Source organism: Epibacterium sp. HA2-3 (assembly GCF_055693725.2).
In genome coordinates, this window is sequence record NZ_CM172490.1 from 259,109 (window position 1) to 369,149 (window position 110,041).

A 110,041-nucleotide genomic window follows, 5' to 3' on the forward strand; every position below is an offset into this window, starting at 1 on the left:
CGGTGAGGTGCACGACGGTGCAGCCACCATGGACTGGATGGAGCAGGAGCAGGAACGCGGCATCACCATTACTTCGGCTGCGACCACCACCTTCTGGGAACGCACCGAAGACGGCGAAACCGCTGACACTCCGAAGCACCGTCTGAACATCATCGACACCCCCGGCCACGTTGACTTCACCATCGAAGTTGAGCGCTCGCTGGCGGTTCTCGACGGTGCAGTCTGTGTTCTCGACGCCAACGCTGGTGTTGAGCCCCAAACCGAAACCGTGTGGCGTCAGGCTGACCGCTACAAGGTTCCGCGTATGGTGTTCGTCAACAAGATGGACAAGATCGGCGCAGACTTCTTCAACTGCGTTCGCATGATCGAAGACCGCACCGGCGCCCGCGCGGTTCCGGTTGGTATTCCGATCGGCGCAGAGAACGAGCTCGAAGGCCTCATCGACCTGGTCACCATGAAAGAGTGGCTGTGGCAGGGTGAAGACCTTGGTGCGTCCTGGGTCCAGGTCGACATTCGCGACAGCCTCAAAGAGATGGCTGACGAATGGCGCGGGAAGATGATCGAAGCGGCCGTCGAAATGGACGACGACGCGATGGAAAACTACCTGATGGACGGCGCAGAGCCCGACGTCGCGACCCTGCGCAGCCTGCTGCGCAAAGGCACGCTGTCGCTCTCCTTCGTACCGGTTCTGGGTGGTTCTGCGTTCAAGAACAAAGGCGTCCAGCCGCTTCTTAACGCTGTGATCGACTATCTGCCGAGCCCGCTCGACGTTGTGGATTACATGGGCTTTAAGCCGGGCGACGAAGAAGAAGTTCGCAACATTGCACGTCGCGCTGACGACGACATGGCGTTCTCCGGTCTGGCGTTCAAAATCATGAACGACCCCTTCGTTGGCTCCCTGACCTTCACCCGGATCTACTCCGGCGTGCTGAACAAGGGTGACTCGATCCTGAACTCCACCAAAGGTAAGAAAGAGCGCATCGGTCGTATGATGATGATGCACTCCAACAACCGCGAGGAGATCGAAGAAGCGTTTGCAGGCGACATCATCGCGCTGGCGGGTCTTAAGGACACCACCACCGGTGACACCCTCTGCGACGCCAAGGAGCCGGTGGTTCTGGAAACCATGACCTTCCCGGATCCGGTGATCGAGATCGCTGTGGAGCCCAAAACCAAGGGCGACCAGGAGAAAATGTCCCAGGGTCTGGCACGTCTTGCTGCCGAAGATCCGTCCTTCCGCGTCGAAACCGACCTCGAGTCCGGTCAGACCATCATGAAGGGCATGGGCGAACTTCACCTGGACATCCTGGTGGACCGTCTGAAGCGCGAGTTCAAAGTCGAAGCCAACATCGGTGCCCCGCAGGTTGCCTACCGCGAGACCATTGGTCACGAGGTCGAGCACACCTACACCCACAAGAAACAGTCGGGTGGTTCGGGTCAGTTCGCTGAGGTGAAGATGATCATCTCGCCGACAGAAGCTGGTGAAGGCTATTCCTTCGAGTCCCGCATCGTTGGCGGCTCGGTTCCCAAGGAATACATCCCCGGTGTTGAAAAAGGCATCAACTCGGTCATGGACAGCGGCCCGCTCGCTGGCTTCCCCGTGATCGACTTCAAGGTTGCCCTGATCGACGGTAAATTCCACGACGTTGACTCCAGCGTTCTGGCGTTCGAAATCGCAGCTCGTATGTGTATGCGTGAAGGCATGCGCAAAGCTGGCGCGAAACTGCTCGAGCCGATCATGAAAGTCGAAGTGATCACCCCGGAAGAATACACCGGCGGTATCATCGGCGATCTGACGTCCCGTCGTGGTCAGGTGTCCGGCCAGGAGCCGCGCGGCAACGCGATTGCGATCGACGCAAACGTGCCGCTGGCGAACATGTTCGGCTACATCAACACCCTGCGCTCCATGTCCTCGGGCCGCGCGCAGTTCACGATGCAGTTCTCGCACTACGATCCGGTTCCGCAGAACATCTCTGAAGAGATCCAGGCGAAATACGCATAAGCGTAACGATTTGGGGGAGTGCCGCCGCCGGCGCTCCCTCCCAAAGCTAAAAGGAGGCCATCATGGCTAAGGAAAAGTTTGAACGTAATAAACCGCACGTCAACATCGGCACCGTTGGCCACGTTGACCACGGTAAAACCACGCTGACCGCAGCAATCACCAAATACTTCGGCGACTTCCGCGCATACGACCAGATCGACGGCGCGCCGGAAGAAAAAGCCCGTGGTATCACCATCTCCACCGCCCACGTGGAATATGAAACCGACGCGCGTCACTACGCACACGTCGACTGCCCCGGCCACGCTGACTATGTGAAAAACATGATCACCGGTGCGGCGCAGATGGACGGCGCGATCCTGGTTGTGAACGCAGCCGACGGCCCGATGCCCCAGACCCGTGAGCACATCCTGCTGGCGCGTCAGGTTGGCGTTCCCGCGCTGGTCGTGTTCATGAACAAAGTGGACCAGGTTGACGACGAAGAGCTCCTTGAGCTCGTCGAGATGGAAATCCGCGAACTGCTGTCGTCCTACGACTTCCCCGGCGACGATATCCCGATCATCGCAGGCTCCGCTCTGGCGGCGATGGAAGGCCGTGACCCGGAAATCGGCGAAAACAAGATCAAGGAACTGATGGCGGCTGTGGATGAGTACATCCCGACCCCCGAGCGCGCTGTTGACCAGCCGTTCCTGATGCCGATCGAAGACGTGTTCTCGATTTCTGGCCGTGGTACCGTTGTGACCGGTCGTGTTGAGCGTGGCGTGATCAATGTTGGCGACAACATCGAAATCGTTGGCATCAAAGACACCACCACCACCACCTGTACCGGTGTGGAAATGTTCCGCAAACTGCTGGACCGCGGTGAAGCAGGTGACAACATCGGCGCCCTGCTGCGTGGTATCGACCGTGAAGCGGTTGAGCGTGGCCAGGTTCTGTGTAAGCCGGGCTCCGTGACCCCGCACACCAAATTCGAGGCAGAAGCTTATATTCTGACCAAAGAAGAAGGTGGCCGTCACACCCCGTTCTTTGCGAACTACCGTCCGCAGTTCTACTTCCGCACCACCGACGTGACCGGCACCGTGACCCTGCCGGAAGGCACCGAAATGGTGATGCCGGGCGACAACCTGAAGTTCGAAGTTGAACTGATCGCCCCGATCGCAATGGAAGACGGTCTGCGTTTCGCGATCCGCGAAGGCGGCCGCACCGTTGGCGCGGGCGTTGTGTCCAAGATCCTCGCGTAAGCGAAGATCCTCGCGCAAGCGACGACCAACACTAGAGAGGGCCTCCCCAAGCGGGAGGCCCTTTTTCGTGCGAGGCGCTGCCTCGCGCTCCGAGGTATTTGGGAAAAGGTGAAATGGGCCGTGTGATTTAATTAGATCGCGTGAAATTCATCTCTTGATTTGACCTGCGCGTCTGGCGCAAATCACCTCATGGTTGAATTTCTCTTTATTGTATTTCTGATTGGCCTTCTGGCCCTTCTCTTGCGGCGGGATCGCCGCAGGCGCGCCATTAAAATTGCAGTCATCGATGGCTCAAACCTATTGTATTGGAAGGGCGAGGCGCTGTCTTTGCAGCCGGTTCATGATGCAATCGAAGCGCTCGTCGCGGCAGGGTATCGTCCCTGTGTGATATTCGATGCCAATGCTGGCTATCTGGTGGCCGGGCAATATTTGGATGGTGCTCGCTTTGCCAAACTGCTGGGGCTCAGGGCGGCACAGGCCTATGTGGTGCCAAAGGGTGAGCCTGCAGACCCACATATCCTGAGGCTGGCGCGCGACAGCGGCGGGATCGTGGTCTCCCGTGACCGGTTTCGCGACTGGTCTGAGGAATTTGCGCCGGAGACCGCCTCGGACCGGGTGGTGCGCGGTGGCTATCGCCGGGACAAGCTCTGGCTCGACTTGCCGAAGGATAAGGTTGCCTGAAGGGGCAGGCGGGCGGGGCGTATCGCGCCTTTCGCGATCATAGACGCTCTGCGCTGTGCGATCCGAGAAGGTAGCTGCTCCGTCGGCGCGCGCGTCAATCCAGAGACCTTGGGGTCAGGCCTGTGTCGAAGATCACTGAATAATTACAAATATGCTGTGACGACGCGGCGGCAGAGTATCTGTGCCTCAGGCTGACGAGGCGGGAGGGGTGTCTCGCGGAGTAGTCAGTCAACAATTGGAAAGAGCCTGACTCGGGAGGCGTTTCTCTGTTCGGACCTGCGTGCCAGCCGTGTCGAAGCAATCGCATGTAGGCCCCGGATCAAAGAAGAATGATCGCAATTTATACGAGAGCGAGAGAAACATCATACACCTCTCGGTCTGGATCTTTCCGGGCCTGGCTGTTACGTCTCGAGCCCGACTAGGATGAGGAAATTCACATGCGTGCAGTATTGATGTTCGGTGCTTCGATTATTGTTTTAGCGGCTTGCAGCAGCGGCACTTCGGAAGGGCAAGTGTCCGTAAGTTATGATAATGGCGCGTTTTCAGGAAAGGCCGGCTCGAACTGGTCAGATGAAGAACTGCGCAGTAATTCTTTTGGAGTTCTCTGCGGCGAAGACGGCAAGGTCGCTGACCTTGCGATCTCCAGAGATAGCAAGGGCGTGGCCACGATCAGTGGTAAATGCGTGTAGCGACAGTAGGCGAGGTGCTGTCGGGGCCACCAGACGGTCAAGACGAGTTGCTTGGATTGCCTTGCAACCCCCTTGCCAAACCTCTGAGGAAGCCGTAAGGAGCGGCATCTCGCATTGCGAGACGAAGGCGGGGTGATTCCCGCCTTTTGGGTTCGATGAGGGTAGGTGATGAGCACTGGCCCTCCTCTCAACTCCAACGCCTGACTAAAAGGCTATACGATGCAAAGCCAAAACATCCGTATCCGGCTGAAGGCATTTGACTATCGTGTGCTGGATGCGTCCACACAAGAGATCGTCAACACTGCCAAGCGGACCGGCGCCCAAGTGCGCGGCCCGATCCCGCTGCCGAACAAGATCGAGAAATTCACTGTTCTGCGTGGTCCCCACGTGGACAAGAAATCCCGCGATCAGTTCGAGATCCGTACGCACAAGCGTCTTCTCGACATCGTCGACCCGACCCCTCAGACCGTGGACGCGCTGATGAAGCTCGACCTGGCTGCTGGCGTTGACGTCGAAATCAAACTGCAGTCATAAGATCGGAGGGTAATTCATATGCGCTCTGGTATTATCGCAAAAAAAGTGGGCATGACCCGCTTGTTCATGGAAGACGGCAAGCAGATCCCTGTGACCGTTCTTTCGCTTGATGGCCTGCAGGTTGTCGCTCAGCGTACCGAAGACAAAGACGGCTACACTGCCGTTCAGCTCGGTGCCGGTTCCGCAAAAGTAAAGCGCGTCTCCAAGGCGATGCGCGGTCACTTTGCGGCCTCCAAAGTTGAGCCCAAGCGCAAGCTGGTTGAGTTCCGCGTTCCCGCGGACGGCCTGATCGAAGTGGGCGCGGAAATCTCCGCCGAGCACTTCCTGGAAGGTCAAAAAGTCGACGTCACCGGTACCTCCATCGGTAAAGGTTTCGCCGGTGCAATGAAGCGCTGGAACTTCGGCGGTCTGCGTGCCTCTCACGGCGTGTCGATCTCTCACCGTTCCCACGGTTCCACCGGTCAGTGTCAGGATCCGGGCAAAGTCTTCAAAGGCAAGAAGATGGCCGGTCACATGGGCGCTGCACGCGTGACCACCCAGAACCTCGAGGTTGTCAAAACCGACGCCGATCGTGGTCTGGTCTTCATCAAAGGCGCTGTTCCTGGTCCGAAATCCGGCTGGGTCACCGTCAAAGACGCCGTGAAGAAGAAAGCACCCGAAGGTCTGCCGTTCCCGGCGGCTCTGAAGACTGCTGCTGAAGCTGCGGCTGAAGCACCCGCGGAAGGGGGTGAAGCATGAAACTTGACGTGATCAAACTGGACGGCGGCAAAGCGGGCGACATCGAACTGTCCGAAGACCTGTTCGGCCTGGAGCCGCGTGCGGACATCCTGCACCGTGTGGTCCGTTGGCAGCGCAACAACGCGCAGGCCGGCACCCACAAGGTGAAGACCCGCTCCGAGACCTCCTACTCCACCAAGAAGATCTACCGCCAAAAAGGCACCGGTGGCGCACGCCATGGTGACCGTAACGCGCCGATCTTCCGCAAAGGTGGTATCTACAAGGGTCCGACCCCGCGTAGCCACGGCCACGATCTGACCAAGAAATTCCGCAAGCTGGGTCTGCGCCACGCGCTGTCCGCCAAAGCAAAAGCGGGTGAACTGGTCGTGATCGAGAACGCAGAAGCCGAAGGCAAGACCGCCGCTCTGGCCAAGCAGGTTGCAAACCTGGGCTGGAAACGCGCTCTGGTCATCGACGGTGCTGCCGTCAACGAAGGCTTCGCTCGTGCCGCCAAAAACATCGAAGGTCTGGATATCCTGCCGTCGATGGGCGCAAACGTCTATGACATCCTGAAGCGTGACACCCTCGTGCTCACGAAGTCGGCTGTCGAAGCACTGGAGGCTCGTCTGAAATGAGCGCGAAGGCAGAACACTACGACGTGATCCGCAAGCCGATCATCACCGAGAAATCCACCATGGCGTCCGAAAACGGCGCAGTGGTGTTCGAGGTGGCAATCGACTCCAACAAACCGCAGATCAAAGAAGCTGTTGAGGCTCTCTTTGGTGTGAAGGTCAAAGCGGTCAACACCACCGTCACCAAGGGTAAGGTCAAGCGCTTCCGCGGCCAGCTGGGCAAGCGGAAAGACGTGAAAAAAGCCTACGTCACCCTGGAAGAAGGCAACACCATCGACGTGTCCACCGGACTCTGAGATTTGGTTGCTTGAGAATTGAGAAGGCCCCTGCGAAAGCGGGGGCCTTTTTTCGTGGTGCGATCTACTCGCTCAAAAACTCATCCAAGCGCGCTAAAATTCTATCTCGTGCAGAAGCTGGCAGGACGCACGGCCTTGCGATGTGCTCCAGAATAGCCTCTGCGCGTTCTCGCGGCCAATTTTTGCCCAGTAGCATGGTCTCCAATTGTCCCGCCAGCAGATCAATTTCACGTGGGTCTGTGACGTCTCTGGTGAAGGTGCTACGATAGGCATCTTCGCCGACCTGATCGATGTAGCGGGTTCGAATGGCGTCAATGAGTTCTTGCCAAACAGGGTTTCCGACCAAAAGAAATCGCTCATCAGGGCAGAGTTGCCCTATATGGATGCAGTTCAGCAGATGCTGTAGTTCTTCATCAGTTCCGAATATTTCAAGTTTCATGATTGACCTTATTAGAATGAATTCTGGATGAGATGTTGGCGTTGTGGTTTTTATCGTGCGCGCCTTCAAAGGGAGGCAAGCGGAAAAGAGTTAAGGTCGCCTGCCCGACCTTAGAAGAAGGCCAAATCATCGACGTGTCCACCGGACTCTGAGATTTGCCTGTCTGAGACTTGAGAAGGCCCCTCGCAGCGATGCGGGGGGCTTTTTCATTGCGTTTTTGCTGTTAGGTTTGTCGCATTATGTTTTGGGAGATTTCGGATGAACTATAGGTACCGACCGCTGCTGTTTTCACGTGATTGGTGGTGTACAGTGCTCGTTGGTGTCTCAATGACTTGCGGAATCGTTAGCATCTCTTGGAGGTCTTCAAACGGCGGCTTTCTGCCATCTGACGCATGGCACAGCTTAGGGGCACAAGTCGCATTGGGGTGGGCCTGCGTGACAGGAATAGGTACGTTTATTCTTGTGAATTCCAAAGCTGATCCCTTTAAAATTGGACGACGTCCTCTTGTGCGGCTCTTTTGGAATACTTTTGGAACTGCGTTTTTGGCTCATATAGGTTTTTTATCGGCCTTTACGACACCAGCAATGGTGTCCACATGGGTATCCTCCCAGTGGGAAGAGGCTGAGTATCAGGTGTTGAATCCACATGGTTCCAGCTCGCGACTTTGCGGAAAGCGGATGGATTTAGTAGATCGTTCTTCCTTTCAATACGAGCTTTGCGGAGTTCCAGACGTTTTGAGAGACAGTCTGGAAATTGGAAGCCGTGTGGTTGTTTCTGGGCGTAAAAACTGGTTTGGGATGGTCCCCGACACTATCAGGCGCGCTGAAGAACGTTAGGCCCTTGGGCTGCATACGGTGCCGCGTCCGTGAGAGGAGGCCAGGGGGAAGGCAAGGTGTTCAACTCGGCTGGTCCTAATCGAGCTTATACCTCGGTTGAAGAGGCGACAGGAGACGATGTCGTAAATACCGTTTCTTCCGGGTCAGGACCGCGAGGCGGAAGGGTCGTTGTCCCTGTGGATCCATTAACGAGATCGGGCTTTAGACTTTGACAACATATTGGGCAGCGGAACCATGTGGTAATTGAGCCAGGTCTGGGGGCTTTGCATAATCATTATTTGGGGCCATTGATGAATGAGATTTTGAAATGAGTTCGTTGCGGTGGTTTCTAATAGCTGGAGGCGCGATAGCTGTGTTGCTTTCTATATGGCTCGGGCCGCTGGTTTATGCAGTGCAAAGGGGAGGGGATACAGTTCGGACTACGATCGAATTGGAGCAGTCTCTTGGGTCCCGAGAGTATTCAAAATTCGAAATGGTTCTTGAAGGCGATCTTGGTTTTGCGTGCCAATCTCGCGAAGAAGGTGGCCGTTGTCGGCGATGGGAGGATGTTGAAAGGGTTCCCGAGCCAAACTTCATCGTGGTTGAACTTACGAATCGAAAAGACGGTAGATTAATTTTCGTAAGATCGCTTCCGGAGACTAGTTTTATTTTCAGTTCACGTGTCGGCGACGCTTATCATGATACTGAGACCCAAATCTTGGCAGTTCTTGGGAATAGTGTCGCGCGAGCCGAACGATACGCTCGCTTAGTGGGGAAGGAGCAGATCGCGCAATTGCGTTGAGATGAACTAGGGGGATGCCCGAATGTCCACTAAGGCCTCCCTCGGCGTTGGTTTATGTTTACTAGTCTGGCTCGCGAGTGCCGAATTATCAGATTGCCACCCCACCCAACCTCTGCTACACGGCATCAATCCTGACAGGCCTCGGATTCGTTCCGGGGCCGTTATCTTTGTCGGGACATTCGACCCAGGGACCTTCGGGGCCCTTCATCGGTCACCTGAACCCGGCGCGGATGCGCCAAGGCAGGGGGCTTTAACATAGCTGGGCCAAAGATAATAACCTAAGGCTCGGCACGCTAAACGGAAGACAGAAAGCATGGCACTTAAGTCGTATAAACCGACGACGCCGGGCCAGCGTGGGCTGGTTCTGATCGACCGTTCGGAGCTTTGGAAAGGGCGTCCGGTCAAGTCTCTCACTGAGGGTCTGACCAAATCGGGCGGCCGGAACAACACCGGACGGATCACTTCTCGCCGCCGTGGTGGTGGCGCAAAGCGTCTTTACCGGATCGTTGACTTCAAACGGAATAAATTTGATGTCGCCGCGACCGTCGAGCGCATTGAATATGACCCCAACCGGACTGCCTTCATCGCATTGGTGAAGTATGACGACGGCGAGCAGGCTTATATCCTCGCGCCGCAGCGTCTGGCAGTTGGTGACAAGGTCATCGCCTCCGCGAAGGCAGACATCAAGCCGGGCAACGCAATGCCGTTCTCGGGCATGCCGATCGGTACCATCGTTCACAACATCGAAATGAAGCCCGGCAAAGGCGGCCAGATCGCCCGTGCAGCCGGTACTTACGCTCAGTTCGTTGGTCGTGATGGTGGCTACGCTCAGATCCGCCTGTCCTCGGGCGAACTGCGCTTGGTCCGTCAGGAATGCATGGCCACCGTCGGTGCCGTGTCCAACCCCGACAACTCCAACCAGAACTACGGTAAAGCCGGTCGTATGCGCCACAAAGGCAAGCGTCCGAGCGTCCGTGGTGTGGTTATGAACCCGATCGACCACCCCCATGGTGGTGGTGAAGGTCGGACCTCCGGTGGTCGTCACCCGGTGACCCCATGGGGTAAGCCGACCAAGGGTAAGCGCACCCGCAACACCAACAAGGCGTCGCAGAAGCTGATCATCCGCTCGCGTCACGCTAAGAAGAAAGGGCGCTAATCTATGACTCGCTCTGTATGGAAAGGCCCCTTCGTCGATGCTTACGTGCTGAAAAAAGCCGAAGCAGCGCGCGATTCCGGCCGCAATGAAGTGATCAAGATCTGGTCCCGTCGTTCCACCATTCTGCCCCAGTTCGTGGGTCTGACCTTTGGTGTGTACAACGGCCAGAAGCACATTCCTGTCAACGTCACGGAAGACATGATCGGTCAGAAGTTCGGTGAGTACTCCCCGACTCGGACCTATTACGGTCACGCCGCTGACAAAAAAGCGAAGCGGAAGTAAGTCATGGGCAAGGATAAAAACCCCCGCCGCGTGGCAGACAACGAAGCAATGGCAAAAGTCCGCATGCTTCGCACCAGCCCGCAGAAACTGAACCTGGTGGCTCAGATGATCCGTGGCAAGAAAGTGGACAAGGCTCTGACCGACCTCACTTTCTCCAACAAGCGGATCGCGCAGGACGTGAAGAAATGCCTTCAGTCCGCCATCGCGAACGCCGAAAACAACCACAACCTTGACGTCGATGAACTGATCGTCGCCGAGGCATGGGTCGGCAAGAACCTGACCATGAAGCGCGGTCGCCCGCGGGCCCGTGGTCGTTTCGGCAAGATCCTGAAGCCGTTCGCTGAGATCACCATCAAGGTGCGTCAAGTTGAGGAGCAAGCCTAATGGGACATAAAGTCAATCCGGTTGGTATGCGCCTGCAGATCAACCGCACCTGGGACAGCCGCTGGTACGCTGACACCAAGGACTACGGTGATCTCCTCCTCGAGGACATCAAGATCCGTGAGTTCATCAAAGAAGAGTGCAAGCAGGCCGGTGTTGCCCGCGTGATCATCGAACGCCCCCACAAGAAGTGCCGTGTGACCATTCACACCGCGCGTCCGGGCGTGATCATCGGCAAAAAAGGCGCGGACATCGAAGTTCTTCGCAAGAAGATCGCTTCCATGACCGACTCCGAGCTGCACCTCAACATCGTTGAGGTTCGCAAGCCGGAGCTCGACGCACAGCTCGTTGGCGAGTCCATCGCTCAGCAGCTGGAGCGCCGTGTGTCCTTCCGCCGCGCGATGAAGCGGGCCGTGCAGAACGCCATGCGCATGGGCGCCCTGGGTATCCGGGTGAACGTCGCTGGTCGTCTGGGCGGTGCAGAAATCGCACGTACCGAATGGTACCGTGAAGGTCGTGTGCCGTTGCACACCCTGCGCGCAGACATCGATTACGCACACTCTGAAGCATCCACCCCCTATGGTATCATCGGTATCAAGGTCTGGATCTTCAAAGGTGAGATCATGGAGCATGATCCTCAGGCGCGTGATCGCAAGGCTCAGGAACTCCAGGACGGTCCGGCACCTCGCGGTGCAGGCGGTAACCGTCGTGGCGATCGCTAAGGAGAACGCGACATGCTTCAGCCAAAGCGTACTAAATTCCGCAAGATGCACAAAGGCCGGATCAAAGGCCTCGCAAAAGGCGGTTCCGACCTGAACTTCGGCACCTACGGCCTGAAGGCAGTGACACCCGAGCGTGTAACCGCCCGTCAGATCGAAGCTGCACGTCGTGCAATGACCCGTCACATGAAACGTCAAGGTCGTGTCTGGATCCGTATCTTCCCAGACACCCCGGTGACCTCCAAGCCCGTCGAAGTGCGTATGGGTAAAGGTAAAGGCTCCGTGGACTTCTGGGCGTGCAAAGTGAAGCCGGGCCGCGTGATGTTTGAAATTGACGGCGTCAATGAAGACATCGCCCGCGAAGCTCTGCGCCTCGCAGCCATGAAGCTGCCGGTTCAGACCCGCATCGTGGTGCGCGAAGACTGGTAACTCCGGTTTTCCGTAACGGATAGAACCCCCCGCCAGTCATCTGGCGGGGGGTTTTTTTGTTCGTGCATGTGTAGGCCAGGTTGCCGGTCGGAAAGGCCAGCGGCACGTCTTCGCATCTGCCTGTCCTTTTGAGGCGCCGTTTGTAAATCCGGTGCATCCGGGGCGCCGTTGCGGGCGAGATTTGCGAAAGGCTGATGGAAGCTTATGCAAGTGTTCACTAAATGTTCTTATTCTGGGTGGCGGATCAGGCGGTGACTCTCACCGCCACGTCGTTCAGGAGGCGAGAGCATGACATCCAAGAAATGCATTCGGCTATCCGTCACCGGCCTGTGCCTCGCCGCTCTGATGTCCTGTTCGGACACCCCGATCCGCCTCGAGAGCGCGGACCCCGCCGCAGTCACGCGGATCAGCCAAGCGCCCTATCGCTATCAGCACGTAACCTATTGGACCCTCGCCAATGGATGCACCTATTCGCGTGGGTTTTCAGGTCGGGGTGGATGGCGGTGGTTCTTGGTGGGCAACCCGATGTCACCGGACCAAGGTGTGGTCCACGAGGGCTGTACATTTGTTTTTGATGCATCTGATTAAAAAGCAAATGAGCTACACGCTGCGTTTGGGACTTTGGGGAACTTTTCCTTCAGCTTTATCAAATATGCTGCGCTCCAGAACAAAAGAGAGAAGGACGCTCCCGGATGAAATTTGTAACCAGTGTTGCCACCGTTTTTGCCCTTGGCTTTGCCGGGGCTGTGCAGGCCGCCGATGTCACTTTGCTGACCGAAGACTATGCGCCCCTCAACTTTGAGCGGGATGGCCAGATCGTTGGCCTTGGCGCGGATCAGGTGTTTGAGATCATGAGCCGGGCGGGCATCGCCTATGAGGCGGAATTGACCCAGTGGTCCCGTGCGATTGGTCAGGCGGAACGCCGTCCCAACACCTGCGTGTTCAGCACCACGCATACCGAAGAGCGTGATCCCAAGTTCCAATGGGTTGAGCCGCTCGCCAGCGATAGCACCATCCTCGTGCGTAAAGCTGGCAGCGACATCGCTCCAGCAACCATCGAAGACGCGCGCAGCTATCGCACCGGAACCCAGACCGGCGACTACACCGTCGGTGTGCTCGAAGAAGCCGGTTTTGAATCTATCGACCTTGCGCCAACCCAATCGGCCACGGTGAAAAAGCTGCTGCAGGGTCGGATTGACCTGATGATCACCTCCGGCTCTTTCCTCGAGGCGGCACTCGCCGATGGGATCGAGATTGAAGAGGCGCTGGTGGTTTCCACAACCACCATGTCGCTGGCTTGCAGCCTCAAGACCGATGAGGCGCTAATCGCGCGGATGCAGGACGCACTGCAGAGCATGATCGACGACGGCACTCAGGCCGAAATCATCGCGCGTTACGAATAAGTCGCGTCCTAAACCTATTTTGGTTTCGCAGCGCGCATGCTCGGTTCAGGGCATGCGCGTTTGCGTTTCAAAAGGCAGGGCGCGGCCAGCGCACAGCGGCATCAAGCGCTCTCGCCAAACCTGGCGCGCCTGCGCTAAGAGAGCATCATGGCCCAGATTGATTCCCTCTTCGTGACCCGCCTTTATCGTGCTGCGCTCTCCGAGCACGGCCCCAAAATTGACCCGCAGGAAATGGAGGCGTCGTGCATCGCGATCGCCGAAGATGATGAGGCGGGGCAGGACTGGTGCGAGGAAAATGGCTATCCCGGCTATACGTCCTATGCGTCGCTCACCGATCTGCCCTGGCGGTTCCCGATTTTTGCTGATCTGGTCAAATCTCTGGACGCCCATGTCGCAGCCTTTGCGCAGGATCTCGAGCTCAATCTCGACGGGCGTGATCTGAAGCTTGAAGATCTGTGGATAAACATCCTGCCTGAGGGCGGCACCCACGCCAGCCACATTCACCCACATTCGGTGATTTCCGGCACCACCTATGTCTCGATGCCTGACGGCGCGTCGGCGCTCAAGCTCGAGGACCCGCGCCACGCGATGATGATGGCGCATCCGCCGCGCACCAAAGACTGCCGCCGTGAGCTGCGCAGCTTTGTCTATGAGGCGCCCAATGTGGGCGATGTCCTGCTCTGGGAAAGCTTCATCCGCCACGAGGTGCCCATGAACATGGCCGAGGACGAGCGGATTTCCGTCTCCTTCAATTACGCTTGGGCCTGATCGCGTGGGACCGATTGTAAAGCGCTGAAAAACCTGCATAGCTTCTCGGACATCCTGTCCGAGAGGCTTTTTCATGGCGCGGCGTTCCCCTTTTGAAATTGGTGGTTTCCATATTCCGCCCGGCACCCGGCGCACCGTTGATCTGCCGGTGAGCGTGCTGTCGGATCACACACCGGTCAATATGTCCGCGCATGTGATCCATGGCAGCGAGGATGGCCCGACGCTCTTTGTGTCTGCGGCTATCCACGGCGATGAGGTGATCGGAGTGGAGATCGCCCGCCGCCTGTTGCGCAGTCGTCAGTTTGCGCGCCTGCGGGGCACCCTGATCGTGGTGCCCATCGTCAATACCTTCGGGTTTCTCAATCATTCCCGCTATTTGCCGGATCGGCGCGACCTCAACCGCTGCTTTCCCGGCAGCGAGGGAGGCTCGCTCGCCAGCCGCCTCGCGCATCTTTTTATGACAGAGATCGTGGCGCGCTCGGATCTGGGGATTGACCTGCACTCCGCCGCGATCCACCGCACCAACCTGCCGCAGATCCGTGTCTCACCCAAGGCTCAGGATACGCTTGCCTACGCCGATGCCTTTGGCGCGCCGGTGGTGATCCGCTCGGGGCTGCGGGATGGCTCTCTGCGCAAAGAGGCGCAAAAGGCCGGGGTCGATATTCTGCTCTACGAAGCGGGGGAGGGGTTGCGGTTTGACGAGCAATCCGCCCGTGTTGGTGTCGCCGGGATTTTGCGCGTGATGCATGCGCTCGACATGATCCCCGAGGATGGCGTGCCACTGGCCGAAGGCGTGCCGGTTCGCGCCGCGGACTCGGCGTGGGAACGCGCGCCCGCCGGCGGATTGCTCCGTGCCTATAAAACCACTGGCGAGATGGTCGAGGCCGGAGATGTACTCGGGATCGTTGCCGACCCCTTTGGCGAAGAGGAAATGGAACTCACCGCAAGCCAGACGGGTCTTATCATCGGGCGCGCCAATATGCCCATTGTGAACGAGGGTGACGCGCTGTTTCACATCGCCAGCGTGAACTCCGCCACCGCCGAACAACAGATCGAAACGCTCAACGCGCAGCTTGATGGCGCGGCGATGTTTGACGAGGATGAGATCATCTAGGCTGCTGAAGCGTCACAAGGCGCGTGCAAAGAGGCCGATGATCCGGGTCATCTTTTCGCGGGGCAGGGCGGTTGGTTCGACCTCAAAGCGGGCCATGTAGCCGCGCATTTCTTTCAGCTCGAGAAACTCCTCGAGCACGCGATAGCGTTTGCGGTCGCGGTAGTCATCAAAGAGGATCGTGACCTTCTGGGTGCAGCGCAGCATCGCGGCCAGGGCGCAGGCGACCCGAAACCGGCCGTCAATCAGGATCAGATCCGGGTGCTGAAAGCCGTCGATATCCCAGATCGAGAGCGGGTATTTGTGATAGCGGTGGTGCTGCTCGGTGTTCACCGGCAGGCCCCACTTCCCGGTCTTGCCGATGTTGACGTAGTGCAGATGCGGCAGAGAGGGGACATCGTTTTCTTCAAAGTAGCGCTGCATCATCTTGTGCCAGTCGCGGCTGCTCTCGACAGAGTAGAGCGTCTTGCCTGGCATCTCGGCGCCGAGCACGGTGGATCCGCCGCTGCCATACTCCAGAATGACGTCTGCATCCTTGTAATGACCCTCGACCCAGTCGCAGACCTCCGGCGCAAAGGTCAGCCTTGGCCGCTCAATCCGGGGTTCACGGGTCTCAGACGCTTCCATACCGATGGCCTTTGTCATAAATCACCTTATGGGTTTGTGGTGTGGGCTGGTCAGGACAAAGTCAAGCCTGCGCAAATATGTGGCTCTGGTTTGCGACGCCCTGCTGCCCAGCGGACAAGCGTTGCGATCTTTCCCTTGCCCTTCTGGCATGGCTCCTGTAGAGGGACGCATCGCTCACCGCAATTCGCGAGTCGGATTGTGTCGGGCGATTCTTTTTCTGCACAATCTGTGCAGACGACATAACCCACCAGGGCAAAGGGTGACCCACCATAAGGGGCCCTCTGGTGCCAAGGAAAGGAACGCAAGGCGATGAACGCCAAGGATCTGCGCGACAAGACCGTGGACGAGCTCCGCGACGAACTCGCAAACCTCAAAAAAGAGAGCTTCAACCTGCGCTTTCAACAAGCGACCGGTCAGCTGGAAAACACTGCAGGCATCAAAGCGGCTCGCCGCAACGCTGCTCGCGTGAAAACCATCCTGAACGAAAAAGCTGCAGCAGCAGCTGAATAAGGAGCTTCTCAGATGCCCAAACGTATCCTGCAAGGCGTCGTGACCTCCGACGCAAACGCTCAGACCGTCACCGTGTCCGTGGAACGTCGTTTCACACACCCGGTTCTGAAGAAAACCATCCGTAAGTCCAAGAAATACCGGGCTCACGATGAAAAGAACGCTTTCAAGGTCGGCGACACCGTACGCATCATCGAATGCGCGCCGAAATCGAAAACGAAACGCTGGGAAGTTCTGGAAGCCTAAGAGCCTCGTTTGAGGCTCCTGGCGACTAGGCTTTTTAGCACAGTCGAAACCCTGGGGGATCACAGCACGCATCGCTGCCCCAAAGGTCGGGAGAAACCACATGATCCAGATGCAAACAAATCTGGATGTTGCTGATAACTCCGGCGCTCGCCGAGTTCAGTGCATCAAGGTTCTGGGTGGCTCCAAGCGTAAATACGCTTCCGTTGGCGACATCATCGTCGTCTCGGTTAAAGAAGCCATCCCGCGCGGTCGCGTGAAGAAGGGTGACGTCCGTAAGGCCGTTGTCGTTCGCACCGCCAAAGAGGTCCGTCGTGAAGACGGCACCGCCATCCGTTTTGACCGCAACGCTGCTGTTATCCTGAATAACAACAACGAGCCGGTCGGCACCCGTATCTTCGGCCCGGTTGTTCGCGAACTGCGCGCGAAGAACTTCATGAAGATCATCTCGCTCGCTCCGGAGGTGCTCTAATGGCTGCTAAACTGCGCAAAGGCGACAAGGTCGTCGTGCTTGCTGGCAAGGACAAAGGCAAAGAAGGCACCATTGCCTCCGTTGACCCCAAAGCCGGTAAAGCTGTCGTAGATGGCGTGAACATGGCCATCCGTCACACCCGTCAGACCCAGACATCGCAAGGTGGCCGCCTGCCCAAGGCCCTGCCGATCGATCTTTCGAACCTGGCTCTGCTGGACTCCAACGGCAAAGCAACCCGCGTCGGCTTCCGCGAAGAAGACGGCAAGAAGGTGCGCTTTGCAAAAACCACCGGGGAGACTGTCTGATGCTTGACGATGCAACCTACACCCCGCGTCTGAAGACCCTCTACAAGGACACCATCCGTGGCGCCCTCAAAGAGGAATTCGGCTACAAGAACGAGATGCAGATCCCCAAGCTGGACAAGATCGTTCTGAACATCGGCTGCGGCCGTGCAGCCGTCAAAGACAGCAAGAAGGCGAAATCGGCTCAGGAAGACCTGACCAAGATCGCCGGTCAGAAAGCGCTGACCACCGTTGCAAAGAACTCCATCGCTGGCTTCCGCGTTCGTGAAGGCATGCCGATGGGTGCAAAGGTGACCCTGCGTGGCGAGCGGATGTATGAATTCCTCGACCGTCTGATCACCATCGCGATGCCCCGGATCCGCGACTTCCGCGGTGTGTCCGGCACCTCTTTCGACGGTCGTGGCAACTACGCCCTTGGCCTCAAAGAGCACATCGTGTTCCCGGAAATCGATTTCGACAAGATCGACGAAGCCTGGGGCATGGACATCGTAATTGCCACCACCGCGAACACCGACGCGGAAGCTAAGGCGCTGTTGAAAGCTTTCAACATGCCCTTCAACAGCTGATCGCGGAGAGGAAGAGACATGGCTAAAAAAGCAATGATCGAACGCGAAAAGAAGCGCGAGCGCCTGGTGGCCAAATACGCTGCCAAACGTGCCGAGCTCAAAGAGATCGCGAATGACGAATCCCGCCCGATGGAAGAGCGTTTCAAAGCGCGTCTGAAACTGGCGAAACTGCCGCGCAACAGCTCGGCAACCCGTCTGCATAACCGCTGCCAGCTGACCGGCCGTCCCCACGCTTACTACCGTAAGCTGAAGGTAAGCCGTATCGCTCTGCGGGAACTGGGCTCCAATGGCCAGATCCCCGGCATGGTGAAATCGAGCTGGTAAGGGAGAGACAATATGAACGATCCTATCGGCGATATGCTCACCCGTATCCGTAACTCTCAGATGCGTGGCAAATCCACCGTCATGACCCCGGCGTCCAAACTGCGCGCATGGGTTCTGGATGTGCTGCAGTCCGAGGGCTACATTCGCGGCTACGAGAGCGCGACTGATGAACGCGGCCACCCGGCGCTGGAAATCAGCCTCAAGTACTACGAAGGCGAACCTGTCATTCGCGAACTGAAGCGGGTCTCCAAACCCGGTCGTCGCGTTTACATGGGCGTCAATGACATCCCGTCGGTCCGTCAGGGCCTGGGTGTGTCGATTGTCTCCACCCCCAAAGGTGTGATGTCGGATGCAAACGCACGCGCGGCCAACGTTGGTGGCGAAGTGCTTTGCACCGTCTTCTAAGGAGGCCTCAGCACAATGTCTCGTATTGGTAAAAAACCGGTCGAACTGCCCAGCGGTGTTTCCGCGAGCCTGTCCGGCCAGACCATCGAAGTGAAGGGCCCGAAAGGCGCCCAGACCTTCACCGCAACCGACGACGTGACCCTCACCGTTGAGGACAACGTGGTGAAAGTTGAGCCGCGCGGCAAATCCAAGCGCGCGCGTCAGCAGTGGGGCATGTCCCGCACCATGGTGGCCAACATGGTCCAGGGCGTCACCCAGGGTTTCAAGAAAGAGCTTGAGATCCAAGGTGTTGGTTACCGTGCTCAGATGCAGGGCAACACCCTGAAGCTGAACCTCGGCTACAGCCACGACGTCGATTTCACTGCCCCGGAAGGTGTGACCATCACCGCTCCGAAGCAGACCGAAATCGTTGTGGAAGGTGCAGACGCGCAAGCGGTTGGCGAAGTGGCGGCGAAAATCCGCGACTGGCGTCGTCCCGAGCCCTACAAAGGCAAAGGCATCCGCTACAAGGGCGAATTCATCTTCCGCAAGGAAGGCAAGAAGAAGTAAGGACAAGCAAAATGGCAAACAGCAAACGTACCCTGTTTCTGAAGCGTCGTCTGCGCGTCCGGAACAAGCTTCGCAAGGTGAACGCAGGTCGTCTGCGTCTCTCCGTGCACCGCTCGAACAAGAACATCTCTGTTCAGCTGATCGACGACGTCAAAGGTGTGACTCTCGCCGCAGCCTCGACCCTGGAAAAGGATCTTGGTTTTGTGGGCAAGAACAACATCGAAGCGGCAACCAAAGTGGGTTCCGTGATCGCAGAGCGCGCGAAAGCGGCTGGCGTGACCGAAGCATACTTCGATCGTGGCGGTTTCCTCTATCACGGCAAAGTGAAGGCTCTGGCCGACGCTGCGCGTGAAGGTGGTCTGAAGATCTAAGGATCAACCGGGCGCCCCGCTGGCCGGGGCGCCCGAGCGATTTTGGAAAGAGTGGACCGCCTTGGTGGTCCCGATGATCCGGGAGCAGGCCGTGTTGCAGGCTCACCAGGATTGGAACATTTGACGGGGCGGTCTGACTTCCTCGTCACATCATGAAGGAATGCCAAATGGCAGAACGTGAAAACCGCCGCGGCAACCGCCGCGACCGTGAAGAGACACCGGAATTCGCAGATCGTCTGGTCGCGATCAACCGCGTGTCCAAAACCGTTAAGGGTGGTAAGCGCTTCGGCTTCGCCGCGCTCGTCGTCGTAGGTGACCAAAAAGGTCGCGTCGGCTTCGGCAAAGGTAAAGCCAAAGAGGTGCCCGAGGCGATCCGCAAGGCAACCGAGCAAGCCAAGCGCCAGATGATCCGCGTGCCGCTGAAAGAGGGTCGTACCCTGCACCACGACATGTACGGTCGCCACGGCGCCGGCAAAGTGGTCATGCGCACCGCTCCGGAAGGTACTGGTATCATCGCCGGTGGTCCGATGCGTGCTGTGTTTGAAATGCTGGGCATCAAGGACGTGGTTTCCAAGTCCGTTGGCTCTCAGAACCCTTACAACATGATCCGCGCCACCATCGACGGCCTGAAGAAAGAGCAGAGCCCGCGCTCTGTTGCTCAGCGTCGTGGCAAAAAGGTTGCTGACATCCTGCCCAAGCGGGACGAAGCACCCGCGGAAGCAGAAGCGTAAGGAAACTGATCCATGGCTAAAACCATCGTCGTGAAACAGATCGGCTCGCCGATCCGTCGCCCCGCCGAACAGCGCGCAACCCTGATCGGTCTGGGCCTGAACAAGATGCACAAGACCCGCGAACTGGAAGATACCCCTTCCGTGCGCGGCATGGTCAACAAGATCCCGCATCTGGTGGAAATCGTCGAAGAGCGCGACTAAGCCTCTTTGTCGACAAGACTTTGAAAACGCCCGCGGAGAAATCCGGGGGCGTTTTTTCGTCAGGGGAGAGCGCGCGTTCTATGCATCTGCGGCATAGCGGGTGTTCCGAACCGTCAGTTGTTAGCGCCAACAAGCTGCCTTATCTTCGCAAGTGTCAAAGGAATTGAACAGAGACAACAAGAGCCGCGGAAACCCGTCCCGGCTAGAGATAAGGACCAAAACACATGGCACATGTACTGAACACAAACATCGCATCTTCCTCTTTTGTGGCACGCCTGCGCGACGCCATCGAGCAGGCCCGCAGCTCCTGGGCGCTCTACAAGGAATACAAGAGCACCTATAACGAGCTGGCCTCCCTCACGGATCGCGACCTGGCCGATATCGGTGTGCGCCGCTGCGACATTGCAGACCTGGCCCGCAGCCACGTCTACGGCGCCTGATCGCGCGTCTGACAGGACTTTTCGGCCAGGTTCCCTTCCTCCTCCCTCGGGGAGCCATGGCCCATCAAGAGCGCCTCCACATCGTGGGGGCGTTTTTGTTGCGCGGGGGGCGTACGCTCTGGTGAGGAGATTTTCAGCTCGATCAGGCATCGTGTTCGGCGTGTTGCGCAACACGCGGGCCTGCGGTGGCATGCAGGTCCACCCCGGAAAACGGGGCCCCGGAGTGACGTCCGGGGCTGCAAGGTCAGATATCTGTTCTTCTTGGAGGGTGACGCCTCTGAACCCATTCCGAACCGGCGGCGCCGCCACCTTTAACGGGACGCACCAGCAGCCAAAGACATCGATAGAGACGAATGGCGGCAGGGCAGGGGCCCTGCGGCCCGATACGGCATTGTTGCCGTCCGCTCCGCGTGGGGCAAGTCAAACCTTGATCCTGCTGTGCATCCCGTCTATACGCCCCCGGTGGCTATCTGTGCCGCAAGAATCAAAACCAAGAAATGCCGTGTCTGACCCTGCTCGCTTCATGGGGTCACTTCCGGCTTTAGGAGAAGCGATATGAAACTCAATGAACTGCGCGACAACCCAGGTGCATCCCCGAAACGGACCCGCGTTGGCCGTGGTCCGGGCTCCGGCAAAGGTAAAATGGGTGGCCGCGGTATCAAAGGTCAGAAGTCCCGTTCCGGTGTGGCGATCAATGGCTACGAAGGTGGCCAGATGCCGCTCTACCAGCGTCTGCCCAAGCGTGGCTTCAACAAGCCCAACGCGAAGAAATACGCTGTTGTGAACCTCGGGCTGATCCAGAAATTCATCGACGCAGGCAAGCTCGACGCAGCTTCGATCACCGAAGACAGCCTCGTGGCATCCGGCCTCGTCCGTCGCAAGCTCGACGGCATTCGCGTGCTGGCGAAGGGTGAATTCACCGCCAAGGCGACCATCGCTGTGACCGGTGCCTCCAAGTCTGCCGTTGAGGCAGTTTCCAAGGCAGGCGGCGCCCTGACCGTGGCATCTGAGGCCGCAGCTGAGTAACGGCTTGTGAGCGGCGCGTAAGCCGCTTACATAAGTCATCAGTTTTCCCATACGCCGTCCGAGCCGGAAAACGGTTCCGGGCGGCGTTTTCGCAAGAAGAGACTCCTTTTATGGTATCAGCAGCAGAACAAATGGCGGCGAACACCAGCTGGGCAGCGCTCGGCAAGGCCACGGATCTGCGCAACCGCATCCTGTTTACGATTGGACTTTTGATTGTCTATCGTTTGGGCACTTGGATTCCCGTTCCGGGGATCGACGCCGATGCATTGCGCCAGTTCATGGACACCGCCGGGCAAGGCATTGGCGGCATGGTGTCGATGTTTACTGGGGGCGCTTTGGGCCGCATGGGTATTTTTGCCCTCGGCATCATGCCCTATATCTCGGCCTCCATTATCGTGCAGTTGCTGACCTCGATGGTGCCCGCGCTCGAACAGCTCAAGAAAGAGGGCGAGCAGGGCCGCAAGAAGATCAACCAATACACCCGTTACGGCACCGTCCTGCTGGCAACCGCTCAGGCCTATGGCCTCGCAGCATCGCTGGAAGCCGGGGATATGGCGTTTGATCCGGGTCTCTATTTCCGCCTGTCGTGCATGATCACGCTGGTGGGCGGCACCATGTTCCTGATGTGGCTGGGTGAGCAGATCACCAATCGCGGCATCGGCAACGGTATCTCGCTGATCATCTTCGTCGGCATCATCGCCGAAATCCCCGCCGCCATTGCACAGTTCTTTGCCTCTGGCCGCTCTGGTGCGATTTCTCCGGCCGTGATCATTGCTGTGATCGTGATGGTGGTTGCGGTGATCATGTTTGTGGTCTTCATGGAGCGTGCGCTGCGCAAGATCCACATTCAGTATCCGCGTCGCCAGGTGGGTATGAAAGTCTATGACGGCGGCTCTTCGCACCTGCCTGTCAAGGTCAACCCGGCGGGCGTGATCCCTGCGATCTTTGCCTCCTCACTGCTCTTGCTGCCGACCACGATCTCCACCTTCAGCCAGGGCTCTGCTTCGAGCCCGGTGATGAGCTGGCTCCTGGCCAACTTCGGCCCCGGTCAGCCGCTCTATCTGCTATTCTTTACGGCGATGATCGTGTTCTTTGCGTATTTCTACACCTTCAACGTCTCCTTCAAGCCGGATGACGTGGCGCAGAACCTGAAGAACCAGAACGGCTTTGTGCCCGGCATCCGCCCCGGCAAGAAGACCGCGGAATACATCGAATATGTGGTGAACCGCGTCCTCGTCCTCGGCTCTGCCTATCTCGCGCTGGTGTGCTTGCTGCCTGAGATTTTGCGCAACAATTTCGCAATTCCGGTTTACTTTGGCGGCACCTCGGTTCTGATTGTGGTCTCTGTGACCATGGACACGATCCAGCAGGTACAGAGCCATCTTCTCGCGCATCAGTACGAAGGCCTCATTGAGAAGAGCCAGCTGCGCGGTCGGAACAAGAAACGCACCAAACGGGGACCGTCTCGTCGATGACCAATATTATTCTTCTGGGCCCGCCCGGCGCGGGCAAGGGAACGCAGGCCAGCCACCTGGTCAAGACCCGCAACATGACCCAGCTCTCCACCGGGGACATGCTGCGCGCGGCGCAGTCCTCCGGCTCCGAGATGGGCAAGAAGGTCGCGGCGATCATGGCCGAGGGCAAGCTCGTCACGGATCAGATCGTGATCGGTCTCATTCGCGAGCGTCTGCAAGAAGGCTCCGAGGGCGGCTTCATCTTTGACGGCTTCCCACGCACCCTCGCGCAGGCAGACGCGCTCGAGAAGCTCCTGACCGAAATGGGCCTGAAGCTTGATGCGGTGATCGAGATGCAGGTGGATGACGAGGTGCTCGTGAAGCGCATCGTCAACCGCGCCGAAGAGGCCCGCGCTGCGGGCAAGGAAGCGCGCGCCGATGACAATGAGGACTCGGTCCGTATCCGGCTGATGGAATACTACAAGAAGACCTCGCCGCTCATCGGCTATTACTGGGCCAAGGGCAATCTGCAGCGTCTGGACGGCATGGCCTCCATCGACGAAGTACAGAAATCCATCGCTTGGATTCTGGGCGACTGATCGCGCCCGTCGCGTTCACGCGGTGCATGAAATAGACCAGACAGGCTGCCCTTGGGCGGCCTGTTTTGTTTTGGACGCAGGGCAGGGCGCAGGGGTGGGCCAAGAGAGGCGCGCAGGGTCGAATTGCCCAGAGATTATGCATTGCGGCGCGCCTCAGGATGGGCGATACGGGATTGACGCAACAGGAACTTCAGCCCGTGCCAGTTGATGCTGGTTTCAGGGTTGACCCATAGGTCAAATCCACATACCAACCGACATCCCTGCTGGGAATCATTCCAGGCGGGCAATTTGCGTTGTCCACCTGATTACCTCGATACATCCGAGACCCTTTGGCCCATGCCAACTGGTTGAGTGTTGTGAAAAAAGGTTCTGGAGCTACGGAACCGCAACCAAAAAGGAAAGTGACACGTGGCACGTATTGCCGGCGTTAACATCCCGACCGCCAAACGGGTTCCGATCGCCCTGACTTATATCACGGGTATCGGCCCTGCATCCGCCAAAGCTATCTGTGAGGCCGTGAACATCGACGCAACCCGTCGTGTGAACGAACTCTCCGACGCAGAAGTTCTGGCCATCCGCGAACACATCGACGCCACCTACACCGTTGAAGGTGACCTGCGTCGTGAAGTGCAGATGAACATCAAGCGCCTGATGGACCTGGGCTGCTACCGTGGCCTGCGCCACCGTCGCAACCTGCCGGTTCGTGGTCAGCGTACCCACACCAACGCTCGTACTCGCAAAGGCCCCGCAAAGGCCATTGCTGGTAAGAAGAAGTAAGGGAGGGTCCTGACAGATGGCACGCGATAAAACCCGCACGAAGCGTAAAGAGCGTAAGAACATTGCATCGGGCGTTGCCCATGTGAACTCCTCGTTCAACAACACCAAGATCCTGATCTCTGACGTTCAGGGCAACGCGATTTCCTGGTCCTCCGCTGGCACCATGGGCTTCAAGGGCTCCCGTAAGTCCACGCCCTATGCCGCGCAGATGGCTGCAGAAGACGCAGGCCGCAAGGCACAGGATCACGGCGTAAAGACCCTCGAGGTCGAGGTTCAAGGCCCCGGTTCGGGTCGTGAATCCGCCCTGCGCGCGCTGGCCGCAATCGGTTTCAACATCACCAACATCCGTGATGTGACCCCGATCGCACACAACGGCTGCCGCCCGCCGAAGCGCCGCCGCGTCTAAGCGACACAATCTTTGACTGAGGCCTTGTCTTGGACAGGGCCTCAGTTCGTCATTTGAAACCTCGGGCGTCTGATCCTTTGGACATGGGGTTCAGACAGGAATGGAGGGAACGCATGATCCATAAGAATTGGGCAGAATTGATCAAGCCCACGCAGCTTGAGGTGAAACCGGGCAATGATCCGGCACGTCAGGCAACGCTCGTTGCGGAACCGCTGGAGCGTGGCTTTGGTCTGACGCTCGGCAACGCGCTGCGCCGCATCCTGATGAGCTCGCTGCAAGGCGCGGCCATCACATCCGTTCAGATCGACAACGTGCTGCACGAGTTTTCCTCCGTGGCCGGTGTTCGTGAAGACGTCACAGACATCATCCTGAACCTCAAGCAGGTCTCCCTGCGCATGGAAGTCGAAGGGCCCAAGCGCCTGTCGATCAATGCCAAAGGTCCGGCCGTCGTCACCGCAGGCGACATTGCCGAAACCGCTGGCATCGAAGTTCTGAACCGCGAGCACGTCATCTGCCACCTCGACGATGGTGCGGATCTGTTCATGGAACTCACTGTCAACACCGGCAAAGGCTATGTCTCTGCCGAGAAGAACAAGCCCGAGGACGCACCGATTGGTCTTATTCCGATCGACGCGATCTATTCCCCGGTCAAGAAGGTCTCTTACGACGTGCAGCCGACCCGCGAAGGTCAGGTTCTGGACTATGACAAGCTGACCCTCAAAGTTGACACCGACGGCTCCATCACCCCCGAAGACGCGCTGGCTTTTGCGGCCCGCATCCTTCAGGACCAGCTGTCGATCTTCGTGAACTTCGACGAGCCGGAATCCGCAGGTCGTCAGGACGAGGACGATGGTCTCGAGTTCAACCCGCTTCTCCTCAAGAAAGTGGACGAGCTGGAACTGTCCGTGCGTTCGGCAAACTGCCTCAAGAACGACAACATCGTCTATATCGGCGATCTGATCCAGAAAACCGAAGCCGAGATGCTCCGCACCCCGAACTTCGGCCGCAAGTCCTTGAACGAGATCAAGGAAGTGCTGTCTGGCATGGGTCTGCACCTCGGTATGGACGTTGAGGACTGGCCGCCGGACAACATCGAAGAGCTGGCCAAGAAATTCGAAGACAGCTTCTAAGCTGGACTTTCGATCCGAGGGGGGCTAAGGCCCCCTTCAAAATTCCCGGAACTGCCGGGGAAAATCCGGGCCTCCCGCCCCAAGGTGAGCAGCCGACACGCATCAGCTGCCTGACAAAGCAAAACGCAAGTTAAAGGATATCAAAAATGCGTCACGCACGTGGTTATCGCCGCCTGAACCGTACTCACGAGCACCGTAAGGCCCTGTTCTCCAACATGGCTGGCTCGCTGATCGAACACGAACAGATCAAGACGACCCTTCCCAAAGCAAAAGAACTGCGTCCGATCATCGAAAAGATGATCACGCTGGCAAAGCGCGGCGACCTGCACGCTCGCCGTCAGGCCGCGTCCAAGCTGAAAGAAGACAAGGACGTTGCAAAACTGTTCGACGTTCTGGGCCCGCGCTACAAGGATCGTCAGGGCGGTTACGTCCGCATCCTGAAGGCCGGTTTCCGTTACGGTGACATGGCGCCTATGGCGATCATCGAATTCGTTGACCGCGACGTTTCCGCCAAAGGCGCAGCCGACAAGGCCCGTCTGGCAGAAATCGAAGCTGTCGAAGACGAAGAATAAGATCTCGCGGTCATCTGACCGTCTGACTTTCCCCCGCTCTGGCAACAGGGCGGGGGTTTTTGCTTTTCGGACCCGACCTTGGCAGCTAACATCCGCTCAAGGTACATTTTTGGGCAAGGCATGTTTAATCAGATTATCACGAAGGCCGCGTTCATACTGGGTCTGAGCCTCGCAGGGGCGCTCCCTGCTGGTTCAGAAACTGTCGCAGGGCAAGAAGATGCCGCATACCTCTCTGCACGCGAGGATTGGTTGGCCGGAAGCGACACCAAGGCACTTAAAGCTCTTGGTGTTCTGGCAAGGCAAGGCAACACCGCTGCCCAAATACTTTTGTCACGGATCGCCGCATCGGAGCTTACACATCAGCATGTGACGGCAGATTTGCCGCGTCGCGAGCGCATCGCCTTGCTGCGCAAGGAACAGGGATTGTCTGGCAAGGATTGGCTGACAGAGGCGCGGTCTTCTTCTGAACTTGCAGAGGCGCTTTGGACATTGAACAGAACCCCGGATGCGATGGACGCAGGACAAGCTGTCGAAATCCTTTGGGACCACGGCGAGGCCAAAGCCGCAATCAATATGATGCTTGAAGCGTGGTCTCGGGGCGAAGAGGATAGCGTTCTGCAACGGATCGAAGCGAGCAGTCACGATCTCGGACCCGATGGGGCGCAAATGCTGGCCTTCCTGAAAGGAGATATTGACCAATGGCGAGTGGACGAGCTGCGCGGGCGGCTTGCACTTGAAGGGTTGCTAGAGCCGCTCACCAGTCTCTCGGATGCGTCCCGCTTGGCCAAGGTGGAGGAGATTCCTTCTCTGGAGCCATTGAGCAAATATTGCGCGGCCACCTGTCCCGAGTCCGTTGCGCTTTGCCTCAGATCGGGGCTTCGTGCTGCAACCGTTGCCGGTCGCTTCCCACAGCCTTTCGCAAGCCCGTCGCAATCCCTCATTCCCGACGAGGAATACTGGGACAGTGCCCGATTTCAGGGTGATTTCTCGGCGCTCATGAAGGCCGGAGGTGGGTTGACCTGCGAGTAGCCGCCGCGATGCGCGCTACTCCGCCGCTTTTTTCACAAATTGGCTCTTGAGGCCCATCTGGCCGATGCCGGGCACTTTGCAGTCGATGTCGTGATCTCCGTCCACCAAGCGGATGCCGCGCACCTTGGTGCCGACTTTGACCACAGAGGAGGAGCCTTTGACCTTGAGGTCCTTGATCACCGTCACGGTGTCGCCATCGCTCAGCACGTTGCCGACGCTGTCGCGCACCACCGGCGCGTCTGAGGCGGTCTCGGCGGACCATTCGTGGCCGCACTCGGGGCACACAAGCAGCGCGTCCATTGCATAAGCATAAACGGAGCCGCATTCGGGGCAGGGGGGCAAGCTATCTGTCATGTCCCGTCTTTAGCGCCCCATGCGCGCCGCGCACAGGGTTATTTCAGTCCAGGTTCTATTCTCTGGTCGTCCCGGTGATCAGGCCTCGCGCGGATCATTGAGGTACATTCGCCAATTGTGCTCCGGCGCAAATCCCAGCATCCGCTTTGCTTTCTCGATGGAATAGAAGGTCTCCGTCTCGCCCATCTCGGCCTTGGGGATGCCGCGATAGTAGTGACTGATGATCTCCAAGGTGCTGAGGTTCACCGAATGGTCCTCATTGGCGACGTTGAAGATCTCATAGCCAAGCCCGTCGGCGTCCAGACAGCGCTGCACCATCTGGCCGAGGTCGCGGGCGTCGATATAGGCAAAGATATTGCGCCGTCTGAGTTCGGGATCGGCCATATAGGCTGGGAAGTTCGCCTTGTATTCATGGGGTTCGATCACGTTGTTGATGCGCAGCCCATAGATGTCGGCGCCGCTACGGCGTTGAAAGCTTAGCGCCGCCTGTTCATTGGCCACCTTGGACATTGCATAGGCGTCTTCGGGCACCACCGGGTGTGCTTCGTCGATCGGCAGATACTCGGGCTTGCGCTCGCCCCCGGCAAAACAGATGCCATATGTGGTCTCGGACGAGGCAAAGATCACCTTGCGCACCCCCGCCTTCAGGGCGGCGTCGATCACATTGTAGGTGCCCACGGTGTTGATCCGGTAGCACTCATTGTCCGACCGCATCAACAGGCGCGGGATGGCTGCAAAATGCACCACCGCGTCAAAGGGCGGCGGGCTCTGATGCCGTTCCATCTCGTCATATCCGGCCCAGGCGTGCATCACGTCATGCATCTGACCCGCATCGGTCATATCCGCGATGCGGTTGTCCACACCGGGCAGATCGAGCGGGGTGAGATCCACATTGACGACCCGATGCCCCTGCGCCAGCAGATAGGCGATGACATGGCGTCCAGCTTTGCCAGAGCCTCCGGTGAACAGAATACGCATGATGGCCTCCTCTCTTTGAAGCGAGGATAGCGGTAACGGCGCTGTGGTCCAGTGCACGCTTACGTGATCTTTGCCGTCTCAGCCGAGCACCCCGGCGGCCTCGGCGATTGTTTTATGTCCTGCAGCGGCTTATCACGGGAACACAGCCTCAAGGAGACCGCTGATGAGCACCCCGCAGACCAAACCCCTCCTGACCCTGTTTGATCTTCAAGGGTTGGTGTTTGGGGTATTGATGTGCTCGCTCGGGGTGGTGTTCCTCAAGGCGGCAGGGCTGGTGACGGGACAGACGGCAGGCATTGCGCTCTTGTTGTCCTATGTGCTGCCTCTCGGCTTTGGGCCGTTGTTTTTTATGATCGGTCTGCCGTTTCTGGTGCTGGCGTGGGTCAAACGGGGCGCGGTCTTTGCCCTGCGCACGGTCCTCGTGGTGCTGGGGATCTCTGCCGGGGCGCAGATCCTGCCAATGTACCTGAGCTTTGACACGCTGCACATTGGGATTGCAGCGCTTTTGGGCGGAGCCTGTAGCGGGGCGGGACTCATTGCGATCTTTCGCCACAACGCTTCGGCGGGGGGGATGACGATCCTCGGGATCATCATCGAACACCGCACCGGCTTTAAGGCGGGCTGGTTTCAGCTTGGCGTTGATGCCTGCGTTTTTGCGGTCTCGGCTCTGGTGCTGTCGCCCGAGCAGCTGATCTATTCCTTTGTCGGGGCGATGTTCACCAACCTCTGCATCGTGTGGAACTTTGACGTTGCCCAGAGCGGCACCGGCCGCCCCGGATACGGGCGCGCGGCCCCAAAGGGCGCTAGCGACGACTGAAGGCCAGGATGATCTGGCGCGCCTGACGCTGGAACAGGCCGGGACCCTTGGGGGCGCCGCCGCGCGCCTCGACGTCTGCGATCACCCGCCGTGCAAGCCAGATCGCAAAAAGCCCAAAAATCACGCCGCCAACGGCCTGACCGATCAGCGCGCCCGGGGCGCCAAAGAAATGCGCCCCGATCCAGACCAGAGGAATGGTCCCGATGGTATGCCGCCCCCAGTTAAGCCATGTGGAATGAAACGGATGGCCGAGGTTGTTAAAGCTGGCATTGGCGACAAAAATCGCCCCGTTGAAGAAAAACGCCAGCGCAAGCGGGCCGCAAAAGAGGTAGATCAGCGAGAGCGCGGTCCCTTGCGCATCAAACAGCGCCGCAATAGGGGCGCGCAACACAAAGAGGATCGCGGTCACAGCCACCACAAAGAGCCCCGTGAACAGGAGCGCGTCCCAGAACGCGCGCCGCACGCGGTCAAAATTCCCCGCTCCATAGTTCTGCCCCACGATAGGGCCAATCGCCCCCGAGAGCGCAAAGATGGTGCCAAAGGCCAGCGGTGACATCCGCGCAATCACGGCCATGCCCGCCACGGCCTCCTCACCAAACTCCGCCATCGCGCGGGTGACAAAGGCCTGTCCCACGGGCGTGGCAAGCTGTGTCAGGATCGCGGGAAAGGATATCGCAAAGATCGGCGCAAGCCCGGCCACAAAGAGCGCAAACGGCGGGCGCTCCAATCCGCCGTGGTGGCGAAAGATCGGCCCAAGGGCAAAGACCGCAACCGCAACGCGCGAGGCGGCACTGGCCCAGGCGGCACCGATCAGCTCCAGATCAAAGCCGAAGATCAGGATCGGATCGAGCGCCGCATTGACCACGCCACCTGCAATGGTCGCCATCATGGCGCGTCGGGCATCGCCATGGGCGCGCAGGATCGCGCCTCCGGCCATCCCCATCAGCAAGAGCGGCAGCGTCGGCACGATGATCTGCAGATAGGCCACCGCCAGATCGAGCGCGCGCCCCTTTGCCCCCAAAAGCGCCACCAGCGAGGCGAGGTTGAACCAGATCACCAGCGCAAATATGGCTGAGAAAATCCCGCCCCAGATCAATGCGTTAGAGGCTTGCTGGCGGGCCAGAACGGACTCCCCGGCCCCCAGCGCCCGCGCTACAAGGGCGCCCGCGGCAATGGCGATCCCGATGTTGAAGGAGGTGGTGAAAAACAGGATGGCGCCCGCATAGCCCACCGCCGCGGCCAGCTCTTCTTTGCCGAGCATGGCGATGAACACCATGTCGATGAAATCCACCGCAAATACCGCCATCAACCCCACCGAGGAGGTGAGCGACATCACCGTGATATGGCGCAGCAGGTTGCCCTTGAGAAACTTGGCCTGTTCCATCGGAGATCTCCTCGGATCGGGTTGGACTCGGTGCGGAGCCTCCGCCACCCTTAACTAAGCGCCTGACACAGAAGTATAAACCCCGCGCCTTGTGTTTTGAGGTCTGGCCCGATGACGCTCCGCTTGATTTGGGGGATCGACAGGCTGGCGAATCTCGGCTAGCGTCCGGCCCATGACCCAACAGTTCGCTCAGTTCTGGTATTACTTTTATCCGCGCCACATGGCGGACGGAGGGTCTTTGCGTTTCTGAATTGAACTGACAGAAACAGCCGAATACCACACCAAACCGCCCCGGGACCGAGGGCGGTTTTTTGTTGCCCAGAGGTCCACGCGGGGCCCCCGCCCAAGGAACCGCCCGATGACCACCCTCTCTCAGACACCGACCCATGATCTGCGCATCACCGACATGCAGGAACTGATCTGCCCCGAAGCCCTCGCGGTGAAACACCCGCTGACAGATGCCGCGCGCGAAACCGTGCTCTCGGCGCGCGCCAGCATCCAGAAGATCCTGCATGGCGCCGACGACCGGCTGGTCGTCGTGGTCGGCCCCTGTTCGATCCACGACCCGGAGGCCGCGCTGGACTATGCGCGCCGTCTTGCGCCGTTGCGCGCCGAGCTGGGCGATGCGCTTGAGATCGTGATGCGGGTCTACTTTGAAAAACCGCGCACCATCGCGGGCTGGAAGGGGCTGATCAACGACCCCAACCTTGATGGGTCTTTCCGCATCAACAAGGGGTTGTCGGTCGCCCGAAAGCTCTGCCTCGATCTGAGCGAAATGGGCCTGCCCGTGGGGACCGAATTCCTCGATGCCTCTGTGCCGCAATACATCAGTGATCTGGTGAGCTGGGCCGCGATTGGCGCCCGCACCACCGAGAGCCAGATCCACCGCGAAATGGCTTCGGGCCTGAGCTGCCCGGTGGGCTTCAAGAACGGCACCCGCGGCAATGTGCAGATCGCCATTGACGCGGTGCGCTCTGCGGCCACACCGCATCATTTCATGGCGCTGGCCCCCTCGGGTCTCGCGGCGATTGCGGCGACGGCCGGAAACCCGGATTGCCACATCATCCTGCGCGGCGGTGGCGGCACCAACTTTGATGCAGAGAGCGTGGATTCAGCCTGCAAAAAGGCCGAAGCCGATGGCATCCGTCCGCAGGTGATGATCGACGCAAGCCACGCCAACTCTGCCAAGGATCCCGCCAAACAGCCCGAGGTGCTCTCGGATGTGGCCGGCCAGATGGCACAGGGTGAGACCCGCATCACCGGCATCATGATCGAAAGCCACCTCGAACACGGTCGTCAGGATCTGCCCAAGGACGGGGACCTGTCGAAACTCACCTATGGTCAGTCGATCACCGACGGCTGCATCGGCTGGGAGCAAACCGAGGCCGAGCTGCGCAAACTGGCCCAGGCGGTCAAAACACGCCGCACGCAGGGCGCCCGCCTGGCGGGTTGAGCTCGGATCAAAACGAAACGGGGCGGTGCACCGCCGCCCCCTTCATCTTCTAACCAAAATATCCCGGGGTGAACTGACCGCAGGTCAGGAGGGGCAGCGCCCCTTAGCCGCCTTTGTGCTGTTGTGCAGCAGCGGCTTGCAATCCCCTGCGCGCCTTCGCATATCATCAGGACCAAAATCACGTCCCGGAGGCCCCATGATCCGCAGTCTCGCCCTTCCCCTGACGATTGCCCTCGCAACTGCTCTGCCGCTTGCGTCACTAGCAGAGACCAAGATCCCGCAGAGCCAGACCGAGATCTCGCTGGGGTTCGCGCCCTTGGTCAAAGAGGCCGCGCCCGCCGTGGTGAATATCTATGCCAAGATCATCCGTCAGGACCGTGCGCGCAGTCCGTTTGCCGATGATCCTTTCTTTGATGATTTCTTTCGCCAGTTTGCCCAGCCGCGCCCAAGGGTGCAGAACTCGCTCGGCTCTGGTGTAATCCTCTCCGAAGATGGCATCGTGGTCTCCAACTATCACGTCGTGGGCGAGGCGTCGGATATTCGCGTGGTGACCAACGACCGCCGTGAATATCAGGCCGAGGTGATCCTCGCAGATCAGGCCTCCGATCTGGCGATCCTGCAACTGCAAGATGCCGAAGGGCTGCCGCATCTGGGATTGCGCAACAGTGATGAGGTCGAGGTGGGCGAGCTGACACTGGCCATCGGCAACCCGTTCGGGGTCGGCCAGACGGTGTCCTCGGGCATTATCTCGGGCCTTGCGCGCACCGGTACCGGCGGCGGGCAGGGCTTTGGCTATTACATCCAGACTGATGCGCCGATCAATCCTGGCAACTCTGGTGGGGCGCTGATTGATGTGAATGGCGATCTCATCGGGATCAACACGCGGATCCTTAGCCGTTCGGGTGGCTCCAACGGGATTGGCTTTGCCATTCCGGCCAATCTGGTGCGCGAATTTGTGCGACAGGCGCGGACCGGTGCAGAGGAGTTTCAACGCCCCTGGGCGGGGATGACCGGCCAGCCGGTGGACTCCGATCTGGCAGAAGCGCTGGGCCTTGGTCAGGTGGATGGCATGCTGATTTCAGAGCTCCACCCCCAGAGCCCCTTTGTCGAGGCGGGCTTTGAGGTTGGCGATGTGGTGCTGGCCGTAGACGGTGAGCCGGTGAACTCGCCCTCGGAGATGGCCTTTCGCCTGTCGGTGGCGGAGCTGGGCGGCACCAGCGCGGTGACGCGGGTGCGTCAGGGCAGGACGGATACTGTCGAGGTCGCCTTGATCGAAGCGCCTGACACCCCCGCCGCCGATCCGATCACGCTGAACGAGCGCACCCCGATGCCGGGTCTGGTGGTGGGACGGGTGAACCCGCAGGTCATCACCAAGATGCAGCTACCGCTATCGACCGAGGGTGTTGTGGTGATGGACCCCGGCCCCTATGCCGGACGCGGCGGCGTGCGCGCGGGGGATTTGATTCTTGCGATCAACGGCGAGGCGGTTGAGGCCCCCGAAGATGTGGCAAATCTCCTGATGAGCAGTGACCGCTGGATGCGGATGGACCTGATGCGTCAGGGCCAGCGCGTGTCTCTGCGGTTCCGGCTCTGACATGGCGGATCTCTTTGACAGCGAGGAGGCGGGCGCTCGGGCGGCGCAGAGCGGGGCCAGTGATGCCCCGCGCCCGCTCGCGGATCGGTTGCGGCCCCGAACCCTGGCAGAGGTGATCGGGCAGGACCAGGTGCTGGGTGCAGAGGCGCCTTTGGGGGTGATGCTGGCCTCCGGGAGCCTCTCGTCGCTCATTTTCTGGGGACCGCCGGGTGTCGGGAAGACCACCATCGCGCGGCTCTTGGCGCAGGAGACGGATCTGCATTTTGTGCAGATCTCGGCGATCTTTACCGGTGTGCCGGATTTGAAGAAAGTGTTCGAGGCGGCCAAGATCCGGCGCCAGAACGGGCAGGGCACGCTCTTGTTCGTGGATGAGATCCACCGTTTCAACAAGGCCCAGCAGGACGGGTTCCTGCCGCATATGGAGGATGGCACCATCCTTCTGGTGGGGGCCACCACGGAGAACCCGAGCTTTGAACTCAATGCCGCGGTGTTGTCGCGCGCGCAGGTTCTGGTGCTGGAACGCCTGAGCCTTGCGGATCTGGAGCGGCTGACGCAGCGCGCGGAACAGGCGCTGGAGCGCCGCTTGCCGCTGTTGCCCGAGGCGCGCGATGCGCTGCATCAGATGGCCGATGGCGACGGGCGGGCGCTTTTGAATCTGATCGAGCAGGTCGCGGCCTGGAAGGTCGACCAGCCGCTGGGCCGCGAGGCGCTGGCGACGCGGTTGATGCGGCGGGCGGCGAAATACGACAAATCCGGCGATGAGCATTATAACCTCATCTCGGCGCTGCATAAATCGGTGCGCGGCTCGGACCCGGATGCGGCCCTTTATTGGTTTGCGCGGATGCTGGAGGGGGGCGAGGACCCCAAATACCTCGCCCGGCGTCTGACCCGGATGGCGGTGGAGGATATTGCGCTTGCGGACCCGCAGGCGCAGGCGATCTGTCTTCAGGCCTGGGAGGCCTATGAGCGGCTAGGCTCGCCCGAGGGGGAATTGGCGCTGGCGCAGGCGGTGATCTACCTCGCGCTCGCGCCCAAGACCAACGCGGGCTACATGGCCTATAAGGCGGCGCGGCGTCTGGCCAAGGAGACCGGGTCGATGTCGCCACCCAAACATATCCTCAATGCGCCGACCAAGCTGATGGCGGAGCAGGGCTATGGCAAGGGTTATGACTACGACCATGATGCCGAGGATGGGTTTTCGGGGCAGAATTATTTTCCCGACGGGGTCAAACGCCCTGTGCTTTATCAGCCGGTGGAGCGCGGGTTTGAGCGCGAGCTGCGCAAGCGCACGGAATTCTTTGCCAAGAAACGCATCCAGCGCCAAGGAGAGTAAATCAGGTTTTGCGGACAAAACCTGAAAGCCTCCGGCGGGGATATTTTCTGTTAGAAGAATGGGCGGCGTCAGGCTGTGACGCGCACCCATGTGCCCATGCCCGCGGCGTGATGCGACAGCATGTGGCAGTGAAAGAGCCAGTCGCCCGGGTTGTGCGCCTGAAAAGCGATCACGCGGGTCTCTCCCTGCAGCATCAGGAGTGTGTCGCGCAGGGGGCCGAGGCTGCCGTCCGCACGGACCTCGGAGAAATGCATGCCATGGAGGTGCATCGCATGCGGAAAGCGAGTGTCGTTGACCATGCGGATGCGGATGGTCTCGCCGAGGCGCGCGGTCACAAGGGGCTCAGGCGGGCGGCCGGCGCTGCCGTTGAACGCCCAGAACTGCCCCAATTGGGCGAGATCCTGACCGGAGAGTTCCTCGCCCTTGAACCTGGCGCCGCTGAGCCACGCCATCGCGCCGCCCTCGGTGATGAGATCGACGCTGCGCGCGGACGGGAGGTCGATCGGGAAATCGGGATTGGGGGGCAGAGCGCTGGGCGCGGGGCGGCGGGCGCGGGTGCCGGAAGCCACCGGGAAGCGCGCAAGCTCGTAGCCACCATCGCGTTCAAACTGCACAAGGAAGGCGTCTTCGCCTGCGGCTGCGGTCACATCCACAAAGAGGTCGACGCGCTGGGCGGGGGCAAGCAGGAGCCGGTCCGGCAGCGCCTCAGGGGTGGCAAGCGGCATCCCGTCATAGGCCATCACCCAGCCCTCGAGGCCCTGCAGGCCGAGGGTGAAGATACGCGCATTGGCGCTGTTGATGAGGCGCAGGCGCAAGCGGTCTCCGGTTTTGACGGGATGATCGGCAACCATTTTGCCATTGCAAAGCAGGATGTTCCCCATGCGCCCGGCGTGTGACAGATCGTGCGGCACGGCGAAATTTGCATCTATCGCCGCCTCGGCTGTGACGCGCAGGTCGTCGATCACCAGCGGCAGGTCCTGATCCACGTCGGGCGCGTCGGGTTCTTCGATGATCAATGCGCCTTGCAGGCCACGTTCGACCTGCTCCACCGATTGCGCGTGGGAATGATACCAATATGTGCCCGCATCGGGCAGGGCGAAGTCATAGGTGAAGCGCGTGCCGGGCTGGATCGGATCCTGGGTGACGCCCGGCACCCCGTCCATGGCGTTGTCGATGCGGATGCCGTGCCAATGGAGGCTTGTGGCCTGGGGGAGCTGGTTGTCGACCTCAACCACCAGACGCGCGCCCTGTGTCCGGCGCAGGGTCTCGCCCGGCATTGTGCCGTTGACGCACCACAGATCTGTGGCGGGATAGTCGGTGGGTGCAATCTGCTGGCGGGCCGGGGCGAGGGTCAGACGATGCGCCGCTGATCCCGCGTTTGCCTCTGTGCTGACCTGTGCAACGCTGGCCTGTGCAAAGCGGGGCAGGGCGGGCAGGCTGGCACATGCGGTGAGGCCTGCAAGGACATGGCGACGGCTGGGGTTCATGACACACCTTTTGGATTTCGATGCGATAACCCTAGTGGGCGGCCGCGCGGGGGCAAGACTTCCACCCACTGGAAGCTGTCGCATTTGTGAAGAGTTCAGCGGGGAGCCGGTCGGGGCTTGCGTCTGGTGCAGAGCGGCCATGGGGGCCGGGATGAGCCGCAAAACTTGACATCCTGCGCGCCCCGCGCGAAGGGAGCGGGCATGTTGATAACCGTATTGAATGTGGCGCTTGGGGGCGCGATCGGCGCAAGCTGTCGCTACCTGATCGGTGTCGGCGTGCTGCGCGCGTTGGGACCGACGGGGTTTCCGGTCGGGGTGCTTGGGGTGAATATCCTTGGCTCTGCCCTGATGGGGGCTTTTGTGGTGCTGGCGGCGCATAAGGGGCTGACGCATCTGTCGCCCTTTGTGATGACCGGCGTTCTGGGCGGGTTCACCACATTTTCGGCCTTCTCACTGGAGGCGGTTACCTTGTTCGAGCGCGGGGCCTACGGGCAGGCCGCGCTTTATATCGGCCTCTCCGCAGGCCTGTCTATTGCAGCCCTTGCCCTTGGCATGATGGCGGCCAGAGGAGTGCTGACATGAGCGGCGTGCAAATGATCACCGTGACCGAAGACGACGGCGGCCAGCGGATCGACCGCTGGTTGCGGCGTCTGTTCCCGCATGTGAACCAGGGCCGCATCGAGAAGATGTGTCGCAAGGGCGAGCTGCGTCTGGATGGCGGTCGCGTCAAGGCCAACACCCGTGTTGAGGCGGGACAGGTTGTGCGTGTGCCCCCGCTGGCCGAGAGCGACATGAAACCGGCCGAGGCGCGCCCGGTGAAGATCTCGGATGCCGACGCCAAGATGATTCGCGATTGCGTGATCTACAAGGACGACGATGTTCTGGTGATCAACAAACCGGCCGGACTGGCGGTGCAGGGCGGCTCTGGCACCACCAAACACGTAGATGGCCTCTCGGAAGCACTGCGCTTTGACGCCGAGGACAAGCCGCGGCTGGTGCATCGTCTCGACAAGGACACATCCGGGCTCTTGGTGCTGGCGCGCAACCGCAAGGCGGCGCAGGGGCTGACCGCAGCCTTTCGCCACAAGAACACCCGCAAGATCTACTGGGCCTTGGTGGCAGGCGTGCCGACGCCCTACCTTGGCGAGATCAAGACCGGGCTCGTAAAGGCGCCGGGACATGGCAAATCCGGCGAGGGCGAAAAGATGATCCCCGTTGATCCGCGCGATGTGGATGCCACGCCCGGGGCAAAGCGCGCGCATACCTATTATGCCACGCTCTACCGCGTTGCGAGCCGTGCAAGCTGGGTCGCGATGGAGCCGGTGACGGGCCGCACCCACCAGCTGCGTGCGCATATGGCGGGCATGGGGCATCCGATCATTGGCGATGGCAAATATGGCGGCTCGGGTCAGGAGAACCTCGGCGATGGCTGGGGCGCGCAAATCGGCGGTCTGATCTCGAAGAAACTGCACCTGCATGCGCGCCGTTTGCAGTTCGAACACCCCGTCACCGGCAAAGTGGTGACAGTGACTGCCGCGCTGCCCGACCACATGAAAGAGAGCTGGGACACCTTTGGCTGGACCGAGGATCTGGCCGCCGACGACCCGTTTGAGACGCTGTTTTGACCTCTGCGCTAAAGCTCATTCTGTTTGATGTCGATGGCACCCTGGTGGACAGCCAGGGGACCATTGTGGCCTGCATGAACGAGGCCTTTGAACGCGAGGGGCTTGTGCCCCCGTCGCATGCGGCGATCCTCTCGATTGTGGGGCTGTCGCTGCCGCAGGCGCTGGCGCAACTGGCACCGGAGCAATCGGCGCAGGCACAGGGTGCGCTCGTAGAGGGCTATAAGCAGGCGTATATGGCAGCGCGACAGCGCGAGGGGGCAGCACATTCGCCGCTCTATCCCGGTGCGCGCGAGGTGCTGGACACGCTTCATGCGGTGCCGGAATACATCCTTGGTGTGGCCACCGGCAAATCTCAGCGCGGGTTGGACGCGCTGATCGAGGGGCATGATCTGGGAATGTTCGTCACCCGTCAGGTGGCCGATCACCACCCCTCCAAACCGCATCCCTCGATGATCCTCACGGCGATGTCGGAGACGGGCATCCCGCCTGCCGACACGGTGATGATTGGCGACACCACATTCGACATGGAGATGGGTCGCGCCGCCGGGGTCAAGACCATCGGCGTGGATTGGGGCTATCACCCGGCTGCGCATCTGCGCGCCGATCACATGCTTTCGGACTATCGCGCCCTGCCGGATCTGCTGCGCCGGATCTGGTCGGACTGATCCCGTCAGCGACCACGCTAGAGACAAAGACCGAGACGAAGACCGAGACGAAGAAGGACAGACCTAGATGAGTGAATGGAAACAGAAGCGATTCTGGAAAGCAGTCAGCGTCGAGGAGGACGACAGCGGTTTTGCCGTGGCTCTGGACGGGCGGCGCGTGAAAACACCGGCAAAAACCGCGCTATTGGTGCCCACGCGCGCGCTGGCCGACGCCATCGCCGCCGAGTGGGACGCACAGGAGGAACAAATCGACCCGCTGTCGATGCCCTACACGCGCTCTGCCAATGCGGCCATCGACAAGGTCGCGGTACAGTTTGCCGAGGTGGCGGATATGCTGGCGGAATATGGCGACAGTGATCTGTTGTGCTACCGCGCCGAAAGCCCCGAAGGACTGGTGGCGCGGCAGAGCGAATCTTGGGACGCAGCGCTCGATTGGGCCGAGGGCGCGCTGGGCGCACGCCTCTTGCCGCGTGCCGGGATCCTGCATGCACCCCAGGATAGCGCCGCTTTGGAGACCCTGCGCACCCGAGTGCACGAAATGACGCCGTTTCAGCTCGCGGCGTTTCACGATTTGGTGGGGTTGACCGGATCCTTGATCCTTGGATTCGCCACCGCAGAGGGCTGGCGCTCGTTGGATGAGATCTGGGAAATTTCGCGCATTGATGAGCGCTGGCAAGAAGAGCTCTGGGGCCCCGATGACGAGGCACAGGCCATCGAAGCCCAGAAAAAACAGGCCTTTGAGCACGCGGCAGCCTTCTACGCCCGCGCCTGAGCCGCGCGCCGAGGGCAGGGCGAATCCATCTGCGTTTTTGCGACATCGATGGCGGCGTTCCGGTCGGAGCGCCGTTTGCCGAATCGTGCGGTCTGTGATTCGCGCCAAAGGCTGCGCAAAAAATACCAGCCTCACGCGGTTCAAGGCGAAAAGCCCATTGATTTCGGTGATACTGCCCTTGACGTACGTTGATGAATCCGCCCAAACTCGGCCTCGAAAACGGGGCCAACCCCGTTTCAAACAGCCCGCGCCGTGACGGGGTGGGTGATAAAGAACCACCAAACTCAGGTGGATAGTCAGGAAGAGGTAAACATGAACAATTCCGTATTCTTTGGCGCGCTGACCGTGGCCGGTCTCGCAGCCGGTGCAGCCGCAGCCGGCACGCTTGACGACGTCAAGGCACGCGACAAACTGAACTGCGGGGTCTCCACCGGTCTGGTCGGCTTTTCTGCGCCGAACGCGAACGGTGAGTGGGAAGGCTTTGACATCGCGGTCTGCCGCGCTGTTGCTGCAGCCGTCCTGGGTGACCCGAGCAAGGTCGAATACGTGCCGACCACCGGCAAGACCCGCTTCACCGCACTGGCCTCCGGCGAGATCGACATGCTGGCCCGCAACACCACATGGACCTTCAGCCGCGACGTTGACCTGAAGTTCGAATTCGTCGGCGTGAACTACTACGACGGTCAGGGCTTCATGGTCCCCAAAGAGCTGGGCGTGTCCTCCGCCAAGGAGCTGGACGGCGCAACTGTCTGCATTCAGACCGGTACCACCACCGAACTGAACCTCGCGGACTTCTTCCGTGCCAACAACATCTCCTATGAGCCGGTTCCGATCGAGACCAACGCAGAAGCGCGCCAGCAGTACCTGGCCGGTGCTTGCGACGTCTACACCACCGACGCATCCGGTCTGGCGGCAACCCGCGCGACCTTTGATGACGCAGCAAACCACGTGATTCTGCCGGAGATCATCTCCAAAGAGCCGCTCGGCCCGCTGGTCCGTCACGGTGACAACGAGTGGGGCGACGTTGTGCGCTGGACTCTGAACGCAATGATCGCAGCTGAAGAGCTGGGCATCACCTCCGCAAACCTGGCTGAGAAAGCTGCAGGTACCGACAACCCGGAAATCAACCGTCTGCTCGGCACCGAAGGCACCCTCGGCGAGATGCTTGGCCTGGAAGCTGACTTTGCTCAAAAAGCGCTGGCCGCTGGCGGCAACTACGGTGAGATCTTTGCCAAGACCATCGGCGAAGACACCCCGGTTGGCCTGGCGCGTGGTCTGAACGCACAGTGGACCGATGGTGGCCTGCTCTACGCACCGCCGTTCCGTTAATTAGCGAAACCGGAAAAGGGCGTGAGGTTCTCCTCGCGCCCTTCTTCCAAGTTAAAGAATAACGAAATCTGCGGCTGATCCCGGAGTGAGGAAGAACCTCACCGGGAGGATTGGAACCGCAGGCCTCGGGGATCCCAACATATGTCGACTTTGACTGACCCGCCGAAAGAGACTTTTCGGCTGTCGATGCTGATTTACGACACCCGTTATCGCTCAGCCACCATTCAGGTTGTCGCGCTGATCGGGTTCTTGATCCTGGTTGGATCAATCATCAGCAATACCGCACAAAACCTAGCAGATCTGGGTAAAGAGCCCAGTTTCAGATTCCTGTCAGAGCCCGCGGGCTATGACATCAACCAGCGCCTTCTGGATTATGACAATCAGGACAGCCACATGCGCGCGTCGCTGATGGGGCTGTTGAACACGCTGGTTGTGGCCGTTCTGGGCTGTATTACCGCAACCATTCTGGGTGTGATCATCGGTGTTCTGCGCCTCTCTTCGAACTGGCTTGTTGCCCGTTTGATGGCCGTTTACGTTGAGATGTTCCGCAACGTGCCGCTGCTCTTGTGGATCGTGTTCATCATGGCGATCCTGATCGAGACCCTGCCTGCGCCGCGGGCGTTCCGGGGGGAAAACCCCGAAGCGACCATGAGCGTCTTTGACAGCGTTGCCGTCACCAACCGCGGTGTCTATGTCCCGGAGCCGCTGTTCCATAACTCCCTTGGAAACATCGGTGTTTTTGGTGATTCAGCTGTTCGCTTTGACGTCTCGCTGGACCTGATCGCGTTGCTGGTCGTTCTGGGCGCGAGCCTTTATGTCTCCAAACGCATCCGCCTCTGGGCCGATCAGACACAGGAGAGCACGGGGCTTCGGCCAACCACCTGGCACATGCGCTCTGCCGTGGTTGTGCTGCCTTCGGCGTTGCTGCTGTTCGTGCTGGGGTTCCATCTGGGCTATCCGGCGCTCAAGGGGTTCAACTTTGCGGGCGGCACTCACCTGCGGAACTCCCTGATCGCTTTGTGGCTTGCGCTTTCGCTTTACACGGCTGCGTTTATCGCTGAAATCGTGCGCTCTGGTATCCTTGCGATCTCCAAGGGGCAGACAGAGGCGGCCGCCGCCCTTGGCCTGCGTCCCAAGCGTATCATGAACCTTGTGATCCTGCCGCAGGCGCTGCGCGTGATCATTCCGCCGCTGATCTCCAACTATCTGAACCTGACCAAGAACTCCTCGCTCGCGATCGCCGTGGGCTACATGGATCTGACCGGGACCTTGATGGGGATCACCATGAACCAGACCGGACGGGAGTTGGAAACCGTGCTTTTGGGCATGCTCGTGTACCTCACGATCAGCCTGCTGATTTCCAGCGTCATGAACTGGTACAACAATCGCGTCAAACTGGTGGAGCGGTAACATGAGTGACATTTCTTTTGTACGCACAGAGATGCTGCCGCCCAAAGAACCCCCTGCAAGCGAAGTGGGTGTGCTGGGCTGGATGCGCGCAAACCTGTTCTCGAACTGGTTCAACTCGGTCCTGACCCTGGTATCGCTCTACTTTGTGATCCAGATCCTGATAGGGCTGATCACTTGGGCCTGGGTGCCAACATGGTCGGCGGGCTCGCTCCCCGAGTGTCGTGTCATCTTTGAAGAGCTGGGCCGCACGGGCCACAATGCCGGGGCCTGCTGGGGCGTGATCGCCGAACGCTGGCCGCAGCTGCTGTTTGGGTTCTACCCGAATGGCTCCGAGCCGGGGACGGCTGACCTGCGCTGGCGACCGGTTCTGGCCTTCTTGCTGCTGTTCGTGGCTTTGGCGCCGGTGCTCTTTGCCGATAAGGTGCCTGCAAAGCTGATCTACTTCAGCGCCGCATACCCCTTCCTGATGCCCTGGCTTCTGTGGGGCGGCACCGTCTGGACGCCGGTGATGATCGCTGCGGGCTTCGTTGTGGGCTACTTCGTCTACAAAGCGGTGTCGCAAGCGACGTCGGAACTGATTGGCCTGATTTCAGGGGTCGTTGGCGCCGTTGTCTGGTGGCTCTTTGTGGCGTCGTTCATTGCGTCGGTTCTTGCAGGGATCGTGCCTTTGGCACTGGAATCTGTCGAGTCGCGCCAGTTCGGGGGCTTCATGCTGTCGATCCTCATCGGGGTTGTGGCCATCGGTCTGTCCTTGCCGATCGGGATCGTGCTGGCGCTTGGTCGTCAGTCGGACCTGTTGATCGTCAAGACACTCTGCGTGGGCTTTATCGAGTTCATTCGCGGTGTGCCGCTGATCACGCTTCTGTTTGTGGCCTCGACGCTGTTGAACATCTTCATGCCTCCGGGGACGAACTTTGACATCATCATGCGTGTGTTCATCATGGTGACGCTCTTTGCCTCTGCCTATATGGCCGAGGTGATCCGGGGTGGCCTCGCGGCTCTGCCCAAGGGTCAGTATGAGGGTGCCGACAGTCTTGGCCTCAATTACTGGCAGGCGCAGCGTCTGATCATCATGCCGCAGGCATTGAAGATCTCCATTCCGGGCATCGTCTCCACCTTCATCGGCGTTTTCAAAGACACCACCCTGGTGTCGGTCATCGGTCTCTTTGACCCGCTGAACCTGACAAACGCCATCCGTGCTGACGCAAATTGGAACGGCCTCGTGTGGGAGCTTTATGGCTTCATCGCGCTTCTGTTCTTCGTCTTCTGCTTCGGCATGTCCCGCTATTCCATGTACCTGGAGCGCAAACTCCAGACTGGCCACCGTTAAGGAGTTCAACATATGTCTGAACTTGCTCTCGACCGAGAAATCGACCGCTCCAAGATGAAAGTCTCGGATGAGGTCGCCATCCAGATCACCGATATGAACAAGTGGTACGGCGCGTTTCACGTGCTGCGCGACATCAACCTGACGGTGAACCAGGGCGAACGCATCGTCATCGCGGGGCCTTCGGGCTCCGGCAAATCCACCCTGATCCGTTGTCTCAATGCGCTCGAAGAGCATCAGGCGGGCAAGATCGTGGTGGATGGGACCGAGCTGTCGAATGATCTCAAGAACATCGACAAGATCCGCTCCGAGGTTGGCATGGTGTTCCAGCACTTCAACCTCTTCCCGCATCTGACCATTCTGGAAAACTGCACGCTGGCCCCGATCTGGGTGCGCAAGACGCCAAAGAAAGAGGCCGAAGAGCGCGCGATGCATTTCCTCGAAAAGGTGAAAATCCCCGAACAGGCGGATAAATATCCCGGTCAGCTGTCCGGTGGTCAGCAGCAGCGTGTGGCCATTGCACGGAGCTTGTGCATGATGCCGCGGATCATGCTCTTTGACGAGCCGACCTCGGCGCTCGATCCGGAGATGATCAAGGAAGTGCTCGACACCATGATCGAGCTGGCCGAAGAAGGCATGACCATGCTCTGCGTGACCCACGAGATGGGTTTTGCCCGCCAAGTGGCGAACCGCGTGATCTTTATGGATGCGGGGCAGATTGTGGAGCAGAACGAGCCCGAAGAGTTCTTCAACAATCCGCAAAGCGAACGCACCAAGCTGTTCCTGAGCCAGATCCTCGGTCACTGAGATCTGTTGTCAAATTGAGAAAAGGCCGGGCGATGCCCGGCCTTTTCGCATGGTATGGGGGGAGGGGGCGCTGCCCCCTTTCGAGCCCTGCGGGCCCGACCCCCGAGATATTTTCAAAAAGCTGAAGGCAGAGCGCAGTTGCTTTTGCGCTCCGGTTCCTGTGTCAGCTTGGTAGGCGCATCACGATTTCTTTGTGTTTGAAGAAAGGGTTGAGGCGTTCTTCTAAAGGTGTGAAACCGTAGGCCTCGTAGAAACGACGCGCCGTGTGGTTTGCCGCAAAGACACTGAGCGTGAGCGCCTCGCGGCGCGCTTGTACGTGATCCAGAAGGGCGCGCCCGTAGCCCTTGCCCTGATGGTCTGGAAGAACAAACAGCCCGCCGACCTCATTGCCCAAGAGTGCGATGAAGCCAACGGGTGTGGCGCCCGGCGCGATCATCCAGGTTTCGGCAAGGTCAAGGAACTGGTCGCGGATCATGGCTTCGGCCTCGGTCACAAGCCTTTGGCTGAGGAACGGGTGGGCGATGGCACTGGCCGCGCGCCAGATGTCGAGGACCGTCGATTTATCCGACGGAGAATAGGGTCTGATCATTGTCAGGACTGTCCCGTGTTGCGCCGCACAGGGCGGCGGTGAAGTTGATGGGATTGCACACACCGACAGTCACGGCCGAGGCGGCACGCGATTGCCTGGTTGGGGGTGCAGCACTGGCGCGGTTGCGCCGGTATCAACGGGACATCAAATCTCCTGTGTCTGAGCCAGAGCCTACCGCGCGGGGCCTCTGCAGGCAAGGCGCGGTTATTCTCCCAAGAGTTCGCGGGGGACCACAAAATCGATCACCCGGCCGCTGTGCGGTTGCATCTCGGCCCAATGCGCGATGTCGAACTCTACCAGCAGAGTTGCCCCTGTGGGGTAGTCGTCGAACCGCGAGTGTGGCGGCGGATGTTTGACGATATCATGAGCAAAGGCCAGGAGACCCGGATTATGGCCCAGCAGCAGCACATTGGGCTGGGTGGCCTCGCGCAGCACATCGTAGAGGATCTCGGGCGTGGCATGATAGAGGCGCTCGGTGAAGGTCGCCGGAGCGGTGAGTGCCATGAGATCATAGGTCTCGCGGGTGCGCTGCGCCGAGGAGGAGAGCACTTGCAGAGGCGGGCTGCTCTGTTCGCGGACCCAGGCGCCCAGAGCGGCGGCCGAGCGGCGGCCGCGCGTGTTCAGCGGGCGCGCGTGGTCGCTGGGGGCGTCGGTGTTCCAGGCGGATTTTGCGTGGCGGGTCAGAAACAGGGTACAGGTCATGGGCGATGAAAATATCTCATGTGGTGGGCAGATTGCGCAGGCTGGCGTCCGGCACCGTCACTGAGCGGGCAGGCTCGGCGCGCGATACAGCCCGATGCCATGCACTCCGCACCCTGTGGTGTGTCCAGGTGGTTGTGGCAGGCTGCCAGTTTATAGGGGCCTTCGTCAACCAAGGCGTGTGCGGGGCAGGCCGAGAGGCAAGGGCGCGCGACGCAGCTTGCACAGGGAGAGCGGGAAAGCCGGGGCGGTGGGGTCGCAAATGTCTCGTCAAAAAACAGGGCTCCGCGGTAGGAATTCAGCATGCCGACCTCATCATGCACCAGCAGTTGCGACGGAGATGTGAAGGCGCGCCCCGAGGCGAGCGCCCAGGCGACAAATGGCGCGTAGGGTGGCCCGCAAAAGGGAAATTCTGCGTTCTGTGCCCCATGGTGGCGCGCCAGTCTTTCAATCACCCGGCGGGAGTAGCGATCAACCGGATCGGGCCTGTTGTCGCGGCCCTCGGGGGCGGTTGACAGCACCTGCCAAAAGGTAGACGCGGCGCCGATCAGGATCAAAGTGCCGCTGTCATAGCCGGGCACAGGCACACGTTTAGGGTGAACGCTGCCATAGGTCATCAGACCAAGCGGAGGGAGCGCTGCCGAGAGCTGGTCGTATCGGTTTTGAAGGTCTGGAGAAAACTGAGGGGCGGCCATTGCCCCAGAAGACCCTGAACTGGGCGTTCTGGCAACCCTGCGCGCAGACAAGGGCTGCGCGGGGCATTTGTATCGGCCGGGTCGTGGTCCCGAGACGCCCGGGACCAATACAGCGCATCAGCTGAGGATCAGCTGCGGATCATCGAGCCTGCGCCGTGATCCGTGAACAGCTCCAACAGGACCGCGTTGGGCACGCGTCCGTCGACGATGGTGCAGGCGCGCACCCCGCCGCGGACGGCGGCCAGAGCGGTCTCGGTCTTGGGAATCATACCACCGGCGATTACGCCTGCGGTGGTCATCGCTTCTACATCGGCGGCCTTGAGCTCGGTCACGACCACACCTTCGGCGTTCTTCACACCGGCCACATCCGTCAGCAGCAAGAGCCGGTCGGCCTTGAGTGCGGCGGCCACGGCGCCTGCGGCGGTGTCGCCGTTGATGTTGAAGGTTTCGCCGGCCGTCCCGGAGCCGATGGGGGCAATCACGGGGATGAACTCTTTTTCAAAGAGGTTCTTCAGCATGTCGGCGTTCACCTCGGAAGGGGTGCCCACAAAACCAAGTGCGGGATCGGTTGCCTCGCAGGTGATGAGGTTGGCGTCTTTGCCCGACAGGCCAATCCCCTTGCCGCCCTGGGCGTTGATCGCCTGCACGATGCGCTTGTTGACCATGCCGGAGAGCACCATCTCCACCACTTCCATGGTGGCTGCGTCGGTGACGCGCTTGCCGTTCACGAATTCGGACTTGATCTGCAGCTTGTCGAGCAGCGCGTTGATCATCGGCCCGCCGCCATGCACGATCACCGGGTTCACGCCCACCTGACGTAGAAGCACCACGTCGCGGGCAAAGCTCTCCATGCCTTCGTCGCTGCCCATGGCGTGACCGCCGAGCTTGATGACCACGATGGCGTCGTCATAGCGCTGCAGATAGGGCAGGGCGCTTGAGAGGGTTTCGGCAGTGGCAATCCAGTCGCGGTTCATGTCTCTGGTCTTCATCTGTCTGGTCCTGAGGCCTCGGGGGATGCCGGGGCGAAGTGTTCCATCGGTGTTACGCATTTCCGGCCCGCCTGCCAAGCAGGATCTGGTTGCAGCGCTCCTCTCCGATGGGGATCTGATCCGCATGGTGGTGCAGGGCGCCCTCTGCTGTGCCGGATGCCATTGCCGTCGCGGCACGGGCTGCTAAGGTCTGCGCAGCATCAGCCGTGAGAGGACAGCCCATGCGTCGCAAAACCCTGCTCTTGACCGGAGCCAGCCGGGGCATCGGCCATGCCACCGTGCGCCGGTTCAACGCCGAGGGATGGCGGGTGATTACCTGTTCACGCCAACCGTTTCCCAAGGAATGCCCCTGGGGCGGCGGCGAGGAAAACCATGTGCAGCTGGATCTGTCGGACCCCTCGGATACCATCAATGCGGTTGGTGTCATTCAGGAACGTCTGGAGGACGGCAGGCTTGACGCTTTGGTCAACAACGCGGGTATCTCGCCCAAGGGCCCCGATGGCGAGCGGCTGAGCACGCTCAACACCGATCTGATGGATTGGGCCAAGGTGTTTCACGTCAATTTCTTTGCCTCGGTGGTGCTGGCGCGCGGCCTGCGCGAGGAGCTGGCCGCGGCCAAGGGGGCAGTGGTCAATGTGACCTCGATTGCGGGCAGTCGGGTGCATCCTTTTGCGGGGGCGGCCTATGCCACCTCAAAGGCGGCGCTGGCGGCGCTGACGCGCGAGATGGCGCATGACTTCGGGCCGATGGGCGTGCGCGTGAATGCGATTGCGCCGGGCGAGGTGGAGACCTCGATCCTCAGCCCCGGCACCGACAAGATCGTGGAAAAGCTGCCGATGCGCAGGCTTGGCCAGCCCTCCGAGGTGGCGGATGCGATCTATTTCCTGTGCTCGGAGAAGAGCAGCTATATTTCCGGCACCGAGATCGAGGTGAACGGCGCGCAGCACGTCTGAACGCCGCAGGATTGGCCCGGCCTTGTGCGCAAAGCCGGGCCGATGGTCAGCTGACCACGCGTTTGAGGCGGGGCAGGTTCGACAGGATCAGCACATCCAGTGCGAGTACCGCCAAGAGCGTCAGACCCACCAGCGGGAAGGCCAATGAGGCAAAGAGCCCGATCAGCACCGCACCCTTCCAGAACGGCAGATCCTCGGGCATCGGCGGGGCAGCGAGACGTGCGGCACGCGTGGGGCGGCGCTTGAGCCACATCACCATGCCCGAGATGCAGACAAAGATCATCGACAGGCAAAACAGCGTGTTCAGAACGAGGTTCCACAGCCCCATGAGCCCCATGTGAAAGGGGATGCCAACCGCCATGGCCTTGCCCGCCAGCGAATAATCGTCAAAGCGCACGTCCGCCAGGATTTTGCCCGTGTATTGGTCGACATGCACCGTGCGGTCGACAAAGGGGTCCGTGCTGTCACCGGACATGCTGTCGCGATTGAGGGTCCAGACCCCATTGGCATCGCGCGGGAGGGCGACGCGGAAGCGGCCTTCCATCCCGAGCGCGCGCCCAAGCGCAATCACCGACCCCAGCGAGACCGCTTCGCCCGGTGCAAGCCCCTGTGTTCCGGCGGTGGAGCCAGACATGGGCATCGGCGTCTGTTCCAGTGCCCAGGGGACATCATTGGTGCTGCCGTGGTTCAGATGCGCGGCATGGGTGCTGTCCGAGGTGGGCACGGCGTCCCATTTTTGCGCCGGAAAGCTGGACCAGGCCTGCACGAATTTCTCACCCCAGATGCCGGTCCAGGCCAGACCGGAAATGAGAAACACCACCAGAAGGCCGGACATCCAAAAGCCCAGCACCCCGTGGAGGTTTTTCCAAAGGGCGCGTCGCCGCGCGCGCAGATTCGGCAGCAGCGCTGCACGCCAGTTGCCGCGCGGCCACCAGAGGTAGAGCCCGGTGACAACCAGCACAATCCCGAGCCCGGCTGCGATCTCGATCAGGCGGTCGCCCGTCTCTCCGATCAGGAGAGTTCCATGCATATTGTCGGCCCAGTCGTACCACCCGGCGCGCCGGTCCCAGATCTCAAGCACATCGCCCGTGTATTGGTTGAGAGCAACCATCCGGTTTCCGCCCTGAGGCGGGGCAATGCGATAGACGGTGGCGAGATCGGCGCTCTTGGGGGCGATCCATTCGACAATTGCACCGGGCTGGGCGGCCAGGACGGCCTGCATCTGCGCCTCGATCGGCATCTCGGCGCCCGTGACTGAGACGCGCAGGGTCTCGCCGTCGCGACCGTCCACCTGCGTGATGAACATCATCATCAGACCTGTGACGGCCAGCATGATCAGAAAGGGAATAACGTAAAGCCCTGCGTAGAAATGCCAGCGCCAGGCGGCGAAGTAGAATTTCTGCGACAGGTTCGGGGCGGCGGGACGGCTGTCCACGCCGGTGGATTGGCTGAGTGCCATTGTGGGATGTCTCCATACCAGTAAGACCACGTTGAAACGCGGTGAAATCAGGGTGATTTTTGCAAGGATCAGGAGAGAGCGGGCGGGCCGCGGGCGTCATAGCGCCAGTGAAAGCCAGCGCTGTGATGGGTAAACGGCGCGCGCGCCCAGAGATCGCGCTCCGGCCCGCTTCGGGGCAGGGGCAGGAGGACCGCGTCATGCGCCGCAAGCGTGGGCTGCGCCGCAAACGGACAGTCGCGGCTGGTGCTTTGGTCTTCGTCGTGGGCCGGCACAGGCGCGCCCAGATCGACCCAGCGTTCCTCGACGCCCTCGGGGGTACAGAGCACCAGCAGCACCTTGCCATCCTGCGCCGTCACCGGCATCCAGCCCGCCGGGATCAACCCGGCGATCAGAATGGCCATCAGGCCCAGATGTGACAGCAGGCGGCGCAGGCGCCTAGTCCAGATGCGCGATGATCGAGCGCAGAGTGGCGATGCCATCGCCTTTTTCCGAGGAGGTCAGCACGATCTCGGGATAGGCGGCGGGGTGTTTGGAGAGCGCGTCGCGCACCTGATCAAGGATCTTGGCACGGTCCTTCTCTTTCACCTTGTCGGCTTTGGTCATCACCACCTGAAAGGTCACGGCCGACGTATCAAGAAGCTTCATGATTTCTTCGTCGACCTTTTTGACACCGTGACGGGTGTCAATCAGCACAAAGGCGCGGCGCAGGGTCTGGCGGCCCGAGAGATACTGCTTCAGGAGACGCTGCCATTTCTCCACCACGGCGAGCGGCGCGTTGGCATAGCCATAGCCGGGCAGGTCCACGAGATAGAGCTCGGGCCCCTGGGTGAAGAAGTTGATCTCCTGCGTGCGCCCCGGCGTGTTTGAGGCGCGCGCCAACCCTTTGGTGCCGGTGAGCGCGTTGATGAGCGAGGATTTCCCCACGTTGGAGCGCCCGGCAAAGCAGACCTCGATGCGGTCCGCGGGCGGCAGGCCGGACATGGCGACCACGCCCTTGAGGAACTCGGACTGGCCGGCAAAGAGCTTGCGCCCGGTTTCCATGGCCGCTGCATCGGGCTCTTCGGCGAGGGGAAAGGGAAGCTGCATCACAGAACCTCTAGGCTGTCGGAAAGCGCGATGTCGCCATCGCTCAGGACTCTGGCGCGGATGCCAAAATCGGTGTGGCCCCAATGCTCGCGCAGCGCTTTCAGCGTGTTGGCATCGCGCGCGCCGGTCTCGGGGTTGGTCTCGGTGGCGCGACAACGGGTGATACGGTCCACCACCTCAAGGCGCGTGGTTCCTATCTTGAGCTCGCGCCCGACCCAGTCAAATTCTTCAAAGGGGGCGGTGCCGTCGATCCAGAGATTGCCCCGGAACCGGCGCGGGTCGAGCTCCTGTCCCAGCGCATCACCAAGCGCCTTGAGGGAGGTGAGCGACAGGATCGCTACGGCAGAGAAATCCGCATCCGCCATGCCGCCCGCGGGGGCCTTGATGAGCGTATGAGGCTGAGGGCGCTCGGCGGGGTAGAGCGGCAGGAGCCACTCCAGAAGTCGTGCGCCATCGGTGGCCGGATCAAGGGTGATCTCGCCCTGTTTGGGGTGGCGCAGGGTGATCTGGTTGCCTTGCGTCTCGGCGGTGATCGCCATCAGTTCGGGACCAAAGCAGCCGCGCGCAAAATTGCGGCAAGGCTGCCATGCGCCGGTGTCCTCGGAGGTGCCGGTCAGCACTGCCCAGGCCCGATCCAACGGCATAGGCCCGCCTGTTTCCAAGCGGACCTCTGTCAGTGGTTCGGCCCCGATCCCCTTGATCGGGTGCCGCCACATTTGTCTGACAGTTGCTGTCATTTCTTCTCGGCTTTCTCGGCTTTGTCCTTCTTGAAGCCTGACTTGATATTGCCAAAGACATCAGGGGTATAGCCGTGCGAGCGCATGATCAGATACTGCTGGGTGAAGGTGATCACGTTGTTGGTGATCCAGTAGACCACGAGGCCCGAGGCAAAGCCGCCCAGCATGAACATGAAGACCCAAGGCATCCACGCAAAGATCATGCGCTGGGTTTCATCCGTCGGGGCAGGGTTCAGTTTCTGCTGTACCCACATGGAGACCCCGAGGAGGATCGGCAGGATGCCGATGAAGACCAGCGATAGCAGGCTGTCGGGGGCCGGTGCCGCCCAGGGCAGCAGGCCAAAGAGGTTAAAGAGCGAGGTGGGATCGGGCACCGAGAGATCCTGGAAGGGACCAAAGAAGGCTGCATGGCGCAGCTCCAGTGTCACGAAGATCACCTTGTAGAGCGAGAAGAAGATCGGGATCTGGATCAGGATCGGCAGACAGCCTGCGGCCGGATTGACCTTCTCGCGCTTGTAGAGCTCCATCATCTCCTTTTGCATCTTCTGACGGTCATCGCCCGCGCGTTCGCGCAGCTTTTCCATCTCGGGCTGCAGTTCCTTCATCCGCGCCATCGAGGCGTAGGATTTATAGGCCAGCGGGAAGACGAGGATTTTCAACAGGAACGTCAGCGCGATGATTGCAACACCCATGTTGCCGATCGCGGCATTGAGCCAGTGCAGCACGGCAAAGATCGGCTTGGTGAAGAAGAAGAACCAACCCCAGTCGATCGAGTCGAGGAAGCCTTCGATGCCTGCACGCTCATACTCGCGGATGGTGGCCCATTCCTTCGCGCCCGCAAACAGCTGGGTGTTCGCGCTGGTGCTCTCGCCGGCGGCGAGGGTCACGGTCGGCAGAACCACATCCGTCTGGTAGATGTCGCGGCGTTCGTCGTATTTTGCGATGGCGCGGAAGGCCTCACCGGGGGCGGGGATCAGCGTCGACATCCAGTAGTGGCCGGTAAAGCCAATCCAGCCGTTCTCGGTCACGGTGTTGACCTGCGCGCGCGACCCGTCGCGGGGATCGGGGTCGAAATCGGTCATGTCGTCATAATCGATTTCCGACAGCTCGCCATCGGCCATGCCCACAACGCCCTCGTGCAGAACAAAGAAGTTCTCGAGGTTGGCGGGTTCGCCATGCCGGGCGAGGGTGCCGTAGGGCGCCAGCGCGACGGACGCGCCGGAGCTATTGGTCACCGACTGGGTGATCGAGAACATATAGTCCTCGTCGATGGAAACTTCGCGCGAGAAGGTCAGGCCCTTGCCGTTGTCCCAGGTGAGCGTCACCGGGGTGTCCGGGGTCAGGGTCGCGCCCGCTTCGGCCTGCCAGAGCGTATTGGCGGTGGGCACATCTTCGATGCCGAGACCGGCCCCCGGCGCCCAGCCGTAAAGCGCGTAGTAGGCATGGGGCTGACCGGCAGGCGACAAGAGCGTCACGATGGGCGAATCGTCATCCAGTGTCTCGCGGTAGTCCTTGAGCCGCAGATCGTCGATCCGGCCCCCTTTGAGAGAGATGGAACCCTCGACACGCGGGGTGTCGATCGTGAGGCGCGGGACGTCTTCGGTGATTTCGGTTTCGGCGGCGGCCGCGTCGACCTCGGCGGTTGCCGCACCGGCACTGGGCGCGGCCGCAGGTGCGGTCGTATCGCCTTGGGGCGCGGTTTCAGTGACTTCAGTCGCAGGCTGAGGCGCCTCTTCCGGCGGGGGGAAGAAGAAATACCAGCCGAGGATCACCAGGAAACTCAGAGCGGTTGCGAGCAGTAGATTCTTGTTCTGATCGTCCATCTGGACAGCCACCTCATGCATGCAAAGTCAGGGTGTGGTTCAACAGAGGTCGGTCCGGAAGGTCAAGGGAAATCCGGGTTTCGCATCCAACTGTGGGCCGGGAATCCCTAAAAATGGGGGCGTGGCGGTGGTGTCGATGCGCAAACCACTTGCCCCGTCGTGTTTTCTCTGACGCAAGCGTGCCTCGGGGTGCGTGCCACGGCGCGTCGAAAACGTTGCGTGGATTCGCGGTCATTGGCAGCAGCGTGAGCCGCGCTTCCAAGACCGGATTATGGCAAGGTTCGGGGCATCAGAAGGCGGCGCGCGCATGGCGGGCGGGCGCAACGGCCGGCCTTGTCGCTGATCTCTGACCGGTGGTTTCTGGCAGGAGGTTTCTGTCGGGGCGTCTTCGGCGCGACCTCAGGGGCGCTGGCGACCGATGGCGGGGGCGTCTTGCAGCTTGGCCTCGTGGTTGATGACCCAATCGATGGTTTGATCAAAGGGCATCGGGCGACCGATCCCGAACCCCTGCACATGATCACAGCCCAGCTGCGCCAAGAGAGCGTGTTCGCCTGCGGTCTCCACCCCTTCGGCGAGGGTCTTGAGGTCAAGCCGTTCTGCCATGGTGAGAATCGCGGTGATCATCTTCTGCTGCTCGGGATCGTGATCCGCTTTGGTGACAAAAGACCGGTCGATCTTGATCCGGGACACGCGGAAACGGCGCACGGAGGCAATGGAGGCATGACCGGTGCCAAAATCGTCGAGATCAATGTGGCAGCCCATCTCGCCCAGGGCGGTGATGTTGCGTGCCACCACCTCGTCCGGCTGGTCGGTCATTACCGTTTCCAGCACCTCGATGGTGAGCCGGTCCGGGGTCAGGCCAAAGCGGTCCAGTTCCCAGCGAATGCGGTTGACCAAGCCGGGATCGCGCAGCTCGTCCGTGGCGAAGTTCACTCCAACCGTTGGTACCTTGAGCCCAGCGGCATCCCAGGATTTCAGCGCGGTCAGCGCTTGTTCAACCATGACCTGGCTGAGTTTTTGCAGCAGACCGGCATGTTCGAGAGCGGGCAGAAAAGCCGACGGGGGGATCATGCCTTTGACCGGGTGGCACCAGCGCGCCAGCGCCTCAAACCCCGATACGCGCCCGGTGTCGGTGCAGATCTGTGGCTGGAACCAGGCCTGGATCATACCGTTCTGGAGCGCGGAGGCCGCGTCCTCCATCAGGTTGACGGTGCGGTCCAGATGAACATGCGTGTCACTGGAATACGCGCGGATGCTGGAGGGGCCGACCACCAGCGCCTCGTCAAGGGCGGCGACCGCGCAATCGAGCCAGCTGCTGCCGGCGTCCTTGGGGACGCGGTGGCGCTGACAGATCCCGATCGAGCAGGACACAAAGAGCGATGTGCCCCCGAATTTGATCGGCTCTTCAATCCGGTACTGCAAGCGTCCGGCGAGCTGGATGCAGAGCTCCAAATCAAGCTGCATGATCGGGGTGAGGCAGATCGCAAAGCGGTTGCGCCCCAGTCGCGCAATGGTGTCGCGATGACGCAGGATCGAGCGCATGCGCTCGCCCACGCGCTGCATCACGATGTCACCGGCGTCCTGGCCATGGGCGGCCACAAGCGCATCGAATTCGTCGATTTCGACCACCACCAGTGCGGATTTGAGGCCCGTACCCTCGGTGCGGTCAAACACATCGCGCACATGGGTTTCAAACCCCGGCGCCAGCAGGAACCCGGTCAGCTCGTCCCGCCCCGGTGCAGTTTCGCGCGATTTGGAAAAACCCCCAAGCACGGCGTATGTCAGCGGCAATCCAAGGGCCACGGCCAGCAGCGCGGATTCGCCGCCAAACCAGAAGGCGCTGAGGCTGATGGCAGGCAGGAAGGCCAGCATCGGCGGCCCGAAGACAACTCGCGACATTCCGTCCCTGACCCGCAGTAGAAGGCGTGAATACGGAAAATTCATGAGTTCGAGACCTTTCGACTTCGCCGGTGGTGCAGGCACAGACTAGGTCGCGGGTCTGACTGAGGAGTTAACGCAGCTCGGGGATTTCTTCAGTTTCCGTCGAATTATCGATATTTTTCAGCGCAAGCCCCGTGAAATCAAAGAGCTTCGGGTCCAGAAGATGCGACGGACGCGCATTCATGAGCGCCCGGAACATCACCTGCCGCCGTCCGGGGCTGTTTGATTCCCAGGTATCAAGGATCTGTTTCACCTGCTGGCGCTGCAGCCCATCCTGGCTGCCGCAGAGATCGCAGGGAATGATCGGATAGTTCATCGCGCGGGCAAATTTCTCGCAATCGGCCTCGGCCACATGTGCGAGCGGGCGAAACACAAAGAGGTCCCCCTCTTCGTTCACCAGCTTTGGCGGCATCGTGGCGAGGCGCCCGCCGTGAAACAGGTTCATGAAGAACGTCTCGAGAATGTCGTCGCGATGATGACCAAGCACCACCGCAGAGCAGCCCTCCTCGCGGGCGATGCGGTAGAGATTGCCGCGACGCAGACGCGAGCAGAGCGCGCAATATGTGTGCCCCTGCGGGACTTTATCCATCACGATGGAGTAGGTGTCCTGGTATTCGATCCGGTGTGGCACCTGCATCTTTTCCAGAAACTCCGGCAGCACCGTCGCGGGAAACCCCGGCTGGCCCTGGTCGAGATTGCAGGCCAAGAGATCCACCGGCAGCAATCCGCGCCACTTGAGCTCGTAGAGTACGGCCAAGAGCGTGTAGCTGTCCTTGCCGCCCGAAAGGCACACCAGCCATTTTGGCAGGGAGCCATCCTCGCGCCGTTCAACCATGCCATATTGCTCCACCGCCTCGCGGGTGTAGCGCACGATGCGTTTGCGGAGTTTCTTGAACTCGGTGGTTTGTGGCGCGCCCTGAAAGAGCGGGTGAATATCGTCGAGATCCTGGTCCAGCATGTGCGCCCCGTAGCGCCTGTTAGGAGGCTTGCCAAGTAAAACCTGCATCTCGGCTGTGCAAAATCAGCGATGATTTTGGATCCGTAGCCACCGCTGGGGCGTATCTATTCGTGAACTGGCAGGGAGAGACCTCAATGAGATATCTGTGGCGTGCGGCGCTGATGATGGGCGCTTTGGTGGCGATGCTGGGGCTTGCCAACTGCGGGCGGCCCTCGCTCGAGGATGAGAAGCTGAGCGATCAAAAGCTCAATCTTGAGGAGTATTTTGACGGCAAAACAGTGGCCTACGGTCAGTTCAAGGACCGCTTTGGCACCGTGCGGCGGCGCTTCAAGGTGGAGATCGACGGCACATGGGATGGCGAGCAGTTGAGGCTCAACGAGCGTTTTGCCTATGCGGATGGCTCCAGCGAAACGCGCAATTGGGTGCTCACGAAGACGGGCCCTGACGACTGGGTCGGCACCGCCGAGGGGGTGCAGGGCGAGGCGCGGGGACGCGAGGTCGGAGACACGTTCAACTGGGCCTACACGATTGATCTGCCACTGCCCGACGGCGACAGCATGCGAGTCGATTTTGACGACTGGATGTGGCTTCTGGAGGACGGGCGGCTTTTGAACATCGCCTATATGGAGCGCTTTGGCGTGACCCTGGGCGAGGTCACGATCTTCTTCGAGCAGCGCTAGGGCGTGCGTCCGCAGCAACGGTCGTGCTTCGGGTCCGCGCCCGGCACAGGATCATAGCCCGACCCGCCCAAAGGGTGACAGCGGCCAATGCGGCGCAGCATCAGATAGGTGCCCTTGAAGGGGCCGTGACGCTCCAGCGCGTCGAGCGCATAGGCCGAACAGGTCGGCTGGTACCGGCAGTTAAAGCCGACCCAGGGGCTGAACAGCAACCGATAGCCACGAACGGGCAGGGCAATGAGGCGGGCGAGAAGGCGCATGGACATGACATAGGCACTGGCGCATGTCAGCGCAACGTCAATGAGGCGCGGATTTGCGCCGCGCAGCGGCGCCGGGCCCAACGGGGGAGGGGGCTTTTTATTGCACCTGACACGGGCGGGAGCCCCCGTGGACAGACGTCTGAGCGGCCCGCCGGTCTGCCCGCCCGCGTACCCTTGCGCCTGTCAGAATCCGTGCGGTCAGGAGCCGTGTAGCTTGCGCAGCGCGTAGAGGAAGTCTTTTTGCATCTGCTCAAAGGGGCAGGTCGTTGTCTCACCCGCGCGCCCGATGAGCACATAGTCCCAACCCGGTTTGCCATGCTCCTTGAGCAGGAGCCGCGCGATCTCGCGCAGGCGGCGCTTGGCACGGTTGCGCGTCACCGCATTGCCCACCTTCTTGGAGCAGGTAAACCCGACCCGAAGGGGACCCTCATCGCCGCGTTTGCGGCCCTGCACCATCATCGAGCGCGTGCCTTGCTTGCGAGCCCGCGCCGCAGCGAGGAACTCGCCGCGTTTGGTCAGCAAAACCATCCCCGCCCGCGTTTTTACGGGCTTGGCCGCAGCTTGGGCCTCTTGGGGAGATGATGCACAAACGGACACCGCCGGAGGCTGTGTCCCTTGGTCAGCGGTGCTTTCCATGGGAGCCTCCGGCGGTGTCATGTCCGTCAGAACTGTCGTCTGAGTGCGAAACTTATGCGCTCAGGGACTTACGACCGCGTGCGCGGCGTGCGTTCAGGATTTTGCGGCCTGCTTTGGTGGCCATACGCGCACGGAAGCCGTGGCGGCGTTTGCGAACCAGGTTCGAAGGCTGATAGGTGCGTTTCATCGCTCCGGTCTCCAAATGTTGTCATCGGGTACGGCGCGGAATCGCCCCCCGGGGTCTATCTCGAAGCCCGGTCTCTAGACGCCTCCTGCCGCGCTGTCAAACCCATTGCGGTCAATTTCCGCATCCCTTGCCATATTTCTGTTAAAAAACGCAAGCGATCGCGTGGGTGGCCCGTCTTGGGTCGCCCATTGATCGCCATTTGGCCCTCAGGCGTGCGGTGCGCAACATCAAAACCGGTCACAAAGGGAATCATCTTTGGTGCGTTTTTCGCCCGTTGCGGTGCTGAAATGTTTCAGTTCTGTCATCAAGGCCCCCAGATCATCACGAAACCGAAACGGGTCATCAAGCGGGCGTGAGGGTGCGCGCATCCCTCTCGCCAGCGCCACATCTGGGAGGATAGAGCAGTGAGACCCCTCAACACCTTTGTGCAACACGTGGGTAACGGGCCCAAGCTAAGGATGACACGATGATGAGCGACACCCCTTCTTCTCCCAAGCGCAAGAGCTGGCTGCGGCATCTGCCGCTCGCCCTGGTGGCGGTGGGGGCTCTTGTCGGCGCCGTGACGCTGGGCGATGTGCTGTCGTTTGAAACCCTGCGCGACAACCGAGAAGCGTTGTTGGCGTTCCGCGACCAGAACTATCTGGGCCTCGTGCTGGTGTTTCTTGTCGCCTATGTCGCCATCGTGGCCTTCTCGCTGCCCGGGGCTGCAGTCGCCTCGGTTACGGGCGGGTTCCTGTTCGGATTGGTCGCAGGCACCGGCTTGAATGTTCTGGCCGCAACCATCGGGGCGATGGCGATCTTTCTGGCTGCGCGCTGGGGGCTTGGAGCGGCACTTTCTGCCAAGATCGAGTCCAGCGAGGGGCGCATCCGGCGCCTGAAGTTGGCGCTCAATGATACCGAGATCGAGGTGCTGTTGCTGCTGCGTCTGGTGCCGGTGGTGCCGTTCTTTGTCGCCAACCTCCTGCCGGCACTGGTCGGGGTGCGCGTGTGGAATTTTTTCTGGACCACGGCGCTGGGCATTATTCCGGGGGCCATCGTGTTCACATGGATCGGTGTGGGACTCGGTGAGGTGTTCGATCGTGGCGAAAGCCCGAACCTGAGCCTGCTGTGGGAGCCCCATATCATCGGCCCGATCCTCGGACTTTGCGCTCTGGCGGCGCTGCCGATCCTCATCAAGGCCCTGCGCGGCACATCGGAGGTATAAGACATGGCCTCGATCAAATGTGATCTGCTCATTATTGGTGCGGGGTCTGGCGGGCTGTCCCTGGCTGCCGGTGCCAGCCAGATGGGGGCGGATGTCGTGCTCCTTGAGGGCCACAAGATGGGCGGCGATTGCCTGAACTATGGCTGTGTCCCGTCAAAGGCGCTGCTGGCCAGCGGTCATATCGCCCATACGCAGGCCCATGCGCAGGCGTTTGGCATCGCTGACCAGGCCGCGGAGGTCGATTATGCCGCCGCCAAAGGGCATGTGCAGCAGGTGATCGACACCATTGCGCCCGTGGACAGCCAAGAGCGGTTCGAAGGCTTTGGCGTGCGCGTGATCCGCGAGATGGGCCGCTTTATCAGCGCCAACGAGGTTGCAGCGGGCGACACCACCATTACTGCCCGGCGGATCGTGGTTGCCACGGGCTCCAGCCCCTTTGTGCCGCCGATTCCGGGGCTTCAGGACGTGCCCTATCTGACCAATGAGACGCTCTGGGCGCTGAACGAGCGGCCTGAACATCTCATCGTGATTGGCGGCGGTCCGATCGGCATGGAGATGGCCCAAGCGCATCGCCGTCTGGGCAGCAAAGTCACTGTGCTTGAGGCACAGGCGGCGCTGGGGCGCGATGACCCGGAAGCGGCCGCCTTTGTGCTGGAAAGGCTGCGTAACGAGGGGATCGAGATCCGCGAGCACACCGCAGCGCAGGCCGTGCGGCAGGAGGCGGGGCGGATCGTGGTGCAAACCAGCGCCGGGACCGTGTCCGGATCGCATCTTCTGGTGGCGGTTGGGCGCAAACCCAATCTCGACGGGCTCAATCTGGAGGCCGCCGGGGTTGAGGTCGGCCGGGCAGGCATCAAGGTGGGGCCGGACCTGCGCAGCAGCAATCCCAAGGTCTATGCCATTGGCGATGTGGCCGGGCAGGGGCAATTCACCCATCTGGCGGGCTATCACGCCAGTGTCGTCATTCGCTCCTTGCTCTTTGGTTTGCCTGCAAAAACCAAGACGAACCATATCCCCCGTGCCACCTACACCGATCCCGAGATCGCGCAGGTGGGGCTGACCGAAGCCGAAGCGCAGGAGACATACGCCGCAAAGCTCGAGATTGCCCGGTTCGACTACAGCCACAATGACCGCGCCATCGCGACCCGGCAGGCGGAGGGATTTATCAAGGTCATGGTGGTCAAGGGCCGCCCCGTGGGGGCCACGATCGCGGGGCCGCAGGCCGGGGAGCTGATCTCCACATGGTCGCTTGCGATTGCCAATGGGATGAAAATGAGCCAGATCGCCGCAATGGTTGCGCCGTATCCGACCATCTCTGAGCTTAACAAACGGGTCGCGGGCGCGTATTTCTCCCCGAGACTCTTTGAAAATTCCGCCGTAAAGCGGGTTGTCCGGCTGGTGCAACGCTGGCTACCCTGAGACGAGAACGGGGACTGATGTTAAACACGCTTTCGGGCCGATTTCTGATCCTGACGACGGTCTTCGTGATGTTGGCCGAAGTGTTGATCTTTGTCCCCTCAATCTCTCGGTTTCGGCAGGACTATCTGGAGGACCGACTGGAGCGTGCGCAGATCGCCTCGCTTGCGCTTCTGGCGGATGACATGATCGAAAGCGACCTTGAGCGGGAGCTGCTGGAGAATGCCGGCGTCTACAACGTCGTGCTGCGGCGGGACGAGATGCGCCAGCTGGTGCTGTCGTCGCCTATTCCCAGCCCGATCACGGAGACCTTCGATCTGCGCGACGCCAGTGCGCCGACCCTGATTGGCGATGCGTTGACGCGGCTCTGGTCGCCCGGCAACGAGATCATCCGGGTCATTGGCGCGCCGGTTCGCGACGCAGGTCTACTGATCGAAATCACCATGGAAACCGGGCCTTTGCGGGCCGCAATGATCGATTACGGGTTGCGTATCCTGCTGCTCTCGGCGGTGATCTCCGTGCTGACGGCGGTGTTGTTGTTCATCGCGGTGCGCATGGTTCTGGTGACACCGATCAAGGGGGTCATCGGCTATATGCAGCGCTATGCGGCCGCCCCCGAGGATGCGCGTGGGATCATCACGCCCAAGGCCGGGGTGATCGAGCTGCGCGAGGCCGAAGAGGCGCTGCAAAAGCTTCAGACCGAGCTGACCCATGCACTCAAACAGCGCGAGCGGCTGGCGCAGCTTGGCGGTGCGGTGGCCAAGATCAGCCATGATCTGCGCAATATCCTCACTTCGGCGCAACTGTTCACCGACCGCATCGAAATGAGCGAAGACCCCCTGGTGCGACGTCTGGCGCCGAAACTGGTGAATTCGATCACCCGCGCGGTGTCGCTCTGTGAAGGCACGCTGGCCTTTGGCCGCGCCGAAGAGCCAGCCCCGACATTTGGTCGGGTGTGCCTGAGCGAAATCATCGATGATGTGGCCGAGAGCGAAACCCTCGTGGCATCGGATGTGGACGTGGAGATCTGCAATACGGTGCCGCTGCCGACGATGATCCGCTGCGACAAGGAGCAGATCTTTCGCGTGATCATGAACCTCGTGCGCAACGCCCGGCAAGCGATCATCGCAACCGGGCGCAATGGGCGCATCACGGTGTCGATGCGCGAAGAGGAAAACGCATGGTGGGTCGAGGTGGCCGATGATGGCCCGGGCCTGCCCAAAAAGGCGCTCGACAATCTGTTCACCCCGTTTCAGGGCGGTGCGCGCAAAGGCGGCACCGGACTTGGCCTTGCCATTGCCGCCGAGCTCATCAAGGGCCATGGCGGGCATCTTGCGCTTGCACGGACCGGTCCCGAGGGCACCGTCTTTGAGATCTGCCTGCCCAAAGGCGATGGCGCGGTCTGATCTGGTCTTCGCCCGCCAATTGCGCCCGCCTGTGCTGCGGATCAAGCGGCGTTGTCATAGATGTGTCAAAAAAGTTCTAATTTGGGGTTGCGCCTGCCCAAGGGCAGCTATAAACCGCGCCCCAGTGGACCGATAGCTCAGCTGGATAGAGTACTTGACTACGAATCAAGGGGTCGGGGGTTCGAATCCTCCTCGGTCCGCCACTACCCCCTCGTAAAACATCAGACGACATTGGCCTAGGTGTCATTGACCGATGCAATCCACCGTTTTGGCGTGTTGCGTTGGCCTGACCTTCCCTTGGGAAAATCAGGGCAGATGTGCAGGTTCAGATTTTGAGCCCGCCGGTTCCTGCTGATCTGCCCCATATGTCCAAAGGTATGTCCAAAGGTAGGCGAACGCGGGAGGGGGCGAGGCAATGCTATTCAACCTGCTTGGTGCGATCCGCAGGGGGAGCCGAGGACACGGCCCGGTCAAATAAACTGCCCTCGGGGAAGGCCAGGGGCGTTTGGCTCGTCCAAATCCCACTGGCCCACAAAACAGAAGCGGCGGGGCCATCAGCCCCGCCTTAGTGTTGCGGTCATTCAATTTTGAAAACGGAGTTCACAGGTTGCGGACAATGCGGCCACTCGTATGTTGCGGAGGCAACGACCGAGGGCAGCGGTAAATCCCGTTGGAAAGTGGCTCGACTGGTCTGTCCAAAGGGGGGCGATCAAACCAAAACCCGGATCACCCCCGCCGCCGAGATCAGAATTCACACTCAGTTCGCGCGTCAGAAGCCAGACCCACGGCACAGCGGCCCCAAACAGCTTGATTGGCGCGCAAAGCGCCGCCAGAGTGGCAAAGGCCGTGTTCTACTTGGAGAATGTCGGCTATGCCAATGCAACTCTTTCAAAGTGCCTAATAAATGCTCCGCCATCTCACAACAAAATTCGTACTCGCCCTTCTCCTCTCAGCTTGTAGCACAACACAAGGCAGCGTCAGCCGAAAGTCAATTCAGATCGACGCAATGACGGTAACCTGGAACGACATGCTGCAATTAAGTTCATTGCATGAAGCCTTTCCGACGGAAAAGGGCACAAGCATTTACATGTTCACGAGGCTGTTCAAAGACCCAACCTACACCCCGCGAAAGGCGCAGCTGTCAAATGGCTGGACTGTTACAGGAAACATAGGTGCTTGTGACCTTATTTTGAGGAAACAGCCCGCCAATGCACAACAGTTGTATGACGAATGCCGTACAAAACTTGCGGCGCTACCCGCGCCTAAACCGCAGCCTGAGCTTGGGCTTAAGGAGTTTATCAATTTGGCAGAGCGCGCTGTTCAACAAGAGGGGAGCTGCCAGTGGCTTGGATATGACCGCGGCCTTGATTTAACTGTCCGGGCGCATGGAAGCCTAGCCAGTTTTTCTGACGAAAGACTTTTCTTTGCTAAGCTGAAATGCAGCTAAAACACTAGCTGCTAAAGATGGCAGTCTCAACGCGGTTCCATTGCTTGCTGTGAGGTGGCTGCCATCATCCCGATTCTGGCAACAATTGTCGCTAAGGAAATCGCGCTCGATTGCTCTGAGCAGCACATGTCGCGTAGGGCCGGATAGCCCCACATCCCCTGCGTTCGAAGGTGGTCGTCGGCTGCACCTGCGGGTCTGGTTTTCATGATCTTCGGTTTCGGTTTGGGCAAGCTCGGCGAACGGCGGCTTCTCCTAGTCCTCGTGCATCGTGTGGCCGCTGCTTTACAGATCAAAACCACGACTTTACGGAGGTCACTAACTGCGCTTTCCAGTCATTCGACCAGGGAGCAGCATTTGGTAAAGTGGGCCTCTGCACCCGCCGTTGTTTCGATCTGCATGTGCGGCCGCTGTCGATTTTGGGTCAGAAATACTTGACGTTTGGGTCAAAATCGAAAGGCGCGGCCGTGCCGTTCTCTCAGGCTTTGGTCGCTGATTGGGTCAATGGTGTTCGACGTTCCACGCCTCGCCTCCAAATAGCTGACGCTTGGCGCCGCGCGCGAATGTGGATTTGTCCGAACATCCCGTCAGCGTCGCAAGCACAGATGCCAGTTGCGCTGGGCGTGATCCGGTTTGGCCGCTTGCGTTGATGCGTGCGGGCGAGAGGTCTGGTCAGGGTGGCCCAGACTGTTGCTTCGTTCTATCCCCCCGTGGACGCCGCAAAAACGATTGCGCACAGATAATCCATCCTAGGGCTTGAAGGTTTATGTACGTGTGTCCATATATCCGGTATGACACGCACCGGACGCCCCAGATCCTTTGACGAAGACACCGCACTCCAGGCGGCGATGACCGCGTTTTGGGAAGGCGGGTACAATGGCACCACCTATCGCGACCTCGAACAAGCCACCGGCCTTCGGCGGCAAAGCCTGACCTACGCGTTTGGTGAAAAGCCCGATTTGTTCCGGCGTGCGCTGGCGCTTTATATCGACCAACGGGTGCGCAAGGCCTGCGCGTTGCTCGCCCAAGATGCGCCGTTCAGGGACAATCTGAGTGCGCTGCTGAACGCCTGGGAGGCGGATGCGTCTTCTGGCAATGGACACGGGTGCCTGTTGGTACGCGCCACCGCCGAGGTTGGGCTTGATCCGCATATGACCTCGGAAATTCGCCGGGGTGATACCCTGTTGTTGCAGGCGCTCACGCAGGCCTTTGACCGCGCACAACTGGCGGGCGAGATACCCTCTGCCGCGCCCCCAGAGGCATTGGCCCGGTTGGTGATCTCGGTCGGCAATGGCGCCATGACGCAGGCCGTGGCCCGCCAAGATCCGGAGGTATCCCGTGCCGCGCATCACGCGCTGCTCTCACTTTTGACCTAGGCCCTGATAGATCCGCCTGACGCCTTCGGGGCTCGGTCCATTCATTGCGGACAATTTATGTTCGTTCATCCATAATCTATCGAGTGCCGGCCTCGATGGATTGTCATCCTCCCGACTCGCCGGCTTGGAGTAAGACATGACCGTGTTCACCCACCATTCGATCGAAACCGCCCCCGAAGCTGCAAAACCCCTGATGGAACAGGCCGTGAAGGACTATGGCATGCTGCCTGGCCTTTATCAGGTGATGTCCGCGTCGCCGGAGCTGCTGGAGAGCTATTTCAAACTGCATGAGCTGTTTGAGCGCACCGCGCTTTCGGTGACCGAGCGCAACATCGTGTGGCTGACGATCAACGTCGAGCATAATTGCCACTACTGCGTGCCCGCACATACCGCCATTGCCAAGATGCAGGGGGTCGATGACGAGATTGTCGCCGCTCTGCGGGAGGAGCGTCCGCTTGCCGATCCGCGCCTTGAGGCGCTGCGCCAGTTCACGCTGATCCTCGTGCGCGAGCGGGGCAATGCTCCAAAGGCAGAGGTGGAGCGCTTTCTTCAGGCCGGGTTCGAGCCGCGCGCGATCCTCGATATTCTTGTTGGTTTGGCGCAGAAGGTTCTGTCGAACTACACCAACCACCTCGCAGAGACGCCAGTAGACGCGCCGTTCCAGGCGTTTGCCTGGGAGAAAACAGCCGTCGCTGCGGAATAACGCCCACGCGTTTTGCCCCCGGTCCCGCGCATCCGTGCGGGGCCACCATAAATTTATGCAAGGATTATGCCGCATGCTGCGCGACACGCCCCTTTGTGCCTTCGGCTGGAAGGCACCTGATTTCACGCTGCGCGATCCCGAGGGTCGCCCCTATACGATGTCCGATCATCTCGGCGAGAAGGGGCTGCTTGTGGCCTTTCTCTGCAACCATTGCCCCTATGTGCAGGCGGTTGCCGACCGGCTGGCAGAGGACACTGGTACTTTGTTGGACGAGGGCATTGGCGTGCTGGCGGTCATGTCGAACGACTATCACGCGGTGCCGATGGACCATCCGGCCTATATGCAGCGGTTTGCGCGCGAAGTGGGCTGGCGTTTTCCCTATCTCGTTGATGAAGATCAGTCGGTTGGGCAGGCTTGGGGCGCGGTTTGCACGCCGGACTTCTTTGGCCTCAATGCCGCGGGCGCGTTGCAATATCGCGGTCGTCTGGACAACGCCCGTTTTGATGCGCCTGCAGGTCGCAACCGCGAGCTGGTCGCGGCCATGCGGCAGATCGCGAGGACGGGTGAGGGGCCACAAGAACAGTTGCCGTCAATGGGATGTTCGATCAAATGGCGCAGCGCCAGAGGTTGAGGCCCGATCCCGCGACGCCCGGACCGTCGCTGTGATCTGATCCATTCGGGAAGCTGTTGCAGAACTCTGTGGGGGCCTCGCGCCGCTCAGCTCTCCTTGGCGGCCTCTCTGATCCAATCGGTGAAGACCCTTACACCCTGTTTGTTGCGCGACAGCGGGTTGCGCACGAGGTAAAAGGCAAACCCGTGAAGCTCGGGGCCCGGGACCTGTTGGTAGCGACCCGACTGCAGGCCTTCGTCGGCGAGCGCGCTGCTGGACAAAAGCAGCCCCAACCCTCGGTCCAGCGCATTGAAGGCCGAGCTTTCATCGCTGAAGCGGGTCATGCGTTCGGCGGGGAAGGGCTCTCCGGCTGCCTTGAACCAATCTTCCCAGACTGGCCCGCCCATATCCGCATTGCGCCAGCGAAATCCCAGCAGGCGGCTTTCTTGCAGGTCTGCCTCGGGCTGGCTGGCCAGCCGCAGGGGGATGAAACGGTCCGAGAACAGGACTTCGGCGTGTTCCGTTGCCGCGGTATGAGGACCGTAGCGGATCGCCAAATCCAGCCGATCCGCGCGTAAATCAAGGATGGCGTCATCCGTCTCCACCTCGACGCGGATGTCGGGGTGCTGCTCGAAAAATCCCGTCAGTCGCGGCACCAGCCAACGCTCGGCAAAGGCATAGGTGGCCGTGACCCGCGCCAGGGATTGCTCCACATCCTTGTCGAGCATCGCAAAGGCTTCTCCGAGTGTGTCGAACGCCATCTGCAGCTTGGGAAACAATTCCTGGCCTGCGGGGGTGAGGGCGATCTGGCGGGGGCGGCGCTCAATCAGTTGAAACCCGAGATAGGCCTCAAGATGCCTGATCTGGTGGCTGATCGCGGTGGCCGTCACCCCGAGTTCATCGCCCGCATCGGCAAAACTGAGCCGTCTGGCGACAGCCTCGAAGGCACGAATTGCGTTGAGCGGCGGGAGTTTACGCATTGCACGTCTCGGGTGAGAAAAGAAATCTCAGCATGGGCTGACGAATGGTCATTTGTTTTTCGGCCTCCTCTTTCTGAAGCTTGTGGAATGAAAAGGGAGGATAAAATGACACGAAATATTATCACCACCCGCCGGCGTCTGATCAAGGGGGGGATCGCAGCAGCGGCCACCCTTGCGGCCCCGTCCGTCCTGCGTGCCCAAGGGCGTCGCGATCTGTCGATGCTGACATGGGCCGGCCATGCGGACCCGGATGTGATCGGCGCGTTTGAAGAGGCGCATAACGTGCGCATCCGCGCCAAGGAATATGTCGGCGGCGATCAGATGCTGGCGCAGATCGCGCAGTCCCCGGCGGGCACTTATGATGTGATCCTGTCGGACGCGGAATATGTGGTGCAGCTGCAGCAAGCCGGGTTCATCGACCCGCTCTCGCCCGAGGATTATCCGTTTGACGACTTTTTCCCCGAGTTCCAGAATTTCCGTGGGCATTGGTTCGACGGCCAGCCCTACGCGGTGTTTCTGAGGTTCGGCTTTCTGGGCCTGTCGCATCATCGCGGCGCCATGAGCGAGGCGGAGGCGCGCAGCTATCGTAGCATGTGGGAGACCCGCCACGAGGGGCGGATCGGCCATTTTGACTGGCATCTGCCCAACCTGGGGGCCCTGAGCCTCATGAATGGCAACGCGGCGCCCTTTGATCTCGGTGCGGGAGATTGGGCGGCGCTCACAGAGACGATGATGTCGCTGCGCCCGCAGGTGCGCGGGTTCTATGATTATGGCGGCATGCTGTCGGCGCTGCGGTCCGGAGAGGTTACCGCGATCCCCGGCATTGGTGACTGGATCACGGGCGTCCTGGCCCGAGATGGTGCCGATGTCACCACGACTATCCCCGAGGAAGGGGGACTGCAGTGGACCGAGTCGCTGTCGATTGGCACCCGCTCCCGGAACCCGGATCTGGCGCGTCAGTTCATCCAGTACATGCTCTCGCCCGACGGGCAGGTCAAAACCGCGACGCTCAAGGCCTATCCGGCGATGATCCCGACGCGGTCGGGCTGGGCGCGGTTGAACGCAGAGCAACCGGGCGAGGCCAAACGTCAGAACATGGTGCTGAACGGCCCCAATGCGCTGGATGAAATCCGCGCCGGGCGGATCCGTCTGCGCGAGCTTCCGGTACAGCAATCGCTGGAAACCTGGAACGACGCATGGACCCGGTACAAGAACGCCTGATGCCTGCGTGAGCCCCTGTCCGGGCCGTCTCTGAGCCCTGTTTGCCCCGCACGGGGGCCGGGGCGACCGCTTCTTGGAGATCTCGATATGACGTCTTATTTTTCTCCGGCACCCGCCTCGGGGCGCCGGACCCCGTTTCTGTTTGGCCGTTTCTGGCGGGCGCTCTGGGTGCTGCCGCTGCCGGTCTGGCTGCTGCTGTTTTTTGCGGTGCCGCTTGGCCTGCTGGTGGCGATTTCCTTCTGGTCGGTGGTGAACTACCGGCTCACACCTGACGCCACGCTCTCGGCCTGGCGCTATGTGCTGGGGCTCGAGTTCCTCTGGGCGAGCTTCTGGCGCAGCTACGGCCTTGCCATGGCCAGCGCGGTCGCGATTTCGCTTTTGGCGTTTCCGGCTTCCTACGCGATGGCCTTTGTGGTGGCACCGCGGCAGCGGCTGATCCTGCTGGGGCTGGCGATTGCACCGTTTTTCACAAGCTATCTGGTGCGGGTTTACTCCTGGCAGGTCTTCCTGACCGAGGGCGGCGTGATCCCGTCGATTGTGCAAGCCCTGGGTGGCAGCGGCGAGAGCCTGCTCAACACCTATTTCGCGCTGTTTCTGGGACATGCAACCCTGGCGCTGCCGGTGGTGCTGATCCTGCAGACCATCGCGCTTGTGAATGTGGACCGGACCGGAATTTCGGCGGCGGCAAACCTTGGCGCACGTCCCGGAGCCATCCTGTTGCAGGTGATCCTGCCCGCCGCCCGGCCCGGACTCACGCTGGGGCTGCTGTTTGCGTTTCTGCTCTCCTATGCCGAGTTCGTCAGCGCGTCTTATCTCGGGGGCGGCAGCTTTCAGACCCTCCCGATCCTCGTGACGGATCTGGTGCGGGCAGGCCAGCAATGGCCACGCGCCGCCGTGGTGGCGCTGATGATGATCGCAAGCCTTTTGATCACGGCCTTTGTCACCGTCCTCTGGGCGTACCGCGAGAAAGGATAAGCCATGCCTGTTCATCTGAAACATGCCCTTCCCAAAGCCTTCTGGATTGGCGGCCTCGTTCTGGTGTTCGTGCTGCTTTATGCCCCGATCCTGTCGGCCGTGATGTTCTCTTTCAGCGCCGATCGTTTCCCCAGCCTCAGCCTGTCGGGGTTCAGTTCCAAATGGTATGCGCAAGTCCTCAGCGACCGCGCCATGCTGGACGCCCTCTGGAACAGCCTGCGCGTGGCCATGCTCACCGCGCTCATCGCGACGGCGCTTGGATTTGCCGCGGCTTATGCAGATTATCGGTTCCGTTTTACCGGCCAGAGAGCCGTTCTGGCGCTGGCCTTGTTACCGCCGACGGTGCCGCTGGTGATCCTGGGGCTTGCCATGCTCGCCTTTTTCTCTCGCATCGGGATCGCAGGGACCTTGATGGCGGTGGTGGCGGCCCATGTGGTGATCGCGGCCCCTTTTGCGATGGCGGTCTGCCGCCTGCGGCTGGCGCAGCTTGATGACAGCCTTGAAATTGCGGCTCAGAACCTCGGCGCGCTGCCGCATTCTGCGCTTACCCGGATCGTTCTGCCCCATACGTTGCCCGCGATCTTTGCAGCCTTTCTCATCACCTTTGCCGTGTCCTTTGATGAATATGTCATCTCCTGGTTCACCGGGGGGCTCAACCAGACCATCCCGGTTGCGGTTCTGACCACGCTGCAGGGGCAGGTGGATCCCACGATCCATGTGATCGGCACATTGAGTTTTTCCGTCACGCTGACGCTGGTTCTGATCGCGCTTGGCGTGGTCCTGACCCAGAGCAGCGGCGCCATGTCCAAGGAGGAGACAACATGACCCACTCACATCTGAAACTGGATGGGCTGGCCAAGTCCTATGGCAGCTTTGTTGCCGTCGAGGAGGTCTCGCTGGATATTGCCGAAGGGGAGTTCATCGCCATCATGGGGCCGTCTGGCTGCGGCAAGACCACAAGCCTGCGCATGCTGGCCGGGCTTGAGACCGCAGACCGGGGCGAGATCACCCTGGCAGGCACCCGGATCGACCAGTTGCCGGTCTGGGAGCGCGAAACCCCGATGGTCTGGCAGAGCCTTGCGCTGTTTCCGTTTATGACCGTGCGTGAAAACGTCGAGTTCGGGCTGAAGATGCGCGGTGTTTCCAGGACCGAGCGCCGTCGCCGCGCCGATGACTGGCTGGAGCGGCTGGGCATCTCGGGTTACGCGGATCGCAATGTGGCGCGGCTCTCGGGGGGGCAGCGGCAACGCGTCGCGCTGGCGCGCAGCCTTGTCCTTGAACCCAAGGTGCTGCTTCTGGATGAGCCGCTGTCGGCACTGGATGCCCATATGGCGATCAAGATGCAGGGTGAGCTGAAAAAGCTGCAGCGTGAGCTGGGTATCACCTTTGTCTATGTGACCCACAGCCATTCTGAGGCTTTCTCGCTTGCGGATCGTGTTGTCATCATGAACGGTGGCCGGGTCGAGCAGATTGGCAGCCCGCAGGACATCTTCTTGCGCCCGCGCAGCAAGTTTGTCGCGCAGTTTGTCGGCGGCATCAGCCTGTTGGAAGGCAAGATTGCCGGCACCCCAGGGGGCAAGCGGTATCTGGAGACCCGAGACGGCAAGGTTCAGCTTGCAGGCAGCTTTACGCACGCGGAGGGTGCGCGCGCCGATCTGGCAGTGCGGGCGGACCGGATCTCGGTGACGGCCAACCCGGGCTGGGGCGAAAACGAGATCGCCTGCACATTGGTGTCGGAAGAATTCGCCGGCGCGGTGGTCAACCTGCATCTGGCCACGGCCTCCGGGCACAGCCTTGTGGCGCAGGTACAGCAGCGCGAACTGGAGCAACTCGACGCCAGCATTGGCGCGCAGGTCTATGCCTCCTGGCACCCGAGCGACGGATTCCTTCTCGAGCCGCCGCAGGCCGAGGGGGGCGATGCGAGGGGCAGGGCGGCATGAGCGCTGTCCTCGAGGCCACCCAAGAGGCGCTGAGCCGCGCCGAGCAAGCGCCGGAGGTGTTCCTGTCGCGCTTGCCGGAGCGCGCCCGCGCAGAAGCCCGAGAAAGCGCGGCGCGTCGCTCCAAGCTGGGCCCGCTTGATGGGGCCACAATCTCCTGGAAGGACATGATTGCCCTAAAGGGTGTCGCGGCGCGTGCAGGCGCGGCCCATGACCCGAAGCTGGCGCCCGCCGTTTCGGATGCAGAGGTCGTGACCCGTGCGCGCAGGGCAGGGCTTGTCAGCATCGGTATCACCAACCAGTCCGAGCTTGCGTTTTCCGGGATCGGTTACAATCCGCATCACGGCACCCCGCTCCTTGAGGGGCGGGTGCCGGGGGGATCGTCCTCGGGAGCGGCGGCTTCGGTGGCGCGGGGGATCACCCGGCTCGCGGTGGGCACGGATACCGCTGGCTCTTGTCGGGTGCCAGCGGCGTTTCAGGGCGTGGTGGGCTTTCGCCCCACACGCGGGCGCTATCCGATGGCGGGGGTGATGCCGCTTGCCCCGAGTTACGACACCGTAGGCGGCTTTGCCCGCTCGGTGCGTGACATTATCGCGCTGGATGCGGTGCTCTCGGGCGATGAGACCTGTCCGGATGCGGCCAGCAGCCTTGGGGTGCTCCATGAGGTGCTTGGGGCTGGTGATGTGGCTGCAGGGGTCGCGGCGTGTTGCAAAACGGCGGTGGTCCGACTTGCTGAGGCGGGGCTGAAGATGGAGCGCGCCAGACAGTCGCCCCTTCTGGACGCATTGGCGCTGATCGCTGCAGGGGGCTGGCCCGGCGCGCGTGAGGCGGTGGACACCTACGGGCATCTGTTGGCTCCCGAGACGGCTCTGCGCCTTGACCCCTTTGTTGCGGAGCGGTTGCGTGTGTCGGCCCGCCTGGACTGCGAACCACTCGAAAAGGTCAAAAGGCAGGCCTGCAGCCTGCGCGCCAGGATGCAGACCGAAGACACCCTCTATGTGTTGCCCACCGTCGCCATCGAGGCGCCCCTTCTGGCGCCGCTCTTGGCAGACCCGGAGGTCTTTGCCGCCACTAATGCCGCTGCCCTGCGCCTGACGATGCCTGCCAGTCTGCTCGATTTGCCAGCGATCTCGCTGCCCATCGGCCAGACGGAGGCGGGCTGCTGGGTGGGCCTGCAGCTGGTCGGGCCGCCACATAGCGACCGTCGTCTGCTCGCGACATCACAAAAGGTCGAAAAGCTGTTGATGAGAAAGGATAAGCTCAGATGATCCGCAATCCGATAAAATGGCCCAATGGCGCCCGCTGCGCCTGTGCGATCACGTTTGATGTCGATGCCGACAGCCTGATCCATATCGCCCGTCCCGAAGACGCGCACCGCCGCCTCTATCCGATCAGCATGGGCCGCTATGGCCCCAATTCCGGCGTGCCGCGCATCCTGGACACCTACCGACGGCTTGGGCTCAAGCAGTCCTTCTTCATGCCCGGCTGGGTGATGGAGCGCTATCCCGAAACGGTTGAGGCGATCCTCGCCGGGGGCCATGAGATCGGTCATCACGGGTATCTGCACGAAGACCCAGCCGAGCAGAGCGCCGAAGACCAGACCTATTGGTTCGAGCGGGCGCTGGAGGTGCACCGGCGCCTCACCGGTCGCACGCCGCGCGGCTACCGCGCCCCGGTCTATAACGTCACGCCCGAGGTGCTCTCGCTCGCGGTGCAGCATGGGCTGACCTATGAGAGTTCGATGATGGCGGATGATCTGCCCTACCGGATCGACACCCCAACGGGCGCGCTCTACGAGCTGCCGGTGCATTGGGGCAGTGATGATTGGCCACCCTTCGCGCATTTCGACGAGATCGGCTATAAGATGCCGGTGATGTCGCCACGTCGCGGGCTTGAGGCCTCTTTTGAAGAGTTTGAAGCGCAATATGAGGCCGGAGGTCTCTGGATCGGCATCTGGCATCCTTTTCTCACCGGGCGGCTGGCCCGCTGGCGGGTCGTGGAACGCTGGCTCGAAGCGGTGCTGGCGCGTGGCGATGTCTGGTTCGCACCGCTCGAAGAGATCGCCGCCTATGCGGCCTCCCAAGAGGCCGAAGGCCTTTGGCAGCCACATCGCGAACCTGCCGCTCCCTACGCAAATCCCGTTTTGATGGAGAAAACGCATGACCAGTTTTGACCGCCCCTTTGAGGCCGCGCGGCCCGATGGCGAAAACCCAAGCGCCCATGAGACGCTGGCAGAAGGCGGACGACTGCGTCCCGAGGCGACCTATACCATCCCTGCCCGACAGGGGCGGGCGATCCGCATGGCACAGGGGGAGGCATTGATGGTCATCAACCGGGATGGCAGCCAGATCGGGGATTTCTGGGCCTTTGTGGAGGGTGACTGTGGCGAGTACCTGTCAATGGAGCACCTGCGCCCGACGTTGAGGCGCGTCTCGCCGCGTCCCGGCGATGTGCTGGTAAGCAATCGCCGCCGTCCGATCCTGACGTTGCTGGAGGATAGTTCGCCCGGGGTCCACGACACGCTTGTGGCTTCCTGCGATGTGCATCGTTATGCGCAGCTTGGGCATGAGGGCTATCACGACAATTGCACCGACAACCTGCGCATGGCGCTGGGCGCGCTGGGCCTGCGCCCGACCACGGTGCCTTGTCCGCTGAACCTCTGGATGAACACCCCAGTGGTCGAGGGCGGCGCGATGGAATGGCTCCCTCCGGTTTCACGCAGGGGGGACCATGTGCTGTTTCGCGCGGAACTGGATGTCGTGGTAGTGATTTCCTGCTGTCCGATGGATCTCTTGCCAATCAACGGTGAGGAGGCGCAGCCCCGCGCGCTGGATGTGCGGCTGCGCCCAAGGCCCGCGTGACCTGGCGCGCAGATTGTCTGAGGCGCGCGGATCTTCATCCACGCGCCCGGTGGGTCTTGGCTTGGGCGTGGCGCTCAGGCGGCTTTTACCGCTGCACCGGCCAGATCTGCGGCGCGCGCGCGGGTGCGGGTCTCAGCCGAAGCAACCGATGCCTCGTGGCGCGCGTCCTTGAACTCCTGGTATTCGATCGCGATTGTTTCGATGTCGGCTTGCGCAACGCCAAAGTAATGCGCGCAGGCTGCCAGCGCCGGATCAAGCGCATTGAGATGCGCGCGCGCGCCCCCGGGCGCGAAGCCGAACTCGCCGCGCGAGGAGAGCACCACCAGCCGTTTGCCCGAGAGGATCGGCTCAATCGGGGTGTCGCCACGCGCCAGATCAAAGGAAAAGGTCCGGCCAATCCGCGCGACATGGTCGATCCAGCCCTTCAGTGCGGTGGGCATACCGTAGTTGTACATCGGCGCGCCAAGCACGAGAATGTCGGCCGCGATCACCTCATCGACCAGTTCATCCGACAGCGCCAGACGCTCGGCCATCCACGGCTCTCTGTCCTCGGGTGGGGTAACGGCGGCGTGGATGAATTTGTGGTCGATCGCAGGGATCGGCTCACGCCCGACATCGCGGGTAATGACCTTAGTGTCGGGGGCCTTGGCGAGGAATTCCTTGGTGAACACATCGGTCAGGTGACGGGTGAGGGAGCGTTCTTCAAGCTGGGCGCTTGCATCAATTCGCAACAGAGTGGGCATTGGCAATCTCCTGTGTCCATGCACTATGCACCTTGCCTAACAAGCGCGCGCAGCACTGGCGAAAGCGAATATCTCAGGCTCGGGATGAAGCAGATTCATCCACCTGTCGGCCAGATTGATCCCAAAGACATCGCCTCAGACAGAAAGCCAGACAGAAAGGATGAGACCGATGCGGCGCTTGCCTCCGCTCCATGCACTTCGCGCCTTTGAAGCTGCTGCACGGCACCTGCATTTTGCGCGGGCCGCGGCCGAGCTCCATTTGACGCCAACGGCAATCAGCCACCAGATCCGGCTCCTCGAAGAGATACTCGGTGTCAAACTCTTTCACCGCTACCCGCGCCCGATCCGGCTGTCGGCTGAGGGCGCGGCGCTGTATCCGGTTCTGCGTGAGGGTTTTGATCGCATGGCCGATGTGATCGCCGCGCTTTCAGAACCAGATGCGCGCCGCCCGCTGACGGTCTCGGTCACGGTGGCCTTCGCGAGCCTCTGGCTGATGCGGCGTCTGCCCGCTCTGCGCAACGAGGCGGGGTTGAACCTCAAGGTTGAAGCGGACAATCAACCGGTGGATCTCTCCGGGGGGGATGTGGATTTTGCGGTGCGATACGCCCGTCAGCCCGGCCCGGAGGGGCATTGGCTGGCACTTTTCGAGGACCGGCTGGTGCCGCTCTGCGCGCCCGACCTGCTCTGCCGACACCCGGTTGCGCGGGACGCGGATGTGCTGGGGTTGCCTCTGATTGCCTACCGCTGGAGCGGGGGGGCGGAGGCCGCGCCAAGCTGGCACGGCTGGTCGCGCGCCGCGGGGCTTTCGCAGGACGTACCGGAGGTCTCGCAGCATTTTTCCGAGGAAATTCATGCTATTGATTCCGCGATTGCAGGGCAGGGTGTGGTGCTTGCATCCAGCGTTCTGGCCGCCGCATCCGTTGCCGCCGGGCAATTGAAGCCGCTGTCCACAACCTCATTGCCGGGGCGCAGCTTTTGGGCGGTTGCGCGCAACGATCACCCGCGTCTCGAGGAGGTGGAGCGTTTTGCCGCCTGGGCGCGCGACTCTGCAGAGGCGCCGGTTGCCCCTTAGCGGCTGCCTGACCCGATGGGCATCATGAACGGTCGCGGTCAGATTTCGGTGATGGCCTGGGTGAGCGCCTGCCATTGGTCGCGCGACACACCCTCTGGGCTCGTCAGCATCCAGTAGGTCTCGTGATGGGGCAGGGAAGCCGTGCTGAGCCGCACCAAGGCGCCGCTGTCCAGAGCCTCGGCGCAGAGGGGCAGAGAGGCCAGAAACACACCAAGCCCGGCCTTGGCCGCGCCAAGCGCCGACAGGTGAGTGTCGAACCTGAGACTTGGCAAGGGCGTGGTCGGGATACCAAAGCGTGCCGCCCAGGCGTGCCAACCCGGGCGCGGACCCGCGCAGGCGATGCGGGGCAAGCCGGTCCAATGCGGCGCGCCCGCCACAAGCGCGGGGGCTGCGACGGGTGCGATCTCTTCCTTGTAGAGGCTGGCGCGGTAGGCATGCGGCCAGTTGCCGGAACCATAGCGAATGCGGATCACATCGTCTTGAGGCGCGTCATGGGCACCAACAACCATGGACTGCACCGAGATTTCAGCATTGGTCAGCGTTTGCAGGCGGGCCAGTCTGGGCAGGAGCCACAGCTCGATCACGGTCTGGCTGGCCGAAAGCGTAAGACGCTGGCGGCTGGTGCCAAAGACGGCCTCTGTGCTGTCGCGCAACCCTTCGAGCGCAAGTCGGACGTGGGGCACCCAGGCTTCGCCCTCTACCGTGAGCGAGATGGCGCGGGCCCGGCGGTGAAAAAGGGGCGTGCCAAGAAGCTGCTCCAGCTGTCCGATCCGCTGGCTCACTGCGGCCTGTGTCAGCCCGACTTCCTCTGCGGCGGCGGTAAAGCTGCCAAGGCGCGCGGCGGCTTCGAAGGCGCGGATCCATTCAAGCGGAGGCAGGCGATCTTTATTCATAAGGAAAACCACGTCTCAGGTCATATATTCCTGATTTGTGTTTATTGATTGGCCCTGAGAGACTCCAGTGAAATCGAAATCAATCCCGAAGGGCCTCTTATGCCGACACTCTCCGTTGACCCATCCGGAACCTATCTGAGCCTTGAAACCGCCACGGGTACGCAGCGGTTCCATGCGATCTGGCTGCGCGACAATGCGCAGGATGCCGAGACCCGCGCGCCGGGGAACGGCCAGCGGTTGATCGCCCTGCGCGATATCCCCGCTGACACAAGGATCGCCACCGCCCAGATCAACCCGGACGGGGTGGTGCAGGTGCGCTTTGCGCCAGAGGACAAGACCGTTGACTATGATCTTGCGTGGCTTGAGGCGCATTCCTACGACCGCGCTGCCCCCAGCACCCAAGGGTGGCTCGCGCAAGAAATCGAGCCATGGGATGCGGGGCTGATGGGCAATGTGCCATGTGGGGATTTTGCGGCGCTCGCCGAGGGTGGTCAGGCGCTGCGTGACTGGCTTGGGCAGATTGTGCGCTACGGCTTTGCCAAGCTCAAGAATGCCCCGGTGGAGCCGGGCGGGCTGTTCAAGGTGGTCGATCTCTTTGGCTTTGTGCGCGAGACCAACTACGGGCGGCATTTTGAGGTGCGTACCGAGGTGAACCCCACAAACCTTGCCTTCACCGGGCTCGGGCTTCAGGCGCATACGGACAACCCCTACCGCGATCCGGTGCCGACGCTTCAGGTGCTCTATTGCCTCGAGAGCTCTGCCGCGGGGGGCGAGAACATGGTGGTCGACGGCTTTGCCGCCGCGCTGCGCCTGCGCGAAGAGGACCCGGAGGGATTTGCGCTTTTGGCGACGCATTGCGCAAAGTTTGAATATGCGGGCGAGGCGGGCGTGTGTCTGACCTCCCGGCGTCCGATGATCGAGCTGGCACCGGATGGGGAGCTGATCGGCATTCGGTTCAACAATCGCTCCTGCGCCACCATCACGGATGTGCCCTTTGACAAGATGGAGGCGTATTATGCCGCCTACCGACGCCTCGGCGAGATCATTGATGATACGGCGATGGAGGTGACGTTCCGGCTCGAACCGGGTGAGGCCTTTGTGGTCGACAACACCCGTGTCCTGCACGCGCGCAAGGGCTATTCGGGCGAGGGGACACGCTGGCTGCAAGGGTGCTACGCCGACAAGGACGGGCTGCGCTCCGCCTATCATGCGATGATGCGGGATGCGCGCGTGGAGGCTGCGGAATGAAGCCGGATATCGACAGCCTGAACCGCGATACCATCGTAGCGTTTATCGGGTCGATTTTTGATCGCCGCGGGGACGAGGAATATCTGGGCGAGCCTGTGACGATGGGCGAACATATGTTGCAAGGCGCCACAATCGCAGAGCGCAGCGGCCAGCCCGAAGAGATCATCGTCGGCGCGCTGCTGCATGATATCGGACATTTCACCAGTGAATTTGGCACGTTCACGATGGATGACACCGAGGACCGCCATCACGAGGACGCGGGGGCCGAGGTACTGGAGCGGTTTTTCCCGTCAGTTGTCACAGATTGCTGCCGCTACCATGTGGCGGCCAAGCGGTATCTCTGTGCCACCCGGCCCGAGTATTTCAAGCGCCTCTCAGACGCTTCGGTCCACTCTTTGAACCTGCAAGGGGGCCCGATGTCACCAGAAGAGGTGAGCGCCTTCGAGCAGAACCCGAACCTCAAGCAGATCATCGCGGTGCGTTACCTCGACGAGGCGGGCAAGGTCGCCGGGATGGAGACACCCGACTTCTGGCATTTTGCCCCCATGGTGCAGCGGATGGTCGACCGGCATCTGTCGGCGGTCTGATCGCGCGCGATATGCCCAGACAGGGCGTCGGCGGACCGAGCACCGATGGAACGGTGGATCGCGCCCGGGCGCTTCTGGAGCGGGCGAAGGTCACCCGACATCGCATCACTTGATCTTTGCCCCCAGCAGCCAGGCTTTGACGCCTGGTTGTTGTCATGTGTGAGGTGGTTCTTGCATGGCGGAGAGAACGCTTCTGATGGCCATACGTGCGCCTCAAGTTCCTGAAATAGCTCAGAGAAACCCCTGTGTGGCCATGGCGAGCACCACATAGCGTCCGCCCTTTGAGAGCGTGACAATCAAAATGAAACGCCAGAGGGGCTCTTTCATCACGCCTGCCGCGAGCGTCAACGGATCGCCGACGATGGGCAACCAGCTGCCAAGCAGGCTCCAATAGCCCCAGCGCCGGTACCACCCTGCGGCCCTGGAGAGCTGTTGTTCGGAGACGGGAAACCAACGCCGGTCCGCATAGGTGGTGAGAAAGCGGCCCAAAACCCAGTTCACCACCGATCCAAGCACATTGCCGAGCGTGGCCGTCATGACCAGCAGCAGCGCAGAGTGCCCCCCCGACAGCAGTAGCCCGACAAGCACCGCCTCGGATTGGGCAGGGATCAAAGTCGCGGCCAGAAACGCCGCGAAAAACAGACCAAGGAGGGCGATCATCCTATTTCTGCGTCGGCCAGTGACGGTGAAGATCGTCGATGATGATCGCGTGTTGATGTGGTGTGGTGCCAAATTCGCGCATGTGGGGATGGTCCGCAGGCAGGTCCTCATGGTCATGGAGGATCACGTCGGGCGCGTTCTTGGGCCAGAGCCGCAGGCAGGCAAGGATGCCGAGCCCGGAGAGGGCTGCCAGCACGACCAGTGCTGGCAATGGGCCAAGCCCCGTCATCAGCCAGCCGGACAGCGGATAGGTCAGCAGCCAGCAGGCGTGGGACAGCGCAAACTGCGCGGCAAAGATTGCAGGGCGGTCTTCGGCATGGGCGGAGCGGCGCAGCAAACGGCCCGAGGGCGTTTGTGTGCTTGAATAGCCGATCCCAACCAGAAACCACGCCACCAGCACCCCAGCCCAGGACAGATCGGCAAGGGCAATGACAGCCGCAAGACCAAGAAGCGCCCCCACCATCAGGGCGGCCCCGACGATCATCACCGGACGGTCCTTCAGCGTGTCGAGCACCCGCGGCAGCGCCAAAGACGCCAGCATCGACCCGGCCCCGAAGGCAAAGAGGGTCCAGGCAAGCGCGCTCTCGGAGAGGCCAAGCTCTCCGCGTATCAGCACAACCGAGTTCACCAGCACCATGGCTCCGGCAGATGCGACCGCGAGGTTCAGACACAAGAGCCCGCGCAGCCGAGGCGTGGCAAGGTAAATCCGAATACCGCGTGTGGTGCGGTCATAGATCCCGCGCCGGGTGCTTGGCTTGGGGCTGGGCAGGAGCACCGAGACCACAAGCAGCGCAGATCCCAGAAACCCGATCGCCGTGCCGAGGAACAGCGTGTTGTAGGCCATCACGGTCAACAGCAGCGCGGCCAGTGTCGGGCTGATGATATTTTCGAGATCATAGGCGAGGCGCGACAGTGACAGCGCGCGGGTGTAGCGCTCCTCTTCGGGCAACACATCCGGAAGGGTTGCCTGAAAGGTGGGCGTAAAGGCGGCGGAGGCCGATTGCAGCAGGAAGATCAGCACATAGACCTGCCAGATCTCGGTCACAAAGGGCAGGGCGATGGCAACCCCGGCGCGAACCAGATCGAGGATCACGAGCAACTGGCGTCGGTTCACCCTGTCGGCAAAGGCCCCGGCCACCGGCGCTATCCCCACATAGGCGACCATCTTCAGGGTAAAGACAGTGCCGAGCACCATCGCGGCGCTGTTGCCCGCCAGGTCATAGGCCAATAGCCCAAGCGCGACCGTCGACAGCCCCGTGCCTAACAGGGCGACGACCTGCGCGAGGAAAAGATGCCGGTAGGTGCGGTCTGCCAAAATCGAGAGCATCAGAAACCTCGGCGGGCTGGGGCGGGTCGACCGCGGGAATGATCCGGGCTGGGCGTGGGCTGTGCCATAGACAAGCGCTAGCGCCGCCAGAAGGATATGGCAAGGCGACAAACGGGCGCCGCGCCGGTGACAAATCCGATCCTTGAACGGCGCAGGCGATTGGCCCTTTTGAAGAAATCATGGCGCCAACCCCGCCGAATGTCGTATGAACGGGCGCGGCCGCACTGGTTCACGACATCTGAAGGACACCCGATGACCCAAACCGTCTACATTCTCAATGGGCCCAACCTGAACCTTCTGGGCACCCGCGAGCCCGAGATCTATGGGCGCGAAACGCTGGCCGACATCGAGGCGCGGTGTCGCACGCTCTGCGAGGGGCACGGGTTTGAGCTCCTGTTCTTGCAGTCCAACCATGAGGGCCAGCTTGTCGACTGGATTCAGGAGGCCCGGACCTCGGCCTGCGGTATCATCATCAACCCCGCAGCCTATACGCATACCTCTGTGGCCATTCGCGATGCGCTAAGCGCCTGCGAGATGCCGATCTTCGAGGTGCATCTGTCGAATGTACATGCGCGCGAGGCCTTTCGGCACCATTCCTATGTGTCGGCGATTGCGACCGGGGTGATCGCTGGGTTTGGCTCTTTTGGCTATGTCGCCGCGCTAGAGAAACTGGCGCAGGACGTTGGAGCCTGAACGCCCTACCCTCCTAACGGACGGAGGTGTGGCTGGTCTTCTCCCATAGCTGACGCGGGGTCGCACTGTCTGCGGGTGGCCGCGGTTTTCTACCGGGTTTGAGGTTCCTATGAGCACACGTGGGGATCGGCGCAGGCCGGCGCGCGCCCATGGGCGGGTCCGACTGTGCCCAATACGCCCGACATCTTGCGCCCCACGTTTTGTCCCCGCACGTCGGGGTTTTTTGGTTTGCGCCCTTTGAAAGAACACGCCACAAATCCGGCTGTAAGGGAGGAAAACTAGAAATGACTGACATAACAAGCGGGTATGCCGCCTCAAAGGGTGCCGCGCACGCGCAGCTGGACCGTGCGCGCCTGGACCCCGAACTCTATAACGAGGATCAACTGCCCACCACCGCCGCCGAGCGCACATGGAACTGGCTGTCGATTTCGGCGCTTTGGGTCGGGATGGTGGTCTGTATCCCAACGTATCTTTTGGCGTCCTATCTGATTGGCGCTGGAATGAGCTGGGATCAGGCGGTTCTGACCATCCTGGCAGCCAATGCCATCGTGCTCATCCCGATGGTGCTGGTGGGCCATGCCGGCACCAAATACGGCATCCCGTTTCCGGTGCTGTTGCGCGCGTCCTTTGGTCCCGTGGGGGCCAAGATCCCGGCTGTTGCCCGTGGGATCGTGGCCTGCGGCTGGTTTGGCATCCAGACATGGGTTGGCGGTTCTGCGATCTTTGTGATCGTCAACAAGCTCACCGGAGGCGCGCTCGCGGGGGAGGCGCTGCCGCTTCTGGGGATCAGCCTTGGCGAATTTGTCTGCTTCTTGGCGTTCTGGGGCCTGCATCTCTACTTCATCAAGAACGGCACCGAGTCGATCCGCTGGCTCGAGACTTATGCCGCGCCGTTCCTGCTGGCGATGGGGCTTGCGCTCCTGGCCTGGGCCTATTCTGCGGCGGGCGGTTTTGGCGAGATGCTCTCCACCCCCAGCGCCTTTGATGTGGGTCAGCCCAAAGAGGGGCAGTTCTGGGCGGTGTTCTGGCCAAGCCTGACGGGCATGATTGGCTATTGGGCGACGCTTGCGCTCAATATTCCGGATTTCACCCGTCACGCCCGCAGCCAGAAAGATCAGCTGGTGGGGCAGATGGTCGGTCTGCCGATCCCGATGGCGTTGTTTGCCTTTATCGCCTCTGCTGTGACCTCGGCCACGGTTGTGATCTTTGGTGAGGCGATCTGGGATCCGGTGCAGCTCTCTGAACGCATGGGCGGCTCTGCGGTGATCATCGCGCTTTGTGCGCTGATCGTGGCGACGCTGACGACAAACCTTGCGGCCAATGTGGTCGCCCCTGCCCATGGGTTTGCCAATCTTGCGCCAAGCAAGATCAACCTTAAGCGTGGCGGCTATATCACGGCAGCCATCGGGATCGCGATGTTCCCGTGGATTCTGGTGAACCACATCGTTGGGTGGCTGATTGCCTATTCCGCGCTTTTGGGGCCGATCGCGGGCGTGATGCTGGCGGATTATTACCTCTTGCGCAGAACCCGGCTCGAGGTTGCGGATCTCTTTAAATCAAACGGCATCTATGCGGGGCACAATGGCACCAACTGGGCCGGTGTCCTGGCGCTGGTCATCGGCATTTTGCCAAATCTGCCGGGCTTTCTGGCCGGGGTAGGTCTTACGGATGGGACCTCGCCGTTCTTTGCGATGATCTATACCTACGCCTGGTTTGTGGGGCTCTTTGTTGCGGGCGCGGCCTATTTGCTGCTCTCCAAAATGGTTAACAGATAACAACTGTTGCTCCGGGGGAAGACCCCGGAGCGCCTTGATTGTCGCGCCAACTATCCAGCGTCTAGCGACAAAAAGCACCCTCAACTCAAAATGTTGACATGATTCGGTCGAGTGGTTAACAAAAGGTAAACGTCAAGTAACAAGTTTATCGTCGGTGGCATTTTGCGGACCGGTGACGGGTGAGGGACAAAATGCAGCAGTTGAAACAGAGGCAGGATTTCACTGCCCGGTCGGCGCACACCAGCAGAACAGAGACCCCGCGATCTCCTACACAGATCAAGACGATTTCCACGTCCGGCAATATCAAGCTGGCCCTCAAGAGCAGGCCTGACGCGGAGGGGCCCGCTGATGCGGCCAACCTGCCGCCCAAGGCCCAGCCCAAAGCGGTTTCAGCTGGCCCCCGACAGGACGCCCCGCCCGCATCTGAACACGCATTTGGATCAGGTGGCGATTTTGGCGGCCAGCCGCGCGGAGCGGGTTTTTTGTCCGATGAACGCTTTGCCAAGCCAGCTTTGGCGGCAGCTGCGCTGGCGGGGCTCCTGATCCTCGGCGCCACCACATTTGCGCTGTTGCCAGAGACCGAGGTCCCTGTAGAGGTGTCGCAAACCGCCGCGGGAACTGCCACGTCCGGGCCTTCTGACAACCTCGCCCGCTTGATGCAGGTGGCGGCAGTTAACCCGTCACCTGCTTCGGCAGAGGTCGCGCCCGCCGCTGACACCCCCGCATTGGCCGCGGCTGCAACGGGGGCAGGCGATGACATCATGTCGAAGATGACCGCCGGCACCTTGGCCGCGCTGCGCAGTCCTGCGCCGACTGCTGCGGCTCAGACCGACACTGGCGGGCGAGCGTCCCAGGCCGGGGGTGGTGCGCTTTATCAGTTGGTGATGACGGCGCATGCTCAGGGGCAGTCGCCAGCCTATATCGACCAAATGCTCAACGCCGCCTATCAGCGCGGCCAGATCTCGGTGCCAGAGGGGCTTGTTCGCGCCGATGGACGTGTCGACACGACCACCATACTGAGCCTTTTTATCCATTGATAACAGAGAAATAGCCCCGTGTTTTCCAGTGCGACTGGCGACGCGGTAGCAAGGCAAAGATCAAGAGCGAGCGCCAAGCTCGACAGGACGATACCATCTAAAATTGTTCTTCAGGGGGACCGAATGAGAAGATTGATCGCGGCTGCGGTGCTGGGCGTGTCTGCGCTCTGGGCGCAGGCAAGTGCAGCGCAAACCTGTGGTGGCATGTACACGGTTCAGCCCGGAGACAGCCTCTCGGTGATTGCGGATCGGCTCTATAAGAATGCGGGCATGTGGACTGCGATCCACAACCGCAACATAGCCGCCATCGGCCCCAAACCCGGATCGATCCGGGTGGGGATGCGGCTGGAGATCACCTGCCTCAATGGGTTGCCCGTTGGTCTTGAAGGCGGGCGCGCACTGAGTGCGTCCGCCCCGACAGAGGCGACGCCGGTCCAGATCGTCGCAGGCAATGCCACGGTGCGCCAGAGGATCAACCTTCTGACGGGGGATGATTTTGAACCCTTTACCGGAAAGTCCCTGCACAACGGCGGGCTGCTGACGGATCTGGTGAATGCGGCCATGACCGAGGCCAACCCCGCGCAGGGGTTTGCGATCCATTGGGTCGACCATTGGGCGGCGCATTTCGACCCGCTCTTGTCCAATGCGCTCCTCGACATCGGGTTTCCGTGGTACAAACCCAATTGCGCCGAGTTGCCAGACAACTACCGCTGTCAGAACCTGCTGTTCTCTGACCCGCTTTTTGAGACCTTGACCCTGATGTTCGCGGATGCGGCGCGCCCGGTGTCTTTTGGCAGCGACGAGGACCTCTACGGCAAATCGATCTGTCGCCCCAAAGGCTATGATACCTCTATTTTCAACGAAAACGGCCGCAACTGGCTGCGCGAGGACAAGATCACGCTGGTGGTCGGCGCAACGCCCGGTGACTGCTTTGACATGGTGCTTGAGGGCAAGGCCGACGGGGTAGTGCTGAATGAATTCACCGGTCGCGACAAGATGAAGGAAATGGGGATCGTGGAGCGCATCCAGGTGGTGCCACAACCGATTTCGATCCAGTCGCACCATGTGGTTGTCCATAAGTCCCACCCGCAGGCCCAGGAGCTGTTGGCCATTGTAAACACCGGGCTGCGCGGGATCCGGGAGGATGGCTCCTATCAGGCCATCGTCGAGGACCATCTGGCACGCGTCTGGGCCGGATTTTGACGGGGGCGGGGATGCAACGCGATTTGGCTTTCTGGATCGGTCGCCTGCTTTTGGTGGTTGGGCTGCTGTCGGGGGTGGCCCCCAGTGCCGCCCGGGCGATTTGTGATGTGGATTATGTGGTCCAGCCGGGGGATAATCTTTTTACCATCGCGGAAGCCCATTACGGGGACCGCGATCGCTGGACGGTGATTTATTATCGCAATCAGGGCGAGCTGGCGGGGCCTTCGGTCATTCCGGGGCGCACGCTGTTTATTCCCTGCCCACCCAATATGCCAATCGAGAGCGCCCCCGCTGACGCGGTCGTGACGCAGGAGACGACTCCGGCCCCAACGGTGCAGCCCGCCGCAGAGCTCAATCTCTTGACCGGTGGGCAGTATGCGCCTTTCACCGATCCTGACCTGCCTGAACAAGGGCTCATCACCGAGCTTGTGCGCGCCGCGCTGGAGGTGGCCCCGTCGCCGGTGCCCTACGCGATTGGCTGGGACAATGATTGGAGCCAGCATCTGTCGCCAAAGCTGGAGAGCAAGCAGTTCGACATGGGGTTTCCCTGGGCAAAACCGGATTGTGCGGATGACCCGAGTGCGGTGCGCTGCGTGCGCTATCACTACTCCGATCCGCTAATGGAAGTCCCGGTGATGCTCTTTGTGCGCAGCGGCGGGGGCATGGTCTACGGCAGCGACGCGGACGTGATTGGCAAGACTCTGTGCCGCCCGCTGCGCGAGGATGTCTTTGATCTCGACACAGCAGCGCGGCGCTGGATCAGCGACGACAAAGTGACCCTTGTGCAGCCTGCCGCTGCCGGCGACTGTTTGCGAATGGTGGCCGACGGGCGTGTGGACGCGGCGGCTCTCAATCTCTTTGTGGGGGCGAGCGCGCTGGTGGCCGAAGGGCTGCGGGGGCGGGTCGAGCCGCTTGAAAAGCCGCTGTCGCAGGTGAGTCTCCATGTGATTATCTCAAAGACCCATTGGCGCGGCACCTCGCATCTCTATCGAATGAACGCCGGGTTGCGCCACCTGCGCGAGAGCGGGCGATACGATGAAATCGTAAGCAGACACATGGAGTTGTTCTGGTCGGGCCTCCAATAAGATCCGCTGCAGCCTTGCCATATCGGAAACAATGTCCCGGTGATCCTCGTGATTATCGGTTGATTTTGAATTACAAATATCTCTTTGAGCTTCGAGGGAATGATGAAACTGTGCTTGTTTAACGGCACGGGAAGGATTCTGATGGATACTGCCTGCTAGTGTTAACGAGGACCAAGTATGAAACGGAGACCGAAGCGGTGCGCGATTGGGTGCAGTCATTTTTTGTAGCTCTGGGGAACCGGACGTATCTGCCAACCTGGATCGCACTCTTTGTCGTTGGCATCGCCTTTGCCTATGCAGAGAGACAGAACCAGATCATCAATGATCAGGAACTGCGCGCCGAGGTGCAGGCAGAAGTCGGGCTGATCCGATCCCATCTCGAAGGCAAGCTGACAGCAGATGTGCAGCTGATCAAAGGTCTTGTCGGGGCGTTGATGGCTGAACAGCTGATGACGCAGGAAACCTTTAACGAGGTGGCCTCTTACGCTGCCGGTGATCGGCATGAAATCCTGAACATCGCCATCGCGCCCGATCTGGTTGTCACCATGGTCTACCCCTACGAGCGCAACAAGGCGGTGCTCGGCCTTGATTACAACAAGAACGAAGCCCAGCGAGAAGCCGTTATGCGCATGCGTGACAGTGGCGAGATCGTGTTGGCGGGTCCGGTGAACCTCGTGCAAGGGGGCACGGGGTTTATCATTCGCTACCCGGTCTTTGCCGGTGAAGGCGCGGATCGCAGGTTCTGGGGTATGGTCGCGGCCGTGATCGACGCCGATGCGCTTTATGCGGAGGCGGGGCTCGCGGCAGAGGACCTGCCGATTGAAATCGCACTCAGTGGCCGTGACGGAACAGGCCATCAGGGGGGTGTTTTCTACGGGGATCAGAACATTCACGACCATGATCCGATTGTGACGGATGTGTTTCTGCCAACCGGCACCTGGGAATTGGCGGCGATTCCGCGTGGCGGCTGGCCCAAACAGCCCGGGAACCTGCTAGAATTGAGGCTGGTCCTTTTGGCGGCCGGGATCTTGATCATTGTGCCGACGTTCATGGCATGCCGGCTCTCTGCGGTGCGGCGGGCGACCATCAACACGCTGCGCAAACGTGAAACCGAGCTGGAGCGCAATCAGGCGGAGCTTGAACAGCTCTCGACCGTGGCGCAGAACGCATCGGACAGCATCGTTCTGAGCGGTCCAGATCAGCGGATCTTCTGGGTCAACGAGGCGTTTTCGCGCATGACTGGCTACACGGTTGACGAGGCCGTCGGCAAACGCCCCGGCGAGCTGTTGAACGGACCTGAGACCGACCCGGCCACCATCCGCGAGATCAGCGAGTATATCTCGCGCGGGGAGCGGCTCCACCGCGAGATCCTGAATTACACCAAAAGCGGCAAGACGATTTGGGTCGATACCAATCTTGTGCCCGTGCTTGATGAGGACGGCGAGATAAACATGGTGATTGGCATCGAACGCGATGTGACCTCGCAAAAGCAGAACGCGGCAGAACTGGCGGTGGCCAAGGTTGCGGCAGAGCAGGCAGATCGCACCAAGACGGAATTTCTCGCCAATATGAGCCATGAGATCCGCACCCCCATGAACGGCATCATTGGCATGGCGGATCTCCTGTCGGAGACGGAGCTACACGAGGATCAGGAGCAATATGTCCAGATCATCCGCACCTCCTCGAAGGCGCTGTTGAAGATCATCAACGACATTCTGGATCTCACCCGGATGGAGTCCGGCAAACTCTCGCTGGAGCCTGTCGATTTCGATCTTGAGAGCTGCATCGAGAATGCTGTTGATATTCTGCGTCCCGTCGCCAGCGAAAAGGGGCTGGATCTGACCGTCAATTACGCCTCGGGGCTGCCAAGAACCGTGCGGGCTGACGATGGACGCCTGCGACAGATCCTTGTGAACCTCGTCGGCAATGCAGTGAAATTCACGGCCTCCGGTCGCGTGGATGTGCGCGTGCTCTGCGCATCAACCAACCCCTACCGGCTGACGATTGACGTGCAGGACACCGGGATCGGCATGACGTCTGCGCAGCTGCACAATATCTTTGATCGATTTTCGCAGGCAGATGCGGCGACCACGCGCTCCTTTGGCGGCACCGGCCTCGGGCTGACGATCTCGCGCTTGCTGGCAAAGCAGATGGACGGGGATATCACCGTGTATTCCGACCCGGGACGAGGCAGCTGTTTCTCGCTGCATATCCAGTGCCAGGCGCCCCTTGGCCTGCCCGGGCATATTGACGCCGACGAAGCGCCGGATCTCGATCTGATCTATGGCTGCAAGGTGCTGCTGGCCGAGGACAATCGCACCAACCGCCTGTTGATCCGCAAATATCTCTCGGATCTCTCTGTCGATCTGATCGAAGCCAGCAATGGCCAAGAGGCGGTGGAACTCTGCGCGCATCATCGTCCGGATCTGATCCTGATGGATATGTCGATGCCGGAAATGGACGGGCTCACGGCGACCCGTCTGATCCGCATGCCGCAAAACCCGCACCAACCACCAATCGTGGCTTTGACGGCCAATGCCTTTGCAAGCGATCGGGAGGCTTGTCTGGCGGCCGGGATGAACGGCTTCTTGTCAAAGCCCATCAACAAGCGCGAGCTCTTGCACGGAATGGCCGGTGTGCTTGATGACCCTGACAACCTCAGACGCGTTGCAAGCGGCTGATCGCGTGACCCTGAGGTGATCTGCAGGTCCAAGGTCAGAAGATCGGGCGTCATACCCAATCAGAAAACCCAAGGCCGCAAACACGGGCCTTGGGTTTTATCGTTTGGATGCGTGGAGCGGTGCAGGCGCCGATCCGCAGTAGAGTCACGCCCGCGCCGTTTGCGGCAGAACAAAGACGGCGGCATCTGCGGGCACTTTTCCGATGCGCAGGTCGCATCCGTAGACCTCTGACAGGCGTTGATCGGTCAGAACGTCCGCCACTGTTCCGGCACCTGCGGTCTCTCCGCCGGCCATGACATGCACGTGATCGGCATACATCGCGGTGAGGTTCAGGTCGTGCATCACCGCAACCACCCCGCCACCGCCATCCGCAAACTGGCGCGCGATATCCATCACCGTCAGCTGATGGGCGATGTCGAGACTGGAGACAGGCTCGTCCAGAAACAACCAGCAAGGTTGCCCCTCCCGCATCGGAGCGCCGACCTGCGCCAGAACCCGCGCCAGCTGGACCCGCTGTTGTTCGCCTCCGGAGAGTTCCTGATAGGAGCGCCCGGCATAGCCCTCAAGGTCCACGCGGGCCAGTGCCTCAAAGGGAAGCCGCGTGTTCTGTGCCTCAGGCCCGGCCATCAGCCCCAGCCGCACTACCTCCAGCACCGTGAACGGAAAGGCGAGATGGGCGGCCTGTGGCAACACCCCGCGCAGGCTTGCCAGCTCCCAGGCGGCGTAGTCCTGCAACAGCCGCCCGTTGAGGGAGATCTGTCCCTCTGACGGCAGCTCTGCAACCAAGGCCTTGAGCAAGGTGGACTTGCCGGAGCCATTTGGTCCCACGATCGCCGAGAGCGCCCCAGCGCGGGCCTTGAACGTCACATCCTTCAGGATCTGCTTTTTGCCGATCGAGAGGGAAATCTGCTGTGCATGCAAGGTCATTGATCCACCATCCCCCGTCGTTTCAGCAAGATCCACAGAAACACTGGCGCGCCAAGGACGGCTGTGACGATGCCGATTGGCAGTTCGGCAGGCGCGATGATGGTACGGCTGATGAGGTCGGCGCCAAGCAGCAGCGTCGCGCCAAGGAGGGCCGCATTGGGCAAGAGCGTGCCATGATCCGGCCCTGTGGCAAGGCGCAGCACATGCGGCACCACGATGCCTACAAAGCCGATGCCCCCGGTGGCTGCAACGGCGACGCCGGTGGCCGCAGCAACCGAGAAGATCGCGGCGTTTTTCATGCGCTGAACTGAAATGCCCATATGGGCGGCGGCCGCTTCACCGAGCGCCAGACAGTTCAACCCATGCGCAAGCCATGTCGCACCCGCGATGGCGATCACGATCACTGGACCTGCGATCATGGATTTCTCCCATGTGGCCCCGGCAAGGGAGCCCATCTGCCAGAATGTCAGGTCACGCAATTGGTTGTCGTCGGCCATATAGACCAGAATGCCAGAAACCGCGCCTGCAAGCGCTCCGAGTGCAATCCCCGCCAGCAGCATCGTTGCCACAGACGTGTGCCCGGCGCGGGTTGAGACACGGTAGAGGATCAAGGTGCTCCCCCAGCCGCCGACAAAGGCCGCAGCCGGGGTTACATAATGACCAAACAGGCCCTGCACCCCGACCGGAAGCAGGCCCCCGAGAACAATCGACAGGATCGCGCCAAGACCTGCGCCGGCTCCCACGCCGACAAGGCCCGGATCGGCAAGCGGGTTGCGAAACAGGCCCTGCATCACTGCCCCCGAGACCGCAAGCGCGGCCCCCACCAGGACACACAGGAGCACGCGCGGCAGGCGAATGTCCCAGAGGACAACGCGCTCCATTGTGCTGAGGTCCTGACCGGAGAGGAGTTTGCCAAGCGCCCCCCAGAGCGAGGTACCAGAGGCGCCGAGGGCGAGGTTTACAACGATGGCAAGGGCCAGCAGCACCACAAGAACGACGCTCAGGCGGCGCGCGAGGATGCGGCGATCAAGCTGTCTGATGTCGCGCGCATAGGGCCCGGGGGAGGGGTCACTCAGTGCCACCATGGTTCAGATCTCACCATATAAAGCGCGGGCGAGTGTCAGCGCCGCATCCGCCGTCCGCGGACCAAACCCCAGAAGATAGAGGCCATTCATGCGCACAACGGAGCCCGTCTCGGCCGCGGGGGTGGTGACGATGGCGGGCAGCGCGAGAAGTGTCTCGTCGGGCATGCCGTGGTCGCCGCCGCGATCCATCATCAGGATCACATCCGGCTGCGCGCGGGTCACGGCCTCGTCGGTCATGAGCTTGTAGCCCTCAAACTCCGACAGCGCGTTGACGCCCCCCGCGAGGGCGATGATGCCATCGGCGGCTGTATTTGTCCCCGAGGCCATGATGCGACCGCCACGCGTGGAAAGGACAAACAAGACGCGTTTGCGCTCGCTGTCGGGAAGGCGTGCGACGCGCTCGGCCACTGCTACCAGTTCGCCCTGTACTTTGTCGGCGAGGGTTGCGGCCGCGTCGGGTTCGCCAATGGCCGCACCCACGGCGTTGATCTTGTCGACGATGCCTTGGGCACTGAAGTCATCCCGCACTTCGACAAAGGTGATGTCGGCCTGTTTCAGGACCGCCAGCGTTTCTGCCGGGCCTGCGCCCGCCTCGGAGACGATCAAGTCCGGGTTCACGGATAGCACCCCCTCGGGTGCAAGGGCGCGCATATAGCCCACATCGGGCAGGGCCTCGGCCTCTGCTGGATAGCTTGATGTAGTGTCGCGGGCGACAATTTTGTCCTCTGCACCAAGGGCATAGATGATTTCCGTAACGGAGCCTCCGATCGAGAGGATCCGGTCTGCGGCCTGCGCCACGGGTGCCGTCATCAGGCTGGCGGTGGCCGTCGCCACCAAGAGAAGGTGACGCATCAGACGGTCTCCTCTGTGTGCAGACGGGGCAGGGTGGAGAGGATGTCGGCCCATGCGGGGCGGCTGTCGCGGGCCTCGGCGTTGCGGCCAAAGATCTGTAGGATGATGTTGCCCTCCCCGTCAAAGGCCTCGAGCGAGAGCGCCGGGCCGCGCTGGGTCGGTTTGTTGACCACATAGACCTCTTTGATGTGATCAAGGCGCAGGTGCAGGTTGAGGCGTGGATCCATCACGTTCTGCCACGGCCCCATTGCGCGCAGGGTCTCGATGGACCCGCTGTGGATCTGGATACAGCCGCGATTGCCGACAAAAAGCATGATCTCTGTTTTGCTCTTGGCCAGTGCCTGCAGGGCGGCGTCCACGGCTTCGGGGGGCACGCGCTCCACAAAGGGCGCGCCGACGATGCGATAAGCGCCCAAGCGGTTCATCTTGAGCTTGGAGGTCAAGCGCAGGAACTGATGGGTATCGGTCATCTTGCGCCATTCATCGCGCAAGACTTCGCATTTGGCAGGGTTGCTCTTGGGCGCCTCTGCGGGTTTGCGCGCGGCCACCTCGAGCACATCGGAGGTGTCGCCGGTGGCCAGCGCTGCCACCACCTCGTCCCAGGCCGCGTGATCGGAGGTCTCGCGCAGGTGGATCTTGTGGACGGCATCGCCCGCGGCATCAAAGATCTGGATCGAGCGCTTGGGGCCGGTGTCGGTGTCTTCATTCAGGGCAAAGGCGTGGACCCAATGGCTTGGAAAGAGGCGCAGGTCGATTTCTGGCTGCAGAATCATCGCGGCATGCGGGCCGCTCTTATAGTTGCCATAGACGCCTACGCGTTCATGCACGCAGGAGGCATTGCGGGTGAGCGCCATGACCTCGCCGAGGCGTTCGATCTGGGGCATCACAGCGTCGGGATGTGCGTGCAACCGGGTCACGCCCCGCCCGGTATAGGCCGCGAGCAACTGTGCCTCGCGGATCTGAAAGCGGTCGCAAAAATCCCGCGCACGCAAGGCGTTGTGCTCTGCGCGCAGGTCGCGGATAACTTGGGGAGACAATGCACTCTGGGCATTGGCGGAAGGGGAATGTGCCTGATCCATCAGGGTCCTCGAACTTTGGGTTGGGAGACTGCTGGCTTGCGCCCTCATGGTTCGGGGCGTTCAGGCTGACGTCCGAGACGATCCGTGTGCATCGGCTCGGGATAATTCTTGACAGATTTAATAAATCATTTTAGAGGCCGCAAGAGTGAACGCTGAAAGATCGGTATATTTCGATCCTTGAGGCGCAAGATACCAAGCCAGCCCCGGGCGAGCATGCGGAATCCAACTGCAGAAAGAACATGGGGACGACATGCAAATCAAAGACATGCGCGGGGTGCTTTTGTGCTCCGCTTCGGCAATGGCATTGGCGCTGAGCGCACCGGTGGCGAAGGCTCAGGACGCAAGCGAAGAGGACGGCTTCCTCGGGCTCTTGGTGCTTGGCAACAACAAGCGCGAGGTGCAGACCGACACCGCAGCGCCTGAAACGGTCATCAACGCCGAAGAAATTCAGGACCGTCAGGCCAGCAGCATTGCCGAGCTCATCGACACTGTGCCCGGTGTGGCGCTGGTGAATTCCGGCACCCCGACGGGGGCGGGGATCAACATTCGCGGACATGGTGCGGATGGCACCTATGGCGCCAACCAAAAGGTCCAGATCCAGATCGACGGGGCCTCGGTCGGCTCCGAGGAGCTCTATCGCATCGGCACCCAATTGACGACCGATCCTGAGCTCTATCGCGAGGTTTCCGTCATTCGCGGCACTGTGGGGTCGTTTGAATATGGCTCCGGGGTGATTGGCGGCGTGGTGCGGCTTGATACGATCAATGCCTCGGATCTCACCGATGGTCAGGTCGGTCTCTCGGGACGGCAGACGCTGGGCTATCACGGCAATTCGAACGCGCGGATCTCATCGACGATCCTGGGCTGGCAACCCACTGAGAACCTTGAGTTCTTGTTCAACTACACGCGGCGCGAGCAAGATGATTACACCGATGGCAACGGGGATGTCGTCAGCGATACCGCCTCTGAAGTTTCATCGCTGCTCTTGAAAGGCAAATACAGCTTTGGCGACAATGCGGCGCAATCTCTGACCCTGTCGTTCAATGAGAGCACATCGGACGAAAAAGACGTCCCCTATGATGCATTTGCCGGCAATGCGGCCTTTGGAAATGTGGACCGCCTGACCGAGACCAAATCGGCCGTGCTGGAATATGCTTACAACCCGCTGGGCAATGATCTGGTCGATCTCACGGCGACGCTGTCCTATGCGGATCAATATATCGAGCAAGAGCAGGTGAGTGGGACGCCCTTTGGTATTCAGGACGCCGATCACCGCTATGAGACAACCAAGCTCACTGTGAAAAACAGCGCTTTGTTTCAGGCGTTTGGTGTCAAACACACCCTGCGTGCGGGGGCTGAAATCCTGCGAAAGGAACGGTTGAATGCGGCGTCGGCCCCGGGTGGTACGGATCAACGGCTGGCGCTCTTTGCGATTGATGAGCTTGATTTCGACAATGGCCTGACGGTGACACCGGCGCTGCGCTACGAACGCCAGGAGATCGAGGCCAGCACGGATGGCAACAACATCCGCGCGGGGGAGACCTTCAACAACAGCGCGCTCATGGGCGGGATCTCTGCACGCTATGCGTTCCAGAACGGCTTTGCGGTCTTTGGCTCGGTCGCCTATACGGCCGGTTTCCCGATCATCGACGATGTTGATTACGCCGACTATCCGACCTTGATGACCCAGACTGAAAAAGCGGTCACGCATGAGATCGGCGCGTCCTTTGACCGGGTTGGCGTATTTGCCTCCGATGATGTTGTGATGGCCAAGGTGAACCTCTGGCAGACCAGACTCTGGGACTACACCTCGTCGGGATCCAGCTTTGCCGAGTTTGACCGTCAGGACACCAAGGGCGTGGAGATCGAGGCCTCTTACAGCCATATGTCGGGGTTCTATGTGGATATGAACGCCAACATCAGCAGCGGCCATTGGACCAAATTCCGGAGCGGAACCAATGAGCGCTATCGCGAGCGCTATGATGGCATGCCGCCCACCAATCTGGCGCTGACCCTCGGCAAGAAGTTCAACGAACAGCTCGATGTGTCCTGGGAAGGCGCGTTCTTCAAGCGGTTCGAAGACACCCCCGGGTTTGCGGTGCACAACCTGCGGGCCTCTTACGACATCGACACGGGGTTCTTGAAAGAAGCCAAGCTACGCGTGGGCGTCGATAACCTTTTTGACAAGCAATATCAGACGCATCTGGCGACGCGCCCGGCGCCGGGTCGCAACATCAAAGTGTCGCTGACGGCGGCTTTCTAACCAAGGAGCAGAGACGAAGATGATGATCCAAAGCCAGGTTTACAAAGCCGTATGCGCGCTTGCTGTCCTCACCTCCCTCGGGGGGGCAGCCATGGCGCAGGACACGGCCACCCCGCCAACGGCCGTCCCTTCACCGGTCGGCGTCGCGATTGAACTCAATGCGTTGCAGGATCAGGCGGGTGCATGCCGTCTGTCTTTCATGGCGCAAAACAAGGCACAGATCGCCATTGAGACAGCCGTCTACGAGGCCGTGCTGTTTGATCGGGCCGGAGAGGTGATGCTTCTGACGCTCTTTGATTTTCGCGAGTTGCCGGCCGGGCGTCCTCGGGTGCGCCAGTTCGATCTTGCAGGCGTGGCCTGCGCGGATCTGGGGCGGGTGCTCATCAACGGAGCCAGCCAATGTCAAAGCAGCGGTGACGGTGATCTCTGCGAGGCGGGGCTTGGCCTGTCCAGCCGGACGGAAGTGGAGTTGTTGGGATGAGTGAGATCAGGGAGCTCTGGACGGCAATGAAGGCGTCCTTGCTGGAGGTGGTGGAGATCGGCGGGCCGGTGGTCGTGGTGCTTATTGTACTGTCGATCATCAGTGCGGCGACGGTGTTATACAAGCTCTGGCAGTTCCGGCGCTCGGGCGTGGGGCGTCACCGGCGCATTTCCATGGCGCTGGAGGCCCATGAACGCGGCGATGCCAAGACCGCCCGCGCGCTGTTGGCCCAATCATCAAGCTATCTGGTTGCGCTCCTCCAGCGCGCCATGCAAGGCGGCGCTGGCCCAGATCATGCAAGACAGTCGGATCGTTGTGATGCGGAGGCGGAGGCCCTGTTTTCGCGCCTTGAAACCGGGCTTGGGTTTCTGGATCTGGTGGCGCAACTTGCGCCGCTTATCGGGCTGTTTGGCACCGTTCTGGGGATGATCGAGGCGTTTCAGGGACTTCAGGCTGCGGGCACCTCGGTTGATCCCACTGTTCTGGCCGGGGGCATCTGGGTTGCGCTTTTGACCACGGCTGCGGGGTTGGCGGTGGCGATGCCTGTGGCTGCCGTGTATGGCTGGCTCAGCGCAGCGGTGGAGCGTGACCGGGTGTTTGCCAATCACGCGTTGCGTCGGGTCTTTGCGCCCGACGCGCTCACACTAGCGCAGTTGAGCCCGAAAGAGGCCGCCTGATGGCACTGCGCGTGGGATGTAAAAAGAGGCGCAGACTGTCGATGACTTCGCTCATCGACGTGATCTTTCTGCTACTGTTGTTTTTTATGCTCTCTTCGACGTTTTCGCGCTTTGGCAGTGTCGACCTCATGGCCGCCAACGCCGGATCGGGGCGTTCCGATGAGACGCGTCCAGTGTTTTTGAAACTCGAGCCCACGCAGATGTCGCTGAATGGTGAAGCACTCGCTCTTGAGGGGCTTGGGATGCGCCTTGACGCCTTGCGGGCGCAACGGCAGGGAACGCCGCATCAGTTGTTGCTGAGCCTGTCCGGCGCGGTGACCTCACAGCGTTTGGTTGACGTGCTCGCGGTTTTGCGTCGCCAGCCGGATCTCGCCGTGACGGTGGTGGAGTAACCCATGCCGATAGAACGACGCACGAAAAAGAGCCACCGAGAGCCGACGATTGCGCTCATCAACGTGGTGTTCCTGATGCTGGTCTTCTTCATGGTGGCAGGATCGCTTGCGCCCTCACTGGACCCAAGGGTGCGCCTGGTGCAAGCCTCAGAGCTGGAGGCCGCACCCCCGCCGGACGCTCTGGTGATCCGGGCCGATGGTAGCCTGCATTTTCGCGGTGCCGAGCTCACCTCTCCTGAGGCCTATGTGCGCATCATCTGGGAAGAGGAAGACGCCTTTACCGCGCGTCTGGTGCCGGACCGCGCCCTGCCGGCCAGCACGCTTTTGACCATCGCAAAGGAACTGCGCCGGCTTGGCGCAGAACGGGTGACACTCTTGTCAGAACAGAGCCTCACATGATTGCGCGTTCGCCTTTGATTGCCTGTGTATCGCTCTTTTGTGCGCTGGCTGCCCATGCGGCTCTCCTGGTGGATCTCGAAGAGACCGCTGTGGAAATCGAAGGGGGGGACACCCAAGCGCCCGCAGCGCTGGGCAGCAGTTTTGCGGACCTTGTTCAGGGCACTGCTACAACTGTCGAGGCTGATGCCACGCGCCACACCACGCCGGTTGAGTCTGTTTCCCCCGCGCCGACAACGCAGGTGAGCGCCACACCACTCGCGCCGGTTCCCACGCCCGCTTCTGCGCCGCGCTCTGCTGCGGTCTCGGCGCCTGTGATGCCTGCTGTGCCCCCCGTGACGGAGGCTTCGCCCTCGCCGATTGCTGCGGCGGTGGCTCCCGTCCAGGCCCCAGCCCCCGAGGTTCAGCCCGACCGGGCCGAGGTTCCAGACAGCGCTTCAGAGCTGGCACCTCAAGAGAGCCCGCGCCCGCTGCGCCGCCCCGAAGCTGCGCCACAGGCACGCGACAAGGCGGAAACGCAAGCCCCGGCAGCACCTGCGCCGCGCGGCAACAGCACCCTCAACGCCCGCGCGGGCAGCGAGACGGGCGCAGAACAACAGCGCGCGAGCCAAGCCGCCAGCACCCGGCCTGCAGCGGGCAGTGGCGCGGGGAATGCGGCGGCGTCCAATTATCCAGGGCAGGTGATGCGCAAGATTTCCCGCGTGCGCAAACCCCGGACCTCGGTGCGGGGGGTGGCGCATGTGTCCTTTGTGATCGGCAGCGGTGGACAGTTGGCGTCGGTGCGCATTCGCAAGAGCTCCGGCTCGACAGAGCTCGATCAACTGGCGCTGCAGCAGATCCGCAGAGCCGCGCCGTTCCCGCCGCCACCCGTGGGCGCGCGGACGCAATACTCTATTGCGATCAAAGGCCGTTAGCGCCAGCGCGGATCGGCCAGTTCGGATTGAAACCGGCGCGGCATCAGACCGGCCTGAAACCATTTGAGAAAGCTCTCGATGGAGTAGACGGGCAGGCCGGTTGCGCGGCGGATATCATAGGCGAAGGGCACCATATTGGTGCATTCCAGCACGATGGCGCCGACCTCGGGGTGGGTGGTGCATAGCTGCTGTGCTGCGTCCAGCAGATCGGCGCGGCAGGCCTCGATGTCGATCTCAAGTCGGTCGTTGAGAAAGCCATCGCAGAAGGCGCGCCCCTCTTCGGTGCCGACAACAGGCGTGTCTGCCGCGACGCCCGCTGCGGCCAAATGCGCCTCTGTAAGGGCGGGGCAAGAAACCGTGATGATGCCAACCCTTTGTCCAGCCGGAAGCATGGCTTGCACCATTGGAACCTGCATCAAAGAGGAGGCCGCGACTGGCACGCCGAGCGCATCCTTGATCTGGTCCTGAATGAGCGACAGGTACCCGCAGGTTGTGGTGATCCCATCACAGCCCATATCGACCAGATCGCGGCCAGCGGCGATGAAATCCTCGACCAGCGCCCGCGGGTCCTGCCGCACGGCGCGATCCGGTGTCGCCCCGCGTACAACACGATATTGCATCGGAAAATCAAAGCTTTCTGCATGGCCGATGTCACCGGGTATGCGGGGAAAGCGTGTTTCCAGCATCAACACGCCGATGCTCGCGCCATAGACCGTTTTGCCGCCGCGTTGCATGGCTATCTCCGTTTTCGTTCTGCGGGCACCAAGGGCCGCCCCTCTACCGAATAGTGCTGCAATTCGCCAAGGAGGAGGTCAAGAAACTCCTTGCCCAATTGCGACATGGGACGCGATTTTGAAGTGATCACGCACATATCCATGCGAATTGTCGGGCGAAACGGGCGCGTGATGACGTCACCCTGCATGTCATAGTCGAACATGAACCGATCAAGGAGCGCCACGCCCATGCCCTCTTGCACAAAGCTCAGAAGGTTCTTGAACAGATGCGAATGCACGCGGGTGCGCAATGGCACGCCTGCGTCCTGAAAGGCTTCGCGCAGACGCCGGTGGGTCATGTGGTCCTGCCCCATCACAATAAAGGGCTCGCCTGCCAGCAGCTCCGGAGTGAGCACCTCATGACGGGCCAGTGGGTTGTCCTTGTGGAGCGCCAGCATGGTTTCCACATAGAGTGGGTAAACCGTGAGCGTATCGTAAAGGAGCGGCATCTCGCAGACGCCGATCTCAAACAGCCCGTTCCAGACCCATTCCTGCACCTTGCTGGAATATTGTGATTGAAAGGAGATGTTGAGCTCGGGCCGATCTGAGGCAAAGCGCGCGATCAACCGGGGCATAAAGCCAAAGGACATCGCGTGCTGGGAGGCGATCTGCAACTGGCCAAGCTTGCGGGTCTTGAGATCCACCATGGTCTGCGTGACCTTGCTCATCCCGCGCATCACAGTGTCGACCTCTGCAAAGAGAAGCTCTGCTTCGGGGGTAGGCAGGAGCCGCCCGTGAAGCCGCTCGAACAAAGCCATCCCGGCCTGATCCTCAAGTTGAGACAACAGGTTGGAGACGCCGGGTTGCGAAATCCCCAAGAGCCCCGCCGCACCCGTCACGGTGCCGGTCTCCACGATGGCGTGAAAGGCCTGAAGCTGGCGAAAGCGGAGTTTCATGACGGGTACATAAGTTTTGATGATGCTCTCATGATCAAATAGTATTTGAAATGATGACCTATTGTCGACAGTCTCTCAGGGAACAAGGTTTGGGGACGTGAGATGGCAACTCAGCATATTGTTGTGGTTGGTGCAGGCATCATGGGGGCCGCGAGCGCCATCTGGCTGCGCCGGGCGGGGCTGGAGGTGACTCTGGTGGACAAGGGGCGGCCCGGCATGGGGGCCTCTTATGGCAATGCCTGTATTCTGGCGCGTTGCGCGATGGTTCCTGTGACGACACCGGGGCTGATCGTGAAGGGGCCAAAGTATCTGTTGGACCCGAACTTTCCGCTCTATCTGCGGTGGTCCTATTTGCCCAGTCTGTTGCCCTGGCTTGGGCGCTATCTGAAACACGCAAATGATCAGGACACCCGGCGTATCTCGCAAGGGCTCGCGGGGATTGTGGGCGACAGTGTCGAGCAGCACAAAGCGCTCACCGATGGGATGCCTGCGGCCAAATGGATCCAGGACAGCGATTACAACTTTGTCTACCGCGACCGCGCGGCCTTTGAGGCGGAGTCTTATGTGTGGTCGCTCAGGCGCGAGGCAGGGTTTGAGCCCGAGATCATTGAAGGCGATGACGTCCACGCGCGCGAGCCGATCCTGTCGCGGGACATGCGGCTTTTGGCGGTCAACAAGGACCACGGCTATATCCTCAACCCCGGCAACTATGTGCAGGATCTGGTGCGCCAGCTCGAGGAGATGGGCGGGCGGTTTGTTCAGGCCGAAGTGAAGGATTTTGACCTCATGGGAGGGCAGATCACCGCGGTGGACACCGATCAGGGGCGCATCGCCTGTGATCGGGCGGTGCTCTCGGCGGGGGTTTGGTCGGCGGCGCTTATGAAGCGGCTGGGGCTCGACGTTCCGCTGGAGGCAGAGCGCGGCTATCATATCGTCTTTAAGGACCCAAGCCAGCTGCCAACCGCGCCGATGATGCTGACCGAAGGCAAATTCGTGGCCACGCCGATGGATCAGGGGCTGCGCTGTGCGGGCATCGTGGAGTTTGGCGGGCTGAGCGATGTGAAGTCCAAGAAGCCGCTTGAGATGCTGCGCCGCACCGTCGCGCGCACATTCCCGAACCTCAGTCACTCTGCCGAGGAAGAATGGCTGGGCTTTCGTCCCGCCCCTTCAGACAGCCTGCCGCTTATTGGTGAAGTGCGCGGCAGCGGTGTCTTTACCGCCTTTGGGCATCATCACATCGGGTTGACAGGTGGGCCAAAGACAGGCCGACTGGTCGCGGATATGATCACGGGCAACTGGCCCAATGCCGATACCAGCGCCTTTGATCCAATGCGCTTTGCAACGCAATAACAAGAAACGAAAAACGAACCAACACGGGAGACAAATCAATGATCAAAATGACACTCAAGACCACTGTTGCCGGCGCTGCGCTGGTACTGGCAGCCGGGGTGGCACAGGCCGAGAAATGGGACATGCCGATGGCTTATGCGGCCTCGAACTACCACTCCGAGATGGGTGTGGTCTTTGCCGACAAGGTGCGCGATTACACCGGTGGAGAGATCGACATCACCGTGCATCCGGGCGGCTCGCTCTTCAAGGGCGGCGAGATCAAGCGCGCGGTGCAGACCGGACAGGCCCCGATTGGCGAACGTTTCATGTCGGCCCACGCCAATGAAGAGCCTCTCCTGGGTTGGGACAACCTGCCGTTTCTTGCCACCACCTATGCCGAGAACGACAAGCTCTGGTCTGTGGCCAAGGACAAGGTGAACGCGGCGCTTGCGGATCAGAACCTGGTCACGCTCTACACCTGCCCATGGCCGGGTCAGGGGTTCTACTTCAACAAGGAAGTGACCTCCTCTGAGGACACGCAAGGGGTGAAGTTCCGCTCCTATAACACCGCCACCGCGACTTTTGCCGAAGAGCTCGGCATGATCCCGGTGCAGGTGGAAGCCGCCGAATTGAGCCAGGCGCTTGCAACAGGCGTGGCCGAGGCATTCATTTCCTCCGGCTCCACTGGCTATGACCGCAAGGTCTGGGAACAGCTGAGCCACTACTACAAAGTGAACGCCTGGCTACCACGCAACTACGTGATGGTGAACAAGCAGGTCTGGGACGGGCTGAGTGCCGAAACCCAGGGCGCCATCCAGAAAGCCGCGGATGAGACCGGCACCGCCTGCGCTGCGAAATCCGAAGAGCTGGCCAACTGGTACTTCGAACAGCTCGAGGCCAATGGCATGACCGTGGCCGACGCAGGCCCGGAGTTCCTTGCGGAGTTGCAGGCGATTGGCGCCAAGATGACAGACGACTGGCTGGCATCGGCGGGCGAGGACGGTCAGGCGATCGTGGACGCTTTTAAGGCCAACTGAACCGTATTGCCGCCTTGGCCTTCGGGGCGAAGGCGGCAGCTGTCTGAGATCCGTCTCAGCGGGCGCGAGGGGCAGACCCTCGCGCAGCAGCTCCCTCATTCAAAGGACTTGTTATGCGAGACTGGCAACCTGTTCTGGGCCTGCCTCTGTGGGTATGGCTTTTTGTTGTGCCAAGCGGCCTGATGCTGTTGTGCCTGTTTAAACCCGAGCCGATGCGGCGGGTGTTGCGGCCTTGGTGGGCGTTTCTTGACCGGATCTACAATGGAGCAGGTGTGGTCGCGGCGGTGTTCATGGTGACGATCCTTCTGCTGATCGTCGGACAGATGATCGCGCGCTGGGCGTCGCTGACCTTTCCCGGCTCTACCGAATACGCGGGCTATGCCATGGCGGCCACGTCCTTTTTTGCGCTGGCCTACACGCTCACACATGGCGGCCATATCCGGGTGTCGATCTTTCTCAATATCGGCGGGCGCCATCATTTCTGGCTGGATGCGGGGGCAATGCTGATTTCGGCGCTCACCGCCACGTATTTCGCCCGCTACGCTATCAAGACAAACCTGTTGTCGCATATGCTCAACGACCGCACGCAAGGGCAGGATTACGCGCCTGAATGGCTGCTGACCCTTGTGTCGATGTTTGGCACATGGCCGTGGAACTGGGGGCAGCTTTGGGCCGAAAGCGGATCTGGATGGGTCTACACTCCCGTCTGGCTACCGCAGCTGCCGATGTCGATCGGCACCGTTCTGTTGGCGATCGCGCTTTGGGATTACCTGTCGCGGATGCTGGTCACAGGCGCGCCACAGATCAAAGGGGAGGCTCTGGAATGAGCGAGATCTACACCACAGTCATTTTCCTCTTTGTGCTGTTTGCGCTTCTGGGCGGGTCGGTCTGGATCGGTCTCGCGCTGATGGGCGTGGCCTGGGTCGGGATGGAGCTTTTCACCACCCGTCCGGCAGGGGATGCGATGATCACAACCATCTGGAGCGGCGCGTCGAGCTGGACGCTCACGGCCCTGCCGCTCTTTATCTGGATGGGAGAAATCCTGTATCGGACCCGATTATCGGAGGACATGTTCCGGGGACTTGCACCATGGATGCGGTTCCTGCCGGGGGGGCTTTTGCACACCAATATTGCCGGTTGCACAATCTTTGCTGCGGTCTCGGGATCATCTGCGGCGACGCTCAACATGGTTGGCAAAATGTCGATTCCGGAACTGCGCGCGCGCGGCTATCCCGAGTATATGATCATTGGCACGCTTGCGGGCGCGGCAACTCTCGGCCTGATGATCCCGCCGTCGCTGACTCTGATCGTCTATGGCGTGACCATAAATGAGAGCATCACCAAGCTGTTCATGGCGGGGGTATTTCCGGGTCTCGTGCTTGCCGGGCTCTTTATGCTCTATATCGTGGGCTGGCACTTCTTTGGCCCGGGCGAACGCCCGAAGCCGGAGCCCCGTCTGACATTTGGTGAGCGGATTGCCGAAAGCCGGTTCCTGCTTCCGCTCTTCGGGCTCGTCTTTGTGGTGATTGGCTCCATGTATATGGGTTTTGCCACCGCAACCGAGGCGGCGGCCGTGGGGGTTCTGGGTGCTCTTGGGCTGTCCTTGATGCAAGGGAGTCTCAGCTGGGGAACCTTTGTCGAGAGCCTGATGGGCGCGACGCGTACCTCGGCGATGATCGCCTTTATCCTGATGGGGGCTGCATTCCTGTCGCTGTCGATGGGCTTTACGGGTCTGCCGCGGGCGCTGGCAGGCATGATCGAGAGCTACAACCTGTCGCCCATTGCGCTCATTGCGGTGCTGACGGTGTTCTACCTGATCCTCGGCATGTTCATGGATGGGCTGTCCTCGGTGGTTCTGACCATGGCCATTGTGGAGCCGATGATCCGGCAGGCCGGGATTGATGTGATCTGGTTTGGTATCTTCCTCGTGGTGGTCATCGAGACCGCACAAGTAACGCCACCGATCGGCTTCAATCTCTTTGTGCTGCAGGGCATGACCCGGCACGAGATCTCCTACATCGCCAAAACCGCTGTGCCGATGGTCGCGCTGATGCTGTTGATGGTGGTGATCCTGGTGGTCTGGCCGGAGCTCGCAACCTGGTTGCCAAACAACATCCGCTGATCCGTCAAAACGCCAAAGGCCCTTCTGCGTGAAGGGCCTTTGTGCGCAGCGCTGTGCTGTCTTGCGTGCGCTGATCTTTCAAAATTTAGCGAAATCTTTGGCATTTATATGCGTGGATTTCGCCTTTTCACCTTGATTTGCGGGGTGAAGCTGATCTTGGCCGACCGGCATTTCACCAAAAATTAAATGCCCCTCCCGAAAACTTCTCTCTGTATGAAACCGGAGAGTATGATGTGGTCTAGCTGCCAAAACGACCCTGTCGAACGTGTCCTTGTGACCCTGTTGAGCGCGCCAGTAGAGCTGTGCGCCCCGCCCAGAATGTGCCGCGCTCCGGTCATTTGGCGGTGCGAGATCGCTTGACCTACGCTGCCGCCTCCTCCGCGCTCTTGCGCTGCCCTGACTCAACCCCACGCAGAGGACACTATGCCTAAGCTGAAGACTTCCTCATCCATCAAACGTCCTGGTTTTGGTGTGTTCCGTAGTATCCGTGCCAAGATGAGCCTGATCCTATTTGTCATGGGGGCGTCGTTTTGCGTCTTTGCCTACATGATCCACACGGTTCTGTCGGGCATCGACCGGGACATGACCACGCTCAATTCAAAGGATCTCCCGGGGCTGGAACTGGCGGGGGAGATTTCTCTGGCTTCTGAACAAGCCAAGAACACCATGTTGTTGCTGATTTCCGCCACCGAGGTTTCCGTGATCGACACGGCCTCGCGCGAAGCTGAGGCCGCCGCAGAGCATATGATGCAGTTGATCGGCCAGCTTGATGCGGAGATGCAGCCCGTGTTCGAAGCGCAGGCGACTCAGGTTGCGGGGGCGCTCTCGGATCTGGCTGATGCGCGGCGCGATGCGCTCAATAGCGAGGCGCAGATCGAAGCGGAAATCGAGGCTTTCAACATCATCGTCAATGACCTTGGGGAGCTGATGACGGGGCTGGTGCAGGCGGCATCGGTGGAGTTGAATCGTGGCGCGGCGAACACCTATGACGCCATCGACAAATCCCTGAAGCTCTTGGTCGAGCGCGATTTTCACAACTTGGAGCTGCTCCTCGAAGCGCGGGCCGAACTGAACCTTCTGGCGGGGGCTGCCGTGGCTTTTGGGGGTACCAAGGACAAGGAAACGATTGCGAGGCTGCAAGCGCTCGCTGACAGTTCTGATGCCCGCCTGCAGGAGATTTCCGAGGAGATTGAGGCGAACGCGCCCGAAATGCTGGATGTTTCGCTCATCCACAGCGCCCTCTTTACGCTGCAATCCGTGATTGCGCAGAGCCTGTTTCCGTCCGAGTCCCTGCGCCAAGCCGCGATGAAATCCCGCGCCGACACGGATCGGTTTATCGTCATGGCGATTGATGCGCAGCTGTTGAAGCTCTCCGCCTCTGCGGCGCGCACCAGCAAGGAAAACGGTGACAGGCTGCGTGAGCTGATGACCAATGAAGTGGGCTTCCTCAATGTCCTGATGGAGATCAGCCAGCATCTGAACAGTTTTCAGGTTGCGGCGCTTGATGTGTTGACCGCCTCGGATGAACAGCAGGTGAAGGACGCGGCATTCTCGCTGTCGCAGGCCAGCCGCAATCTGGCGAATTACACCGATTTTCAGGACCCGCTTGTTGTCGAGCTTCTCAGCCGTGTGGCCGCCTTTGCCGAAGAGGAAGCCGGGCTTGCCGCCCTGCGCATGAATGAGCTTTCAGCGCAGGCCGCGGCCCAGGAGGCCACGCAGAAAACCGAGGCAACGGTGCTGGAAATTGCGGACCGTGCCTCTGAGTTTGCCGCCCAGACCCTCGGCGTCATCCGCACCATGTCCAGTGACATCTCGGGCGAAGTGGCAACGGCCAGCCGCAACATGATGATTTCTCTGGCGATGGCTGCGGGCGTTTTCCTGACGGCCTTGCTGGTGACCCAGCTTCTGATCCTGCGTCCGTTGAACCGGATCAGTGCGAGCACGGAACGGCTTGCGGAGGGGGATCGCAGCCCTGTCACCGGGTTTGAACGCACCAGCACGGAGATTTACCGGATCGCGCGCTCGCTGTCGGTGTTTCGCGATGGGATCGTCGAAAAAGAAGAGCTCGAAGAGATGGCGGCCGCCGAGCGCGAGGAGCGCGAACGGGTGCAGGCCAAGGCGGTCGAGGCGCTGGGCACGGGGCTGGAGCGGCTCTCCAGCGGGGATCTGACCGGCCACATCCACGAAGAACTCGGCGAGGGCTATGACCGGCTGCGGCTCGACTTCAACCGCACCCTCGACACCTTGAATGACACCGTCGGCCAGGTGATCGACACCTCTGCCTCCATTCGCAACGGCGCCTCGGAAATCAGCCAGGCCTCGCAGGACCTGTCGCATCGCACCGAAAGCCAGGCCGCGACGCTCGAAGAGACCGCCGCCGCATTGGATGAGATGACGGCCAGCGTGACCTCTGCCGCGGAAGGCGCGCGCGATGTGGAACGCACCTCGAACGAGGCGCGCAGCGAGGCCGAAGCCAGTGGCGATATCGTGCGCAGCGCGGTTTCGGCGATGACCGAGATCGAACAGAGTTCGGGCAAGATCGCGCAGATCATCTCGGTGATTGACGATATCGCCTTTCAGACCAACCTCTTGGCACTCAATGCCGGTGTCGAGGCGGCCCGGGCCGGGGAGGCGGGGCGTGGCTTTGCGGTTGTGGCCTCCGAGGTGCGGGGCCTTGCGCAGCGCTCTTCGGATGCGGCGCTGGAAATCAAGAACCTGATCAGCGACAGCTCGAAACAGGTGGAGCGTGGTGTTGATCTTGTGGGCAAGGCCGGGGAGGCGCTGGACAACATCCTGAACCGCGTGAGTCATGTCTCTGAGCTGATTTCCGGGATCGCCACCGGTGCGCAGGAGCAATCCACGGGGCTCTTGGAAATCAACACGGGTATGAACCAGCTGGATCAGGTGACTCAGCAAAACGCTGCCATGGTCGAGGAGGCCACTGCGGCGAGCCAGCTCCTGAACACGGATGCGGAGACGCTTGCGGATCTGGTGGCCCGGTTCCAGACGGCAAATACGGCGCGGACCCCTGCCGCGGGCGCTGGGGATGTGGGCGAGGACGCCGGATCAGAGGCGCTTGCCCCCACAAGCTGGGGCGATGCACAGGACATCGAGTGGGAGGCCACCGAGGTCGAAGAGCCCTTTGTCCCGGAGCAGACAGACTGGTCCGACTTTGATGGCGACGACACTCAGGCAACCGGGACGTAATACTCCGGCCCAATCTGAACACGAAGCACCCCGGCAGGCCCACTGTGCCCGCCGGGGTCTTTTTATGGCTCGAGTAGCATTCCGCTATGAGGTACATAATTCCGCATGTTGAAATTACTAGCGAGGCGCGGTAGGTGATACGTTGAATCACAGTCGCTGCCGTGCAAGGAGGAGCCGTCCGTGTCAGACCCCGTGCTTTTGGAAATTACCGATGACATCGCGGTCATCGCCATCGCAAATCCCCCCGTAAACGCCCTGAGCCATTCCGTACGGCAGGGTTTGGACGCGGCCTTTGCCGAGATTGCCCGCCGCGATGACGTCAAGGCGGCGGTGATCTATGGAACCGATCGCACCTTTATTGCCGGGGCGGACATCCGGGAATTTGGCAAACCTCCGCAAGAGCCGTTCCTTCCTGATCTGATAAACCGCATCGAGGCCTGTGCGGTCCCGGTTGTGGCCGCTCTGCATGGAACCGCACTTGGCGGCGGGTTGGAGGTCGCGCTTGGCGCGCATTACCGTATCGCGGTGCCCTCGGCGCGTTTTGGTCTCCCAGAGGTGACGCTGGGCATCCTGCCGGGGGCCGGTGGCACCCAGCGTCTGCCACGGTTGGCCGGGGTGGAATTTGCGCTGGAGGCGATCACCTCGGGACGTCAGATCGGCGCCGAAGAAGCGCTCGCGGCGGGTGTCATTGATCGGATCAGCGACACGGCAGATATCCGCGAAATGGGCCTGTCCTATGCGCGAGAGCTGATAGCATCGGGCGCGCAGCCGCGCCGCACCAGCGACATCGCCCCGGAGCCCGTCTCTCCGGATGTGTTCGAGCAGGCGCGGGCAAAACTTGCCAAGAAAGCCCGTGGCCAGCTGGCCCCTCAGAACTGTGTCAAAGCAGTCGAAGGCGCACTCTCTTTGCCGTTTGCCGAGGGACTCGCCAATGAGCGTGCCTTGTTTCAGGAGCTGATGGAGAGCGACCAGCGCGCGGCCTTGATTCATGCGTTTTTTGCCGAGCGACAGGTGGCAAAAGTGCCCGAAATCAATGGGGTAGAGCCGCGCGCGATCTCTCGGATCGGTGTGATCGGCGGCGGTACCATGGGCGCGGGGATCGCGGTCTCGGCGTTGTTGACGGGACTTCAGGTCACGTTGATCGAACGCGACGCCGAGGCGGTATCGCGTGCAGAAACCAATGTTGCCAAGATCCTGCAGGGCTCGGTCAAACGCGGCAAGCTCACTCAAGAGAAATTCGACGCCATCATGCGCGAGGCCTTCGAGGCCAGCGCGGAGTACGCCACGCTCGCGACGGCTGATGTGGTGATCGAGGCGGTGTTTGAGAGCATGGAGGTCAAAAAAGAGGTCTTCACAAAGCTGGATGCGATCTGCAAGCCGGGCGCGGTTCTGGCCTCCAACACTTCCTATCTCGATGTGAATGAAATTGCCGCGATGACGACGCGGCCTCAGGATGTGATCGGGCTGCATTTCTTCTCGCCCGCGCATGTGATGCGGCTGTTGGAGATCGTCGTGGCGGATGAAACTGCGCCCGACGTGACCGCAACCGGGTTTGCCCTTGCGAAACGGCTGAAAAAGGTCGCGGTGCGCGCAGGCGTCTGTGACGGCTTTATCGGCAACCGGA

At 60.9% G+C, this 110,041-nt stretch carries 118 protein-coding genes and 1 tRNA gene (2 of these 119 cut by a window edge); 88 read left to right on the forward strand and 31 right to left on the reverse strand.

The genetic code is table 11. From position 1 onward, the window contains the following. The 8 genes from fusA to ACZ1HH_RS01265 all read left to right on the forward strand — a co-directional run. A protein-coding gene (fusA, locus tag ACZ1HH_RS01230) for an elongation factor G (RefSeq protein WP_472637090.1) crosses the window boundary here: on the forward strand, positions 1–2,002 show its 3' portion. The gene continues 119 nt to the left of window position 1, outside the view; the window shows 2,002 of its 2,121 coding nt (coding positions 120–2,121); its start codon lies beyond the left edge, outside the window; its stop codon occupies positions 2,000–2,002. Between the two features lie 62 nt (positions 2,003–2,064). Further along, positions 2,065–3,240: an elongation factor Tu gene (gene tuf, locus ACZ1HH_RS01235; protein ID WP_472636680.1), complete on the forward strand. Its 1,176-nt coding sequence runs from the start codon at positions 2,065–2,067 to the stop codon at positions 3,238–3,240. A 189-nt stretch (positions 3,241–3,429) separates the two neighbouring features. Continuing rightward, on the forward strand, positions 3,430–3,921 hold the full coding sequence (locus ACZ1HH_RS01240; RefSeq protein ID WP_472637091.1) for an NYN domain-containing protein: 492 nt from the start codon (positions 3,430–3,432) through the stop codon (positions 3,919–3,921). A 437-nt stretch (positions 3,922–4,358) separates the two neighbouring features. Then, entirely contained in the window at positions 4,359–4,610 is a 252-nt protein-coding gene (locus ACZ1HH_RS01245; RefSeq protein ID WP_011537607.1) for a hypothetical protein, read from the forward strand. Positions 4,611–4,829: 219 nt separating this feature from the next. After that, positions 4,830–5,144 (forward strand): 30S ribosomal protein S10, encoded by a 315-nt coding sequence (gene rpsJ / locus ACZ1HH_RS01250; protein WP_005621947.1) that lies wholly within the window; start codon positions 4,830–4,832, stop codon positions 5,142–5,144. A gap of 18 nt (positions 5,145–5,162) precedes the next feature. Further along, positions 5,163–5,882: a 50S ribosomal protein L3 gene (rplC, locus tag ACZ1HH_RS01255; RefSeq protein WP_005621928.1), complete on the forward strand. Its 720-nt coding sequence runs from the start codon at positions 5,163–5,165 to the stop codon at positions 5,880–5,882. Beyond that, the gene (gene rplD, locus ACZ1HH_RS01260; protein WP_011537608.1) at positions 5,879–6,496 is read left to right on the forward strand and encodes a 50S ribosomal protein L4; all 618 of its coding nucleotides are present in this window, start codon (positions 5,879–5,881) and stop codon (positions 6,494–6,496) included. The genes rplC and rplD overlap by 4 nt, the downstream gene beginning before the upstream one ends. Then, positions 6,493–6,789, forward strand: coding sequence for a 50S ribosomal protein L23 (locus tag ACZ1HH_RS01265; RefSeq protein WP_009176651.1), 297 nt, complete (start codon positions 6,493–6,495; stop codon positions 6,787–6,789). The genes rplD and ACZ1HH_RS01265 overlap by 4 nt, the downstream gene beginning before the upstream one ends. 64 nt (positions 6,790–6,853) lie before the next feature. Here the strand turns inward: ACZ1HH_RS01265 and ACZ1HH_RS01270 are convergent, their stop codons facing one another. Then, positions 6,854–7,228 carry a hypothetical protein gene (locus ACZ1HH_RS01270; protein ID WP_472637092.1) on the reverse strand — a complete coding sequence of 125 codons (375 nt, stop codon included), beginning with the start codon at positions 7,226–7,228 and terminating at the stop codon, positions 6,854–6,856. 1,931 nt (positions 7,229–9,159) lie between these two features. On the opposite strand from ACZ1HH_RS01270, the gene rplB reads away from it, so the two are divergent. The 9 genes from rplB to ACZ1HH_RS01315 all read left to right on the forward strand — a co-directional run bounded on the left by rplB (position 9,160) and on the right by ACZ1HH_RS01315 (position 15,098). Further along, positions 9,160–10,002 (forward strand): 50S ribosomal protein L2, encoded by an 843-nt coding sequence (gene rplB, locus ACZ1HH_RS01275; protein ID WP_005621914.1) that lies wholly within the window; start codon positions 9,160–9,162, stop codon positions 10,000–10,002. A 3-nt stretch (positions 10,003–10,005) separates the two neighbouring features. Next, positions 10,006–10,284 carry a 30S ribosomal protein S19 gene (gene rpsS / locus ACZ1HH_RS01280; RefSeq protein ID WP_011537612.1) on the forward strand — a complete coding sequence of 93 codons (279 nt, stop codon included), beginning with the start codon at positions 10,006–10,008 and terminating at the stop codon, positions 10,282–10,284. Between the two features lie 3 nt (positions 10,285–10,287). Then, positions 10,288–10,668 carry a 50S ribosomal protein L22 gene (gene rplV / locus ACZ1HH_RS01285; RefSeq protein ID WP_009176439.1) on the forward strand — a complete coding sequence of 127 codons (381 nt, stop codon included), beginning with the start codon at positions 10,288–10,290 and terminating at the stop codon, positions 10,666–10,668. Further along, positions 10,668–11,387 carry a 30S ribosomal protein S3 gene (gene rpsC / locus ACZ1HH_RS01290; RefSeq protein WP_005621904.1) on the forward strand — a complete coding sequence of 240 codons (720 nt, stop codon included), beginning with the start codon at positions 10,668–10,670 and terminating at the stop codon, positions 11,385–11,387. Before rplV ends, rpsC begins: the two co-directional genes overlap by 1 nt. 12 nt (positions 11,388–11,399) lie before the next feature. After that, positions 11,400–11,813, forward strand: a complete 414-nt coding sequence (rplP, locus tag ACZ1HH_RS01295) for a 50S ribosomal protein L16 (protein WP_005621901.1) — start codon at positions 11,400–11,402, stop codon at positions 11,811–11,813. Between the two features lie 288 nt (positions 11,814–12,101). Next, positions 12,102–12,401 carry a hypothetical protein gene (locus ACZ1HH_RS01300; RefSeq protein ID WP_472637093.1) on the forward strand — a complete coding sequence of 100 codons (300 nt, stop codon included), beginning with the start codon at positions 12,102–12,104 and terminating at the stop codon, positions 12,399–12,401. A 104-nt stretch (positions 12,402–12,505) separates the two neighbouring features. After that, complete coding sequence (locus ACZ1HH_RS01305) at positions 12,506–13,216, forward strand: substrate-binding periplasmic protein (RefSeq protein WP_011537614.1); 711 nt, start codon at positions 12,506–12,508, stop codon at positions 13,214–13,216. 147 nt (positions 13,217–13,363) lie between these two features. Beyond that, positions 13,364–13,984, forward strand: a complete 621-nt coding sequence (locus ACZ1HH_RS01310; RefSeq protein WP_011537615.1) for a TIGR02466 family protein — start codon at positions 13,364–13,366, stop codon at positions 13,982–13,984. Positions 13,985–14,057: 73 nt separating this feature from the next. Then, positions 14,058–15,098, forward strand: a complete 1,041-nt coding sequence (locus tag ACZ1HH_RS01315; protein WP_011537616.1) for a succinylglutamate desuccinylase/aspartoacylase family protein — start codon at positions 14,058–14,060, stop codon at positions 15,096–15,098. 12 nt (positions 15,099–15,110) lie between these two features. On the opposite strand, the gene ACZ1HH_RS01320 is transcribed toward ACZ1HH_RS01315, so the two are convergent. Next, positions 15,111–15,740, reverse strand: coding sequence for a hypothetical protein (locus ACZ1HH_RS01320; protein ID WP_472637094.1), 630 nt, complete (start codon positions 15,738–15,740; stop codon positions 15,111–15,113). 291 nt (positions 15,741–16,031) lie between these two features. On the opposite strand from ACZ1HH_RS01320, the gene rpmC reads away from it, so the two are divergent. The 20 genes from rpmC to ACZ1HH_RS01420 all read left to right on the forward strand — a co-directional run bounded on the left by rpmC (position 16,032) and on the right by ACZ1HH_RS01420 (position 27,826). Further along, a complete protein-coding gene (gene rpmC / locus ACZ1HH_RS01325; RefSeq protein WP_005621881.1) occupies positions 16,032–16,232 on the forward strand; it encodes a 50S ribosomal protein L29 in 201 nt (66 codons plus the stop codon). Positions 16,233–16,244: 12 nt separating this feature from the next. Next, positions 16,245–16,475 carry a 30S ribosomal protein S17 gene (gene rpsQ / locus ACZ1HH_RS01330; RefSeq protein WP_008555996.1) on the forward strand — a complete coding sequence of 77 codons (231 nt, stop codon included), beginning with the start codon at positions 16,245–16,247 and terminating at the stop codon, positions 16,473–16,475. A 100-nt stretch (positions 16,476–16,575) separates the two neighbouring features. Then, positions 16,576–16,944 carry a 50S ribosomal protein L14 gene (gene rplN, locus ACZ1HH_RS01335; RefSeq protein WP_005621870.1) on the forward strand — a complete coding sequence of 123 codons (369 nt, stop codon included), beginning with the start codon at positions 16,576–16,578 and terminating at the stop codon, positions 16,942–16,944. Continuing rightward, a complete protein-coding gene (gene rplX, locus ACZ1HH_RS01340) occupies positions 16,944–17,249 on the forward strand; it encodes a 50S ribosomal protein L24 (RefSeq protein WP_472637095.1) in 306 nt (101 codons plus the stop codon). Before rplN ends, rplX begins: the two co-directional genes overlap by 1 nt. Beyond that, complete coding sequence (gene rplE, locus ACZ1HH_RS01345) at positions 17,249–17,812, forward strand: 50S ribosomal protein L5 (RefSeq protein ID WP_011537618.1); 564 nt, start codon at positions 17,249–17,251, stop codon at positions 17,810–17,812. Before rplX ends, rplE begins: the two co-directional genes overlap by 1 nt. An 18-nt stretch (positions 17,813–17,830) precedes the next feature. Beyond that, a complete protein-coding gene (rpsN, locus tag ACZ1HH_RS01350) occupies positions 17,831–18,136 on the forward strand; it encodes a 30S ribosomal protein S14 (protein ID WP_005621844.1) in 306 nt (101 codons plus the stop codon). Between the two features lie 12 nt (positions 18,137–18,148). After that, positions 18,149–18,541, forward strand: coding sequence for a 30S ribosomal protein S8 (rpsH, locus tag ACZ1HH_RS01355; RefSeq protein WP_011537619.1), 393 nt, complete (start codon positions 18,149–18,151; stop codon positions 18,539–18,541). A gap of 15 nt (positions 18,542–18,556) precedes the next feature. Further along, positions 18,557–19,090 carry a 50S ribosomal protein L6 gene (rplF, locus tag ACZ1HH_RS01360; RefSeq protein ID WP_011537620.1) on the forward strand — a complete coding sequence of 178 codons (534 nt, stop codon included), beginning with the start codon at positions 18,557–18,559 and terminating at the stop codon, positions 19,088–19,090. Between the two features lie 11 nt (positions 19,091–19,101). Further along, on the forward strand, positions 19,102–19,461 hold the full coding sequence (gene rplR, locus ACZ1HH_RS01365) for a 50S ribosomal protein L18 (RefSeq protein WP_005621834.1): 360 nt from the start codon (positions 19,102–19,104) through the stop codon (positions 19,459–19,461). 167 nt (positions 19,462–19,628) lie between these two features. Next, positions 19,629–20,192 (forward strand): 30S ribosomal protein S5, encoded by a 564-nt coding sequence (gene rpsE, locus ACZ1HH_RS01370; protein WP_009176874.1) that lies wholly within the window; start codon positions 19,629–19,631, stop codon positions 20,190–20,192. Positions 20,193–20,204: 12 nt separating this feature from the next. Continuing rightward, positions 20,205–20,393 carry a 50S ribosomal protein L30 gene (gene rpmD / locus ACZ1HH_RS01375; protein WP_011537621.1) on the forward strand — a complete coding sequence of 63 codons (189 nt, stop codon included), beginning with the start codon at positions 20,205–20,207 and terminating at the stop codon, positions 20,391–20,393. A gap of 224 nt (positions 20,394–20,617) precedes the next feature. Next, entirely contained in the window at positions 20,618–20,833 is a 216-nt protein-coding gene (locus ACZ1HH_RS01380; protein WP_472637096.1) for a DUF1127 domain-containing protein, read from the forward strand. Between the two features lie 555 nt (positions 20,834–21,388). Further along, positions 21,389–21,859, forward strand: coding sequence for a 50S ribosomal protein L15 (gene rplO / locus ACZ1HH_RS01385; RefSeq protein ID WP_011537623.1), 471 nt, complete (start codon positions 21,389–21,391; stop codon positions 21,857–21,859). Positions 21,860–21,969: 110 nt separating this feature from the next. Next, positions 21,970–23,334, forward strand: coding sequence for a preprotein translocase subunit SecY (secY, locus tag ACZ1HH_RS01390; RefSeq protein ID WP_416367801.1), 1,365 nt, complete (start codon positions 21,970–21,972; stop codon positions 23,332–23,334). Then, the gene (locus ACZ1HH_RS01395) at positions 23,331–23,912 is read left to right on the forward strand and encodes an adenylate kinase (protein ID WP_011537625.1); all 582 of its coding nucleotides are present in this window, start codon (positions 23,331–23,333) and stop codon (positions 23,910–23,912) included. The genes secY and ACZ1HH_RS01395 overlap by 4 nt, the downstream gene beginning before the upstream one ends. A 408-nt stretch (positions 23,913–24,320) precedes the next feature. Further along, positions 24,321–24,689 carry a 30S ribosomal protein S13 gene (rpsM, locus tag ACZ1HH_RS01400; protein WP_011537626.1) on the forward strand — a complete coding sequence of 123 codons (369 nt, stop codon included), beginning with the start codon at positions 24,321–24,323 and terminating at the stop codon, positions 24,687–24,689. Between the two features lie 16 nt (positions 24,690–24,705). Next, entirely contained in the window at positions 24,706–25,095 is a 390-nt protein-coding gene (gene rpsK / locus ACZ1HH_RS01405; protein WP_011537627.1) for a 30S ribosomal protein S11, read from the forward strand. Between the two features lie 113 nt (positions 25,096–25,208). After that, entirely contained in the window at positions 25,209–26,225 is a 1,017-nt protein-coding gene (locus ACZ1HH_RS01410) for a DNA-directed RNA polymerase subunit alpha (protein WP_011537628.1), read from the forward strand. Positions 26,226–26,371: 146 nt separating this feature from the next. Next, positions 26,372–26,797, forward strand: a complete 426-nt coding sequence (rplQ, locus tag ACZ1HH_RS01415) for a 50S ribosomal protein L17 (protein ID WP_011537629.1) — start codon at positions 26,372–26,374, stop codon at positions 26,795–26,797. A gap of 120 nt (positions 26,798–26,917) precedes the next feature. Further along, entirely contained in the window at positions 26,918–27,826 is a 909-nt protein-coding gene (locus tag ACZ1HH_RS01420) for a hypothetical protein (RefSeq protein ID WP_487320338.1), read from the forward strand. A 15-nt stretch (positions 27,827–27,841) separates the two neighbouring features. On the opposite strand, the gene ACZ1HH_RS01425 is transcribed toward ACZ1HH_RS01420, so the two are convergent. Beyond that, positions 27,842–28,180: a zinc ribbon domain-containing protein YjdM gene (locus ACZ1HH_RS01425; protein WP_011537631.1), complete on the reverse strand. Its 339-nt coding sequence runs from the start codon at positions 28,178–28,180 to the stop codon at positions 27,842–27,844. A 78-nt stretch (positions 28,181–28,258) separates the two neighbouring features. After that, positions 28,259–29,158: an NAD-dependent epimerase/dehydratase family protein gene (locus ACZ1HH_RS01430; RefSeq protein WP_472637099.1), complete on the reverse strand. Its 900-nt coding sequence runs from the start codon at positions 29,156–29,158 to the stop codon at positions 28,259–28,261. A 163-nt stretch (positions 29,159–29,321) separates the two neighbouring features. On the opposite strand from ACZ1HH_RS01430, the gene ACZ1HH_RS01435 reads away from it, so the two are divergent. After that, entirely contained in the window at positions 29,322–29,975 is a 654-nt protein-coding gene (locus ACZ1HH_RS01435) for a YitT family protein (protein WP_472637100.1), read from the forward strand. Here ACZ1HH_RS01435 and ACZ1HH_RS01440 read toward each other — a convergent pair. Then, on the reverse strand, positions 29,962–31,359 hold the full coding sequence (locus ACZ1HH_RS01440) for an MATE family efflux transporter (protein WP_472637101.1): 1,398 nt from the start codon (positions 31,357–31,359) through the stop codon (positions 29,962–29,964). The two genes, ACZ1HH_RS01435 and ACZ1HH_RS01440, sit on opposite strands and share 14 nt — an antisense overlap. 358 nt (positions 31,360–31,717) lie before the next feature. On the opposite strand from ACZ1HH_RS01440, the gene ACZ1HH_RS01445 reads away from it, so the two are divergent. The 3 genes from ACZ1HH_RS01445 (at position 31,718) to ACZ1HH_RS01455 (ending at position 35,739) form a co-directional block, all read left to right on the forward strand. Next, positions 31,718–32,812 carry a 3-deoxy-7-phosphoheptulonate synthase gene (locus ACZ1HH_RS01445; protein WP_472637102.1) on the forward strand — a complete coding sequence of 365 codons (1,095 nt, stop codon included), beginning with the start codon at positions 31,718–31,720 and terminating at the stop codon, positions 32,810–32,812. A 196-nt stretch (positions 32,813–33,008) separates the two neighbouring features. Next, positions 33,009–34,406: a trypsin-like peptidase domain-containing protein gene (locus ACZ1HH_RS01450; RefSeq protein ID WP_472637103.1), complete on the forward strand. Its 1,398-nt coding sequence runs from the start codon at positions 33,009–33,011 to the stop codon at positions 34,404–34,406. A 1-nt stretch (position 34,407) separates the two neighbouring features. Next, positions 34,408–35,739 (forward strand): replication-associated recombination protein A, encoded by a 1,332-nt coding sequence (locus ACZ1HH_RS01455; RefSeq protein WP_472637104.1) that lies wholly within the window; start codon positions 34,408–34,410, stop codon positions 35,737–35,739. A 68-nt stretch (positions 35,740–35,807) separates the two neighbouring features. Here the strand turns inward: ACZ1HH_RS01455 and ACZ1HH_RS01460 are convergent, their stop codons facing one another. Beyond that, positions 35,808–37,226, reverse strand: coding sequence for a multicopper oxidase family protein (locus tag ACZ1HH_RS01460; RefSeq protein ID WP_472637105.1), 1,419 nt, complete (start codon positions 37,224–37,226; stop codon positions 35,808–35,810). 201 nt (positions 37,227–37,427) lie between these two features. Here ACZ1HH_RS01460 and crcB point away from each other — a divergent pair, with 201 nt between their 5' ends. The 8 genes from crcB (at position 37,428) to ACZ1HH_RS01500 (ending at position 45,161) form a co-directional block, all read left to right on the forward strand. Beyond that, on the forward strand, positions 37,428–37,808 hold the full coding sequence (gene crcB, locus ACZ1HH_RS01465; RefSeq protein ID WP_044026649.1) for a fluoride efflux transporter CrcB: 381 nt from the start codon (positions 37,428–37,430) through the stop codon (positions 37,806–37,808). Continuing rightward, positions 37,805–38,851, forward strand: a complete 1,047-nt coding sequence (locus tag ACZ1HH_RS01470) for an RluA family pseudouridine synthase (RefSeq protein WP_011537640.1) — start codon at positions 37,805–37,807, stop codon at positions 38,849–38,851. Before crcB ends, ACZ1HH_RS01470 begins: the two co-directional genes overlap by 4 nt. Next, positions 38,848–39,516, forward strand: coding sequence for an HAD-IA family hydrolase (locus tag ACZ1HH_RS01475; protein WP_011537641.1), 669 nt, complete (start codon positions 38,848–38,850; stop codon positions 39,514–39,516). The genes ACZ1HH_RS01470 and ACZ1HH_RS01475 overlap by 4 nt, the downstream gene beginning before the upstream one ends. 67 nt (positions 39,517–39,583) lie before the next feature. Further along, a complete protein-coding gene (locus tag ACZ1HH_RS01480) occupies positions 39,584–40,288 on the forward strand; it encodes an ATP12 family chaperone protein (RefSeq protein ID WP_472637106.1) in 705 nt (234 codons plus the stop codon). A gap of 312 nt (positions 40,289–40,600) precedes the next feature. Further along, positions 40,601–41,617, forward strand: a complete 1,017-nt coding sequence (locus tag ACZ1HH_RS01485) for an amino acid ABC transporter substrate-binding protein (RefSeq protein WP_011537643.1) — start codon at positions 40,601–40,603, stop codon at positions 41,615–41,617. A 141-nt stretch (positions 41,618–41,758) separates the two neighbouring features. Then, entirely contained in the window at positions 41,759–43,027 is a 1,269-nt protein-coding gene (locus ACZ1HH_RS01490; RefSeq protein ID WP_011537644.1) for an amino acid ABC transporter permease, read from the forward strand. Between the two features lies 1 nt (position 43,028). After that, positions 43,029–44,357 (forward strand): amino acid ABC transporter permease, encoded by a 1,329-nt coding sequence (locus ACZ1HH_RS01495; protein WP_011537645.1) that lies wholly within the window; start codon positions 43,029–43,031, stop codon positions 44,355–44,357. Positions 44,358–44,369: 12 nt separating this feature from the next. Then, positions 44,370–45,161: an amino acid ABC transporter ATP-binding protein gene (locus ACZ1HH_RS01500; RefSeq protein WP_011537646.1), complete on the forward strand. Its 792-nt coding sequence runs from the start codon at positions 44,370–44,372 to the stop codon at positions 45,159–45,161. Between the two features lie 163 nt (positions 45,162–45,324). Here ACZ1HH_RS01500 and ACZ1HH_RS01505 read toward each other — a convergent pair whose 3' ends face one another. From ACZ1HH_RS01505 to argB, 4 genes are all read right to left on the reverse strand, one after another. After that, a complete protein-coding gene (locus ACZ1HH_RS01505) occupies positions 45,325–45,750 on the reverse strand; it encodes a GNAT family N-acetyltransferase (RefSeq protein ID WP_472637107.1) in 426 nt (141 codons plus the stop codon). Positions 45,751–45,954: 204 nt separating this feature from the next. Further along, entirely contained in the window at positions 45,955–46,452 is a 498-nt protein-coding gene (locus ACZ1HH_RS01510; protein WP_416367813.1) for a SixA phosphatase family protein, read from the reverse strand. Then, positions 46,449–47,144, reverse strand: a complete 696-nt coding sequence (locus ACZ1HH_RS01515) for a ferredoxin (protein WP_472637108.1) — start codon at positions 47,142–47,144, stop codon at positions 46,449–46,451. The genes ACZ1HH_RS01510 and ACZ1HH_RS01515 overlap by 4 nt, the downstream gene beginning before the upstream one ends. A 128-nt stretch (positions 47,145–47,272) precedes the next feature. Then, positions 47,273–48,133: an acetylglutamate kinase gene (gene argB, locus ACZ1HH_RS01520; protein WP_472637109.1), complete on the reverse strand. Its 861-nt coding sequence runs from the start codon at positions 48,131–48,133 to the stop codon at positions 47,273–47,275. A 49-nt stretch (positions 48,134–48,182) separates the two neighbouring features. Here argB and ACZ1HH_RS01525 point away from each other — a divergent pair, with 49 nt between their 5' ends. Next, positions 48,183–48,320 carry a hypothetical protein gene (locus ACZ1HH_RS01525; RefSeq protein ID WP_472637110.1) on the forward strand — a complete coding sequence of 46 codons (138 nt, stop codon included), beginning with the start codon at positions 48,183–48,185 and terminating at the stop codon, positions 48,318–48,320. Between the two features lie 34 nt (positions 48,321–48,354). Next, positions 48,355–49,086, forward strand: coding sequence for an SDR family NAD(P)-dependent oxidoreductase (locus tag ACZ1HH_RS01530; protein ID WP_011537651.1), 732 nt, complete (start codon positions 48,355–48,357; stop codon positions 49,084–49,086). Between the two features lie 46 nt (positions 49,087–49,132). On the opposite strand, the gene ACZ1HH_RS01535 is transcribed toward ACZ1HH_RS01530, so the two are convergent. The 7 genes from ACZ1HH_RS01535 to ttcA all read right to left on the reverse strand — a co-directional run bounded on the left by ACZ1HH_RS01535 (position 49,133) and on the right by ttcA (position 57,090). Further along, positions 49,133–50,545 carry a PepSY-associated TM helix domain-containing protein gene (locus ACZ1HH_RS01535; RefSeq protein WP_472637111.1) on the reverse strand — a complete coding sequence of 471 codons (1,413 nt, stop codon included), beginning with the start codon at positions 50,543–50,545 and terminating at the stop codon, positions 49,133–49,135. A 68-nt stretch (positions 50,546–50,613) separates the two neighbouring features. Then, a complete protein-coding gene (locus ACZ1HH_RS01540) occupies positions 50,614–50,946 on the reverse strand; it encodes a DUF2946 domain-containing protein (protein WP_472637112.1) in 333 nt (110 codons plus the stop codon). A 34-nt stretch (positions 50,947–50,980) separates the two neighbouring features. Further along, positions 50,981–51,631, reverse strand: a complete 651-nt coding sequence (yihA, locus tag ACZ1HH_RS01545) for a ribosome biogenesis GTP-binding protein YihA/YsxC (RefSeq protein WP_011537654.1) — start codon at positions 51,629–51,631, stop codon at positions 50,981–50,983. After that, the gene (locus tag ACZ1HH_RS01550; protein ID WP_472637113.1) at positions 51,631–52,368 is read right to left on the reverse strand and encodes an MOSC domain-containing protein; all 738 of its coding nucleotides are present in this window, start codon (positions 52,366–52,368) and stop codon (positions 51,631–51,633) included. Before ACZ1HH_RS01550 ends, yihA begins: the two co-directional genes overlap by 1 nt. Then, the gene (gene yidC, locus ACZ1HH_RS01555) at positions 52,365–54,191 is read right to left on the reverse strand and encodes a membrane protein insertase YidC (RefSeq protein WP_011537656.1); all 1,827 of its coding nucleotides are present in this window, start codon (positions 54,189–54,191) and stop codon (positions 52,365–52,367) included. Before yidC ends, ACZ1HH_RS01550 begins: the two co-directional genes overlap by 4 nt. A gap of 399 nt (positions 54,192–54,590) precedes the next feature. Beyond that, the gene (locus tag ACZ1HH_RS01560) at positions 54,591–56,090 is read right to left on the reverse strand and encodes a putative bifunctional diguanylate cyclase/phosphodiesterase (RefSeq protein ID WP_416367820.1); all 1,500 of its coding nucleotides are present in this window, start codon (positions 56,088–56,090) and stop codon (positions 54,591–54,593) included. 112 nt (positions 56,091–56,202) lie between these two features. Continuing rightward, complete coding sequence (ttcA, locus tag ACZ1HH_RS01565) at positions 56,203–57,090, reverse strand: tRNA 2-thiocytidine(32) synthetase TtcA (RefSeq protein ID WP_472637114.1); 888 nt, start codon at positions 57,088–57,090, stop codon at positions 56,203–56,205. 134 nt (positions 57,091–57,224) lie between these two features. Between ttcA and ACZ1HH_RS01570 the strand changes: the two genes are divergently transcribed. Continuing rightward, complete coding sequence (locus ACZ1HH_RS01570) at positions 57,225–57,770, forward strand: DUF3833 domain-containing protein (RefSeq protein ID WP_011537659.1); 546 nt, start codon at positions 57,225–57,227, stop codon at positions 57,768–57,770. On the opposite strand, the gene yidD is transcribed toward ACZ1HH_RS01570, so the two are convergent. The 3 genes from yidD to rpmH all read right to left on the reverse strand — a co-directional run bounded on the left by yidD (position 57,767) and on the right by rpmH (position 58,850). After that, entirely contained in the window at positions 57,767–58,027 is a 261-nt protein-coding gene (yidD, locus tag ACZ1HH_RS01575) for a membrane protein insertion efficiency factor YidD (RefSeq protein ID WP_472637337.1), read from the reverse strand. The genes ACZ1HH_RS01570 and yidD overlap by 4 nt on opposite strands. A 198-nt stretch (positions 58,028–58,225) precedes the next feature. Continuing rightward, positions 58,226–58,684: a ribonuclease P protein component gene (rnpA, locus tag ACZ1HH_RS01580; RefSeq protein ID WP_416367822.1), complete on the reverse strand. Its 459-nt coding sequence runs from the start codon at positions 58,682–58,684 to the stop codon at positions 58,226–58,228. A gap of 31 nt (positions 58,685–58,715) precedes the next feature. Continuing rightward, the gene (rpmH, locus tag ACZ1HH_RS01585; protein ID WP_005980833.1) at positions 58,716–58,850 is read right to left on the reverse strand and encodes a 50S ribosomal protein L34; all 135 of its coding nucleotides are present in this window, start codon (positions 58,848–58,850) and stop codon (positions 58,716–58,718) included. A 466-nt stretch (positions 58,851–59,316) separates the two neighbouring features. Between rpmH and ACZ1HH_RS01590 the strand changes: the two genes are divergently transcribed. The 8 genes from ACZ1HH_RS01590 (at position 59,317) to ACZ1HH_RS01625 (ending at position 67,030) form a co-directional block, all read left to right on the forward strand. Next, entirely contained in the window at positions 59,317–60,054 is a 738-nt protein-coding gene (locus ACZ1HH_RS01590) for a TVP38/TMEM64 family protein (protein WP_472637115.1), read from the forward strand. A 3-nt stretch (positions 60,055–60,057) separates the two neighbouring features. Next, positions 60,058–61,473 (forward strand): dihydrolipoyl dehydrogenase family protein, encoded by a 1,416-nt coding sequence (locus ACZ1HH_RS01595; protein ID WP_011537663.1) that lies wholly within the window; start codon positions 60,058–60,060, stop codon positions 61,471–61,473. Between the two features lie 17 nt (positions 61,474–61,490). Further along, positions 61,491–62,876 (forward strand): sensor histidine kinase, encoded by a 1,386-nt coding sequence (locus ACZ1HH_RS01600; RefSeq protein ID WP_011537664.1) that lies wholly within the window; start codon positions 61,491–61,493, stop codon positions 62,874–62,876. 126 nt (positions 62,877–63,002) lie between these two features. Then, positions 63,003–63,079, forward strand: a tRNA-Arg gene (locus ACZ1HH_RS01605). A gap of 701 nt (positions 63,080–63,780) precedes the next feature. Next, the gene (locus ACZ1HH_RS01610; RefSeq protein ID WP_472637116.1) at positions 63,781–64,323 is read left to right on the forward strand and encodes a hypothetical protein; all 543 of its coding nucleotides are present in this window, start codon (positions 63,781–63,783) and stop codon (positions 64,321–64,323) included. 788 nt (positions 64,324–65,111) lie between these two features. Then, a complete protein-coding gene (locus ACZ1HH_RS01615; protein ID WP_472637117.1) occupies positions 65,112–65,696 on the forward strand; it encodes a TetR/AcrR family transcriptional regulator in 585 nt (194 codons plus the stop codon). A 136-nt stretch (positions 65,697–65,832) separates the two neighbouring features. Next, complete coding sequence (locus tag ACZ1HH_RS01620) at positions 65,833–66,399, forward strand: carboxymuconolactone decarboxylase family protein (protein WP_416367827.1); 567 nt, start codon at positions 65,833–65,835, stop codon at positions 66,397–66,399. Positions 66,400–66,472: 73 nt separating this feature from the next. After that, entirely contained in the window at positions 66,473–67,030 is a 558-nt protein-coding gene (locus tag ACZ1HH_RS01625; protein ID WP_472637118.1) for a thioredoxin family protein, read from the forward strand. Between the two features lie 86 nt (positions 67,031–67,116). Here ACZ1HH_RS01625 and ACZ1HH_RS01630 read toward each other — a convergent pair whose 3' ends face one another. Then, the gene (locus ACZ1HH_RS01630; RefSeq protein ID WP_472637119.1) at positions 67,117–67,989 is read right to left on the reverse strand and encodes a LysR substrate-binding domain-containing protein; all 873 of its coding nucleotides are present in this window, start codon (positions 67,987–67,989) and stop codon (positions 67,117–67,119) included. Positions 67,990–68,094: 105 nt separating this feature from the next. Between ACZ1HH_RS01630 and ACZ1HH_RS01635 the strand changes: the two genes are divergently transcribed. From ACZ1HH_RS01635 to ACZ1HH_RS01665, 7 genes are all read left to right on the forward strand, one after another. Continuing rightward, positions 68,095–69,210, forward strand: a complete 1,116-nt coding sequence (locus ACZ1HH_RS01635) for a polyamine ABC transporter substrate-binding protein (RefSeq protein ID WP_487320339.1) — start codon at positions 68,095–68,097, stop codon at positions 69,208–69,210. 87 nt (positions 69,211–69,297) lie between these two features. After that, positions 69,298–70,185 carry an ABC transporter permease gene (locus ACZ1HH_RS01640; protein ID WP_472637121.1) on the forward strand — a complete coding sequence of 296 codons (888 nt, stop codon included), beginning with the start codon at positions 69,298–69,300 and terminating at the stop codon, positions 70,183–70,185. A 3-nt stretch (positions 70,186–70,188) separates the two neighbouring features. After that, positions 70,189–71,010, forward strand: a complete 822-nt coding sequence (locus ACZ1HH_RS01645; protein ID WP_011537673.1) for an ABC transporter permease — start codon at positions 70,189–70,191, stop codon at positions 71,008–71,010. Further along, positions 71,007–72,125, forward strand: a complete 1,119-nt coding sequence (locus ACZ1HH_RS01650; RefSeq protein ID WP_487320340.1) for an ABC transporter ATP-binding protein — start codon at positions 71,007–71,009, stop codon at positions 72,123–72,125. The genes ACZ1HH_RS01645 and ACZ1HH_RS01650 overlap by 4 nt, the downstream gene beginning before the upstream one ends. Further along, entirely contained in the window at positions 72,122–73,390 is a 1,269-nt protein-coding gene (locus ACZ1HH_RS01655) for an amidase family protein (RefSeq protein ID WP_472637122.1), read from the forward strand. Before ACZ1HH_RS01650 ends, ACZ1HH_RS01655 begins: the two co-directional genes overlap by 4 nt. After that, complete coding sequence (locus ACZ1HH_RS01660) at positions 73,387–74,295, forward strand: polysaccharide deacetylase family protein (RefSeq protein ID WP_472637123.1); 909 nt, start codon at positions 73,387–73,389, stop codon at positions 74,293–74,295. Before ACZ1HH_RS01655 ends, ACZ1HH_RS01660 begins: the two co-directional genes overlap by 4 nt. Continuing rightward, positions 74,282–74,983 carry a DUF1989 domain-containing protein gene (locus ACZ1HH_RS01665; protein ID WP_472637124.1) on the forward strand — a complete coding sequence of 234 codons (702 nt, stop codon included), beginning with the start codon at positions 74,282–74,284 and terminating at the stop codon, positions 74,981–74,983. The genes ACZ1HH_RS01660 and ACZ1HH_RS01665 overlap by 14 nt, the downstream gene beginning before the upstream one ends. Before the next feature lie 74 nt (positions 74,984–75,057). Here the strand turns inward: ACZ1HH_RS01665 and ACZ1HH_RS01670 are convergent, their stop codons facing one another. Continuing rightward, a complete protein-coding gene (locus ACZ1HH_RS01670; RefSeq protein WP_487320341.1) occupies positions 75,058–75,726 on the reverse strand; it encodes an FMN-dependent NADH-azoreductase in 669 nt (222 codons plus the stop codon). 169 nt (positions 75,727–75,895) lie between these two features. Here ACZ1HH_RS01670 and ACZ1HH_RS01675 point away from each other — a divergent pair, with 169 nt between their 5' ends. Then, the gene (locus tag ACZ1HH_RS01675; protein ID WP_487320342.1) at positions 75,896–76,798 is read left to right on the forward strand and encodes a LysR substrate-binding domain-containing protein; all 903 of its coding nucleotides are present in this window, start codon (positions 75,896–75,898) and stop codon (positions 76,796–76,798) included. A gap of 38 nt (positions 76,799–76,836) precedes the next feature. Here the strand turns inward: ACZ1HH_RS01675 and ACZ1HH_RS01680 are convergent, their stop codons facing one another. Beyond that, positions 76,837–77,691 (reverse strand): LysR family transcriptional regulator, encoded by an 855-nt coding sequence (locus tag ACZ1HH_RS01680; RefSeq protein ID WP_472637126.1) that lies wholly within the window; start codon positions 77,689–77,691, stop codon positions 76,837–76,839. 99 nt (positions 77,692–77,790) lie between these two features. On the opposite strand from ACZ1HH_RS01680, the gene tmpA reads away from it, so the two are divergent. Both tmpA and tmpB read left to right on the forward strand, forming a co-directional pair. After that, positions 77,791–78,939 carry a 2-trimethylaminoethylphosphonate dioxygenase gene (tmpA, locus tag ACZ1HH_RS01685; RefSeq protein WP_472637127.1) on the forward strand — a complete coding sequence of 383 codons (1,149 nt, stop codon included), beginning with the start codon at positions 77,791–77,793 and terminating at the stop codon, positions 78,937–78,939. Further along, complete coding sequence (gene tmpB / locus ACZ1HH_RS01690; protein WP_472637128.1) at positions 78,936–79,526, forward strand: (R)-1-hydroxy-2-trimethylaminoethylphosphonate oxygenase; 591 nt, start codon at positions 78,936–78,938, stop codon at positions 79,524–79,526. Before tmpA ends, tmpB begins: the two co-directional genes overlap by 4 nt. A 231-nt stretch (positions 79,527–79,757) precedes the next feature. On the opposite strand, the gene ACZ1HH_RS01695 is transcribed toward tmpB, so the two are convergent. Further along, on the reverse strand, positions 79,758–80,186 hold the full coding sequence (locus ACZ1HH_RS01695; RefSeq protein WP_487320343.1) for a YqaA family protein: 429 nt from the start codon (positions 80,184–80,186) through the stop codon (positions 79,758–79,760). Between the two features lies 1 nt (position 80,187). Beyond that, positions 80,188–81,513 carry an MFS transporter gene (locus ACZ1HH_RS01700; RefSeq protein WP_472637129.1) on the reverse strand — a complete coding sequence of 442 codons (1,326 nt, stop codon included), beginning with the start codon at positions 81,511–81,513 and terminating at the stop codon, positions 80,188–80,190. A 252-nt stretch (positions 81,514–81,765) separates the two neighbouring features. On the opposite strand from ACZ1HH_RS01700, the gene aroQ reads away from it, so the two are divergent. From aroQ to ACZ1HH_RS01730, 6 genes are all read left to right on the forward strand, one after another. After that, positions 81,766–82,206: a type II 3-dehydroquinate dehydratase gene (gene aroQ / locus ACZ1HH_RS01705; RefSeq protein ID WP_472637130.1), complete on the forward strand. Its 441-nt coding sequence runs from the start codon at positions 81,766–81,768 to the stop codon at positions 82,204–82,206. Positions 82,207–82,490: 284 nt separating this feature from the next. Next, entirely contained in the window at positions 82,491–83,981 is a 1,491-nt protein-coding gene (locus ACZ1HH_RS01710) for an NCS1 family nucleobase:cation symporter-1 (RefSeq protein ID WP_472637131.1), read from the forward strand. Positions 83,982–84,172: 191 nt separating this feature from the next. Next, a complete protein-coding gene (locus ACZ1HH_RS01715; RefSeq protein WP_472637132.1) occupies positions 84,173–85,018 on the forward strand; it encodes a hypothetical protein in 846 nt (281 codons plus the stop codon). 123 nt (positions 85,019–85,141) lie between these two features. Then, positions 85,142–86,221, forward strand: coding sequence for a peptidoglycan-binding protein LysM (locus tag ACZ1HH_RS01720; RefSeq protein ID WP_472637133.1), 1,080 nt, complete (start codon positions 85,142–85,144; stop codon positions 86,219–86,221). 11 nt (positions 86,222–86,232) lie between these two features. Continuing rightward, on the forward strand, positions 86,233–87,306 hold the full coding sequence (locus ACZ1HH_RS01725) for a LysM peptidoglycan-binding domain-containing protein (RefSeq protein WP_472637134.1): 1,074 nt from the start codon (positions 86,233–86,235) through the stop codon (positions 87,304–87,306). 158 nt (positions 87,307–87,464) lie between these two features. Beyond that, positions 87,465–89,987 (forward strand): ATP-binding protein, encoded by a 2,523-nt coding sequence (locus ACZ1HH_RS01730; protein WP_472637135.1) that lies wholly within the window; start codon positions 87,465–87,467, stop codon positions 89,985–89,987. Positions 89,988–90,131: 144 nt separating this feature from the next. On the opposite strand, the gene ACZ1HH_RS01735 is transcribed toward ACZ1HH_RS01730, so the two are convergent. Genes ACZ1HH_RS01735 through ACZ1HH_RS01750 form a run of 4 tightly spaced genes read right to left on the reverse strand, consistent with a single transcriptional unit; the run spans position 90,132 to position 93,930 of the window. Then, entirely contained in the window at positions 90,132–90,914 is a 783-nt protein-coding gene (locus tag ACZ1HH_RS01735; RefSeq protein WP_472637136.1) for a heme ABC transporter ATP-binding protein, read from the reverse strand. Then, complete coding sequence (locus tag ACZ1HH_RS01740) at positions 90,911–91,999, reverse strand: FecCD family ABC transporter permease (RefSeq protein ID WP_487320344.1); 1,089 nt, start codon at positions 91,997–91,999, stop codon at positions 90,911–90,913. The genes ACZ1HH_RS01735 and ACZ1HH_RS01740 overlap by 4 nt, the downstream gene beginning before the upstream one ends. Positions 92,000–92,002: 3 nt before the next feature. Further along, positions 92,003–92,851 carry a heme/hemin ABC transporter substrate-binding protein gene (locus tag ACZ1HH_RS01745; protein WP_472637137.1) on the reverse strand — a complete coding sequence of 283 codons (849 nt, stop codon included), beginning with the start codon at positions 92,849–92,851 and terminating at the stop codon, positions 92,003–92,005. Beyond that, positions 92,851–93,930 carry a hemin-degrading factor gene (locus ACZ1HH_RS01750; RefSeq protein WP_472637138.1) on the reverse strand — a complete coding sequence of 360 codons (1,080 nt, stop codon included), beginning with the start codon at positions 93,928–93,930 and terminating at the stop codon, positions 92,851–92,853. The genes ACZ1HH_RS01745 and ACZ1HH_RS01750 overlap by 1 nt, the downstream gene beginning before the upstream one ends. Before the next feature lie 250 nt (positions 93,931–94,180). Between ACZ1HH_RS01750 and ACZ1HH_RS01755 the strand changes: the two genes are divergently transcribed. From ACZ1HH_RS01755 to ACZ1HH_RS01780, 6 genes are read left to right on the forward strand one after another with little or no spacing between them, the layout of a single operon-like run. Further along, a complete protein-coding gene (locus ACZ1HH_RS01755) occupies positions 94,181–96,193 on the forward strand; it encodes a TonB-dependent receptor domain-containing protein (RefSeq protein ID WP_472637139.1) in 2,013 nt (670 codons plus the stop codon). 19 nt (positions 96,194–96,212) lie between these two features. Beyond that, on the forward strand, positions 96,213–96,674 hold the full coding sequence (locus ACZ1HH_RS01760) for a hypothetical protein (RefSeq protein ID WP_487320345.1): 462 nt from the start codon (positions 96,213–96,215) through the stop codon (positions 96,672–96,674). After that, a complete protein-coding gene (locus ACZ1HH_RS01765; protein ID WP_472637141.1) occupies positions 96,671–97,351 on the forward strand; it encodes a MotA/TolQ/ExbB proton channel family protein in 681 nt (226 codons plus the stop codon). Before ACZ1HH_RS01760 ends, ACZ1HH_RS01765 begins: the two co-directional genes overlap by 4 nt. Continuing rightward, on the forward strand, positions 97,351–97,743 hold the full coding sequence (locus ACZ1HH_RS01770; RefSeq protein ID WP_472637142.1) for an ExbD/TolR family protein: 393 nt from the start codon (positions 97,351–97,353) through the stop codon (positions 97,741–97,743). The genes ACZ1HH_RS01765 and ACZ1HH_RS01770 overlap by 1 nt, the downstream gene beginning before the upstream one ends. Positions 97,744–97,746: 3 nt before the next feature. Next, positions 97,747–98,142, forward strand: a complete 396-nt coding sequence (locus ACZ1HH_RS01775) for an ExbD/TolR family protein (protein WP_416367853.1) — start codon at positions 97,747–97,749, stop codon at positions 98,140–98,142. After that, positions 98,139–99,053: an energy transducer TonB family protein gene (locus ACZ1HH_RS01780; protein ID WP_487320346.1), complete on the forward strand. Its 915-nt coding sequence runs from the start codon at positions 98,139–98,141 to the stop codon at positions 99,051–99,053. The genes ACZ1HH_RS01775 and ACZ1HH_RS01780 overlap by 4 nt, the downstream gene beginning before the upstream one ends. Here the strand turns inward: ACZ1HH_RS01780 and ACZ1HH_RS01785 are convergent. Both ACZ1HH_RS01785 and ACZ1HH_RS01790 read right to left on the reverse strand, forming a co-directional pair. Further along, entirely contained in the window at positions 99,050–99,787 is a 738-nt protein-coding gene (locus tag ACZ1HH_RS01785; protein WP_472637144.1) for an aspartate/glutamate racemase family protein, read from the reverse strand. The genes ACZ1HH_RS01780 and ACZ1HH_RS01785 overlap by 4 nt on opposite strands. Before the next feature lie 2 nt (positions 99,788–99,789). Further along, entirely contained in the window at positions 99,790–100,722 is a 933-nt protein-coding gene (locus ACZ1HH_RS01790) for a LysR family transcriptional regulator (RefSeq protein ID WP_011537702.1), read from the reverse strand. A gap of 102 nt (positions 100,723–100,824) precedes the next feature. On the opposite strand from ACZ1HH_RS01790, the gene ACZ1HH_RS01795 reads away from it, so the two are divergent. The 6 genes from ACZ1HH_RS01795 to ACZ1HH_RS01820 all read left to right on the forward strand — a co-directional run. Next, complete coding sequence (locus tag ACZ1HH_RS01795; RefSeq protein ID WP_472637145.1) at positions 100,825–102,072, forward strand: NAD(P)/FAD-dependent oxidoreductase; 1,248 nt, start codon at positions 100,825–100,827, stop codon at positions 102,070–102,072. Positions 102,073–102,110: 38 nt separating this feature from the next. After that, positions 102,111–103,088, forward strand: a complete 978-nt coding sequence (locus ACZ1HH_RS01800; protein ID WP_472637146.1) for a TRAP transporter substrate-binding protein — start codon at positions 102,111–102,113, stop codon at positions 103,086–103,088. Between the two features lie 113 nt (positions 103,089–103,201). Next, positions 103,202–103,915 carry a TRAP transporter small permease gene (locus tag ACZ1HH_RS01805; protein ID WP_044026654.1) on the forward strand — a complete coding sequence of 238 codons (714 nt, stop codon included), beginning with the start codon at positions 103,202–103,204 and terminating at the stop codon, positions 103,913–103,915. Then, entirely contained in the window at positions 103,912–105,210 is a 1,299-nt protein-coding gene (locus ACZ1HH_RS01810; protein ID WP_011537706.1) for a TRAP transporter large permease, read from the forward strand. The genes ACZ1HH_RS01805 and ACZ1HH_RS01810 overlap by 4 nt, the downstream gene beginning before the upstream one ends. Positions 105,211–105,633: 423 nt before the next feature. Then, a complete protein-coding gene (locus ACZ1HH_RS01815) occupies positions 105,634–108,417 on the forward strand; it encodes a methyl-accepting chemotaxis protein (protein WP_472637147.1) in 2,784 nt (927 codons plus the stop codon). A gap of 180 nt (positions 108,418–108,597) precedes the next feature. After that, positions 108,598–110,041, forward strand: the 5' portion of a protein-coding gene (locus tag ACZ1HH_RS01820) for a 3-hydroxyacyl-CoA dehydrogenase NAD-binding domain-containing protein (RefSeq protein WP_472637148.1). 647 nt of this gene lie beyond the right edge of the window; 1,444 of the gene's 2,091 nt are visible here — the first part of the coding sequence; its start codon is at positions 108,598–108,600; its stop codon lies beyond the right edge, outside the window.

Bases quoted from the DNA above. Each gene is read 5' to 3' on its own strand.
- rpsH (WP_011537619.1), top strand. From the start codon at position 18,149: ATGAACGATCCTATCGGCGATATGCTCACCCGTATCCGTAACTCTCAG.
- ACZ1HH_RS01700 (WP_472637129.1), bottom strand. From the start codon at position 81,513: ATGCTCTCGATTTTGGCAGACCGCACCTACCGGCATCTTTTCCTCGCG.
- ACZ1HH_RS01320 (WP_472637094.1), bottom strand. From the start codon at position 15,740: ATGACAAAGGCCATCGGTATGGAAGCGTCTGAGACCCGTGAACCCCGG.
- ACZ1HH_RS01755 (WP_472637139.1), top strand. From the start codon at position 94,181: ATGCAAATCAAAGACATGCGCGGGGTGCTTTTGTGCTCCGCTTCGGCA.
- yidC (WP_011537656.1), bottom strand. From the start codon at position 54,191: ATGGACGATCAGAACAAGAATCTACTGCTCGCAACCGCTCTGAGTTTC.
- ACZ1HH_RS01510 (WP_416367813.1), bottom strand. From the start codon at position 46,452: ATGACCTGTACCCTGTTTCTGACCCGCCACGCAAAATCCGCCTGGAAC.
- secY (WP_416367801.1), top strand. From the start codon at position 21,970: ATGGTATCAGCAGCAGAACAAATGGCGGCGAACACCAGCTGGGCAGCG.
- rplX (WP_472637095.1), top strand. From the start codon at position 16,944: ATGGCTGCTAAACTGCGCAAAGGCGACAAGGTCGTCGTGCTTGCTGGC.
- rplF (WP_011537620.1), top strand. From the start codon at position 18,557: ATGTCTCGTATTGGTAAAAAACCGGTCGAACTGCCCAGCGGTGTTTCC.
- ACZ1HH_RS01770 (WP_472637142.1), top strand. From the start codon at position 97,351: ATGGCACTGCGCGTGGGATGTAAAAAGAGGCGCAGACTGTCGATGACT.
- ACZ1HH_RS01720 (WP_472637133.1), top strand. From the start codon at position 85,142: ATGAGAAGATTGATCGCGGCTGCGGTGCTGGGCGTGTCTGCGCTCTGG.
- ACZ1HH_RS01765 (WP_472637141.1), top strand. From the start codon at position 96,671: ATGAGTGAGATCAGGGAGCTCTGGACGGCAATGAAGGCGTCCTTGCTG.
- ACZ1HH_RS01535 (WP_472637111.1), bottom strand. From the start codon at position 50,545: ATGGCACTCAGCCAATCCACCGGCGTGGACAGCCGTCCCGCCGCCCCG.
- ACZ1HH_RS01445 (WP_472637102.1), top strand. From the start codon at position 31,718: ATGACCACCCTCTCTCAGACACCGACCCATGATCTGCGCATCACCGAC.
- ACZ1HH_RS01600 (WP_011537664.1), top strand. From the start codon at position 61,491: ATGTTAAACACGCTTTCGGGCCGATTTCTGATCCTGACGACGGTCTTC.
- ACZ1HH_RS01660 (WP_472637123.1), top strand. From the start codon at position 73,387: ATGATCCGCAATCCGATAAAATGGCCCAATGGCGCCCGCTGCGCCTGT.
- ACZ1HH_RS01485 (WP_011537643.1), top strand. From the start codon at position 40,601: ATGAACAATTCCGTATTCTTTGGCGCGCTGACCGTGGCCGGTCTCGCA.
- ACZ1HH_RS01785 (WP_472637144.1), bottom strand. From the start codon at position 99,787: ATGCAACGCGGCGGCAAAACGGTCTATGGCGCGAGCATCGGCGTGTTG.
- ACZ1HH_RS01800 (WP_472637146.1), top strand. From the start codon at position 102,111: ATGATCAAAATGACACTCAAGACCACTGTTGCCGGCGCTGCGCTGGTA.
- ACZ1HH_RS01810 (WP_011537706.1), top strand. From the start codon at position 103,912: ATGAGCGAGATCTACACCACAGTCATTTTCCTCTTTGTGCTGTTTGCG.
- ACZ1HH_RS01500 (WP_011537646.1), top strand. From the start codon at position 44,370: ATGTCTGAACTTGCTCTCGACCGAGAAATCGACCGCTCCAAGATGAAA.
- ACZ1HH_RS01420 (WP_487320338.1), top strand. From the start codon at position 26,918: ATGTTTAATCAGATTATCACGAAGGCCGCGTTCATACTGGGTCTGAGC.
- rpsS (WP_011537612.1), top strand. From the start codon at position 10,006: ATGACTCGCTCTGTATGGAAAGGCCCCTTCGTCGATGCTTACGTGCTG.
- ACZ1HH_RS01550 (WP_472637113.1), bottom strand. From the start codon at position 52,368: ATGACAGCAACTGTCAGACAAATGTGGCGGCACCCGATCAAGGGGATC.
- rplE (WP_011537618.1), top strand. From the start codon at position 17,249: ATGCTTGACGATGCAACCTACACCCCGCGTCTGAAGACCCTCTACAAG.
- rpsC (WP_005621904.1), top strand. From the start codon at position 10,668: ATGGGACATAAAGTCAATCCGGTTGGTATGCGCCTGCAGATCAACCGC.
- ACZ1HH_RS01515 (WP_472637108.1), bottom strand. From the start codon at position 47,144: ATGGCCGCCCCTCAGTTTTCTCCAGACCTTCAAAACCGATACGACCAG.
- ACZ1HH_RS01455 (WP_472637104.1), top strand. From the start codon at position 34,408: ATGGCGGATCTCTTTGACAGCGAGGAGGCGGGCGCTCGGGCGGCGCAG.
- ACZ1HH_RS01625 (WP_472637118.1), top strand. From the start codon at position 66,473: ATGCTGCGCGACACGCCCCTTTGTGCCTTCGGCTGGAAGGCACCTGAT.
- ACZ1HH_RS01300 (WP_472637093.1), top strand. From the start codon at position 12,102: ATGACATCCAAGAAATGCATTCGGCTATCCGTCACCGGCCTGTGCCTC.
- crcB (WP_044026649.1), top strand. From the start codon at position 37,428: ATGTTGATAACCGTATTGAATGTGGCGCTTGGGGGCGCGATCGGCGCA.
- ACZ1HH_RS01440 (WP_472637101.1), bottom strand. From the start codon at position 31,359: ATGGAACAGGCCAAGTTTCTCAAGGGCAACCTGCTGCGCCATATCACG.
- rplV (WP_009176439.1), top strand. From the start codon at position 10,288: ATGGGCAAGGATAAAAACCCCCGCCGCGTGGCAGACAACGAAGCAATG.
- rplO (WP_011537623.1), top strand. From the start codon at position 21,389: ATGAAACTCAATGAACTGCGCGACAACCCAGGTGCATCCCCGAAACGG.
- ACZ1HH_RS01815 (WP_472637147.1), top strand. From the start codon at position 105,634: ATGCCTAAGCTGAAGACTTCCTCATCCATCAAACGTCCTGGTTTTGGT.
- ACZ1HH_RS01670 (WP_487320341.1), bottom strand. From the start codon at position 75,726: ATGCCCACTCTGTTGCGAATTGATGCAAGCGCCCAGCTTGAAGAACGC.
- ACZ1HH_RS01790 (WP_011537702.1), bottom strand. From the start codon at position 100,722: ATGAAACTCCGCTTTCGCCAGCTTCAGGCCTTTCACGCCATCGTGGAG.
- ACZ1HH_RS01750 (WP_472637138.1), bottom strand. From the start codon at position 93,930: ATGGATCAGGCACATTCCCCTTCCGCCAATGCCCAGAGTGCATTGTCT.
- ACZ1HH_RS01795 (WP_472637145.1), top strand. From the start codon at position 100,825: ATGGCAACTCAGCATATTGTTGTGGTTGGTGCAGGCATCATGGGGGCC.
- argB (WP_472637109.1), bottom strand. From the start codon at position 48,133: ATGAAGACCAGAGACATGAACCGCGACTGGATTGCCACTGCCGAAACC.
- rplN (WP_005621870.1), top strand. From the start codon at position 16,576: ATGATCCAGATGCAAACAAATCTGGATGTTGCTGATAACTCCGGCGCT.
- rpmC (WP_005621881.1), top strand. From the start codon at position 16,032: ATGAACGCCAAGGATCTGCGCGACAAGACCGTGGACGAGCTCCGCGAC.
- ACZ1HH_RS01495 (WP_011537645.1), top strand. From the start codon at position 43,029: ATGAGTGACATTTCTTTTGTACGCACAGAGATGCTGCCGCCCAAAGAA.
- yidD (WP_472637337.1), bottom strand. From the start codon at position 58,027: ATGCGCCTTCTCGCCCGCCTCATTGCCCTGCCCGTTCGTGGCTATCGG.
- rnpA (WP_416367822.1), bottom strand. From the start codon at position 58,684: ATGACACCGCCGGAGGCTCCCATGGAAAGCACCGCTGACCAAGGGACA.
- ACZ1HH_RS01615 (WP_472637117.1), top strand. From the start codon at position 65,112: ATGACACGCACCGGACGCCCCAGATCCTTTGACGAAGACACCGCACTC.
- ACZ1HH_RS01630 (WP_472637119.1), bottom strand. From the start codon at position 67,989: ATGCGTAAACTCCCGCCGCTCAACGCAATTCGTGCCTTCGAGGCTGTC.
- ACZ1HH_RS01715 (WP_472637132.1), top strand. From the start codon at position 84,173: ATGCAGCAGTTGAAACAGAGGCAGGATTTCACTGCCCGGTCGGCGCAC.
- ACZ1HH_RS01635 (WP_487320339.1), top strand. From the start codon at position 68,095: ATGACACGAAATATTATCACCACCCGCCGGCGTCTGATCAAGGGGGGG.
- ACZ1HH_RS01435 (WP_472637100.1), top strand. From the start codon at position 29,322: ATGAGCACCCCGCAGACCAAACCCCTCCTGACCCTGTTTGATCTTCAA.
- yihA (WP_011537654.1), bottom strand. From the start codon at position 51,631: ATGCAGCTTCCCTTTCCCCTCGCCGAAGAGCCCGATGCAGCGGCCATG.
- ACZ1HH_RS01315 (WP_011537616.1), top strand. From the start codon at position 14,058: ATGGCGCGGCGTTCCCCTTTTGAAATTGGTGGTTTCCATATTCCGCCC.
- ACZ1HH_RS01240 (WP_472637091.1), top strand. From the start codon at position 3,430: ATGGTTGAATTTCTCTTTATTGTATTTCTGATTGGCCTTCTGGCCCTT.
- ACZ1HH_RS01450 (WP_472637103.1), top strand. From the start codon at position 33,009: ATGATCCGCAGTCTCGCCCTTCCCCTGACGATTGCCCTCGCAACTGCT.
- ACZ1HH_RS01655 (WP_472637122.1), top strand. From the start codon at position 72,122: ATGAGCGCTGTCCTCGAGGCCACCCAAGAGGCGCTGAGCCGCGCCGAG.
- aroQ (WP_472637130.1), top strand. From the start codon at position 81,766: ATGACCCAAACCGTCTACATTCTCAATGGGCCCAACCTGAACCTTCTG.
- rpsE (WP_009176874.1), top strand. From the start codon at position 19,629: ATGGCAGAACGTGAAAACCGCCGCGGCAACCGCCGCGACCGTGAAGAG.
- ACZ1HH_RS01430 (WP_472637099.1), bottom strand. From the start codon at position 29,158: ATGCGTATTCTGTTCACCGGAGGCTCTGGCAAAGCTGGACGCCATGTC.
- ACZ1HH_RS01530 (WP_011537651.1), top strand. From the start codon at position 48,355: ATGCGTCGCAAAACCCTGCTCTTGACCGGAGCCAGCCGGGGCATCGGC.
- rplQ (WP_011537629.1), top strand. From the start codon at position 26,372: ATGCGTCACGCACGTGGTTATCGCCGCCTGAACCGTACTCACGAGCAC.
- rpsK (WP_011537627.1), top strand. From the start codon at position 24,706: ATGGCACGCGATAAAACCCGCACGAAGCGTAAAGAGCGTAAGAACATT.
- rplP (WP_005621901.1), top strand. From the start codon at position 11,400: ATGCTTCAGCCAAAGCGTACTAAATTCCGCAAGATGCACAAAGGCCGG.
- ACZ1HH_RS01305 (WP_011537614.1), top strand. From the start codon at position 12,506: ATGAAATTTGTAACCAGTGTTGCCACCGTTTTTGCCCTTGGCTTTGCC.
- ACZ1HH_RS01650 (WP_487320340.1), top strand. From the start codon at position 71,007: ATGACCCACTCACATCTGAAACTGGATGGGCTGGCCAAGTCCTATGGC.
- ACZ1HH_RS01695 (WP_487320343.1), bottom strand. From the start codon at position 80,186: ATGATCGCCCTCCTTGGTCTGTTTTTCGCGGCGTTTCTGGCCGCGACT.
- rpsQ (WP_008555996.1), top strand. From the start codon at position 16,245: ATGCCCAAACGTATCCTGCAAGGCGTCGTGACCTCCGACGCAAACGCT.
- ACZ1HH_RS01620 (WP_416367827.1), top strand. From the start codon at position 65,833: ATGACCGTGTTCACCCACCATTCGATCGAAACCGCCCCCGAAGCTGCA.
- ACZ1HH_RS01645 (WP_011537673.1), top strand. From the start codon at position 70,189: ATGCCTGTTCATCTGAAACATGCCCTTCCCAAAGCCTTCTGGATTGGC.
- ACZ1HH_RS01590 (WP_472637115.1), top strand. From the start codon at position 59,317: ATGATGAGCGACACCCCTTCTTCTCCCAAGCGCAAGAGCTGGCTGCGG.
- rpsN (WP_005621844.1), top strand. From the start codon at position 17,831: ATGGCTAAAAAAGCAATGATCGAACGCGAAAAGAAGCGCGAGCGCCTG.
- tmpA (WP_472637127.1), top strand. From the start codon at position 77,791: ATGCCGACACTCTCCGTTGACCCATCCGGAACCTATCTGAGCCTTGAA.
- ACZ1HH_RS01410 (WP_011537628.1), top strand. From the start codon at position 25,209: ATGATCCATAAGAATTGGGCAGAATTGATCAAGCCCACGCAGCTTGAG.
- ACZ1HH_RS01735 (WP_472637136.1), bottom strand. From the start codon at position 90,914: ATGACCTTGCATGCACAGCAGATTTCCCTCTCGATCGGCAAAAAGCAG.
- ACZ1HH_RS01480 (WP_472637106.1), top strand. From the start codon at position 39,584: ATGAGTGAATGGAAACAGAAGCGATTCTGGAAAGCAGTCAGCGTCGAG.
- ACZ1HH_RS01540 (WP_472637112.1), bottom strand. From the start codon at position 50,946: ATGGCCATTCTGATCGCCGGGTTGATCCCGGCGGGCTGGATGCCGGTG.
- ACZ1HH_RS01245 (WP_011537607.1), top strand. From the start codon at position 4,359: ATGCGTGCAGTATTGATGTTCGGTGCTTCGATTATTGTTTTAGCGGCT.
- ACZ1HH_RS01570 (WP_011537659.1), top strand. From the start codon at position 57,225: ATGAGATATCTGTGGCGTGCGGCGCTGATGATGGGCGCTTTGGTGGCG.
- ACZ1HH_RS01505 (WP_472637107.1), bottom strand. From the start codon at position 45,750: ATGATCAGACCCTATTCTCCGTCGGATAAATCGACGGTCCTCGACATC.
- ACZ1HH_RS01395 (WP_011537625.1), top strand. From the start codon at position 23,331: ATGACCAATATTATTCTTCTGGGCCCGCCCGGCGCGGGCAAGGGAACG.
- ACZ1HH_RS01470 (WP_011537640.1), top strand. From the start codon at position 37,805: ATGAGCGGCGTGCAAATGATCACCGTGACCGAAGACGACGGCGGCCAG.
- ACZ1HH_RS01640 (WP_472637121.1), top strand. From the start codon at position 69,298: ATGACGTCTTATTTTTCTCCGGCACCCGCCTCGGGGCGCCGGACCCCG.
- rplR (WP_005621834.1), top strand. From the start codon at position 19,102: ATGGCAAACAGCAAACGTACCCTGTTTCTGAAGCGTCGTCTGCGCGTC.
- ACZ1HH_RS01270 (WP_472637092.1), bottom strand. From the start codon at position 7,228: ATGAAACTTGAAATATTCGGAACTGATGAAGAACTACAGCATCTGCTG.
- rpmH (WP_005980833.1), bottom strand. From the start codon at position 58,850: ATGAAACGCACCTATCAGCCTTCGAACCTGGTTCGCAAACGCCGCCAC.
- ACZ1HH_RS01780 (WP_487320346.1), top strand. From the start codon at position 98,139: ATGATTGCGCGTTCGCCTTTGATTGCCTGTGTATCGCTCTTTTGTGCG.
- ACZ1HH_RS01740 (WP_487320344.1), bottom strand. From the start codon at position 91,999: ATGGTGGCACTGAGTGACCCCTCCCCCGGGCCCTATGCGCGCGACATC.
- ACZ1HH_RS01725 (WP_472637134.1), top strand. From the start codon at position 86,233: ATGCAACGCGATTTGGCTTTCTGGATCGGTCGCCTGCTTTTGGTGGTT.
- rpmD (WP_011537621.1), top strand. From the start codon at position 20,205: ATGGCTAAAACCATCGTCGTGAAACAGATCGGCTCGCCGATCCGTCGC.
- ACZ1HH_RS01560 (WP_416367820.1), bottom strand. From the start codon at position 56,090: ATGTCGCGAGTTGTCTTCGGGCCGCCGATGCTGGCCTTCCTGCCTGCC.
- ttcA (WP_472637114.1), bottom strand. From the start codon at position 57,090: ATGCTGGACCAGGATCTCGACGATATTCACCCGCTCTTTCAGGGCGCG.
- ACZ1HH_RS01425 (WP_011537631.1), bottom strand. From the start codon at position 28,180: ATGACAGATAGCTTGCCCCCCTGCCCCGAATGCGGCTCCGTTTATGCT.
- ACZ1HH_RS01775 (WP_416367853.1), top strand. From the start codon at position 97,747: ATGCCGATAGAACGACGCACGAAAAAGAGCCACCGAGAGCCGACGATT.
- ACZ1HH_RS01460 (WP_472637105.1), bottom strand. From the start codon at position 37,226: ATGAACCCCAGCCGTCGCCATGTCCTTGCAGGCCTCACCGCATGTGCC.
- rpsJ (WP_005621947.1), top strand. From the start codon at position 4,830: ATGCAAAGCCAAAACATCCGTATCCGGCTGAAGGCATTTGACTATCGT.
- ACZ1HH_RS01265 (WP_009176651.1), top strand. From the start codon at position 6,493: ATGAGCGCGAAGGCAGAACACTACGACGTGATCCGCAAGCCGATCATC.
- ACZ1HH_RS01595 (WP_011537663.1), top strand. From the start codon at position 60,058: ATGGCCTCGATCAAATGTGATCTGCTCATTATTGGTGCGGGGTCTGGC.
- tmpB (WP_472637128.1), top strand. From the start codon at position 78,936: ATGAAGCCGGATATCGACAGCCTGAACCGCGATACCATCGTAGCGTTT.
- ACZ1HH_RS01610 (WP_472637116.1), top strand. From the start codon at position 63,781: ATGCTCCGCCATCTCACAACAAAATTCGTACTCGCCCTTCTCCTCTCA.
- ACZ1HH_RS01665 (WP_472637124.1), top strand. From the start codon at position 74,282: ATGACCAGTTTTGACCGCCCCTTTGAGGCCGCGCGGCCCGATGGCGAA.
- ACZ1HH_RS01680 (WP_472637126.1), bottom strand. From the start codon at position 77,691: ATGAATAAAGATCGCCTGCCTCCGCTTGAATGGATCCGCGCCTTCGAA.
- ACZ1HH_RS01760 (WP_487320345.1), top strand. From the start codon at position 96,213: ATGATGATCCAAAGCCAGGTTTACAAAGCCGTATGCGCGCTTGCTGTC.
- rplC (WP_005621928.1), top strand. From the start codon at position 5,163: ATGCGCTCTGGTATTATCGCAAAAAAAGTGGGCATGACCCGCTTGTTC.
- rplD (WP_011537608.1), top strand. From the start codon at position 5,879: ATGAAACTTGACGTGATCAAACTGGACGGCGGCAAAGCGGGCGACATC.
- ACZ1HH_RS01380 (WP_472637096.1), top strand. From the start codon at position 20,618: ATGGCACATGTACTGAACACAAACATCGCATCTTCCTCTTTTGTGGCA.
- ACZ1HH_RS01710 (WP_472637131.1), top strand. From the start codon at position 82,491: ATGACTGACATAACAAGCGGGTATGCCGCCTCAAAGGGTGCCGCGCAC.
- ACZ1HH_RS01805 (WP_044026654.1), top strand. From the start codon at position 103,202: ATGCGAGACTGGCAACCTGTTCTGGGCCTGCCTCTGTGGGTATGGCTT.
- ACZ1HH_RS01745 (WP_472637137.1), bottom strand. From the start codon at position 92,851: ATGCGTCACCTTCTCTTGGTGGCGACGGCCACCGCCAGCCTGATGACG.
- ACZ1HH_RS01675 (WP_487320342.1), top strand. From the start codon at position 75,896: ATGCGGCGCTTGCCTCCGCTCCATGCACTTCGCGCCTTTGAAGCTGCT.
- tuf (WP_472636680.1), top strand. From the start codon at position 2,065: ATGGCTAAGGAAAAGTTTGAACGTAATAAACCGCACGTCAACATCGGC.
- rplB (WP_005621914.1), top strand. From the start codon at position 9,160: ATGGCACTTAAGTCGTATAAACCGACGACGCCGGGCCAGCGTGGGCTG.
- ACZ1HH_RS01310 (WP_011537615.1), top strand. From the start codon at position 13,364: ATGGCCCAGATTGATTCCCTCTTCGTGACCCGCCTTTATCGTGCTGCG.
- ACZ1HH_RS01490 (WP_011537644.1), top strand. From the start codon at position 41,759: ATGTCGACTTTGACTGACCCGCCGAAAGAGACTTTTCGGCTGTCGATG.